We start from the raw sequence: 115,343 nt of genomic DNA on the forward strand, positions 1-115,343 counted from the left end.
AGCCTTTCAAGATCCCGCATATCTGGTAGCTGCCCAAAACAATGCAAACTTTATCAAGAACCAACAATTACAAGCTAATGGCGCCTTATACCACACCTATAAGGATGGTATGAGCAGCATCAACGGATACCTGGAAGACTATGCGGCGGTCATTCAAGGGTATATTGATTTGTACGAAGTGACTTTAGATTCTCAATGGTTAGCGCTTTCAAAACAAATGGCCGAATACACCTTTACTCACTTTCACGACGATGCCTCAGGCATGTTCTATTTTACTTCTGATGAGGACAAAGCACTGGTATCTAGAAGTTTTGAATATCGGGATAATGTAATTCCTGCTTCCAATTCGATTATGGCACATAACCTATTTTTGCTGTCTCACTACTATGACGTTCCGAAATATGCTGAAACCGCTAAACAAATGTTGCACAACGTTCAGCCTGAGTTGGAAAAATACCCTGATAGCTTTTCCAATTGGATCGATCTGTTAGCCAATTATCAATCCAGTTTCTACGAACTGGTAGTGGTTGGACCCGAAGCACCACAAAAAATCAAGGAACTCAGCAAAACCTATTTGCCCAACGTACTTCTTGCGGGTAGTACTAAAAAAGAAGATGACTATTTGTTGGAAGGGCGCTTTGTAGAAGGAGAGACCTATCTCTACGTATGCGTCAATAATACCTGCAAACTTCCCATGAAGGAAGTCTCGCAGGCCTTAACCTCAATTAAAGAATAAGAAGAAAATACCCCTTATGGAAAAGTTTAAAAATATTGAAACCTATATTGAAGAATATGGCGAAAAACTGATCGATTTCCTGCCCAGTTTGGTAGGCGCTATTTTGATGTTGATCGTTGGGTTATGGATCATTCGATTTATTAACCGTGTGATTGCCAAATTCTTCCAAAAGAAAGATTACGATGTCACCCTGGAAAAGTTTTCCGCAAGTCTGATCAATTGGGGGTTAAAAATACTATTGTTTGTTTTGGTGATCAATCAATTGGGCGTCGAATCGGCCTCGCTGGTAGCGGTAATTGGTGCTGCTGGTTTAGCGGTGGGCCTCGCCCTGCAAGGATCACTATCCAACTTTGCTGGTGGCGTGCTCATTTTATTACTGAAACCGTTTCGAGTGGGTGACTTTATTTCTGCTCAGGGCGTAGATGGTACGGTAAAGGAAATCTCCATTTTTCATACGCGTATTCTTACCTTCGGGAATCAAGAAGCCATCGTTCCTAACGGAAAGCTATCTAACGACAACATTGTAAATTATACCTCCCAAAGCATGCGCCGTGAAAATCTCATTTTTGGTATTTCCTATGATGATGATGTGAAAGTGGCCAAGGATATTCTTCTAAATCTAGCGATGGAGCAGGAAGCCATTCTTAAGATTGAAGACAAGATGCCTATGGTGGTATTGGCAGAGTTGGGAGACAGCTCTGTAAACCTATCGCTGCGCTACTGGGCACATATAGACGATTTCTGGGCACTTCGCTGGAATACGCTGGAAGAAGGCAAGAAACGCTTAGAGGCCGACGGAATTACCATCCCATTCCCGCAACGCGATGTGCATTTGTATGCTGAAAATGGGGCTAACCCGCAATAAAGTCTTTTAGATAATAGGGTTCAAAATAGGCCACATCTTCGAATGTTTCCGACTGAAACTTTTGGGTCGCCAAAGCAACCATATCTTTTGCAGAAGGAAGTGCCTCTAGGAAGGTCGCTTTTTTATGCCGACTAAGCTCTTGAAACTTAGCAGCACCCGTACCAATAAACAGTATGTCCTGCTCAACATATTCGGCGTACGAATCTTCGGTAAGCACCTCTGCCTTTGTTTCACGCAATTTCGCGCCGTCTGCACTGAAAATTTCGGCATAGACTTCCATACGTCTTGCATCCAGCATTGGAACGACCACAGCATCACGATGAAGTCCTTGTTGTGCGAGGGATTGAAGAGTAGACACTGAAAGTAACGGAATGGATAGTGAAAAGCACAATCCCTTAGCAGCCGACACCCCAATGCGCAATCCGGTATACGAACCGGGACCTTTGCTAATGGCGATCCCGTCAAGGTCATTCCAGCTAAGTTTTGTGTCCTTCAGAAGTTCCTCCATATAGACATGCAAACGCTCGGCATGAGAAAATTTTTTTCCGTAGTCTTCTTTGCTTGCAAGCAGGTGTCCATCTTTAGCCAACGCAACCGAACAGTTCGTGGTGGCCGTTTCGATACAAAGCAAGATCGCCATGAATTGGATTTTTCCGCAAAGGTACAGCCCCAGAAAACGATTTACAATAAAAAAGCATCGCTTAGAAACGATGCCTTTATGATTGTGTTCTATGGAAGGATCATTGTTCTTCTGTTTCTTTTTCAGCTTTAACCGATACTACATCTCCACTTTCTAGTGTTTTTGTTACCGTATTGTAAGGCCCTGTAATAACCACATCTTCTTCGGAAAGCCCTGAAGTAATTTCAATATTGCTATCGTCCTGAATTCCCGTAGTGACCACACGAAGTTTTGCCTTATCGCCATCTTTTACGAAGACACATTCAAATTTTTCTTCGGAAGCCGTAGTCGTTTCCTGTACTGAAAACCCCTTTTGTTCTGTAGTATCGCTTTTGATCACAATAGCGCTGATAGGAACACCAATAATATTTTGTTTTTTATTCGTGATCACGTCGACAGTCGCAGTCATTCCCGGACGGAATGGTGAGTAACTTTCCGGTTTCCCTTCGGTTAGATCGGCATACGAAGCGGGAACGATACGAACCTTCACTTTAAAATTGGTTACCTGGTCGGCAGAAAGAGCGTCTTCAGCTGAGTTAGCGATTTCGGTAACAATTCCTTTAAATTCGCGCTTTAAATAGGCGTCTACTTCAACAATCGTTGAGTCGCCTATAGCCACCTTAACGATGTCATTTTCGTTCACATCAACCTCTACCTCCATATTGTTTAGGTTCGCCACTCGTACAATTTCGGTACCGGCCATTTGCGCTGTCCCTACCACACGTTCACCCAGTTCTACCGCGAGCTTAGATATGGTGCCACTCATAGGCGCATAGATGGACGTTCTAGAAAGATTGTCCCGCGATTGTTTCACACTGGCTGCGGCACTTTGTACGTTATAGTAAGCCGATTGTTGATTGGCTTTTGCAATTTCATAATCCGATACGCTTTGGTCCCATTCGGCTTTCGAAATAACGCCTTTGTCGAACAAGGTCTTATTTCGGTCGTAGTTCAACTTAGCGTTCTGCAAACTCGCTTCCGCCTGTGCCAACTGGGCCCGTACATTTTGCAAGCCCGCCTGAGATTGGTTGAGTGCTGATTGTATGAGATCTGGATTGATCTTCACGAGCAAGTCGCCTTTTTCCACCTGTTGACCTTCTACAACTGGCAGTTCGATGATTTCTCCGGAAACTTCCGAAGATAATGCAACCTCCACCTCCGGTTGAATCTTTCCGGTGGCCGCTACCATTTCTACAATGTCCATAGGTTCGATTTTAGTAATCTGAACCTCTTTGGTATTTGGATCGGCTCCAAACCATCCGGCCTTCTTTCCAATGATAAAGAAAATGATAAGTCCGATGACTCCAACAACCAACCAGATAAGTACTTTTCTACTCATAGTCTAAAACTTTAATTCCGTAGGATCTACCCCAAAATACAACTCTAAGACCTTTAATTTAAAAATATAATCGTATTTCGTTCGGTTCGCTTCAATTTGTGCATTGTCATATCGCAATTTTGCCTGACTAAAATCGAAGGCATTTGTCAAGCCAACATCATAGCGTTCTTTCGCATATTCGTAAGCAAGCTCTTGCGATTCTAAGGCTGCCTGCGCCGCCTCAAAGGCTTTAAAAGAGCCACGAGCATCTACCATGGCTTGATAGACATTCGATTCCAAATCGAGTTTAGCTTGTTCTAATTGGTATTCCGATCGCTTCAGCTCAACCTTTTGGCGCATGACATTACTTCTTGTGGAAAATCCATTCAGAATAGGAATGTTTAATTGCAGGCCATAGCCAATCCCATCATTTTGATACAACTGATCGAAGAAGGGGTCTGCTCCCACTTCGCGTGTTATTGTATTGGGAAACTGTCCCACAACAGTTTGACCGGTCTCTTCCACAAACCCAATTTCTTGAATGGAAAACGGATTGTCTGGGTCGGCTTGCTGCACGAAGGAAGTTGCATCGGTATAACGAGTGTCGTATCCGAAGAATGCGGTAAGTGTAGGGTAATAAGCACCGCGTGCAATTTGTAAGTTCTTTTTGGCCAGCTCCATATTTTGCATGGCGATTTTCACCTCATTCCGATTCTCTTCCGCGGCGGTAATAACTTCTCCTACGGGCTTCTCCATAATTTCTTCACCGTAGATGGTATATCCTTCATCTGCAATATCAAAGCTTTCGTAATCTTTGATCAATAATAATTGCGCCAAACTAATAAGAGAAACCGTTACGGCATTCTCGGCAACAACGATGCGCTGTTGTTCACTGGCATTGGTGGCTTTAATTTCAAGCAGGTCGCCCCGTGGTAATGTTCCGGCATCGACCAAGTTTTGCGTACGTTCAATTTGTTCTAAGGTAACTGCATTTTGAGCGGTGACGGAAGCCAGGTTCGCTTTATTCAACAACACCTCTAAATACGAATTCGCTACCAATAAAGAAATATCATCCTTCATCTTATCTAACTGGTACTCGCTCGCCAGTTGTTGGATTTTTGCACGCTGTAACTGACGCACATTTCGCAATCCATCAAAAAGTGTGTATCCAACCGTTACTCTCCCGGTCGCCGATAAAAAGGTGGTAGTTTGCGCGTTATTGGTAACAGGGTTGAAACTAAGTCCGGTATTCTCTGAAACACTGGCATTCAGGTTGAGACTCGGAATAAAGTTTCCGACCGCCTGTAATTTATCGGCCTCCACCGATTCGAGATCCAATTCACTTTGCTTTATGGAAATGTTATTCTCTAAGGCATGACGAATACACTCCTGTAACGTCCATTGTTTGTTTTGTGCATACGTGATACTACTCAAAAGAGCAAGTACTAATAAGAGGACAGCTTTCTTCATATTGACAATCATTGTTCAGTTGGTCTTAAGATGGTTGTTAGTGTTACAAATATTCCGTTTAAATTATCGGCCACCAAATTCAGGAGCCGCTTTCAATTGGTTCCACACCTTTATTTTGTCATCTTTAGAAATTCCGTTTTTGATCTCCACCTGAATTCCGTCACTGATTCCTAATTCTACATCGCGACGTTCAAATTCCTGATCTCCTACCGCCACTTCCACGAACGGTTCTTGCGTTTGAGGATCGTACTGCACCAATCCCTCCTTGAGGGTTAACACGCTGTCTGCTCGCGCCAGAATAATAGAGGCGTTCGCACTCAATCCAGCACGAATAAAGGTAGTATCACGGGCACTCAAGGTCCCTTTGATCTCGAATTGAATCGCGCCATTTTCTTCAACTCCTTTCGGTGCAATGTAATCGAGCACAGCGTCAAAACTTTTATCTTCAATAGCCCCTACCGTAATTTCTAATGGAAGGTTTTCTTTGATTTTTCCCACTTCACTCTCGTCTACTTTTCCTTCAAAGATCATTTTATCCACATCGGCCAGCGTAGCAATGGTAGTCCCGTCGTTAAAATTATTTGCTTCAATCACCTGATTCCCCGTCTTGACAGGAACATCTAACACCATTCCTGATACCGTGGCGCGAATCTCGGTGTTGGCAGAAGCTCCCAAACCACTAGTGGTTCCTGTTTTTACAATGTCGTAATTCTGTCGTGCTCCCGTAAGATTCACCTTCTCCTGATTGAAACGTTGTAACGCTTGATTGTATGCTAGCTGTGCGTTGTCGAACTCATTGGCAGAGATCACACCTTTATCAAAAAGTGCTTTTTGGCGATCGTAAATGCTCTTCTGACTTTCATAAGCTAATCTAGCGGTTTCGACTTGTGTTCTCGCGGAATTGATGTTGTTCTTTGCACTTGTGAGGGAGGAAACATTAGGCACCACTTTCACCTTAGCGATCAAATCGCCACTTTTAATAATATCGCCTGCTTCCACGTAGATTTCATCAATAATCCCGGAAATATTGGGTTTGATGAGTACTTCCTCCTTTGGAACAATACTTCCCGTAGCTACCGTTTTCTTAACGATCGTGCCCATCGAGGGTGTTTCGGTGGTATACACAATAGGGTCTTCTGAGTTTTTACTCCAAAGCCAGTACATGGCAATTCCAAAAAATAAAATGATGAGGCCAAGTACAATTATGGTTCCGGTCTTTTTCATGAGTTATAATTATTCGATTTTCAATTGATTGTTAGTTTCTTGTTATTCGGTACGAAGCGCATCCACAGGTTTTACGCGGATGGCGTTTTGTGCCGGAATTAATCCGGCCAAAAGCCCCGATATGATCAAAATAGTTAAGGCTACCATGACAACCCCGATATTCACAGAAGGATTCAGAAACATGGTGTCTGTGGTGTCCATTCCTTCCATGGCATAATTAACGAGCGCCAAAACCGCCGATGCCAAAGCAATTCCCGCCATTCCAGAAATGATTGTAAGGAAGATGGATTCTAATAGAATTTGTGTACGTATACTCCAAGGGGTTGCTCCCAACGCTCTACGAATACCAATCTCTTTGGTGCGTTCCTTTACCACAATAAGCATGATATTACTAATACCAATGATTCCTGAAAGGAGTACCAAGATTCCTACGAAATAGGCCACAAAGTTAAGCGCTGTGAAGAGTCCGTTGATCTTACTAAATTCTTGATATAGGTCGAAGTTCCCAATGGCGCGATCATCTTCGGGATGTATAGTATGCCTCGATTTAATGACATCGAATACCTGCTCTTTCAGATTGGTAATGGAAGAACCATCTTGCGCGGTGATTGCCATCCAGCCTACATTATCGGCGCGATTGAAGGCTTGTGAAAAGGAAGAGAAAGGTACGTAGATTTCCTTTTGCGCTTCTTCAGCGTCGCCACCGCCATTCGATTTTTTCTTGTACATCCCTACCACCATAAAATTAACGCCGTTAATCTTGATATAGGAACCTATGACTTCTTCTTCGCGTTCGTACAGGGTAGTTTTAACCCCTTCCCCGATGATCGCAACTTTACGTTTCTCTTGAATATCGGAGTGATTCAAAAATCTTCCCATGGTGATATCCATAGGTTGTTGCTGAATGATTTCAGGATAATCGCCATATACGTTAAACGCCCCTGTTTTTAAACCGCGCACTACATTATTAGAGCCTCGAAAGCCGCCCAATTGGTTTCTAGGTGACACAAACCGAAGGTTGGGGACGTTTTGTTTGATGGCGTCAACATCTCCAATTTTAAAAGAGTACCGACGCCCTTTAGGCAACCCTTTATAGGGTTTTGAAGCCGTTTGCGACCACATGAACATAGAATTGGTAGCCATGCCGGAAAAGCCTTGCTTCACACCATTTTCGAGTCCGTTTCCTGCAGCCAGTAAGATGACAAGAATAAAAATCCCCCAGAGAACCCCGAAGGCGGTTAATACTGTTCGAAACCAGTTGGAGCTTAGTGCTTCAATGATTTCAGACCAACTATCTCTGCTAAATATTTTACTCATCTCGAAGGGCCACTATAGGTTTAATATTGGAAGCACGTCGTGCGGGGAAAAATCCGGCTAGTGCTCCGGCTGCAATGAGGATAATCACCGTCGTAATGGCAACCCCAAAATCTACCGAAGGATTTCGTATGTAATCGGTTTCAATCAAAGGCCCCACCATTTCCAATAAGAATAGACTAAACACCAACCCAAACATTCCTGCAATGGCAGTGACGAATATCGATTCGTGCAAAATCATCCCGATGATCGACAAGGGTTGTGCACCAATGGCTTTCCGAATACCAATTTCCTTGGTTCGCTCTTTTACAATAATGAGCATAATATTACTAACGCCAACCACTCCGGCAATGATGGTACAAATACCAACGCCCCAGAAGAACCAACGAATCATATTCATTAAGTCATAAAATCGTTTTGCATTTTCCAGAGAGTTATTTATGCGGACTGCGCTTTCATCAATTGGAGAAATGCTATAACGTGTTTTTAAATCATTTTCAAGCTGACTCGTAAAGGCTTCGGAAGCAGCCAGCGCCTTTTCAAAATTTTCTTCGGGCTGTAAGGTGAAGACCAAAGACCTCAGCTTATCCCCTGCATTATAGACGCGTTGCGCTGTTGTAAGTGGAATAAAGATGCGTGTTTCTTCCCGTTCACCTCCGGGATCGGTATATACTCCAATAACTTTAAACTGAATACCAGTGATCTCGATATACTCACCAATGGCATTCTTGCCTTTAAACAAATCCAGATACACGCGATTTCCAATTACGGCTACTTTCTCGTAATTGTCTAAGTCTTGTTGATTGATATACCTTCCTGAAGTAAGCGATTCGTTTTCCAAAAACTGGTAATCACCGCGCACCCCTTCTATACGATAACTACCTGTCTCGTTCTTGTAGGAGGTGAGTCCACCCCAAATGCTGTAAACCCCTGATTTATATTCGAGTTGTTCTCGATTCTTGCCTTCGGCGATTTCATAATCGCGATTGTCCATTTCTATGCGGCGTCCAGGATTAAGCCCTTTGTGTTCAACGGTTGTAACCCCGGTCCACACACTAATTCGGTTCGCAGCATCTTCTTCAAACTCTTTCTGAATTCCGTTTTGCATGCCCTGCCCGATCGCCAGAAGAATCACTAAAATAAATATTCCGGAAGCTACCGACAATCCGGTTAAGAACGTGCGAAGCTTATTCTTACGAATGGTTTCAAAAATTTCTTGCCAGCGTTCTAAGTTAAACATGCACCTCTTGTTTTTTGCGGGCTTCGGAAGCTCGCACCTGAGTTACTACGGAATCATCAATGATCACGCCATCCTTGAGATTGACGATTCGTTTCGTCATGTGGGCAATGTCATCCTCGTGGGTGACAACCAGAATGGTCTTCCCTTCATCATTGATCTCTTGAATCAACTCCATTACTTCATACGAAGTCTTGGTATCTAACGCACCTGTTGGCTCATCGGCTAACAGTACTTTCGGATCACTGGCCAATGCGCGTGCAATGGCTACCCGCTGTTTTTGTCCTCCTGAAAGCTCGTTGGGCAAATGTGTCGCCCAGTTGGCGAGGCCTACTTTTTCAAGATAATGCATCGCTTTGTCGGTTCGAATGTTTCTGTTTACTCCTTGATAATACAACGGCATAGAAACATTATCGAGCGCTGTTTTATAGTTGATAAGGTTAAAGGACTGAAAGATAAATCCTAAGAATTGATTCCGATACTTGGCCGCAATGCGTTCATTGAGGTTTTTGATGACACGCCCGTCGAGCTTGTACTCTCCCTCATCGGCTTCATCGAGCATTCCTAAAATGTTGAGTAATGTCGACTTACCCGAACCGGAGGAGCCCATGATGGACACCATTTCCCCTTCGGAAACAGTAAAATTGATCCCCTTGAGTACGTGTAAGGAATTGGCCCCGGTACGATACGATTTATGTAAGTCGCTGATTTCTATCATTGCACATGGAAATTTACAAAAATAATCCGCTTTGTGAGGGCGGATCTAGTTACAAGATGGAGACTTACAGTGTTGGTTAGTGGAAGCCTTCCACTAGTAGACTCCAAAGGTCGGTTAGTGTTACAGTTTAAATGTGAAGGTTATGTTAATTTTCTTCTGAAGCTGCTCTTTGACGCGACTTATAAATAACATACACAACCCCACCCACGAGCAGGTACGGAAAGATCATTAGATAAATGATACCATTGTTAATTCCCTTGGCGGCCTGATTTCCTTCTTCACTTTCTAATACCGCACGACACATGGCACATTGGGCTTCCGCAGGAAGAAAACAAACCAGCATGAGAAGTATCGAAAAGAAGATTTTTAGTCGCATCTTTTTCTAATAATAAGGAGCGATCATTAGGTACACAATGACCCCGGTAACCGCTACGTACAACCAGATAGGAAAAGTGATTCTTGCGATCTTACGGTGTTTCATAAAATCTCCAGAAATGGCACGAACGTAAGTGATCAAAACAAAGGGAATCACCGTGATAGAAAGTAGTATATGCGAAATCAATATGAAAAAATACACATAACGAATCCAACCTTCACCTCCATAGGGAGTGGAGTCTGACGTCATATGATAGGCTACATACATCACCAAAAATAATACGGATAGCACTATACAGCTTTTCATAAGCAGCTCGTGGGTGTTTCGATTTCCCTTTCTAATTTGAAGCACCGCCACGATCAGAAGCACCGCTGTGATACCATTTATAGTGGCGTAGATGGGAGGCAGAAAATCTAGCCGTTCTACCCCTGGAATGCGGATAGTGAATAACACTGCCACCGCAATTGGGATCGCGATAGACAGTACCCAGATCCAAACGTTGTATTTCTTTGTGCGTATAGATTGATTCATATCACAGCAATTTTTTTATGTCTTCCATCAGCATTTGTATTCCTTCCTCCTCCAATCCGTCATAATAAATAACCGGGTTGTCATTCTCATCGTAGCGAGAGCGAATCATTCCATTTTGATCGATCAAGGCAAAGAAACCGGAATGTTCAAAGCCGCCTTCTACATCAGGGGCTTCCCCAACATAGAGGTTAAAGCCTTTATTGGCCAACTCAAAAATTTCGTCCTTATTTCCGGTCAGTAAATGCCAATTGGGGTTGGTTATTTTATAGGATTCAGCGTACTCCTTTAAAATATCGGGTGTGTCGTAATCAGGGTCTATACTGAAGGAAGCGATCCCCACCTTAGGGTTTCCGTAAAATTCGTTTTGAATTCGAACCATATTACGATTCATAATGGGGCATATCGAGGGACAGGTGGTAAAGAAGAATTCGGCCACATACACTTTATTCTCATACGCTGCATTGGTGATTGTCTTCCCATCCTGATTAACAAATTCGAAATCGGGAACTTTTCCAATGGTTGCCATTTCGGGTGCCGAGAAATGATCTACGATTTTAGGAACAGCCCAGATTCCAAAAATCAAAATAATAAACGTAATCCCTACGTACGAATAGTTTTTCATGCCTAAATCTCTCTGTCCGCTTTATATTTCTTCAAGGCCAACCGATATTCGGCCAAAATCACCTTGATATCGTCACTCATTTTATTGTTCACCTCGGCGTAATCACTGGCATTATATCCATACAGAATACCCACATCCTCATCATCATTTCTTCCACGAAGTCGGCTGTCTTTGTCAATAATGAAAACCCTATCACTGGAGTAATTTTTTGAAAGTACGCCGTCTGTCTCTAAGGAAGTAAATACGCTAGCGATCGCTTCGGGAGAGGCTTCCACAAATTTGTACTTAACCGGGTTTTCAATTTCTGTAAGCCGTTGCTTGAGTGCTGCTACCTCTTTCGCCTGCCCTTTCGTAATGAGAAATACCATTTGGAAGTCGGCGAATTGATAATTCTTTTTATAAATCTTATGCGCCAAATTGAAGGCGTTGGCCTTTTTCTCTGTTACCTCATTTCCGAAGAAGCCTAGCACGGTAATTCGATCCTTCAATTGCACCATCTCACCCGCTACTGTTTTCAAGGTATCGATAGGCGCCACCTGATAGCTAAGTACAGGAAGTTTTGCGAAATTATTGACACCGGAAGCAAAAAAGAGATATACCGTGATTGGCAATAGGAACAAGACCGCAAGGACCGCAAATTTTTTAAACTTCAAGGGTGCAAAATTTTTACAAAAATACAAGCCAAAAAGAGGTCTGCCAACTTTGAAGCCATACTTTAACAAAAAAAAAAGCCCTGATTTTCAGGGCTCTTTTCTATATTCTTACGGTGAAACTCGAAATTAAAAATCGAACTTCACGTAATTGCTTTTATAAACCTCGTAAATATAATCTCCTTCGATTAATAAGATCAGGATCAAATAACAAATTAAGAACACTCCGGTCCACACTACCGCTCGGCGAAGTGACGACGTTTCGTCGCGCATGTGCATGAAATCCCAAGTGATATAATAGGCCTTTACCAAGGTAAGGATAATGAAAATCCAGTTGAGAAGTTTCATCGCTAGGAAGCGATTCGCGGTAAGAACTTCGGGCTTAATAATACCCAGGACCACCTCAATTGCCGTAACGATACAGAGAAATGTAAATACCCCCCAGATCTTACTTACATTGGATTTAAACTTCCAGGCGCCTCTAAATATTTCAAGTTTATGCTCGTGTGCCATGTTTAATTAATTTCGCTTATACCAGATAAAAGAATGTGAATACGAATACCCAAACCAGGTCTACAAAGTGCCAATAGAGTCCTACTTTTTCAACCATTTCGTAACTTCCTCTGCGCTCATACGTTCCAATAATCACGTTGAAGAAGATGATGATATTGATTACCACCCCAGAGAATACGTGAAATCCGTGGAATCCGGTAATGAAGAAAAAGAAATCAGCAAACAATGGATGTCCGTACTCGTTATGTTTCAAGTTGGCTCCTTCCACCACGAGTTTTCCGTCATTTTCGAGTTTCGCAATCGATTCTTGACGGTTCAACACGATATGCTCCCCGTTTTCATCCAGGTATTGCGTTCTAATTAAAAGATTATCGTTCGCTAGGAAGCCTGCTTTAACTTCTTCGTAAGAGTAGTTGGTACGTGTTTCGGGCTCTGCCTCATACCAAATACCATTCTTCTCAAGATGGTTCTCTCGAGCTTGCGGCATAAATTCGGCAAAATCGGCGATCGCAACGCGTTCTCCATTGGTATCTAAGAACTGAAGGATCTTTCCTCCTTTGGTTTCTACAGCACCGTAATCTCCTTTGATAAAAGTGGCCCACTCCCAAGCCTGTGATCCAACGAATATAGCACCTCCAATAATGGTAAAGAACATGTACCAGACCACCTTGTTTTTCTGCATTTTATGTCCGGCGTCTACCGCTAGCACCATAGTTACTGATGAAAAAATCAGCACCAGAGTCATAAAGGCTACGTAGTACATAGGTGCAGGAACACCGTGTAGGAAGGGTACGTGGGTAAAAACCTCGTCAGCAATCGGCCATGCATCGATAAACTTAAATCTCGAAAATCCGTATGAGGCAATAAAGCCAGAGAATGTCAAGGCATCCGAAACAATAAAGAACCACATCATCATCTTGCCATAGCTGGCATTGAGCGGGCGATTTCCGCCGCCCCACGTCTTTCCTTCGGTACCTGTTTTAGCCACAGTAGCTTCCATAGAAACAGTTTGGTGTTAAATAAAGCACAAAAATAGGTATTATTTTTATCTAACGAAATAGAAAAACAAAAAGAGATAAATCCACAAGATATCGACAAAGTGCCAAAATGTGGCAGCGAGTTCTATACCAAGGGTTTTGCCGTTTTTATACTTCTGTTTAAAATGATTATAAATTACTACTAAAAGCGCTATGAGTCCGCTTACCACATGGGCTAGGTGCAAAAGCACTACTAAATAGATAAATGAGGTGGTTATGGTACTTTCGCTTCCCGTAAAGTAATAACCATTAGCAATAATTTCAGAAAAGCCTCGAAATTGCAACATCACGAATGAAACTCCCAGGCCCACCGTGAGCCATAGCAGTATCATGCCAAGTCGATTCGCCTCCTGCTGAATCTTCAGCTTGGCCAGGTGAACCGTAATACTGCTGGCCACAATAGCAACAAGACTTATATAAAAGGCAGGCGGAATTTCAAAGTCGGTTAACCAATCGGGGCGTTCTTTACTTACCACATAGGCGCTGGTAAGGCCGGCAAAGCTCATAGACAAGCTTATAATTCCGAACCAAAGCATCATTTTCTTGGCGCGCTTCAGTTTTTTTTCTTCGGTTCCTTCGGTATAATCGGTCATCGTATAAATTTATCGACTACATAAATAATTTGTAGCAAGGTAATGTAGCTTACGCTTACCAACATTAATTGGCGCGCGGCCTTTTCTGTTTTTCTTCGGAAGAGTCGCAGCGCATAATAAATAAGCCAAACACCCAGTCCGGCTATTAGCACACCGGAAACGGGGGTTAGGTATAATTTTCCGGTGACCCCTAACACGGGTATGAGAGAGGCTAGCACGGTCCAGATGCAGTAAAGTACAATCTGAATGGCGGTACCGCGATCGCGTTTTCCATTTGGAAGCATATAGAAACCACCTCGTTGGTAGTCTTCATAGAGAAACCATCCTATCGCCCAAAAATGTGGGAACTGCCAAAAAAATTGGATCATAAATAGCGTACCGGGTTCTATTCCGAAATCGTTCGTCGCCGCAACCCAGCCTAACATAAACGGAATTGCCCCCGGAAAGGCACCTACAAAGACCGATAAGGGTGTTTTGGTCTTCAATGGAGTGTACAAACTAACGTACATAAAAATAGAGATGGCCCCAAAAAGAGCCGTCTGCGGATTAATCACATAGAGCACTGCGATCCCAACAATGGTTAGCACGGTAGCCAACAAGAAAGCCGGTGTTACGGCCACCCTTCCGGACGGAAGCGGCCTGTTTTTGGTGCGCTCCATCAGGGCGTCTAGATCGCGCTCTATGATCTGGTTGAACACGTTTGAAGCACCCACCATGCAATACCCACCTACACATAAGAGCAACAAAACAGCAAAATCGATGGTGTCTACGCCCAACAAATAGCCGGCGACCGAAGAAAAAACAACGCTTACAGAGAGTCGCATTTTCGTGATTTCGGTAAAGTTCTTAAAGAGGGCTACAGGCATTCTCGCGTTTCGGTTTGCAGACAAGCTCACAGTTTTCAAAATACTCCTTGTATTTTCGGCTGCAAAGATACAGCTACTAATAATTTTTGGCAATAATTCGTCCCTTAAGTTAGGTCAACATTACGGTTTTTATTATTTTGGAATTTCTTATCAATGACAATTTTTATGCGACTAATTACTTTATTCCTCACTGCCTTCTTATGTATTCAAGGTCAGGTATTTTCACAGGATGCCACACTACAACTCACTCAAGTTCAAGACAGCATCTACATGTTACAAGGACGCGGGGGAAATATTGCTTTTCAGGTAGGATCGGAAGGTACGTTGATGGTCGACAGTCAATTTGCCAATGCTACTCCTCAAATTTTAAACAAAATTTTAAGTGTTACTACTCAGCCACTTCGCTATTTGGTGAACACCCATCACCATGGAGATCATACGGGTGGAAATGATAATATCAAGGGACAAGGCGCTATTGTGATCGCCCATGAAAATGTGCGCAAGCTACTCTTTGCTGAAGCCACTAAAAAACTGGATAAAGTTGCCGAGGATACCTATAACAACGCCATGAAGCGTCTTGGGGATGAAACGAATCCTGAGTATCAAAAACTCGCAAAGCAAGAAGCAGAAATTGCTCGCGATAAAGAGGAAGAATCCGTAATGAAAATGGTGCAAAACTTACCTGCTATTACGTTTAGCCGCGATATGACCTTTTATCACAATGGTGATGAAATTTTAGCGTTCCACGTAGACAATGCACACACCCGTGGCGATATCATCCTCTATTTCTCTGAAGCGAATGTGATGCATACCGGTGATGCCTTTATCAATAGTGGATACCCTTTTATAGATACCGATAATGGAGGTTCGCTAGACGGCTATATCAAAGGACTCACACGTATCTCCTTAATCGCCAATAAAGACACTAAGATCATTCCCGGGCATGGTGAACTTGCCGAAAAGGAGGATGTTGAATATCTAAAATCTGCATTGGAGTTCTTACGGGATCGTGTGGCATATCACGTTGTGGCCGGGAAAACCGATGCGGAAATACTTCAGATGAAGGAACTCACGGCCGAATACGATGCGAAAGGATTTGGTGATGGCTTTATTAGTACCGAAAAAATTCTTCAGGTGATCATCGCAGATGCCCGCCGAAAGTATCCTGCGGCTGGAAAGAAATAGGCACTAGAAATCGTAGTACCAATTAAACAAGTCGGTTCTAATTCCGAAGTTCACCCAAGTAGTTTGGTTCTCGAACACACTTTCTGTATTGACTAAAGGCTTAAAATCCCGAAAGATCACGCTTCCGTAGATCTTTAGATTCGAAGACGGATTGATTACATACCCTGCTTGCAACTCAGCATGAAAGAAATCGGTCGTATTCCCTTGCCCCAATTCATTCCCTAGGTCGGAAACGCGATTATCTTCGGTGCCGTAAATACTTCCGCCGTAAAAAAGCATGTCCTCTTCGGAATTGAATTCGAAGCCGCGCTTCGCCACAATTACTTTGGCATCGGCAAAAACACGATTCCATTGATAGCGGGCAATTCCAACGAATTCTGAAAAGTTCGCTCCCAGGGTATGTGCCATCGACTGATTGTTATGGCCGTAGTTAAGCACCACTGTATTGTGCGAATAGGTAAAAGGCCGCACGCGGTTGTATTCTGCCTGAATCATTAAATTAGAAACTCCGAAGGCGTCATAATACTTCGCTCCAAGCTGATATCCTTGTTTGTTTTTGTAGCTTCCTTCGGAACCAAAAAAGTCGCTGGAGGAAAATTCATCGATGATCAACTGCCCATAGGCATTAATTCGGTCGGTAAATTTGTATTTGGCACTAATTCCTATCAAGGCATTTCCACCCCGAGATCCGGTGGAGAATTCAATGGCACGATAAAAGATAACCGGATTGATATAGTTGAAATCGAATCCACGGTCGTTGTCATTTTCCCAAATTACCGATTCAAACAAGCCAATATTAAGTCGTTTGGTCACATTGTAACTCAAATAATGATTCGCCATAAATTTGGTGCGAAACGAGCCGTCTGCTGTCACTTCCGGGCGAACGTCACGAAGCGACATCCACGTATTGGTGTATTTCAACTTCCAAAACGTAGTGTTTAATTTGAAGAAAGGATACGGACTCGCATTATCGCTTAACAACAGTGATCGATACCCGTCTCCTAAGAACAGCTTTCCATGGCCCAATTGTACGTTGAACCATTTGGAAGGCGAATACGAAACATGTCCCGTGGCAATCGGATAATCATACGAATCGTCTCGAAATCGCTTCGCGATACCGCGCCCCGGAATGATGGCAGGATTTCCGCCATCGGGTCTTCTTGCTTCCGCAAAGCGATTGAAGTAATCTGCAAATCGTCCCTGACTTTCATACACTACAGCGAAGAACCCGATGTTTTTTCCAATCCCCCCTTGCACGTATGCCAGTCGGGTGTTATTATAGGTATCAATATCGGCATCTACATCGCGACCTGCTTGCAAATCGACTCCAGGGTCTACCGTTAACCAATAATCTTTACCCTTGATGGTGATAAAATGCTCATCCCACCATTTCCGACCCAACCAAGAGGTTTTGTTCATGCTCCAGGACTGATTTCGCTGTTTGAAATCGTAATATTGATTGACCTCAGAATAGATATAAGGCTTCTGAGCGGTGTGATTATTAGCCCCCACCTGATTGAGAGCCGCATCGAATAAAAAATAATTATGGTGCGATAACGGAATGTTGATATTGCTTGAATACTCCTCACCGTCGTAGGGACGTTTTTCCAGGCTCTCATATTCTGAAGTGCGATCAATAAGAAAAGTGTTCTTCTCGGCATTTGCCTCAGATTCCTCAGCTTCAGTTAATGTTTCAGGCGTCCTTGAAACTACTGCAGGTGCCTGCAACGGAATTGGAATGGGTAGTGTAAACTGTACGTATGCAGGATTGCTGTTGTAAGTGGCCGGCGTAATTTGTGGAAGGGCGGCAAACACCCGTCGTACCTCTTCTTTTAATTCAGGGTACATCGCATCTACGTAGAGTACTTTGAATGAACCCTGCTTGTCCACCTCAAAAAATACGGAAAGCGTGCCCGAGTAGGATTCTTCGGAAACAATATCTGGCACTTCAAACCTATCAAAAACAAATTGTTGCAAGGTTTGGTTAAAACACCCTTCCAACGCCGCGGCCGCTACATTTTCACATTCAGGAAAGACGGGATATTTCTCATATTCTGAACTGATATTTTGTGCAGCGATGGCAGTGGTTAACAGAAGGGCAACGATCGAGGCGAATCTTTTCATGGAAATAACCATTTGCATTTACGGGGCGAAAGATACGGTTTTTTCGATTCTTGCGATGAAAGAGAAAACCCGCTTGCAAGAAGCGGGTTTCTTAGAACTATTGTACCTGAAACAATATGGGTATATGATAGACCACAGGAACCGGTGTGTTACCCTGTTTGCCCGGCTGCATCTTCGGGAGCTTTTGCAATACGCGAATGGCTTCGGCTTCCAATTCGGAATCCAGCGCTCGGGCCTGTATGTCCTGAACACTTCCGTCGGCGCCAATGGTAAAGACACACTGAATCTTTTTAGTGCCACTCGCACGGTCGGAGAATTTACCGGCATTGAACTTCTTACCGATGAACGCTTGAATTTTTTGAGACAAACATTCGGTCTGGGCGGCCTTAGATACCATCCCTTCGCAGCCGGGAAATACCGGAGCGAATTCTACCGCGAGAATGTTGGTCGGTACCGACGGAGTTGCTGTGGGCGGTGTGGTTACCGGGACGTCTGGAACCACAGGTTCTGGATCACTCTCAGACAGCGTGGGTGTCTCCATAAGAACATCTGTATTTGGCGTTGCTGTGAAACTTGTCAATGACCTTACTATCTTTCGCTTCTCAACCTTTTTTGGCTCTTGGGGAACAACTGATTTCGGAAGGATTTTAGGGGCCACTTTGTACCGCATTACCGGAGGCTCAACAATTTCAATTTCGGGTCCGTTGTATCCCACTGAACGCGGAGGTATTCCATATGTGTTTTCAATGACATAGGTAGTGATCGCAAGAGAAACTATGAGTCCGATTTGAAAAAATAGCCTGGAGTTCCATTGGAGATTCACGGCCTTTTTTTGATCTTGTTTACGTGCTTTCTTTGGTGGTTTGGTTTGGAAAAGTGATGAGAAGAAAAGCATAACATGACTGTTTAAAGGTTATGCTTTTTTAAAACACAAGGGTTGTGCCAAAAAAAATGCCCCATTGAATAATGAGGCATTTTGTACTTGTATAGAACCAGCTGTTAGTCTTGTACCTGGAATAAGATGGGAAGGGCGTATAGTACACCAACCGCTTTTCCACGCTGCTTTCCGGGAACCATTTTAGGCAAGGACTTCACAACACTAACCGCTTCTTGCTCTAATCGTGGGTGCGGCGCACGTGCACGCACGTCTACTACGTTTCCATTCTTATCGATTTTGAACTGAACTGCGATACGCTGACGTCCTGATAATCCAAGGTCACCTGCTAATCCGGTATCAAATTTCTTCTGCACATATTTCTGAATTTTCTCAGACATGCATTGTTTTTTCGCATTGTTATTACCCGCGCTCTCGCAACCTGGATAAATAGGTACGTTCTCAATAACCGCGAAAGGTACGTCTGCAATTTCTTCTTCCACTACCTCTTCGATCTCTTCAATCTCAACGATTTCCTCGTTCTGATTGGTTTCCGTAGACTCGATGATCGTTTCTTCTACTTCCTCTTCATCTTCAACCACTTCAATTACTTCGGGAGCCGGTGGTGGCGGTGGCGGTGGCGGTGGTGGAGTAATCTGCTGGGTAATTGGAATTTCTTCTTCCAATTCATCTCCTACATCAACCATACCGGTATCTAGGGCATCATTGTCATAATTCTTCCATTCAATGGCTTGCCATGCTATAAACAACATGAGCACCAACCCAATCTGAAAGAAGATCATACTTCTTTTGGACAAGTCGGCCTTCGGATTTTTCTTAGGTTCCATAATTGCGGGTTTAGATAGTTGCTAAAATATACATTTTCTCTGGCAATCGAAAACGAAACTTTAAAATTACTTGAGAATGCGATTCTGAAGCAAACGAAAGCATAAAAGTCCGATAATCGACCCCGTGACGTTGGCTATTACATCGAGTACGTCGGGTTGACGCCCAACAATGTACAGCCCTTGTAAAGCCTCAATTATTATGCCATATATCAATGCGGCACAAAGGATTAGTATCGTCTTTGTTAGATCAATGGGTTTTTTTGAATCTTGTATGACCATCGCCCAGAGCACAACAAACAGGATGAAAATTAGAATGTGCACGAGCTTATCAGCGTGCGCAAAGGGAGCCTTCGCGCCACTGGGTGGCATTAAGAATATATAGGTAATGGCCACGGTGTAACCCATGGCGATGAGCTTAACTAAGAGTATTCTAGCCGCCAATAATCTCCTGATATGCCGCTGCATCCAAAAGGGCTTCTACCTCATTCGGATCGCTCAACTTGATTTTTATCATCCATCCTTTACCATAAGGATCGGAGTTTACCTGTTCGGGCTCATCTTCGAGCGATTCGTTAAAGGCTATAATTTCGCCACTGAGCGGAAGAAATAGATCAGAAACCGTTTTCACGGCCTCTACGGTTCCAAACACTTCATTTTTATCTAAGGTCTCGTCCAGGGTGTCTACTTCTACATATACGATATCACCGAGCTCTCCCTGAGCAAAATCGGTAATTCCTACGGTAGCCTCATCTCCTTCAATGCGGACCCATTCGTGATCTTCGGTATATTTTAATTCGGATGGAACGCTCATAGTGCTGTATTTTTAGGGTTGTTATTTAGTTTCCAAAATTATATCGCAGGGTGATTCCACTTCGAATGGTAGTTTGCGGGAATGCCGTTGAGATGGCGTATTCTGAGAACGTGTGATCGTAATAGAACAATGCCGTCAAGTTCTTACTCAACGCATAATCTGCCGTAAATTGAATACCATAGATCGTTTGGCCTGCAGTTGTTTGATTGTTATCAATATCAAGATAACGAATAATCGTCTTATTATCCCTACGAGAAAGGTCTAATTTGAAGTTCAAATCACTTTTCAAGATGGTCTTTTTACCGCCAAAATTGGTGCCGATCCGCAGATCCTTGACCCGATATCCAAGCCCGAGAATGATTTCATTCCCTTGTATTTCGGTGAGTAAATTATTGGCAAAGCTCAGGGATAAGGCACGGTCTTTTCGGTATTCCGCCAAGATCTTCACCGAATTCTTCATTTCGAAATCTAACTTGATCAAAGGAGAGAATTGTTCCGTAAGGTTGACATTGGTTAGGAAAATTTCATTCTTAAAGTTACCCGCCTGATCTAGTTCTTCAGGGTTGTCACGATTGAAATCCAAATTGGTTTGGAATTGATTCACGGTATAGTTAGCGCGGTATCCGTGTTGTACCGAAAAACGCTTAAAATTCTTTTTGAACCATTTTAAGTTCATCAAGCCGGTATACTTAATGTCCCAGTTGGGCAAGGGTATATCTCGTAAAATCCCCGTCTTCTCATCTTCAGCGTTGCTTCCTTTATAGGCTGCCAGGAAGGCCGGGAGGAGTACGTTTTGGTTGGTTCTTCCGAAACCAACAGGATATCCGGTTTCCTCATCTACCGGGAAATTAGGCGTTCCGTAGAACTCGGTGGCAAGTCGGTTTGCAATCGCCAATCGGTTGCTTTTAAAGGTTTCAAAAGGTTCCGATCCATTTTCATCACTAGCGCTAAAGGCAGTAGGCAACAGGAAGGTAGTAATATTGAAGTTTCCGAAGACATTCGGCGTTAATGATTGATACTGACCGTCTTCAATAATATAGTTTTCAGCGTAGTTTTCAGCATAAATTCTATTGGCATTGATATCGATCTTCAAATCGTTTAGGGGTTCAAAATTGAGCTGCACATCCAACTGTCTGCTCTCTACTTCTGTATAGCGCTCATTAAATTCGGGGTACAACGTAAGCCATCCCTTTCGAGCGAATTCACGGCGAACTTCTGCCTGACTACCGAAAACGAACGCTCCAGGTTTAAGGGTACCTACAAAGCCGATGGACGGGGTATACCCTGGAATAAAGATACCGTTGTTTTCCTGATAATTAAACTGAATCTTCTTCAGCGAGGTAAAGAGACCGACCACAGAATTTAATGCTTTATCTCCTGCATTTAGCGATTGCTGTGGACGAGAGTTGTTGACAGATCTACCACCTCCTAATAAGCTGCGGCCTTCATTTCTGCCTCCATTGTTCGCACCACTTTCTGCCGTGCGTGTTTCTTTGGTACTCTCACCACCTTTTTCACCTCCGCTCGAGCCTTCGTTTCCACCTTTGGTTCCGCTATTTCGACCACCCGCGCCAGAGTTGTTACGAGCATTATTTCGCGTTCGACTCCGTGTTTTCTTGGTAAACCCAATATACTTGTAGAAGGTCGTCATGTCGAGACTCGAATTGATTCGATGGGTGCTGGCATTCTGAATGGAATTCCCTAGATCGTATACTTGCGAGGTTCCGTCTCTCAATTCAATTTCGATACTATTAAACAAGTCACTTCCGTCCTGCCATTGGAAATCTCCCTGATAGGAATAGGTGGCTCGAATAAACTTCAGGAACGGAAATTTGGCCGTCGGTAAGTCGTAATTGAGCTGTAATGATTGAAAATGCTGATTGGGCTCTCCCACATTGAAGAATCCGTCCCAAACGCCAATTGAGTTATCTACCTGTACCAGTCCTCCATCGGTATCAGACAAGTAATTGGTCACGATGCGGTTATTTGTCGCGTCAAAGTTAAAACGAAGCGAACTCGTAAGGTTATAGTTTATCGTATACTGCCAATCGAATAAGAAGTTACGTTGGTACAAACGAGGCAGTGCGATATTCTGGTCGAGTAAGTTCAATTCTCTAAACTTCTGTTCGTTGTATTGACGGGTGATATTAGAGCTTACCGCAATACTTGTAGGCAAGTAATTGAAGTTCAGATCCTTTAAGAACTGCCAATACTTTCCAGTAAACAACGAATCGTTCTTTTTAAACGGTTCGTAGGTTTTTGGAGCAAAGCTGTAATTATACGTTCCTCCCACTCGCACATTTTGATCTAAGGATTCTTCTATTTCAAAGTCGTTATGGTCTATTTGATTATACGAATACGAGAAAGTAAAGTTCTCCACATCGTAAGGCATTGGTTTTTTCTCGCCGGTACGTTCCTTTCGAACCCCAATGAAATTCACGCTCTGTCGCCGTGTATAATCAATGGATTGTTGCCTGATGGTTTCCTTGTCTTCTTCGCTTTCGGTATTATCCAAACGCGTATCTAGTTCAACATCGTCAAATTGCGGATCGAATTGTGGCGTGATATAAGTTTCGCCTACTCCGTAATTAAACGGAAGCTGAATTCCCCATTTTCTTGGAAGCAACTGTCCGAGATTCATATTAGTGACCACATCGTACTGTACCAGGTCTTCCTGACTACGTTCGGTAGGGCCTTGTTCGATAGATCCAAAACCAACCGTGCTTACATTTCCGGTGGCACTAACGTTCATGAAGTCGGCCATGTTCGCGTCTAGCGCTGCCGTAGCCGCCCATCCGCCCTGGTTTTTCAATTCCGAAAGACGTAATTCGTTATACCATACCTCCCCGCAAATATCACTTCCCGTGGTGTTTCGCATTCCCAGCATAATGACTCGTACGTTACCAAAACTCGGATTTCCTCGAACCCCTATCTGCAATTCGTTTTCGGGTCCGGAGTATCCTCCAAGATCAGACTGAGAGAAGAACACCGTCTCGGTGGGGTCAAAATCAGGAATGATAGGCTGACCCACACCTCCGTACACTCTACTCTTGGCCTCTTGAAGTAATTCTAACGGTAGGTTAATTCGGTTGGCAATTGGCCAAATATCTTCTGGGGAAGAGGTTCCTGCCGGGGTCACGTTCAGTGGAATTCTAATTTCGTAGAAACTTGTATTTAAGTCGTTCCCCAAACGAATAAAAGCTTCCATATCACCATCTGAAATCATGTTTTCATCAACTAAGGATTCGGCATGAATAAACATCTCCAGATTCTTGTATTGGCGCATGTCTACATTGAAGTTCTTGTAGGCCCCTCGTGCATCCTCCGATTCTAATCCGCAGACACGCAATGCCAGCGATTGCTCATTTTGACGGATGACGTTATTGTTATTATTTAATTGCTCTCTAAAGACTCCCGGCGGAAGTACGTAAGGAATCGGCTCGCGTTGTTCATTCTGAAGGATATTGACAGCTTCATTCTCAAACTCGGTGTTGTCATCTGAAGGGTCGTCTCCATCGGCCTCTAACGATTGTTGGTAGCGACGGTAATCCCCGCGCACTAATTCTAAGGTTCCAAAACGCAAGGTCGTATTCTGGTCGAACTCAGATAAGAACATTCGCATGAATCGCACCGAACGCAAATCTGAAATTCCATTCACCGCACGGTCTGCCTCACCAATGGGCACGCGGAATTGCACCCAACGTACCGGAATGACATCGTTGTTTTGAAGGGTGACTTCAATATCTTTTACATCGGTGATAAAATCGTTATTATCGATATTCATGCCCGGGAATAGATCTACTTCGTATTCGTAGTAGCTATTGACGGTGTTCATGGTATTATCGCGGTTAATATCCTCTACATCAGGCTGCGGCGTTCTTCCGCGGTTATCATCGGTTACCTCAACAGGAGAGTTTCCTTGAGATCCATTATAGCGTCGGTACCTTTGTTGAATGCCGCCTTCTCCCTGTAAAAAGTATTCGTAGTTATCTAGGGCCGGATCACCGCCATCATAGGCGCCAAACTGAGCGGTCTCGTCGGCATCATTCAAACCATCATACCCTATATCTTGATTGGTTCGCTGGATTCCTTCGGTATCAAAGGTGTACACCAGCGATTGGTTGGAAGGTACTTTCCCCCATTCCGTAGGAATTGTATTGACAGTTCCGCCATCTTCGGGAAGACCGTTCTCGTATTGCTTTCTTCCGTCTTTCAGTATATCTTCTGAAATATTCCCCAGGTTGAACGTCAGTTTACCGCCATCGTTATCGCCGTCATAGATGAAGGGGTCCATGACCCAAAATTGAATATATTCCACATTCGAGCGCTCAAAATCGGTTGTGGTTAATTGTCTCGTGATGGCACCAAAATTATCTTCCGGGTTTGGAAGATTGTTGGTTCCTGCCGCAGCAGGGTTATAATTGTAGTGTCCGCGATCTCCCGGATAGTACGCGAGGTCCAGAGTAAACAAGGCCTGAGTTTGACCCTGTACAATATCTTGTTGCGGAAAAATTTCATCGATAAACACACGTCTCGTGAACGGAGACGATAGGTCTTCATCAGTAATCCCATCAGGACGTGCGCTACTGTAGAAGATTGGGTCGATCGTATACCAGTTCATAAAAGCGCGACGATAGTTGTACGACAGATCATCATTAGCCGCCTCGCCTCCAAAGCCTAAGGGGGTGCTTCCTAAAAACCAAGTAAGCGGAGAGCTTACGTCAATAGCCGTTTGAGAAGCCTCGAAGTCATCTACATAAGAGGTTGTTTTTCCATCAAAATCAGACACTTTAGGAGCGCCCGGCAAGAGATAGGCAAATTCGCCACGAACGGATACATTCGACTCAACATCAGTGTCAATATTAGGTAATTTATTCACCAGTCGTGTTAAAAACGGAACCTCTGTAGAGTAATTGGCATTGAAACCAAAAATGCTGTTATTGATGGGTTCGTTGCTGAAAGCCGACTTCTGCGTAAGCGGTCGTTCGTTCAAATTCAAATAGGTAGCTCCTATCTGAAAATTATCGCTGAATTTATGCTCTACATTAAATCCTGAAAAACGACGCGTTTGTTGACCAAATAAAGTGTTGTTTTCCGTGGTAATGTTAATAGGTGTATTCGAATTCTGAAGCGCCGGATCTAAGATCTGTACCCGACCAAGTTGATAGTTAACCGTATAGTCAACCCCTTCTACCAGAGTTCTACCCCCGGCGGTTACCGTAACGGAACCTTGCGGAATGTTGAAGGCTCCAATAGGGATTCCATCGCCACCAGAAGATTTATAGCTTCCGCGCAGTTGAAACTTGTTTTTGTCACTATCCTGTTGCTCCGCCTGTATTTTTGTCGTCGTATACAGGGTGCGGTAGACATACTTTTGTTGGTTCGCGTTATAGGTTTCAGGAAGGTTATAGTTTTCAGAATTTTCGTCCTGTAATTTTTCAAATAAATACTCACCAAAGGGTTCTACACTCGTAAAGATGATGCGACCATTTTGGGTATCTACAGTGATTCCTGGCAGGAAATCAAAAAAGCCATCTCCCCCCGGTTGCGGGTCGCCGTTGTAGTTCAAGCGATCTAGGTTAAATAATCGCAACAAGGTAGCATTTTCAATATCCACAGGATTCACATCTCCTGGATCTGGTTCCGGGAAGGTGGTTCCCTCTACCGGAGAAATGTAGTTGAGCGGCGAAGGATCGACATACAGAATGTTCATTCTGAAGTCTTCCTGCTCTAGTTGAAAAGCACCTAGCGGATAGATGTTTTTCATCATCAGGTCCCACACGGGCTCGTCTACATTCGTGATGTTACTTTTTAACATCTTCACCACCAGGTTCTGAGAAATTGGAATTTCCTCTCCCGGGTCTGGGTCTGGATCTCCGCCGGTTCCTCCGGGGCGCGTGGTTCCGGTGGCTTCTACCCCATCGGTTGAAAATTCACCCACCTGATACACTTCTCCATTTACTGTAAACTGAAATGAAACTCCAAGAACCTCATCGTTATTAAGCCGCTGATTGAGTGAGATATATCCCAATTGCGGATTTAACTGGTATTCATTGGGTTGTAATCGACGTGCATTTTCTAAGATCGCATAATCGATTCCTTCACTCACCGGTACCCCTCCAAATCCCTGTGCTACAGTGGCGATATCCCGAATGGATGAATTAAGCAAACTCGGTACGCCTCCATTGATACCAAAGGGGTTAAAGTCGTTATTTACGTTATCGGGAAAAGCGCTTCCGGGGCGATTGATAAAGCCTCCCGGAATTTGCGGCAAGCCAATATTTTCAGATTTTGACTCTCCAATATCCTGAAGCGCTACGATGTTTCGAACGTTTTCGGTGTTGCTGTTCCGGTTGGTAATCCAAACTTCTACTCGGGTAATTTGCACATTACTGTTCACAAAAGGATACTGTCGCAGGACACGATCGTAATTATCGCGGAAGTAATGTGAAAGGAAAAAGTGTCGGTTCTCGTCGTAGTCGAGCGCAAATAATTCAAATGGCGTAACGGTCGCGCCCCCTTCGGCTACTACGGAACGGGTTTCGGAGCGTTGTTCTGAAAATACCCCGGTAATCGTAGTATTTCCAAACTGTAAGATCCCCTTTACCCCAAACAAGCTCTGAGCGCCTTGAATGAGGCTACTGTTAAGCGGCATGCTCACATTACCGATCTCAATCGCCTGAATGATATCGTCTTCGGTAGGAGTGTATTCTAATTTTACCTGATTCTGAAAATCAAAGGTCGATTGCGTATCGTAATTAGCGGTAACCTGAAGCCGTTCTCCCACCTTCCCGAGTAAGCTGAGGCTAATACGTTGATCGAAATCAAAGGAAAAGTTACTTCGGTTCCGCGGTGAAAAAGCCGGGTTATCCTGTTTGGTGTATAAGACCCCTAGGTCTAATTCAACCGTACCCTGCGGAATTACTTCGATGGTATTTCCGCCAAAAATCGTTTCGAAAAAACTGGAGTTCACATAGAAGGTAGGCAGCAAGTTTTTCTGTGCTTCTTCGGAACCTTCTTTTCGTCCGTCTGCCGCATCAATTTTTTCCTTGAAATACTTTCGCATTTCTTCCTTCCGAATCAACTCTTCATACTCTTCTGGAGTGAGAATGATAGGATAGGAAATATTAAAACCGCCCAACACACGCGAATAGATATAACGATCTGTGATGGGATCGTAGGTATATAAATCTTCAATACTTGTTGGCGTGGGCAGATCCATTTGACCCACATCCATACCGGTTGCGGTAGAGTCCTGCGCCAGAAGTGAGGTAAGGCTTCCGAAGAAAAATAGAAAAATAAGTAAAAGCCTGCTACAGCTTGTATTCAAATCGTAATGTTTTGCACCCAAAGTCTACAATTTTTTTAAAGCAAGTTTTATAATGGTCTCGACCGAAGCCTCAGGATGTTCCTTACCTACTGCATCACACACTTTCTCTGCCTGTTTTCTGGCAAATCCTAAGGTCTCCAATGCAGATAACGCTTCATTTTTGTTCGTATTGCTTGACACGGCAGAAAGCTCGTCCAGACCATACACTTTTAAGATTTTGTCTTTCAAATCCAAGACCACGCGTTGCGCGGTTTTAGCCCCAATACCTTTTACCGATTGAATCGTAGTGATATCTTCGTGCGCAATGGCTTGCTGCACTTCTTCTGGAGTGAGGGAGGAAAGCATGGTTCTGGCCGTACTAGCCCCAACTCCCGAAACCGAGATCAATAACTTGAAAAGTTCACGTTCCAAAATATCGCTAAAACCATATAAGGTGTGTGAATCTTCTCGAACCAGTAAATAGGTAAATAACTTTACATTTTCGGATTCGGGGAGTCGCGAAAACGTATGCAACGAAATATGAGCTAAGTAGCCTACACCATGGCAGTCAATCACTACATCGGTCGGGTTTTTTTCAACTAATCTGCCCTCTAGGTGGGTAATCATTCGTTAACAAAAAGTTAATGGCTTCAAATATAGTATAATTATTTGCATCTGCTAGGCTCGAAAAGGCGAAATCTAGGCGTTCTTAGCAGCTTGTTTTTTTCGCGTTTTATACTTGGCCTTTTGCTGTGCATCCACTACCGCAACAGCAGCCATATTCACGATTTCCTCAACGCTGGCGCCTAGTTGAAGAATATGAACCGGCTTTCTCATACCCAGCATGATAGGCCCGATAGATTCGACCCCATTCAACTCTTTAAGAAGCTTGTAATTACTGTTGGCTGAGTCCAAATTAGGAAACACTAAGGCATTTACTTTTTTACCGGCCAATTTGGAGAAGGGGAACTTCTTCCGAAGTAATTCTGAATTTAAGGCGAAGTCGGTTTGTAATTCTCCGTCCACGATCATGTCGGGAACTACTTTGTGTAAATACTGTACCGCTTCTTTCACCTTTGTCGCATGGGGGTCTTTGGAAGATCCAAAGTTTGCGTACGAGATCATGGCAATGACCGGAGTGAGCCCGAACATTTTCATGGTGTAATTAGTCATTTGGGCAATTTTAGCCAGCTCGATTGGAGTTGGATCAATATTGATTGACGTATCGGAGATAAAGAGCGGTCCGCGTTTGGTAAGCATGAGGTTGGTGGTAGCTACCTTCTCCACCCCATCAAATTTTCCGATGGTTTCAAGAATGGGACGAACCACCGAAGGGTAGGCTCGAGCATACCCCGAGATCATCCCGTCGGCATCGCCTTCGTTCACCATCATGGCGGCAAAATAATTTCGCTCCCGCATCATCTTTTGCGCGTCATAGAGCGTAATTCCGCTACGTCTTCGGTTGTGCCAATGCTTTTCCGCATAGCGATTCAAGCGATCCTGTTGCTCGTCGCTTTTTGGGTCGATAATCGCAACATCACCATCAAATTCGATTTGCTCCATGAGTTCTGTGATGATCTCCTTCCGACCTAAAAGAATGGGAATTCCGATGCCCTCATCAAATACGATCTGCGCTGCTTTTAACACATCCAGATGGTCGGCTTCGGCAAATACGATTCGCTTGGGAGCGGTTTTGGCGCGGTTGTACAGCAGACGAATGATCTTATTATCGCTTCCCATCCGTTCCAGCAGCTCTTCTTCATACTTTTCCCAGTCGGGAATTTCGCAGGTGGCGACTCCACTTTCGATCGCGGCCTTGGCAACTGCCGGCGGTACGGCAGCGATTAGTCTGGGATCAAATGGTTTGGGAATGATATACTCCCTTCCGAAGAGCAATTTCGTCTCGCCATACGCAATATTTACCTGTTCCGGAACCGGTTCTTTGGCTAGGTCTGCCAACGCTTTCACAGCTGCCATTTTCATGGCTTCATTAATTTTAGTGGCGCGTACGTCTAAGGCCCCTCTGAAAATAAACGGAAACCCAAGTACATTGTTCACCTGATTGGGATGATCGCTTCGGCCCGTAGCCATAATAATATCTTCTCGTGTTTTTACGGCAAGATCGTAGTCTATTTCGGGATTGGGATTGGCCATGGCGAACACAATTGGGTTCGCATTCATGCTTTGCAGCATTTCGGGCGACACGATATCAGCAATCGACAACCCTACAAAAACATCGGCGTGTTTCATTGCGTCTTCCAGTGTTTCCAAGTCACGAGCGGTGGCAAACTCAGCTTTTTCTGGCGTCAAGTTTTCGCGGTCTGAACGGATCACTCCCTTGCTGTCTAACATTACGATGTTTTCAGCTTGGGCCCCAAAGGCTTTGTAGAGCCGGGTGCAGGATACCGCTGCGGCCCCCGCGCCACTAATAACGATAGTGACCTCTTCAATTTTCTTATCAGCAAGTTCTAAGGCATTCAACAGTGCAGCCGCGGAAATAATGGCGGTTCCATGTTGGTCGTCATGCATTACCGGAATATCTAACTCTTCTTTCAAGCGTCGCTCAATCTCAAAAGCTTCCGGCGCTTTGATATCTTCTAAGTTGATGCCTCCAAAGGTTGGCGCAATGTTCTTAACGGTTTCAATAAAGGCATCGACGTCTTCGGTACCGACTTCAATATCAAATACATCAATGTCGGCAAAAATTTTGAATAACAACCCCTTTCCTTCCATTACGGGTTTAGAGGCTTCAGGACCTATATTTCCAAGCCCTAAAACGGCCGTTCCGTTAGATATCACCGCCACCAGGTTCCCTTTGTTGGTATACTTGTGAACATTGTCGACATCTTTCTCAATTTCTAAACAGGGTTCAGCCACACCGGGAGAATAGGCCAGTGACAGATCGCGTTGCGTCGCGTATTTTTTAGTAGGAACTACCTGAATTTTTCCGGGTCTCGGTTTCGCATGGTAGATAAGGGCCTCACGACGTTTGCTTTGTTTGCTCATGGTTGAAAAATTAGCGAATTACAAAGGTAACAGCTTCCCAGAAATACCGAAATGAAAGGCGTTAATCTTTCAGGAAGTTGATATTCCGTTTGAGTCCGCTGTACTTGGTTCTTTTCACAGCACTTTTTCTGAAAAGTTCCTGAAACACCTCCTCGGTCAATTCCTCCCACTCCTTTTTAGAATACTGAAGTAGCGCTGGCTTCGGTTGAAACAACGGCTCTCGGTGTGCTTTGCTAAATCGGTTCCAGGGACATACATCTTGGCACACATCGCACCCAAACATCCAGTCGTCCATGTGCCCTGAAAAATCACTTGGAATGCTTTCCTTCAGCTCAATGGTGGCATACGAAATACATTTGCTCCCATCTACTACATAGGGTTGTACGATGGCTTGCGTTGGACAAGCATCAATGCACGCGGTACAACTTCCGCAGTGATCGGTAACCGGGGTATCATATTCTAGTTCCAGATCAATGATCAATTCAGCAATAAAATAAAAGGATCCCGTTTGCTTGGTGAGCACATTGCTGTGTTTTCCCATCCAACCCAGGCCGCTACGTACCGCCCAGGCTTTATCGAGTACGGGAGCCGAATCTACAAACACCCTTCCGTGAACCGCTCCAATCGTTTCCTGAATATAGTGCAGCAAGGTTTTCAGTTTGTCCTTGATCACAAAGTGGTAGTCGGTTCCATAAGCATATTTTGAGATCTTGTAACTATCGTCTCGTTGTTGCTCCTTCGGAAAGTAATTAAGTAACAAGGAAACGACGCTTTTAGCACCGGGAACCAACAGGGTAGGGTCTAATCGCTTATCGAAGTGGTTTTCCATATACCCCATTTCTCCATGGTATTGTTTGTTCAACCAGGCTTCCAAGCGAGGGGCTTCTTCTTCAAGAAATTCGGCCTTGCTCACTCCACAGGATAGAAAACCCAGGCGTTTGGCTTCCTTTTTGATGGCGCTTGTATGTGCGGAGCGATTCGTCACAGCTGATCACGAGGTTGAAATACCAAGTTAGCGTTTTTAGGTTTGAGGGTAATCAGGGGTTGGATCTCGATAGGTCTGGAAACGGGTTCAATTTGAAACCGTTTCATCAGTTGGGCTACCGCAAGAATCATTTCGTACATGGCGAAATTGTTTCCAATACACATACGCGGCCCTGCTCCAAAAGGAAAATAATGGCCTGAATGCGTACGAGCGGTTCGATCTTCAAAACGCTCCGGCCGAAACGTTAGCGGGTCTTCCCAATATGCTGGGTGTCTGTGGATTTCATAAACAGAAAACAACAAACTAGTTCCCGCCTCATAGCGCATATCGTTGCAGGCATCGGCCTCAAGGTTAACGCGGTCGATGAAATAGGCCGGAGGATACAGGCGCATGGCTTCTTCGATGACCATGGGAGTCCACTGCAGTTCTTTTAGTAGTTGTGGGATCTTTTCGGACGTAAGTTGATCGGGTAGTTCTGAAGCTATTTTTTCCTGATAGCGAGGATGACGGGCAAGGAGTTCGGCAATGAAGGTAAGCGCATTGCTCGTTGTTTCATGTCCGGCGACAAATAAGATCAGAATTTCATCCATCAATTGCGCATCATCCATTGCGCTACCATCTTCATATCTCGCATCCAGTAACATATCCAGCAAATCGTCCTGGCGTTGACCGCTTTGACGGCGTTCATGAACGATTCTTTTTAATAGATCACGAGCTTCTCGGACTAGATCGATGTGTTTTTCCAAGGTGCCACTCCAGCGAAACCAAGTGCGCAGATACGGTTGCCGTAACTCGCGCACCAACATTCTTTGTGCAGCTTCGGTGATATGCTGTAACCGATTGATTTCATTGGGGTTGACAGCACCGCTGAATAACGATTTCGCCACCACCTGAAAGGCAAGGTCATTGAAAACGGGAAAAACATCTATTGAAGTTCCAGGCTGGATTTTTGAGAGTTCTTCGGAAATGGTTTGGTGCATGGTTTCCAACAGTGTTACTAACTGCTTCTTATGAAATCCGGGCTGAATTAATTTGCGCTGTTGCTTCCAATGCGCTCCTTCGGCCGTTAACAAGCCATGCCCTACATATTTCGAAAGGTCTCTCGTTTGAATTTCAGATTTGGTGTAGTTCCGTTGGTTTTTCTGAAGCACATATTGAAGAAAATTTGCATCTCTAGAAAAAACGACTTTTTTGTTCCATCCTATAGTGAGTTCGAAGGTATCGCCCAATCGCTCAAAATTAGCGTGATGAAACGGCAACGGGTTTTTTAAAATTTGAAAGGAATGTTTCAGAAACCTAAGAAATGAAACCGTCGGAATGTTAGTAGTGGCCATGTTAGAACAACCCTCCTTGTCCGCCTTGTTTTGTTCTGCCTAAATGTTTATACGCCGCTTCCGTGACCTCTCTACCTCGCGGTGTGCGTACGATAAAGCCTTGTTGGATGAGAAAGGGCTCGTAGACCTCTTCAATCGTTTCTCCACTTTCGGAGACTGCGGTAGCCAGGGTGGTGATACCCACCGGCCCTCCTTTGAATTTATCGATAAGGGTCGTTAAGATCTTGTTGTCCATTTCATCGAGCCCGTGCGCATCGACATGCAGCTGTTTCAACGAAAATTTGGCGATCTCGATATCGATCGTTCCGTTTCCTTTGATTTGTGCAAAATCGCGGACACGTCGCAGCAGGGCGTTGGCGATTCGAGGCGTGCCTCGGCTACGACCAGCAATCTCAATGGCGGCTTCCATACTGATGGGAACATTCAAAATACCCGCGCTCCGTTCTACAATTTGTGTGAGCAGTTCGGTGGTATAATAATTTAAGCGAGAAGAAATTCCGAAGCGGGCTCGCATAGGAGCGGTCAATAATCCCGACCGGGTGGTGGCCCCCACCAGCGTAAACGGATTTAAATTTATCTGCACGGTACGCGCATTCGGTCCTGTCTCGATCATGATATCGATCTTAAAATCTTCCATGGCCGAGTAGAGGTATTCTTCGACAATCGGACTCAGTCGATGTATTTCGTCAATAAACAACACATCGCGTTCTTCTAAATTGGTAAGAAGTCCTGCCAAGTCTCCCGGTTTATCTAACACCGGTCCGGAAGTAACCCGAATATTGACATCCAATTCGTTGGCGAGTATGTGCGCTAAGGTAGTTTTTCCGAGGCCTGGAGGACCGTGAAATAAGGTATGATCGAGCGCTTCTTCTCGCAAATTAGCCGCCTCGACAAACACCTGTAGATTCTCTATGGTTTGATCCTGTCCGGTAAAATCTTCGAAGGATAGCGGGCGTAGCTTTTTTTCCAGATCGAAATCTTGACTAGAAAAGTGATCTCCGGAAGGATCGAGATGTTCGTTCATTTCACAAATATACGAAGCCCTAGAGGGAAACGTAACGCCAGTCCGTAAAAAAAAGGTCATACTAAAAACCGTACAACCTTTTCTCGATAGCCTCCCCAGACTATCAACTAGTATTAAGTGATACTAAAGTAGTGTGAATTTTACCAGAAGACAATAAGTGGAAACACGTAAATTTACTCGTATTCAAACATTTACCAGTTTCCATCTACCTCTTCGAAACCATAGAATACCCACCACCGCTATAAGAATTTCAGCAGCGGTAATGGCCCATAGCACTCCTGAGGCACCCCAGCCCCAGGTAATGGCCGCTACATAGGCCACCGGCAACTGGAAAATCCAAAAACAGAAGAAATTGATGATGGTGGGGGTTCGCGTATTTCCGGCACCATTGAATGCCTGAATGATCACCATACCATAAGCATAGGCCACATATCCTGCAGCGATGATACGAAGGCTCATCGTTCCACTTTCTATTACCGACGTCTCATCACTAAATAACCGCAATATTTCTTCAGCAAATACCAGATAAAACACCGATACGGCAGCCATAAACCAGGCATTGTATTTTCCCGTCTTCCAGACCGAACGTTCCGCTCGCTCGGGTTGCTGGGCGCCCAGGTTCTGACCCACCAGCGTAGCCGCGGCATTGCTCATCCCCCAGGAAGGCATCAATGTGAACATCAATACCCGAATAGCGATGGTATATCCGGCAAGAACTTCGCTTCCGAATTCGGCCATGATCCGCATGAGAAAAACCCAGCTGGACGTACCGATAATAAACTGCCCGATGCCCCCTAGAGAGACCTTAATGAGTTTGAGCATAACCACCAACTGTAGCCTTAGCTCTTTGAATGTGATTTTAATGCGGCTCCAACCGTATAATAGGATCAAAAGCTGAAAAATAACCGCACTACCTCTACCAATCGTCGTAGCAATAGCAGCGCCTTTAACACCATATGCGGGCACCGGACCCCAACCAAAAATGAAAAGCGGGTCTAAAAGAATGTTTAGTATGTTGGAAAAAATAAGGACCCTCATCGCCACGGAAGCATCACCGGCACCTCGAAAGATGGCATTAATGATGAACAGCAGCATAATAGTAACATTGCCTCCCAGTAAGATTTGAGTGTATCCATAACCCTCTGCCACCAGATCTGGAGCTCCTCCCATCAAGCTTAGTATTTGTTTGGGAAAAAGCACACCAACCGCGCTCACCAACACCGCAATGAGCACTCCTAAGTAGATCGCTTGAACCGCCGTTTGTGAGGCAGACACCACCTCTTTCTCTCCAATCCTTCGTGCCACGATTGCGGTAACTCCCATGCTCAACCCGATGGCAAGTGCATAGACTAAGGTGAGCACCGATTCTGTGAGTCCTACGGTGGCAATGGCATTGGCTCCCAGGCTAGATACAAAATAGGCATCCACTAAAAAGAACACCGATTCCATCATCATTTCAAGGACCATAGGAACGGAAAGCAGAAATATAGCACGACGGATACTACCCGTGGTAACATCGGTTTCTTTTCCTCCAATGGCTTTGGGAAGGTGGGTAATAATCTTGCGAAGCAGGTGCATGTGAAGCAGTTAGAACGTGAAGATATAAAAAAACCCTTTCCGTTTTGGAAAGGGTTTGTAATTGATAGGATAAGAATCCTTAGTGGTTCATCTCTTCTTCGTTTTCTTGAAGTGGCAGTGTTTGCGGGATAAAGTCTTGCCCCGGAATCACATAATCGCTTTCGTCTTCATTCAGTTTACTGTAATCATACGCCCAACGATACACATGCGGAATAGGACCGTCCCAGTTTCCGTGGATGTGTTTCACTTCGGCTGTCCATTCTAGTGTATTGGATTTCCATGGGTTTTTAGGACCTCTTTTTCCGTAGAAAATAGAGTAGATAAAGTTCCACAAGAACACTAACTGTACCGCTGCTGTGATAATGGCGAAGATCGTAATCACTACGTTTACGTCCGCTAAATCATCAAAATAAGGAAAGTTCGTATTTGTATAATATCGACGAGGCAATCCGGCCATTCCGATAAAGTGCATGGGGAAGAAAACTCCATACGCTCCGATGGCGGTCACCCAGAAATGTACATAACCCAAATTCTTGTTCATCATTCTGCCCTGGAACATTTTAGGGAACCAATGGTATACTCCGGCGAATAGTCCGTACAACGCCGAAATACCCATTACTAAGTGAAAGTGAGCTACCACGAAATAGGTGTCGTGAACGTTAATATCTAAGGCACTGTCTCCTAAAATAATCCCGGTTAATCCCCCTGTGATAAAGGTTGAAACCAGTCCAATAGAGAACAGCATGGCAGGGTTCATTTGTAAATTTCCCTTCCATAAGGTGGTAATGTAGTTAAATGCTTTTACTGCGGAAGGAATCGCGATAAGTAAGGTGGTAAACGTAAATACCGATCCTAAAAACGGATTCATTCCAGAAATAAACATATGGTGCCCCCATACGATGGTCGATAGGAAGGCAATAGCCAAAATCGAAGCAACCATGGCGCGATACCCAAAAATCGGTTTGCGTGAATTGGTGGCGATAATTTCAGAAGTTATCCCCAAGGCGGGTAGTAAAACGATGTATACCTCAGGGTGTCCTAAGAACCAAAATAAATGCTCAAAAAGTACCGGTGACCCTCCTTGATTGTGCAGGACTTCTCCTGCAATATAAATATCTGAAAGGAAGAATGACGTACCAAAGCTTCGGTCCATGATCAACATCAAAGCAGCACTTAACAGCACCGGGAAGGATACCACCCCGATAACGGCTGTAATGAAGAACGCCCAGATAGTAAGTGGAAGGCGCGTCATAGACATACCCTTTGTTCTGAGGTTAAGAACGGTCACAATATAATTCAATGATCCTAAAAGCGAAGAAGCAATGAAGATTGCCATAGATACCAGCCACAGCGTCATACCCGCTCCCGATCCTGGGATGGCTTGCGGAAGCGCACTTAAAGGTGGGTAGATGGTCCATCCTGCAGAGGCAGGTCCTGCTTCCACGAATAAGGACAACACCATAATAACACTCGACAAGAAGAACAACCAATAGGAGACCATGTTCAGGAATCCGGAGGCCATATCTCGCGCTCCAATTTGCAACGGAATTAGCAAGTTACTGAAGGTACCACTAAGCCCGGCAGTTAATACAAAGAATACCATGATGGTTCCGTGAATGGTTACCAACGCGAGGTATACGCTGGGGTCCATAACTCCTCCTTCGGCCCATTTTCCAAGGAAAATCTCGAAAATGGTGAATGGTTCTTCCGGCCATGCCAGTTGCATTCGGAACAGAATAGACATTGCAATACCAATAATTCCCATGAACAATCCTGTAATGAGGTATTGCTTCGAGATCATTTTGTGATCCTGACTAAAGATATATTTGGTAATGAAGGTCTCCTTGTGATGATGTCCGTGATCATCGTGGTGATCTACTGCTGGTGCATGTGCTTGTGCTGACATAATCTCTTTTCGCTAATTTTTTATTATTGTTTCAATGCTTCGGCCAGGGTTGCTTGTTCGGCAATCCACGCGTCGTACTCTTCTTGTGTTTCAACAATGATCTTCATCTGCATATTGTAGTGGTTGTTTCCACAGATCTTGTTACACAATAAAAGATAATCAAATTCATACGGATCTAAGGTCTCTTCTCCTTTTGCCGCAAGCTCTTTACTGTTCTCTCTTCTAATTTCGTTAATTCTTCTCACCTTATCTACTACTTCGTCATTCATACGCATTTCTTCGGTAGTGATCGTTGGGGTGAAGGAAAATTGTGTGATCATTCCAGGGACACAGTTCATTTGCGCACGGAAATGTGGCATGTAAGCCGAGTGTAATACATCTTGAGAGCGCATTTTGAAGAGCACTTTACGTCCTACCGGCAAATGTAGCTCGTTTACCACAACATCATCTTGTGCGTAGGGATCGGAGGCGTCTACACCCAATTGATTCACGCCCTCAATCAAACGTACGTTTGCTTCGCCCAGGGTATTGTCTTCTCCGCCGTAGCGCGCCCGCCAGTCGAATTGATAGGCGTACAATTCAACGATCATGGGGTCATCGTCTGTATTCACGTCCATGATATCAGTCCATGTAAATAATCCGTAGATAATTAAACCCGCTAATACAATTACAGGGATGATAGTCCATATAAACTCTAATCGGTCATTATCGGCATAGAAGGTGGCGCGTTGTGTTTTCTTTCCGCGGTATTTAAAGGCAAAATAGTGCAGCAACCACTGGGTAATGATTCCCACTACGAAAATCAGCACCATCGAAATCAACATCAGCTGATCGGTCTCCACCCCATGCTCTGAAGCGGATTCTGGCAAGAGCACATCTCCCCATTTCCAGAAAGAAATGATCGAAAGCAGGTAGATAAAAAGTACAAAGCCCATCATCAACCAACCATTGATATTGTTGTCTTTATCAGAAGCTACTTCGGAAGCATTGTCTGCCGGCCCGGTCTTCGACATTTCAAATATCTTACTCATTTGCCAGACAGCAACTCCAAAAAGAATGATTACTAATACTACTAAAAATGCGGTCATCTTATTAGACTTCTAAAGTTTTAATTAATAATGAAAATGCTTGCTTTCCTTCACGAACGGATTGTGTTTTGCAAGTAACGGAGCTTTGGTAAGCGCTGTAAACACTACAAGAACAAACAAGCCGAAAAAGAACAGAAGCGATCCAATTTCAGGTATACCGATAAACCATGAGGTTCCAACAGTGGCCGGCATGACCATATTAAATACGTCGATATAGTGTCCTAAAAGGATTACGATACCCGTCATCACAACGAACCAGTTTACCCGTTTGTAATCACTGTTCATAAGTAATAATACTGGGAAGATAAAGTTCATCGCTAACATTCCGAAGAAGGGTAATTTGTAATCTTCGATACGTGTCACGAAGTAGGTTACCTCTTCAGGTATATTAGAGTACCAGATCAACATAAATTGTGAGAACCATAGGTAGGTCCAAAAAATGCTAAATCCAAACATGAATTTGGCTAAATCGTGAATATGACTGTCGTTCACATATTCTAAATACCCTTGTGATTTCAATACAATGGTTACCATGGCAATCACCGTGATGGCACAAACCATCATTCCTGCGAACACATACCATCCGAAGAGTGTCGAGAACCAGTGTGGATCGAAACTCATGATCCAGTCCCAAGACATCATTGATTCGGTAACAATAAAGAACACTAGGAAACCAGCCGACATCTTGAAGTTCTTTTTGAAATAACGACTGTCTTCTGCGGTATCATCGGCGAGCGAATTTCTTCTTGAGAAATAACGATACAAGTTCCATCCAATTAGAAAGATCGCGGCACGGATTAAAAAGAAAGGCCCGTTCAAATAACCACTCTTCCCAGCGATGATACTATCGTATTTCGGACTGTCTGGGTTTACCAGGTCGGTATCCATCCAATGGAAGATATGATTGACGTGAAATACAGATAATAACAATAAGACGAAAATAATGACAGACGCTACCGGTAGATAGGCTGTAATTCCTTCCATGACCCGAAACAATACGGGAGACCAACCTGCCTGTGCGGCATATTGAATGGCGTAGAAGGCAAGCGTTCCTAATGCGATCATGAAGAAAAAGAAAGAGGCGATGTACAACGCAGACCAGGGACGGTTTTGCATTTGATGCAGGGTGTGTTCATAGTGCGCATCTTCATTATCGTGAGCCGTCTCGCCGTGAGTTCCTTCGTGGGCTCCGGCAGCGACATCATGACTCGCGTTTTCTGATTCGTGGGTTGTTTCATGTCCACCCCCATGGCCATCACCATGTGCTGCCATCATTTCTTTAACCTCTTCGGTAGTGGAAGGCGCTGTGATGAAACCAATTCCCATACCAAGGGCCCCGATTACCATAAAAATAATCGCAAATAGTTTCAGTTTACTGGGTAGCGTATACATATCTAAGCTATTCTCTTTATACGTTAATTCGTTTCGTTTAGGGACATGGTGTCCGGCTCGGCATTCGTTTCAGTATTGGCAACTTCTCCCTCCACGGTAGTCTTTACTGTGGCGGTTGAATCGGTGGCAGACTGAGGAGTCAATTCGGGTTCTCCTTTCAGCGCAGCTTTCAAGTTCAATACATGTTGCGTTATTTGCCAACGCTCTAATTCGTTCGTCTGTGAGGCATAGGACCCCATGGTGTTTAACCCGTACATCTGTACGTGGTAGATACTACCTTCTGTAATATTTCTTCCCGGATCGTCGTAGCTCGGAATCCCTAAAAACTTCTCACGCTGTGCTAAAATTCCCTGCCCGTCACCTTTATCTCCATGACAAACAGCACAATAGATAGTATATAATTGGGCCCCGGCTGCCAGGTTTTCTTCGGTTACGGGTAGCGGACTCGTCAGTTCGGCGCGTGCTCGTTCCAATCCTTCCGTAGAATTTTCGTAATCATAAGGACGCCATCCCCGAGGAATTGTGCCTTCTGGTGGCAGCATGGCTTCCTGTTGATCTTCAAAGATCGAATACTCACCATATGTTTCATACCCAACAGGCGCATACATATTAGGCATGTACTGATAGTTTGGGTCTGATTCGTTAAAGCAAGAAACCAATAGTAACGCGACTCCAAAGGCTAGCGATATAGGAATGAGTTTCTTCATATTAATGATCTTCATCGTTTTCAATTAAACTGATTTCTAGCGCACCGGTGTCGTACAAGAACTTCGATAGCTTTTCGACATCTTCATGACCAGCATCGACAGCCATCAAGAAGTGGTCATCAGTGGTTCGTACATCCGGATTTTCTGCTTTTTTAAACGGCCATAGTTTGCTTCGCATATAAAACGTAATCACCATGAGGTGTGCCGCAAAAAATACGGTGAGCTCAAACATAATGGGCACAAAAGCCGGCATATTTTCGATATAACTAAAACTTGGTTTACCACCTATGTCTTGAGGCCAGTCTTTGATCATGATAAAATTCATCATCACGATAGCAACACTTAGTCCCACCAAACCGTACATGAAAGAGGTGATTGCAATGCGTGTTGGCGCTAAGCCCATCACCTTGTCTAGTCCGTGTACCGGAAAAGGCGTATACACTTCTTCAATATGATAACGAGCTTCCCGAGTTTGCTTAACGGCCTGCATTAAGATATCGTCGTCGTTATAGATAGCGTGAATCATTCTTGATGCCATACTATGCGTTATTTTTAAGTTTAGCGGCTTGTCCCGCCCAGTCATCGCGTTTTGCACGACCGGGGAATTCACCGATAATTTCATCTAATAGATCGTAATCTGCTTCGGTCATTTTACTCACCTGATCGAAGGTGTAGATTCCCAACTGATGTAGCTTTTGTTCCATGACAGGACCTACACCACTAATTTTCTTAAGGTCATCAGGCGACTGTGTTGCCGCATCATAATGCCCAATTCGATCTAGCATCAAATCTACTTGCTCCTTCTGATAGTCGTTCGTGATAAGTGCATCGGCATATACTCCGTCTACATCTTCATCGGTATCCACTTCATCCAAATGGGTAGTATTGGAAGCTGGTTCGCGAACGATTGGAGAATAGTGCTTCACATCATCTCCGTGTTCTGCACGTAATTTCTTGTATTTACTTCCGGAAGATTTTAAAATCGACTTCACCTCTGCCTGAGCAATTACCGGGAAGGTACGTGAATACAACAGGAACAGAACAAAGAAGAACCCTATGGTTCCAATAAAAATTCCGATATCCACAAAAGTAGGTGAGAACATCGTCCACGACGACGGCAAGTAGTCACGGTGTAGTGAGGTTACGATAATAACGAAACGCTCGAACCACATTCCAATATTTACGACAATCGAAATAAAGAACGAGAACATAATACTGGTTCGCAATTTCTTAAACCACATGAACTGTGGTGAGAACACGTTACAGGTCATCATCGACCAGTAGGCCCACCAATACGGTCCCGTGGCTCGATTCAAGAAGGCATATTGTTCGTACTCTACTCCCGAATACCAGGCAATGAACAGCTCGGTGATATAGGCTACCCCTACAATAGAACCGGTGATCATGATCACGATGTTCATTAATTCGATATGCTGAATAGTAATATAGTTTTCAAGGTTGGAAACCTTACGCATAATGATCAACAGGGTATTTACCATGGCAAATCCTGAAAAGATCGCTCCCGCAACAAAGTACGGTGGGAAGATGGTGGTATGCCATCCTGGAATTACCGACGTAGCAAAGTCGAAGGATACAATGGTGTGTACCGAAAGTACCAGCGGTGTCGCCAATCCGGCCAACACCAATGAAACTTCTTCAAAACGCTGCCAATCTTTCGCACGCCCACTCCAACCAAAGGAAAGAATACTATACACTCTCTTAGTAAACGGTGTAATCGCCCGGTCCCGAATCATAGCGAAATCAGGTAATAAACCTGTCCACCAGAATACTAAGGAGACAGAAAGATAGGTCGAGATCGCAAATACGTCCCAAAGGAGAGGCGAGTTAAAGTTCACCCACAGCGAACCAAATTGGTTCGGGATGGGAAGTACCCAATAGGCTAACCAAGGACGCCCCATGTGGATAATCGGGAACAATCCTGCCTGAATTACTGAGAAGATGGTCATCGCTTCCGCAGATCGGTTGATCGCCATTCTCCATTTTTGACGGAAGAGTAATAATACCGCCGAGATCAGGGTTCCCGCGTGACCAATACCTACCCACCAAACGAAGTTGGTAATATCCCACGCCCAGTTAACGGTTCGGTTCAGTCCCCAAACCCCAATTCCTGTGGAAATGGTGTAGATGATACATCCCAATCCCCACAAAAATGCAACCAGAGCGATGGTAAAGACGATCCACCATGATTTATTGGCTTTTCCTTCCACAGGTGCCGCCACGTCCACGGTGACATCGTGGTAGGTCTTATCGCCTGTAACTAAGGGTCTTCTAATAGGTGCTTCGTAATGCGACGCCATATCTATATAATCTATTTCTTAGTTAGTTTATGCTTCGTTTGTGTTTCGAACTTTTGCGTGATAGAACACGTTAGGTTCGGTTCCCACCGCCTCTAACAAATGGTACATTCTATCGCTTTGCTTCAATTCGTGAACTTCACTTTCGGTATCATTAATGTCTCCAAAAACGATGGCACCCGTTTCACAGGCCGCCGAACACGCGGTTTGGAATTTCGCGTCCTCTACCGGTTTTCCGGCTCGTTTCGCATCCAAAATTGATTTTTGCGTCATTTGAATACACATCGAACATTTTTCCATCACTCCACGAGAACGTACCACTACGTCTGGATTCAATACCATACGTCCTAAATCGTTGTTCATATGGAAATCGAATTCATCGTTTTCAGCATATAAGAACCAGTTGAAACGACGCACTTTATACGGACAGTTATTTGCGCAATAGCGCGTCCCTACACAGCGGTTGTACGCCATATGGTTTTGTCCTTGTCGTCCGTGACTGGTTGCAGCCACTGGACATACCGTTTCACACGGTGCGTGGTTACAATGCTGACACATGACCGGTTGAAACGCCACCTGTGGATTCGCAGACGGATTTTCCATCTCTCCATATTCCGACAGCGAACTTCCAAGTCCGGAAATATTTTCTTTCTTTTCGTTGTCTCCAGCGAAGGATTCTTCACTAGAGTAATATCTGTCAATACGCAGCCAGTGCATATCACGGCTTCTACGCATCTCTTCTTTTCCTACAACAGGAACGTTATTTTCAGCATGACAAGCAATAACGCAGGCACCACATCCAGTACATGCATTTAAGTCGATGGAAAGATTAAAATGGTGTCCCACCGAACGATCAAACTCATCCCACAAATCGGCATCGGGAGACGTCACAGGAATTTCCTGATGGTCTTTAGATACTTCCGGAACGGGATTCCAGTCGTGCTTGTTCTTGGTGTTAAAAATTTCGAGGGTCGTTTCTTTAATAATGTCACGTCCCATCATCGTATTGTGCAACTGTACGCAGGCAAATTCGTGCACCCCAGAAACTTTCTCAAGGGTCACTCCCCCTTGTACCGCACTAAAATTGTTGTACAAACGGAATCCGTTTACGCCGGTTTGCATTTCTTTTTGCAAGCCTTCTTCACGACCATAACCCAAGGCCAAACCAATGGATCCCTTCGCTTGTCCTGGCTGAATAAGAACAGGTACCTTTTCGATCGTTACTCCATTCATGCTGATATTCACATAGTCTCCGTTCAATCCACCATCCGCTACATTGTAATTTTCAAGCCCCATGGCATCTGCATCCGACTTAGAAATGGTAACGTAATTATCCCAGGAAGTACGAGTAATTGGATCTGGTAATTCTTGTAACCAAGGGTTATTAGCCTGACGCCCGTCACCCAATCCGGTTTTGGTATATAAGGTAAGTTCCATTCCGTTAGACTGACTATTGAAAGCCATAGCCCCGTTGGAAGTGGAAGACTCTAATTCAAATTCGTTTGCGGCAGTCGTTTCAGCATCACCGGTAAGCGTTGCATCACTTTCTACCACCCCATCGTGCACGACTTGGTTCCAGGAAGTTCCGTTTAATACGGTTCCTTCCATATATTCCTTTAAATAATCGTAGTAATTGACGTTATTTCGACCTGTCCAATTAAGAAGGCACTGTTGGAATTGACGGGTATCAAATAATGGCTTAATCGTAGGCTGCATCACACTGAAGGTTCCTTTCTTCAGCTGTACATCACCCCAAGATTCTAAGTAATGCGGTACGGCAGCTACAAGTTTTGCTGCGGAAGCCGTAGCGTCAGGATTCATGGCGAATGCTAACGACATGTTCAGGTTTTTATACGCCTCGGCAAATTCAGCATTCGGGAACGAATATACAGGATCTACACCCACGGTGATCAATCCTTTTACCGCTCCTGAAATTACGCCATCCATCACGCGCTTTACTTCTCTGGTGTTCCCCATTGCCGTCATCCGTGGCTTGGCAGCATCCATCACCGATTTACCGTCGTTGTAATTGAGGGCCATCGTTTGTGCTTCTACGGAAGGAATGCCAGTAATCACGACACCATTACCACCGGCTTTTTGCAGTTGCGCTTTCGCCTTGGTTACGGCAGCGGCTACATTTTCGGGTAAACCGGAAGTGCTTCCGCCCGTTAACGCTTTTAATACTTGTAATTGCTGTGAAGGTGTTACGGGAACACGCACATCAGCATTGGCTCCAGATAAGGTCATGTTCGCCTCGAACTGGAAGTGTTTGCTCATCTTTCCATTCTTCGGAATGCGGCCCTTGGCATATCCGGCTTCATAACCACCCCCTTGCCAGTCTCCGATAAAATCAGCTCCAACAGACACGATAACTTCGGCCTTGCTGAAATCGTAATCAGCTAATCCTCTTGTTCCGTATTTATTCTGAAAGGCATCCAATGCTTCCGAAGAAGAAACCGAATCATAGATAACGTGCCGTACATTTGGATAGCGCGTAGTGAATTCTTGAATTAACTTTGAAGTAGAGGGTGAAGCAAACGTTTGTGTTAACAACACAATATCTTGCCCACTCATTTCATTCATTTTCTGAGCGACCGCGGCATCTAATTCTTCCCAACTGGCATCGGCGCCATCGACCTTCGGGTTTTGGAGTCGGTTTTTGTCGTACATAGACAGTACCGAAGCATGCACTCGTGCATTGACAGCCCCACCGTTCTTCGCAAGATCATTACGCTCGATTTTAATCGGTCGCCCTTCGCGGGTTTTCACCAACACATTGGCAAAATCAAATCCGTCTGCCATGGTGGTGGCATAATAGTTTGCCACACCCGGAACGATCTCATCCGGCGCTACCACGTAGGGTATCGATTTGATCACAGGACCTTCACACGCTGCCAGAGAAGCAGCTGCGGTAGAGAATCCTACATATTTTAAGAAATCACGACGTGTGGTTGAAGAAGCGGATAGATTTTCCTTATTCCCAAGGAAATCATCAGTCGGGATTGGTTGTGCAAATTCATTTTGCTGCAACGTCTCCATGATCGAACTGTTCTCGTTCAGTTCTTCAACACTTTTCCAGTATTTCTTGTTTGAAGCCATATTGCTATCTGAAAATTTATTCATTCAATGTTAGTAGTGACACTTTCCGCATTCCAAACCACCCATCTGCGCGGCTGTCACTTGATCCACTCCATATTTCTTAGCCAATTCGGCGTGGATCTTTTCATAATATTCGTTTCCTGCCATGTTCACGTTGGTCTCGCGGTGACAGTTGATACACCATCCCATGGTAAGTGGTGAATGCTGACGCATAATCTCCATCTCCTCTACCGGACCGTGACATTTCTGACACTCAATTCCGGCAACGGTAACGTGTTGCGAGTGATTGAAATAAGCAAAATCAGGTAAGTTGTGGATACGCACCCACTTCACCGGTTTTTCCTCCCCGGTATAGGATTGTGTTGCTTCATCCCACCCTACAGCAGCGTACAATTTTTGGATTTCTCCGTCGTAGAACTCTTTGGTGTATCCTAATTCCGGATCGAGCTCGCCATTGTATTCGGCGATGTTCTTGTGACAGTTCATACACACGTTCAAGGAAGGAATTCCCGAGTGCTTGCTTTTGCGCGCGGAACTGTGGCAGTAGTTACAATCAATTTGATTGGCACCTGCGTGAATTTTATGTGAATAGTGAATGGGCTGTACCGGCGCGTAGCCTTGATCCACACCCACCTGCATTAAGTAACCGTATCCAAAATAACCCGCAGCAAGCAACAAAAAGATAGACGTTACCAGTACCAAGAATTGGTTTTGAGCGAATGCTTTCCAAAGGGGCGTACGCGCTGGTTTTTCTGGATAGACCACTCCGTTGGATTCTGCGATGCGCTTTAAGGTTTTGGTTACCAAGAAGAGCATCACCACCAACATCACGAATACCAGGGCCAAAACCCCTAGTATTACGTTGTTGGAAACGCCTGAACCACCACCCCCACCTGGGCCGGTAGCAACTTCTACCTGGGTAGGTTCGGGTTTTGGGGTGTAGGTATACGCAATAATATTATCAATATCCTCATTGCTTAATTGAGGAAATGCCGTCATTACCGACTGGTTGTATTCTTCAAAGATCGCCACCGCTTGCGAATCTCCCGATTGAATTAGCTCCTGACTGTTTTTAATCCAGCTATACAACCATTCGCGGTCGTACTTGTCGCCCACTCCAAAAAGAGCGGGTCCGGTAGCGCGCTTGTACAACTTGTGACAGGCAGCACAATTGGCTTTGAACAAGGCCTCTCCTGCGGCAGCATCCCCTACGCCGTCGGCTGCCGGCGTTTCTGTAGCCGTAGTTTCGGCTTCATCGGCAGTATCTTGTGCGATAGCTGGGTTTGAAAAAATTAGCGTGACCGCCAATAAGAGTAACGAGAGTGGAGAAGATAGATTTCTTAAGTTCACCTTTAGCATACTAGATGGTTAATTGTTCTCTATACGTTGGCGTTTAATTTGTTAGTGTATTCGCTTCGGAAATCACCGATTTAAACGCCACAAATAACTGTGCAAAAGTACAGCATAAAGATGATTTTAGAAATCCAAATAAACTGTTAACAACCAATTTATATCAATTCTAAATAATAAAAATCGTCGTTCTCGAGTTAATATGCCATACCTTTGTAAAAAGTAATTCGAACAATGCGATTTCAATATACCTTAAATATTCTGCTTATCAGTATTTTACTGGTCTTTTCTGCGGAAACCGTGCTCGCGCAGCGGGCTACAGTGACGGTGCAACAGGACGAAAAAATTTCGGAACTGCTAACACTGAAAAAGGAATTAGAGAAGGAAAACAAACTTTCCTCCAATTATACTATTCAGTTGTATTATGGAGAATTGGGTCAGGCCAACGCCATCATGCGACGCTATCGTGCTCGCTTTGGAAGCTGGCCTGCGTCTATAGAATACGAAACCCCAAATTACAAAGTATGGGTGGGCAATTTCAGTGAACGTCTAGAGGCCGATCGCGCCTTGATGCAGATCAAGGAACAGTTCTCTTCCGCGTTCATTCTGAAGCCCAATAAGTAATCCGCTAACCCCATAAAAAAAGCCTCTTTTTCAAGAGGCTTTTTTAGTTTCTATAGGCCAGGGTTACAGCTTTTTCTTCACTGCCACTTCCTGAAAGGCTTCGATGATGTCGCCTTCTTTTATATCGTTGTAATTCTTCACCTGCATTCCGCAGTCGTATCCTTTAGACACTTCTTTCACATCGTCTTTAAAACGTTTTAGGGAAGCAAGTTCTCCGGTATACACCACAACCCCTTCACGAATAAGTCGCACCCCACTGCTGCGGTAGATCTTACCGCTGGTGACCATACATCCTGCGATGGTTCCAATCTTCGAAATCTTGAAGGTTTCGCGGATCTCTGCCGTTCCGGTAACTTCTTCTTTCATTTCAGGAGACAACATTCCTTCCATCGCATCTTTCAGATCGTTGATGGCGTCATAGATGATAGAGTAGGTTCGGATATCGATCTCTTCTTTATCAGCGATCTGACGGGCGTTCCCCATGGGTCGCACATTAAATCCGATAATAATCGCGTCGGAAGCCGAAGCCAATAATACATCACTTTCGGTGATCGCACCTACTCCTTTGTGAATGATATTAACCTGAATTTCTTCCGTAGAGAGTTTTAGGAAAGAATCCGTTAACGCTTCTACCGAACCGTCCACATCCCCTTTAAGGATGATATTCAGTTCTTTAAATTCACCAAGGGCGATACGTCTACCAATCTCATCAAGCGTGATATGGCGTTGTGTACGAACCGATTGTTCACGTTGCAATTGGGTACGCTTGTTCGCAATATCTTTCGCTTCTCTTTCGTCTGTAAAGACATTGAACTTATCCCCGGCCTGCGGCGCTCCGTCCAATCCGAGTATACTCACCGGTGTGGAAGGTCCTGCAGCCTTTACGTTTTTACCGCGTTCGTCCTGCATGGCCTTTACCTTTCCGCTATGCTGACCCGCCAAGACGTAATCCCCAATTTTCAAGGTTCCAGACTGCACCAAAATAGTTGATACATATCCACGCCCTTTATCAAGGAAGGCTTCTACAACCGTTCCGTAGGCGTCACGCTTCGGATTTGCTTTCAGCTCTAACAATTCGGCTTCCAGCAATACTTTCTCTAGCAATTCGTTCACACCCTCTCCGGTTTTCGCGGAAATGTCATGCGACTGAATTTTACCGCCCCAATCTTCTACAAGTAAATTCATACCTGCCAATCCTTCTTTGATCTTCTCAGGATTTGCGGTGGGTTTATCAATTTTGTTGATGGCAAATACAATAGGTACACCGGCTGCTTGGGCGTGTGAGATCGCTTCTTTGGTTTGCGGCATGATATCGTCATCCGCAGCCACAACGATAATGGCTAAGTCGGTTACCTGTGCCCCACGAGCACGCATGGCCGTAAAGGCCTCGTGACCCGGGGTATCTAGGAAGGCAATTTTTTGACCATTTTCCAGGGTCACTCCATAGGCACCAATGTGCTGAGTGATCCCTCCAGATTCACCTGCAATTACATTCTCTTCCCGAATGTAATCCAGTAGCGAAGTTTTACCGTGGTCAACGTGTCCCATTACGGTCACGATAGGTGCGCGTGGCGCTAAATCTTCGGGTGCATCTTCCTCATCCTGGATAGCTTCCTCAATATCGGCTGTGACGAATTCGACTTCGTAGCCAAATTCTTCCGCAACGATGGTAAGGGTTTCCGCATCCAAACGCTGGTTCATGGTTACCATCATTCCTAACGACATACAGGCAGAAATAACTTTCGTTACCGGTACGTCCATCATGGTCGCTATTTCACTTACGGTAACAAACTCGGTTACTTTCAGCAATTTGCTGTCCAGCTCTTGTTGTGCCTGTTCTTCCTCCGTCTTTTGTCGGTGAGAATCTCGTTTCTCACGACGGTATTTGGCACCTTTTCCTTTGGAAGATTTCCCTTGAAGTTTCTCGAGGGTCTCCCGTACTTGTCTTTGTACTTCTTCCTCGCTAGGCTCTTCTTTGGGGGTATTTCTTCTTCGGCCTCGGTTGTCTTTGTAATTGCCCTTCGACTTAGAAGGTTCTTTACTGATGCGACGACGACGACCGCGTTTTTCTTTATTGGCGTCCTTTTTGTCCTTTTTCTTCCGTTCCGGTTTTTTGAACTTATCCAGATCAATTTTTTCACCGGTAAAGTTGGGACCGTCTAATTTCTTATAGTTAGTAGTAACCTTGTCGGAAGCATCTTCCTTCTTCTCGGCATCCTTCTCCTTTTTCTCTTCCTTGGCCTCCGCCGGTTTCGAATCGCTTGTTTCTTTTTTCGCAGGCGTTTCTTTTTTCTTTTTGGCTTTCGGTGCCGCTTCTTTTTTCTTCTCGGGCGCTTCTTTCTTCTCGGCTACCTTTTCTTCTTTTTCAGCAGGTTTTTCTTCCGGAGTTTCCGACTTTTCTTGCTTCTTGTCGCCCCCTAAATCGATCTTCCCAACTTGTTTTGGACCATCCAATTTAGCTTCCGCTTTAATTACTTTAGAGGCTTCGGCTTTTTCCTTTTCTTCCTGCTCTTTTTCGCGGGCCAAACGCAATTCTTCTTTCTCTTTGCGCTTTTCCTCACCCACTTCTTTGGAAGCTACCTTTTTGCTCTTATCGGTTTGAAATTCCTCAAACAGCACTTGGTATTCTTCCCCAGAAATTTTAGTGGTAGGGCGCGCATCCACCTCGTATCCTTTAGAACTTAAAAATTCTACGGCACGATCTAGTGAGATATTGAATTCACGCAATACCTTGCTAAGCCTCATTGTTTTTACTTCAGCCATAAATAGGGTCTCTCCTTTTTTCTGCTTATAATCGAGTGTAAAAGTAAGTAAACTTTGTACTACTCTTCAAATTCTTCTTTTAATATACTAATTACTTCCCGAATGGTTTCTTCTTCCAAATCGGTTCTGCTCACCAAATCGGCTACCTCTTGTTCCAACACACTTTTCGCAGTGTCTAGTCCGATTTTATGAAATTCAGCAATAATCCAGTCTTCGATTTCATCTGAGAATTCTTTCAATTCTACATCTTCTTCCGCACCTTCGCGCAATACATCGATTTCATATCCGGTTAACTGTCCGGCCAAACGAATGTTATGTCCGCCACGACCAATCGCTTTCGACACTTCTTCCGGTTTCAAGATCACTTCAGCCCGCTTGGTTTCCTCATTCAATTTGATGGAGGTTACTTTCGCCGGACTCAAGGCGCGGGTAATGAACAAGTTGATGTTATTGGTATAATTGATCACATCGATGTTCTCATTTCCTAATTCGCGGACGATCCCGTGAATTCGGCTTCCTTTCATCCCAACACAAGCGCCAACCGGATCGATACGATCGTCGTAAGAATCGACCGCTACTTTTGCCTTTTCACCTGGAATACGAACTACTTTCTTCACCGTGATCAAGCCATCAAATACTTCTGGAATTTCTTGCTCGAACAATTTCTCCAAGAATAAAGGATGGGCGCGCGACATGAGGATCGCAGGCTTGTTTCCTTTCAGTTCCACGCTTTCGATGATTCCACGAACATTATCTCCTTTTCGGAAAAAGTCGGATGGAATCTGACGGTCTTTAGGCAGGATGATCTCGTTTCCTTCATCATCCAACAAGATCACGGCACGGTGACGGATGTGGTGTACTTCCGCTGTGTAAATTTCTCCTTCGAGCTCTTTAAACTGCTTGTAAATATTTGTGTTATCGTGTTCGTGAATTTTAGAGATCAAATTCTGACGCAACGCCAAAATCGACCGACGACCTAAGTGCGATAATTTTACCTCTTCCGAAACATCTTCTCCTACTTCAAAATCATCTTCAATCTTCCTAGCTTCCGTTAACGAAATTTGTTCGTTAGGATCTTCCACATCACCATCGGCCACAACGATACGGTTTCTCCAAATTTCCAAATCCCCTTTGTCGGGGTTAATGATAATATCGAAGTTATCGTCGCTTCCGTATTTCTTCTTCAGGGCATTTCTGAAAACATCTTCCAAGATTGCCATGAGAGTTACCCGGTCAATGAGCTTATCATCTTTAAATTCCGAAAAGGAATCGATCAGCGCTAAATTTTCCATGTCACGTTTTGCTATTAATTAAATGTTACCATCACTTTGGCTTCCAGTATGTCGGAATAAGAAACAATCGCTTCTTTTTCAACGGTGTGTTTTCCTTTCCCAACGGGCTTCGGTTCGCGTGCTTTCCATTGAAGTGTAATTGTCGCATCATCTGCTTCAACCAACGTACCTTCAATTGTTTCTGCCTCGGTTTTTACTTTCAATTTGCGCCCTACGTTCTTAACGTACTGTCGCATCATCTGCAAAGGCTCTGAAACACCGGCAGATAGTACTTCCAGAGAAAAATCGGTTTCTTCCCGATCGAGCTGATGCTCGATGGCCCGACTAATATCAATACAATCCTGAACGGTTACGCCCTGATCTCCATCAATAATTACTTTGATCTGATGGGCGGGGGAAATGCTCAATTCAATCAAGAATAACCCCTCTTTTTCATCGAGGGCATCCTGTAAGAGTTTTTCCACTTTTTCACGCATAAAAACTAAGCTATAAAAAGAGGGGACTTTTCGTCCCCTCAACTGGTTGCTTCATAAATTCGCTGCAAATATAGCACTTTTTTTGAGATTCTAAAAGCAATCGCCGTGCGAAATAATTTCGTACTTTAAAGGTATTGAAATCGCTAACCTCCCTCTCCATGAAAAAAATACTCGTGCCTACCGACTTTTCTCCACAGGCGGAAAACGCGCTAAAGGTAGCCGTTGACATCGCTATCAAAGGAGACGCCGAACTGTACTTACTACATTCCGTTGAAATGCCACTACATCTCGCCAATAGCGGTGATACCGGTTCGCTGCCGGAAGCGCTGTATTTCATTAAATTGGCGGAAAAGAAATTTGAAACCTTACTCAAAGAACCCTATCTCAGCAAGGTCGTATTACACGAAGCGATTGGGCACGGTGAAATATATAACGATATTAAAGAAACCGTGGCAACCAATGATATCGACCTCATTGTCATGGGCTCTCACGGAGCCAGTGGTTTTAAGGAAATGTTCATTGGTAGCAATACCGAAAAAGTGGTGCGTACCTCCAACATTCCCGTACTGGTCATCAAGAACGAACATGCAGGGTTCGACGTAGCCGATTTTGTGTTTGCAACCGACTTTACCGAGGAATGTCAGGAACCGTTTGAAGCGGCCCGATCATTTGCTCAGTTCGCCGGTGCGAAGATTCATTTGTTGTATGTCAATACGCCTAGCGGCTTTAAAACCACTAGCGAGACCTATTCACTCATGCAAAAATTCGTGTCGCATGTTCCAGAGCAAGAATATACGCTTAACATCTACAACGACTATTCGGTAGAGAAAGGGATTTTAGCCTTCGCTCGTGATCATGAAGCACAACTTATTGGGATTAGCACACACGGAAGAAAAGGCCTGAGCCATTTTTTTAACGGCAGTATTAGTGAAGACATGGTAAACCACGCCAAAATGCCGGTAATTACGTTCAAAATTCCGTGATGCGTAGTTGCTATGTAATCCTTGGATGCCTATTAATCGGCTGTGGTACGCCACAGAAAAACCCATCCACTTCAGAAGCCGAAGATGAAAAGGTCATTATTTCTTCGGAACCTCGTATCGAAATTCCTGAAGAAGAACCTGCTGTACCCAATGGGGCCGTAACTGCCACCTTCAATCCAAACACCGCATCGTATTACGCCTACATTAAAAAAATCGACATGCGCCGAGGTGAAACCACCATCGCCTTCGAGAACAATAATGCGCCTCCCTTGATCATTCCAAAAACATACGGAGCAAGTCTTGAAGTACTTCGCTTTCCGGAATTTGAAAGCGACTTACTTCTTGTAACCGCGCAACTAAAAGACCCTATTTTCAACAAATATTTCTTATACATCTTAAAAGAAGGGAGCTGGCAGCCTGTAGTTAACGGTTTTGCTCTACACAAAAGTCATGTAAGTGATACGTTGGTCCCCATCATGGTAGACCCCGAAAAGCCCGGCTATATGTTTCGGTATTATTCGGTGTTCGATCTGGATGAAGAAAGTGAGTTAGGGTATACATGGCGACTCTTCAACGAAAGTATTCCCATTCAAAATCAATAATCTCAACGACGCTTATCAATAATATTTCGTGGTTTCCGACTTAACTTCGGAAAGCGAATGGCATCAATAACGGCAGCCTCTTCGACCACGATGGTGGGGGTTACTCGAAGCTTCGCCCGAAAGTGATCTTTGATCTCGTTCTGAAAGGCTTCCGAAGGGGTATCACACGCAATCTTTAAAATGATCTCATCGGTCCCGATCTCATTGTGATCGATCTCGATCACAAAGGTTTCTATGCTTTCAAAATGATGCATCACGTTGAACATGGCTGGCGGATAGAGCGTGGTACCCTTGTACTTAATCATTTGCTGTTTCCTTCCCACTACCGGTCCCAGGCGAAGTGTGGTTCTTCCGCAGGAACAGGGCTCGTCATGAGTCTGTACCATATCACCGGTCTTAAAACGCAACAACGGCATGGCGGTAACTCCCAGGGTGGTAATCGTTAATTCTCCCACCTCCCCCATGGGCACCGCCTCATTATTTTCATCGAGCACCTCAACGATGATCAATTCGGGATGGTGATGACCGCCTTGATGCGCTTCACATTCATTAAACGCAGTACTCATTTCGGTAGACGCATAGGTCGAAAACAATTCCAGGTCCCAGGCCGCTGTAATTTTTTTAGCCAAGGTATTGGATTCAAAATTCGCTTCTCGAATGGGTTCTCCTATACAAATGGCGGCTTTAACACCGCTGTCTTCTAGGGAAATATCATGACTGTTCGCATACTCAATTAATTTCAGCAAAAAAGAAGGGACGCAAATCAGGTAGGTAGGCCGAAATTTCTGAATGGTATCCCATTGTAATTCGGGTACGCCCGACCCCACACGGATAATCCCGGCACCCAATTCGCGTGCGCCTAAGTAATAGGCCATTCCCGCCATAAAGCGACGATCTATCGTGGTCATTAACTGAAGTACATCCTCTTTGGTAACACCACTGCAAGCGAAAGAAATCGCCTCGTTATAGGCGAGCCGGTCGAGGTCTGCGTCCGATAAGGCGAACGTCACTGGATCTCCCAAGGTGCCACTGGTGGTTACAAAATCGACTACGGCTTCCTTTGGAATACAGAGAAAGTCCATATTATGACGTTGTAGGTCGTCCTTGGTGGTTACCGGTATCTTGGTCAATTCTTCTAAGGTTGTAATGTCTTCTATCAAAATCCCTTCGCTCTGGAACCTACTACGGTAGTACGGAGAGTTATTTTGCAGGTAGCGCAGCAGCTTCTGAAGTTCCTGTTCCTGAAAGCTTTTGATCTGTGCCTTACTGGCCGTTTCGATAGTAGGAATGCTCATGATTGTTTGCGTTGGGTTTTTCGAAGGTATTTTTCTACCGCTTCTCGTTCGGGAACCGAGGGAATCACCAAGGAAGCGGCCTGTGTAAAGTAGGGTAAGGCGGCCGCGTACATGCGCTGCTCGTAATAGTATTTCCCGGTTAAAAAATGGGCCTTCCAATAGTCGGGGTTCAAAGCGGTAAGTTGCTCAAGAACCGATGCACTTACCAACGCCTTCTCTTCCAGAGCCACTTCCATCTGTCGTTCTATCCGGCGGTATGCTTCGTATTTTTTATAGGCTTCAGATGTCAGGAAAGGATCTGCAGGCACCACGGCTGATGGTATTGAGATACTAGAAATAGCCGGGTTTTGCGCTCTGTTGGCAAACACCTCATCAAGATCATAGGCAACAAATGCCCCCAGTTGATACGGATGGGACGAGACCCAAACCTGTCGTTCTTTCGGTTTAAACACAACGCCATGATGTGCTAGCAACTGATTCAACGCTTTTTCGTTTCCGAAGCCCAAGACGGCATCATCCTTACCGTTTTTATTCCGCAGTATCGCCACCGCTTCCGGTACATTCAGTGTCGCTTCTTCGGCAATCAATTCTTCCATCCGAGCAAAGCGATAGGCGCTGTGGCTCTCTTCAATGGTCTTTTGGTTTCTTTTATCTTCGGAAAAAGCACTGCTTTGAAAATGATTGGAACAAATGAGTTGTGACGTATTACGAACTTCATACACGCCAAAATTATCGGGAGCGACCTCGATAATGGCAGCGCGATTTTCGGAAGCACTTCCCACAAAGATCGCTTCGGAAACAAATACTTCATATTTTCGGGCAATGGTTTCGGCTTCTGCAATCGTTGCGGCATATTGTAAAATGTCTCTAGCCACGATGGATATTGGCGTCTTGGCGGTGAGCGGCACTTTCGACTTCCCCGCATTGATGGTAACGGTAAGCCCTTCCGAATTCATCCCGGAAACCACGCCTATCATTCCGCCCCAACTAACCGACATAAAGCCATAGCCCTGATCGGGTTTCACAAATGCGATGATTTTCTCTTCCGCAAATTCGTCTCCTGCGTAGAAATCAAAGTTTCTTCCAATTAACAACTGGCCATCTTCGGTCTTATCGCCCCAAACTGCAAAGGCACTACAGCCTACCAAGGCAAGGTCTTGCAGCGCGTGCCCTATATCGTGCGCGCCATGCAGGTATAGCGATCGCAAATAGGGCGGTGCAATGTCGTTGTAGGTATCTGAGGCGAATTGCGACACCCCATAGATCTCTGCTTTGTATTCGTTCGGAATGTGTTGGTACATTTTGCGGTTATACCAGGCGAGAAATTTTTTAAGAAACTTCTGCTGCCCTTCTGAAGGCACTAATTCTTGTACTTTCCCAAAAAAGGCTGCTTCCTGCTTCTGTATGAGTGCCTCGGTGAGACTTCCGGTGATCAATCCTCGCTCCAGCGGATCTCCTTCCACATACAATTCCCAAAGTCCGAAGCGATTTTTCGTCAGAAAGTTATTTCCGGCGATCCGGGTCGAATCGTTTATCGCAATCACCTCAGGCACGTTAGAATTGAAGGCAGTGGTAACCGGCCGATCCTCCAAAGAGGGTCGGATGCCACATGACAGCAAGGATATGGAAAACCATGCAGCACAGAGAAACCACAGTAGGGAATTATGCATGCTGCTGCTGTTTTTCAATCCGCTTATTGGTCTTTCGCAGTACTTTCTGCTCTTTATAATTCAACCATTTTTCACCAAGGGTAAGGCGCATGACATTCTCGAACGGGCGCATTACAAAAACATTAGAAAGCAATTTGGCCAGTTTTCGCGTACTACGAGGAAACGCGCGGAGGGTCATAGAAAATCCGCCATCTTGGTAGGTGATATAGTGCCAGTAGCCACTAGGCATGTATAACGCGTCTCCGTGTTTCATCTCGGCTTTTAGACCGTGTAAGTGCTGCAAGGCCGGATATTTCTTGAAGTCGGGCGCATCCATGTCGATTGTTTCCAAATTGTGGACGGTGTAAGGAACCCGGTACATGTTTGGGGTCTGACTTGGAGGAAATAAGGTAACTGTTTTGTGGCCGTGAAAGTGAAAGTGAAGCAGGTCGGCCAGATCCATATCGTAATGTGCCAGGACTTTAGAACCTTTTCCACCAAAGAACATCACCGGTAAGCGCTTAAAGAATTTGAGTCCGAGATCAGGATACTCAAAATCCTCTAAAAGCTGCGGCATTTTGTCTAGAATGTTATAAAAGAACATTCGTAGGTCGGTAGGCTCTGTTTTCAGTAGGGTAATGTAATCGGTTAGTTTCATTTCCCGTGCCGGAACCACCGATTTCTTCTTTCCGCGGGTAGGTTTGTTGTTGTACAAGGGCACCACTTGATCTCCGGCCAGTTCTTGAATGTAATCTAAGTTCCATTTTTCATAGGCGGGCCAGCCTTTTGTTAACCCTTCGATAATAACGGGTTGTTGTGGCTCGTAATATTCCTTGAGAAATTGCTCCTTAGAAACCTTATCAATTCGGGGTATATCGCTTACTCGTATGCTTCCCATAATGTTGAAATTAGCCGATTATTTCTTCTGAAGTCGCTTGTTGTATCTTCCGCAGTAAATACGCACCTCCTAAAATTTCAGAACACGTAATGACCGCGCTAATGGTAACGCCCAGGATCCCGTGCATATTGAGACTCTGCCCGGTAAAAAACAGGTTGTCGATCTTCGTACGCGGAGAAATAAACGATCGCAAGGGGTTTTGAATGTCCTTTTCATAGCCGTACATACAGCCCCTGTCGTTACCAATATAGTCGCGATAGGAAAGCGGAGTGGAGGTGTAGACGGCTTCAATACATTCTCTGATAGTTGGAAATTTTTTCTCTAATTCTGTTATAAAGATCTCCGTCTTTTCGGCCTTAAACGCCTCGTATGTTTGTCCGCGTTCATTTTTCCGAACTACGGTATTAAATGTCTTTTCCCAGGGTTCCACCTCTTCGTACCGCATATAGGTCATGGCCGTGAGGGTGTCGCCATAAACCTTGGTGTTCTTGTTCACGCCCATAGAAACCATATAGCTTTCGGGCCAGCTCTCCTGTGTATATTCCTGAGCCTTCCAAACGCGAGTGGCATCCTTAAAGTGGTAATAATTTTTGTTGAGGTAGGGAAAGCTATCCGGCTTTAACACCACATACAGGCTGAAGGCCGAACACGTATCAGGTATGGAGGAGATACGGTTCACATAGGCTTTTCTAAAATGCTCGGCTCCGGCAATTTCAATGGTACGTTTCGGATCGATATTAGAAATAAAGATGTCTGCTTCAAAGGTATTTCCCTCTATTGTTTTCACTCCGGTAAGTTTTCCGTCGGTATAAATAAAGTCGGTAACTTCACTACGTTTATAAGCGACCGAACCCAATTCGCGGAGTTTTTTGAGTAATATTTTAGAAATCTGACTTCCCCCGTTTACACATCGATAAGCACTTTCGATATAGGAGTTTACGGAAAGCGCATGCACATAAAATGGCGTTCGGGTATCATCCCCTGCGTATAGTAAATTGGTACCTCCTAATACGGCGCGGAGTTTTTCATTAGTGGTGAAAGAGTTGATATGCTCTTTAACTTGCTTTCCGAAGACCTCAGCGTCTTCAAAATACGGTTTCCCCGTTCGCAGATCATACAGCGGAAAGTTGCTGCACATCTCGCGCATCGAATTACAAAATCCTCGAATTCCATCTTCCTCTTCCGGAAATTTTTCAACCAAACTGGTTACAAAGTTTTCATATCCTTGTGCATAGGGATATTCCATAGGGTCGTCGTCAAAGGTCACCACATCAAAACCATCTTTGTTCATCTGCTTAAGGGAAAGTTCGTCCATAATCCCCAAATAGTCAAAATAACGGTAGAGGTTCTGTCCCTGGCTTAGTCCTCCAATGTAATGCACGCCGGTATCGAAAATGGTTTTATTGCGAGAGAAGTTTTGCAAATTTCCGCCAAATTGCTGATTCTTTTCCAACACACATACATGGCGGCCTTCCTTGGCCAGAAGTACTGCTGAAACCAAGCCACCAAGCCCACTCCCCATTACTATAACATCAAATCGTTCGCTCATCGTTTCAAAAGTACCAATTTTTCGCTTTTCTCCTTGACTTCAAAACCAATTTCCTCCCAATACGAACGAGTCTCTTTGGCTAGTGCCGATGGAATTACGCCCCAAGCAACGTCTGCCCACGAAATAGGAAGCGTAGTCTTTTTTGGGAGGACCTCAAGATTCCAAATTACCACATTATAAGCTTCGACCGGGTGAAGCCCAGTTGTATCAATAAATTGCAATTTATAGGACTGGTTCGTTAAAAAACTGTTCTTCAACAAGGTTCGGGTTTCTTCATTCGGCACCACGCTCGTAAGACTTCGTGTTGGCGCATCTACCGCCAGCAAGAAGGAGAGCACTCCCGACGTTTCATGGGCATGAAATATCTTGGCCTTTTTTGGAAGCCACTGTTGCAACGTATGGTAGTCATTTTTGAAAGCGCTAAGCTCTTCTTTCACCTTTCGATACAGTGAGCGTCCTTTAAAGCGATATTCCTCAAGCAGCATTTTATGGTAATACGTTGCTGATTCTTCTTGATGGCGCAATTGGTCAAAAGCCATTCGGAAATTTCGCATGACCTTTTTTGTCATCAACGCGTGTCCTCGTGCGTTTTCTAATGCAGGAGGCGGAATACGTTCGAGTATTTTTAAGGTAATGGATCCGTCCCGAATGACAAAACTCCCTTTTGGGAGCACTTCAGAAGTACCATGAATCAATACGGGCAACACATCAATTTGAAACTGTTGCGCCAAGAAGAAAGATCCTTTATGAAATCTCTTAATCTGATGCGTTTCCGACCGGGTTCCCTCTGGAAATGCCATCAAACTATACCCTTGATCAATCTTGGTTTGCAAATAGGCGACGCCTTCCTCATCCAATCCTTTAGAAACCGGATAGAACCCAGCGCGTTGCACTGCTTTGCCAAAAACGGGAGAACGATACACCCAATCGTTCACTAAGAAAATCATTTTGGGAGTTAACATTCCCATGGCCAGGATGTCTAAAAAAGAAGTGTGGTTTGCGATAATGACCGCAGGCCGATCGAATTTTTCACCCTGTGGATTTACTATCTTCTTCGCCACGAATGGATTCGTATACAACACAGATTTCATGAATTTCGAGATGATCCAATGAAATACCGCCATTTTCTTTTTCTTAGAAACAGGAAGCAGTGGCATGGCCATACTAACCAACGAAAAAAGCATTCCGCCTAGTCCGTAGTATCCAAATGAAACACAAGAATGCAACAAATAACGTAGGTGTATGGGGCGTTTATTGCGACTCCCAATAAACAGTTTAAACAATAAGGGCTGTATGGTATTCACCATGAGAAACGCGGTGGCAATACCCACCACCGAAACACTCGCAATGGAAAATAAAGCGGGATGTTTGGCGAAAATCAACACCCCTACTCCCAACAGCGTGGTTGCTACCGAAAGCCAGATAGAGGTACGGTGGGTAGGAAGTGCCTGTTTCCCTGTTCGGTATTCTATGAGCATGCCATTGGTAATGAAGATGGCGTAATCTACTCCCAATCCGAAGATAAAGGTAGAGATGATAATGTTGAAGATATTGAACTCCAATTGCAGCAACCCCATGAGTCCTAGCGTTACCCACCAGGTTACGAAAATTGGGATGCTGGTAACGAGCGTAAGCGACACACTGCGGTATGACAGCGCCAGAATGAAAATCACCACCAACACCGAATACCCAATTAATCGATTGAAATCTTTCTTCAAGTTTCCTAAAAATTGCTCGTTCAACGCTTGCCGATCGACCACCACCACATTCTCCTCATTCTGAAAGTAATTGATCAATGCTATGGCAGTGGTATCTTCTACTTTTACCAAGGTATTGACCGTGGTAAACTGGGGGCCTTCGTTTATAAAATCAGTGGTTCGAAGTAAGGAGATGGAGGCAAATTCTTGGGGCGATAACGGACTGAATTTGGTTGTTAGTTGCTGAAAAAAAGGTTGAAAAGTTTCCGGTTTAAAACCAAGGGCCCCACCGTTTTTGATAAAAGCCGCTTGCACCGAATCTCGCTTTTCTGAAGTCCAAAAGCGATTCCATCGCGCAATGGATTTCGTTTGAGACTCTTTTGAGGTAAGCCACCCTCCCACCGAACTAATATCGGAAACCACTCCTTGTTGTTCTAGCGCTTGCAACTGCTCAAAAAGAGTGTCGTTTTTTTGAAGGGCTTCTTCGGTAGTTTCGTCATAGGCGATCAGGTATACCGATTTTGTAGCAATACCAGTAACCGCATCTAGATCTTGCTGTACTTTCTTAAGCGCGGGCGGTTCAAAATTTAGCGTGGCTAAGTCCTGATTGAAGGAAACTCTGTGATACGTGAAGAAACTCAGCACCACCATTCCAAATACAATGCCGATAGCCCATTTACTTTTATGAAAATCGAAGGCAGCCAAACGGTCTAGAAATGTTGTCTGACTTGCTGTTGTTGGCGTCCCTTTGTAGAGTAATGGAATGAATACCAGCGCTGCGATGGAAGCAGCGATCACGCTCACTCCGGCAAAAATTCCAAGATCTTGTAGTGCTTGAGAAGAAATGAACAGCAAACAGAAAAAGGCCAAGGCGGTCGTCACGCTGCTCATTAGGATGGGACGAGCCACATCACGATATAGTTGTTGTACTGAATGTTGATTGCGAAGGTGCGTTAGTATGTGCAGCGAATAATCTAGCGTAACTCCAAGCAACACCGAACCGATTCCCAAAGAAATAGCCGAGATACTATCCCTCACTACGAAGAGGAAGGCCACGGCGGTGAGTCCGCCCAAAATCGTTGGAATAAAGAGTACCAGAGGAATCGTAAGCCTTCGATAGAAAAAAATAAAAAATATCATGAGCAGCGAAAGCGCGATGCCTATGGTAAACTGAATGTCTCTTTTAATTTGTCGCGCATTGGCCACCGCGACCAAGGCAGCCCCAAAATACCCTATGGTCACGCCCTCATTTTGGGCGTTCAATTGCTGCTGAATGTCATAAAGTATTTCTGCAAAAGGCGTATTGTTATTGGTGTCATTGGAAGGGAAGGCGGGATCTACAAACAACAGTATTTGTTGACCGTCCTGGGTTGTAATAAATCCATCTTTGATCGTAAATTGATCTCCCATTCCCATATCACGGAGCTGCTCCATTCCTTTCCAACCCAGGCCAAAGGGGTCTCTTAGTAGCGATTTTTTAGCCACAATGCCTGATGGCGATATCAGGGTGCGATAGACCCGTTGGGTTATTTTGGCGATGCTGTCAGCATCTAGCTGCGTATCTAAGTCTTTGTACACTTCCCGGTCAAGAAACAAAGGGAGGTGCTGGTATACAAAATCAAGAGTGGCTTGCGCGTCTCCTTCTGGGACATTACCTTGAATTGCTTCAATGTAAGGCTCCGCCTGAGCAGATACACTATCCATCCATTGGCGAGCCGTTTTTACGAGGGTTTCAGAACTGGTGGTATCGGCTTTCTTGACCTGAACGATGATCTTATCGGCAAATTCGACCTGCTGTAATACTTGCTGCACGGTCTCTGATCGCTCATTATTGGGAATCAATTTCGAGATATCCTCTTCAAACGGAATAAAAAATAAGGTACTCCCCAATCCGGCTACCAATAACAACAAGGAAAGAAATGTTCCCAGGGTATGGCGCGAAAGAAACGAATAGACCCGAAAAAAAACCTTACTCATTAGAAGGCAACATTTTAGTCTTAAAGATAGAGAGAACTACATAGCCTACCAAGCCGGTGGCTATCGCAGCCATCGACGCTAAGATGAAACTGCCGATGAGGTACGATTTTAAATGACGTAATATCTCGAAGTTCTCACTGATTTCGGTTAGGGAATATTCATAGTCCAATCCCAATACAAAATGCCCTACGTTGAGACTGGCGAGCACCACAAATGGAATGAAGGGAGGAATGCTTACGTTCGAAAAAGCAAAAGCAATAATGCGATTTAATTTGAAGGTAACCGCCAAAAAGATGACCAAATAGGTATGAAAACCCCAAAACGGGGAAATCCCAATGAAGACCCCTAATGCCATGGAGAGCGCCTTGATTTTCGGACTATCGTTGCTCTGAAGGAAATCTTCCATGAGAAAGCGTTTCCAACCTTTGCGGCGGTATCTTTTAAAGAGTTGAACGGGCTTTACATAGACAAAGGCCCAAAATACCAACCATGTGTTGAGAATGCTAATACGTGTAAAATCCTTGAACGGGCGGAAGTGAGACACTCGTTCTTCGGCATCGTAGAGCACATTTACCGGAACGTTTTTAACGGTAATGCCCGACCACGCCGACTTCACGATTACCTCGATTTCAAATTCGAATTTTCGGGTGTAGAATTTCTTGTCTTTCAGCGCACCAATAGGGTATAGCCGAAATCCCGACTGAGTATCCTGCAATTGGATCCCGGTTTCTACCCAAAACCAAAAATTAGAGAATTTGTTTCCGAAGCTGCTCTTCCCAGGCACCCCTTCCTGCTTCATGTTTCGGGCACCAATTAGCAAGATGGATTCTTGTGCTTCTCTTTCCGAAAGCGCTTTCAGAAAAATTGGGATATCTTCTGGAAAATGTTGTCCATCACTATCAATGGTGATGGCGTATTCATATCCCATCTCTACCGCCTGCTTGAACCCCTGCCGCAAGGCGAATCCTTTTCCTTGATTACGACCATAGCTCACCACGGTAAGTTGTGGAAATAAGGCGAGGATGGCCTCGGTGCTATCTGTGGCTCCATCGTTCACCACGATAAGGGCTGTAGTATATTCTAGCACGCCCTTGATGACACGTTCTAATGTCTTTTCGTTGTTGTATGTGGGCATCACAACACAACAACGCAAGTCTTTCATTGCTTTATGAATCTGTGTTGTTTCCATACTTGGCTTCAGAAAAGATCTGCAATCGAACTCGTAACGTACCCCATTTTGGGAGGGCAGCAAAAATAGGGATTCCGAAAGGAGTTTCAAAAAATATACCTTTGGAAGCCACAATTTTAACGCTTTGTTACGCCGCTAGTTGAATTGCGATTTTTCAGCTTCTGAAAATTCATCGGATTGCACCACATATTGTTTGACAAAGGCACTGATGCTGCCGGAGGAGGTCTCCGAGAAATGAGTTAACAAAAAAGCTTTATCCTCGGCTTTGGCCTTGTGGTAGCCTAAGAATTTCGGACTGTTTTCTTGTACACTCAAACGCAAACAGCGAAGTTCAATATCATTGGGAGCCATCGCAATAGCTGCTTCCAATTGGGCTACCCCTTGGGTAAAGAATTCTTTTTTCTCTCTCTTATTTCTAAGGTGTTTTGCCATCACCGTCTGTACCGCTCCTTTGTATCCCAACAACTTCGCACCATCATTGGGCTTGACCTCGTCGAGGGATTCCAATATTTTTTCTGTTAAGGAAGCATCGTTGGATAATTGAGGATAGACATCCCGAAGCTGCTGTAAAGAAGGCGCTTGCCAAAAGGATAGAAAAAGTACTAAGGAAAGGAGTGCGATTTTCATGCGGCTTTGGGCGTATAAACAGCACTCATTTTTAAGGCGACGGTTTCATCAAACGCAATGACACATTTGGCTTTAAAGGTATTTTCCTCCTTGGTCCATTGCAACTGCACCCGTAACTTCGGATTTTTCTCGGGATTAATGATGGCCATAAATTTTATATTAGAACAAGAACTAAGCTGCAAAGGTTTCTGTACGGCCTGCTCCAGCAATTCTTTGATCATTTGCATCATACAAACTCCGGGGAAAACCGGATTGTTAGGGAAATGCCCTTGAAACACCTCATGGTTTTTATTGAGTGCCACGGTTGCCTCGAGCGAATTTTCGGTATTTTGAAAGGAGGAAATGCTATATAATCCTTCAATTAACATGCGTTCAGGTTTAGAGAGAATACAAATCTATAGTAAGTTTTAGATTGAAATGCTCAATCTTTATTTTTTTTGCGCGGTCATCCGATATTTCCGTAAAGTTAATCACCACTTTTTTCTTGTACCTTGATGTTTGAATGATGCGCTTGAGTTGGTCTGACGGGTTACTGAACTCGTAGAATCGCCAGCGTTTGTCATCAGGAACTTTATATAATGTTACGTCCTGCTTCGGAAACATTTCCACCGGAAATTGCGTTTGCGATAGCATCATCTTGAAATCATTTTCTAATACCCCAATCAATAGTTTTCGATCTAGCGCTTCAATGATATAGCGAATTTGAAGGGCTTCTTTCTGAAACTCAAAATCAAAGAGGGTCTTCCCCATTTCGGTGGTAAACACTACGCGATGCGTTTCTGAGCCTGTTTTCTTTACAACCATAATACCTCCAAAGGAGTTTCCATATACCTGCAATTGCGCTTTGTACACGTAGTCGAGTGCGGTATTCGCAAAATAAGGGTTTTGAAAAGTTACTTCGGAAGGAGGTTGCGCAACCAATCCACGTGTTAACCCTAACGAGCAAGACTGCAGCACACCCACCAACAGGCAACTAATGATGAAACGCTGAAGCATCCACAGGGCGGTTTAACGTTCGGTCTGAAAAGACAATTCGGGTGTAATCGTTGGTGGGTTCTATTAGTTTCACCTGATGTACCATTCCGGTTTCTTTGTGAAACAGCAACTCGAATGCGGCAATGTATTGTTTCATTTTTTCATCCTTCGGAACAAACACCACCTTATTCCATTGCTCATTAACATAAAAACTGCGGTCAAAGTCTCCCGCCGAGAATAGGTTCCCTTTTACGCTGTTAACGATCAATTCATTCATCTGCTGAAAAAGGGCGCTGCTTCCCATGTCGATAGTACTCTTCTTTCCACCGTCATCGATGTGCAATTGATCTCCTTCAAAGATCACCACGTACGAATAAGGGTTGTTGTATTCCCACCGTACCTTATCGGGCGCTTGAAAGATCATTTTTCCCTTGGTTTCAATGTCATTGGTCAGAAAATCCAGATGTTTCCATTGGGTAAAATTGGTATGGATGGTAGAAGTGGTTTCAGCTACCTCATTCACTTGTACCATAAGCTGTGCGCGCTGTGCTTCTGTCATAGACTTATCTTGCCCCAAAAGCGACTGACTGCATACCCATAGCAACAATAAAAACCCTAGCTTCTTCATACTTGATTCTTTAAAAGGACGTCGATGGAAACAGCTTCCATTCTCTTGTCGTGCAAAAATAACAATAACCGTTCCAATACGGCGACGGTTTTTTCACTGCTATCATGCAACAGGATAATATCACCCCCTCGAATTCGCTTGGTAATGCGCTGCGTCAAGGAGGCTTCAGAAATAGGTAGGGTATCAAACGAGCGTATGCTCCACCCCACCACATGCAACTCGGTTTCGCTCACGGCGCTCTTAATGGCGGGATTTGTTACTCCAAATGCAGGACGGAACCAACGAAGCGTTACTCCCAAAATCTCCTTTGCGATATTGTTGGTTTGTTGTAGTTCAGACAACATGCGCCTTTTTCCGAAGAACCCCATGGCATTGCTGTGGGAAAAGGTGTGATTGCCAATAGTATGTTGCTCGTCGTGCATTCGTTTCAGTAATTGCGGATGCTTCTTCATCTGCTGCCCAACACAAAAAAAGGTAGCGGTAGCGTTGTGTTTTTTGAGAACGTCCAAAATTTTCGGAGTGATCTTGGGATTCGGACCATCATCAAAGGTAACAGCGACCCTCTTGCTGTCTTGCTTAGAGGAACGATGCACCGCCTGTAGGTGATAATTCCATCGAATATCAAAACTGCCGATTGCTGTGAATACCAGCCAAAAGAGCCAAGGTAGCGTCATAATATAAGTAGGGGCATCCACGAAGACTACCAAAACAACAGATAGAAGAAATAAGATGATCGCGGCTCCGGTTATGTGCCGGAAGCTTAGCATTTTCTGAAAAGAATAAAACTGTGGTTCTCTCCACGGTATTGATCGTACAGTAGCACCGTGTTAATTTGAGAAGGAACCGTGTCATTGCACCGCAGCACTTCGGGCAAGATTTGCGATTTGATGGTATGCGCCGCTACCCAAGTTCCAAAGGCCGTAGCCGTATGAAATTCGCCCGATAGATGTTTGTAATAGGCTTGTGAGGTTTCCGCAAAATCACCTTCACATAATTGGTGGTAGTACCCATCATAATCAATATCTCCGTTGGTTCCTAACAGTAAGACATCAACCTCATGTGGGGCTATTCCCTGCTTCTTTAAAAAAGCCTTTGCCGCTACATTTACCTCTTCTGGAGACAGGTGACCGTACAATTCAACATCTACGATCTCTGCGTAGCTCGTCGCCTTTTTTTCAGATTCCAACACAAAAAAGCCAGCTCCTTCCGCGAACACAGTCCCTGAGGTTTTGGATTGACGTAATTGTTGCGTATGAAGATCACCTTCTTTCAGGTGCCCTATTAATTGATGAATCGCAACCGTATGGTCCCATAATTCATCCACGCCGCCCACAAGAAGGGAGGAGAGCTCTCCTGTTTGAAGCTGCATGATACTGTCTAACAAGGCAGATTCAAAGGAGTTTGAATCATGTACATAGGTTAGGTTATAGCCTTTGCAATCAATTCCCAAAGCGATCTGGCCGGCCACCGTATTATGTGTACTTTGGATAAATGCCGTAGGGGTAAGGTATTGCTCTCCGTTTTCGATGATCGCGCTAACAAATTTTTCTGAATCCCGTACCAGGCCTAGTCCGGTCCCGGTAATAATAGCATCCACATTTTCCACACCCGCTTCCTTCATCGCAAAGTGGGAAGCCGTAACCCCCATTTTGATGGCCTTTGCCATCCTCCGCGCCGCTGCAGCCGAAATGTACTGTTTATAATCAGGGGCAACAACGGGCAAGACATTGGTTTCATAAAACAACGGATTTGTCAAGAAGGCCTCTTCGCCCCAACTCTGTTGTGCAGATATGCAACCGGTACTTTGTATGTACACCTTTTTCATGATGGCGTCGCTTTTGAGTAAATGACCGTAGAGCAATTACCCCCAAAACCGAGAGAATTAGATAAAACGTGCGTCAGTTCCCTCTCGGTAGCTTGTGTTTCCGGACGCAGTTTAAATTCTTCCATCGGGGACTCAAAATTGAGATTTGGAAAGATGGTGTTATGTTGTAAGGCCAATACTGAAAATACCGCTTCTACGCCTCCGGCAGCCGCCAAGGTATGTCCGGTAAAGGGTTTGGTTGAGCTGAAAGGCGGTACAGCATCACCAAAGACTCTAATCAAGGCCCGTCCTTCGGAAAGATCATTATTACGGGTAGCGGTTCCGTGTGCATTGATATAATGAATATCACGCGGCGATAATCCCGCTACTTCCAACGCCTTTTGCATCGATAAGGTTGCCCCATCACCATGGTCTGAAGAGGCCGTTTGATGAAAGGCATCATTGGCATTCCCATACCCCGAAACGTACGCGTAAACCTTTTTAGCTTCTTGCTTGACCAAGGTGTCTGATTCTAACACCAAATAGGCTGCAGCTTCGCCTAAATTTAATCCTTTGCGATGTTGATCGAAGGGCGTATTATGCGCATCAGAAAGGATCATCAAGGCATTAAAGCCGTTAATAGTAAATTTTGACAATGGGTCTACTCCGCCCACAATGACGCGATCCAGACGTCCCGTCTTAATAAGTCGGGCGCCTAACATCACCGAATTAGCCGCGGAAGAACACGCGGTACTTATGGTCGTAACCAAGCCATGATTGATGCCCAGGGCTGTCGCGATCTTCTGACTGTGATCGCCGGCATGATGACTTTCTATGTATTTGCGACATGCCTCAGAATGCAAGTACTCGTAAAAATACCGCTCGGTCATGTCCATACCTCCTACGGTGGTAGCAGAAATGATTCCCGTACGGACCATCGCATCCGATGTTATTTTCGCATCAGCCACGGCTTCCTTTGCGGCCCAGAGTCCGAGCATCGCCGTTCGCGTATAATTGTGATCCTTGGGAAGCTTCAGCGCTGCTTCCAATTGGGCATTAGAATGTTCGATTTCTCCTACCCATATCGCATCGCGATGTATGGTATCAATTTTTGAAACACGTTGCACTCCCGTGGTTCCAGACAGCAAGGAACGGTAATTACTTGCCACATCGTTTCCGATGGCAGAAATTATTCCCATACCTGTAATGGCAACCCCTTGATTCATTTAGCGTTCTGTTGTGGTTTATCGTGTGCGGTGTTCCTCAATATAGGTGGCCATCACTTCTACCGACTGAAAGATCTTTTTCCCTTCCTTGGGATCGCTTAGTTTGATGCCGTAGTCTTTATCCAGCATCACGATCAGCTCTAGCGCGTCGATCGAATCGAGCCCCAAACCATCGCCAAAAAGCGGGTCGTTATCTTCGATTTCTTCCATAGAAACATCTTCCAAATTTAATTGTTCTATGATCTTCTCTTTTAATTCCTGTTTAAGTGCTGTCATGATGTTTTTTGTATAGTTGTTGAATCGCTTGCGCGGAAATGGTGTTGTTGGTTATAAGATATAAAAATGCTTCATACTCGGTTTCAGAATCAAAATCGACCCATCCACATAATACGGCCGGCGCTTTTTTTGTAGCAATGAGATGATTACAATAGGGTTGCACCGCTTCGGCCTTAAAGCTGTCAAAGATAAAAAAACTATTTTCTGAAAAAAGCTGATGTCGGATGCTTATTTCACCCAAACAAATATTCGGTAAGGTGTATACAAAAACCGCAGGACTAGGGTAATACGCTTCTTGATGCTGAATACTGTGTTGATGTTTTCTATCGGAATCTAAACTGGAAGCCCGATTGGCAAATACCAGGGCTGTCTCTTCATGAAAGGGAGCTTCTTGTGAGATCACTTCCGAAGCCATAAACGCCAATTTACTGAGGCGATCCATTTTAAAAAATTTGGGATAGTTTACGTCCCCTTGTTTGTACGCGCCCTTCATCAATTGTTTGAATGGTACTGTTTCATCTGCATACCATACTGCTCCATTGCTCCAAATCTTTCCATTGGAAATATAACAAAACTTGGGTATGGAGGTTTCCTTAAGACTCATCTGCTAGCTGTTGAAATACCAATGCTGTGTTGCAGCCCCCAAAACCGGACGCTGTTTTTAAAAACGTCTGCATTTTTTTAGGAGTAGTTTGTTCAATTACCGCGAGCGGTTTTGAAGTTCCCAGCTTTGCGAACCCTAAAGATCGAAACAATGTATTTTTTTTGAGGGAATGCATCCCTGCGATGGTTTCCACCAAACTGGAGGCCCCTAAACTGTGACCAAGATATCCTTTCAAACTGTGTAATGGAATCTCACTGAGTCCTGCCCTGTGAAAGGCAATACTCTCCATCTCATCATTGAAAACGGTGGCAGTTCCATGCGCCGAAATGAAACCCAGATCTTCTGTCCTTATTTCTGCTTGCCGCATCGCTTTGGTGATGCTGCGGAATAAGCCTTCTCCGGTTCGCGACGGACCCGATATATGGTTGGCGTCATTGCACGAGGCTTCGCCGATCAATTCCACCGAGGTGCCGTTGGTTCGCTCCCTATCGGAAGTCACCAACACACAGGCGCCGGCCTCACCCAGAGTAATACCATCCCGATCTTCAGAATAAGGCTTGCAAGGTTGAGCACTCATCGCCTGAAACGAGGTAAATCCACTTACGGTAAAAGGTGTCACCAGATCTCCGGCCACCACGAAGACGTGATCGAATTTTTGTTGTTGAATGTAGCCTTTCGCGATCGCGAGCGCCAGTGCCCCGCTTACACAGGCATTAGAAAGCACTATAGGTTCAGTAGTAAAGGAAAAAAAGTCGGAAACCGCACGCGCCATTTCAGTTAAATAGGCGCGACTCTTCGGAAAGGGATGTTCTGTATCCAGCACATCGATATTGCCTTTGGTCGTAGCAATGATGAGGCCTACCCGATCATTCAATTTCAGTTTTGAAGCCTTGATCACCGTATCTAAGCTGCAAATCAATATTTTTTCTAACCGAGTATATTCTTTGGAAGGATGTAATTCCTGAAAGCTGGCCTCCAACATCGCTCTGTCGATCTGCGAGCTTACAAAAGGCGCAGTATGACGATCAAAATAGTTCGCCTGATGAATACCCGACTGCTCCTGCTGAATGGCTTCCACCGTCTTTTGGCTCCCCATACCGTACGCAGTGATCAACTCGTGATATGAAAGATACACCTTACGCATCCAACAATCCTACTTTTCGTTTCCAGGCTTTAAAAAATGGAGGAATGGTCAATGATAATTCTCCTTCTAAACTTACAAACACCTGTATGGTTTCTCCCGTACACACCAGCGCGCCTTCCGGATTAAATATCTCATATTTAAAGATCATCTTGGCCGCCGGAGAGTCCACATAAATCGTTTTAACGGTAGCAATATCCCCGTACCGCAACGGCAGTTTATGTTCGCTTTGCGACTTTACGATGGGCGTAGTGAACCCCTGATCTTTTTGGTCTAAATAAGAGATCCCGTGATGTCTTCCGAAGGCTTCGCGACCATCTTCAAAATACTGAATATAGTTTCCGTGCCATACAATGCCGAGGGGGTCTGTTTCTACAAATCGTACGCGAATTTCGTTGGTAAACGTTAGTTCCTTCTTCATAATCAGATACGTTGTTGTTTTCGATGATATAGTATCGCAATTCCGGTCGTGAGGAGAAAAAATCCTATTAATAATCCAAGGTCCGGCAGCAATTGTTGCCATTCGGCTTGCCGCAAGAATACTTCGTAAAAAGCATTCAACCCCCAATTCATGGGCGATAGTTTCGAGAGCGCTTGCATAAACGGAGGCATTACGAATACCGGCACCCAAACGCCGCCCAGCGCTGCTAGAATCACCACGAAGGTAGCGCCAAAAGGGGCCGCTTGTTCCTGCGTCTTTGCCAAGGTTCCTAACAAGAGGCCAAGCCCAATAGCCGCCAAGCCCGCACACAAAGCTACAAAGAACAATACGAACCATCGATCTCCTATTTCGAGTTGTGGTAGTCCTATTGAGGGAAACACAAACCGCCCAATTAGCACCATCAATAAAAATTGAATTAAGCAAACCAAAATGTAGACCATTGCTTTCCCTCCCAATAGCGTGGCGTAGGAGACGGGTGCCGCTTGCAACCGATCGAAAGTGCCCTGATTTTTTTCTTTCACCATATTAACTGATAACGGCACAATGATAAAAAAGATGGCAAAAAGCGCCCAGGCCGGAACATTGTGTTGGGCCGAATTAAGGGTATGATCGCCCGCAGCAAAGGTTCCTCCTGCGGTTATTTCACGATAGGTAATAAATGGTGTTTCTGAAAACGATTGCTCTTGAGAAGTCTCTCCTTCATTTAACTCGTTATCGAAGGCTTGATAAATCATCTTGCTTTCTACTTGTGCGATCAACTTATCGATCCCGTTTTTTACGGAGCTTTTGAATGCCTGTTGTGTCACAGGATCAAAGTATAGTTTGATTTCTTTGGAAGCACTGTCTTGAAAGTCGTTAATCGAATCCGTCGGTTCTTCCAGCCCAAAAGAGGCAAGTGTTGTTGCTACTTGTGCAGTTACTTTTTCTTCTAGCTCTTCAGAAAGGGCTTCCGGAATAACCAGCGCCATCTTATAGTCACCTTGACGCACCAGCGTTGCTGCTACTTCTTCACTAGTTTCTTCGGAAATCACAAAAGCTTCCGAAGTGTTTAGTCCGTCCAGCACTTGTTGGGCAATCGGTCCCTTGTCTAAATCTACTATCAGTATCGGGATCTCTAATTGTGAAATGCTTTTGAAAGAACTGTCCTGGATCAGGGTAATGGTAATAACCAATACGAGGGGCATGACAAATAAGATGGCGAGTCCGCCCAAATCACGCCGTAACAACTGTGCTTCCTTTCTTGCTGCTGCCCAAAGTTTATGCATAATCTCTTAGGGCTTTTCCGGTTTTGAGAAGGAATAAGGCCTCCAGGTTTGCTACCTTGGCTTTTTCAATGAGCTGTTTAGGTTTCCCTACGCACACCATTCGCCCCTGGTCCATAATGGCAATAGTAGAACAAAGGTCTTCGGCCTCATTGAGGTGGTGCGAGGTATAAACGAGCGTCGTTCCTGCCGCGTTAAGACTTCTAATTTTTTCGAGAATTACCTGCTTCGATTGCACGTCGACGCCTACGGTAGGTTCATCTAAAAACAATACATTCGGGCGATGAAGAATTCCTGCAATGAGGTTCACACGACGCTTCATTCCGCCAGAAAACGTTTGAATTCGTTTATCTGCAAATGGCGTGAGTCCTAACGACTCTAATTCTGAAGTAATTCTATCTCTTAAAACAGCTCCTGAGACCCCGTTCATACTTCCGAAGAATAGTAAATTCTCTCGTGCGGTGAGCGAAGGATACAGCGAGTATTCTTGCGGTACCATCCCGATGTGTTGCTGCAAATCGCGTAAGGATCGAGAAGGCCGCTCTCCGGCGATTTCAAACCACCCTGATGTAGGTGTTAGTTGCGTACACAACATGGAAATTAAGGTTGTCTTTCCGGCGCCATTGGGTCCTAGCAATCCGAATATTTCCTTCGGCTTTACCGTTATGTCAACCAATTGGACCGAAAATCGATCGGCACCTGCATATCGTTTGCTCAACCCCTCCGCCCGAATCATGGTAACGTTTTTTTCAATTTTTTGAAAAACACTTTCTCCTTTTCTGCGATGGCCTCCAATTGCGTGGCAAGGGTGTCGTAAGCACCCTCGGCCGCCAGGCTGCTTCGATCTTTGTACACGCGGGACGCTTGTAGGGCAAAATCCCGCCATTGGTCGCCAATTTGTGTCATTTCTTGCGACATGTCGCGCCATTCAGGTTTGTTGACCACGTCGGCGGCTTCCTGCAGAAATGCCGCGTAAATATACCGGAAGCCGCCGCCGCCAGTTCCTATTTCTTCTTGCATCCTTACAATTTGCCCCAGATAATGTTTAGCGCGTTTCGGTCCTTTTTTCTCAGGCCATGAACGCACTAGTTTTGCGATCGTTTTAATCCCCTTCACGCCAACATAGGGCACGGGTGCCAGCATATCGCGACAGGTGTGTTTGATTCCCTTTAAGATGGCAGGTTTCAAATCTATTGTTTCAGGCAGTCGGATTGGATAGTACATCTGCCCTTTTGGAGCAAAGGCTCCTTTGGCAAAACGCACCCGCTCGAGCTCTTCAGAAGTAAGCGTGGTTACCTCCTCCATCACCGGGTCGCTGATGAGATAGTGGTCGTTATCCTTTCCGTAGACTACTAGATTATGGGCATTGAAATGAAAGCGATATTCTTCCGGAAAATAGGTAAGATGATACACCCCAACTTGAAGCCCCACCGGATTGCTGTTGGCCAAATTGGCATCCAGTTGGGCTTGCGCTTTTTTTGGATTGCTGAATTTTTCGCGTTTAAAGGTGATTCCCACACGCTTTGCAAAGCGTTTAAAGATCATGCCCGGCATGGCGCGATAGGTGATGGCCGGAGCGTGATTAACTTTTAATAGAGGAATATAGCAAAACAATAGACCCGACCCTATGCCAAAAACCATGGGTTCGCTGAAGGGAATCCCGTGGTGACGCATTAAATTAGAAACGACGCCGTTTTCGCAATGTGCTGACTGTTTATGCGTAAATTCAATTTCCACTATTCGACCTGTTTTAATTCTGACACTGGAATTTGAAAGGCATCGGCATATTTCTGAAGCATCTTTTGGGAGAGCCTGCCAAATACCTTCGGCTTACAATGTCTTTTTACGCGCCATTTCCAGATACCGACATAGCTCGCTAAAATGGAATAGTCCATTTTGTGCTTTTCCATATAGTAATAGATGGGACTACGTTCGCCTGCAATCACGGCCTTCCTGGCGGCAGCAACGCGTTCTTCGATCTCCTCCAAAGCATTATTGAGCGCTATGGTTTTCGGTTCCCAACCAGAGCTTAGTTTGGTAGTATATTCTCCTTCTTCATTGACAGCATACGTCAATTCTTTATAGTTGGATTTCTCCAAACTACCGGGATCCTGTGGCACCTCATCCTTCTTCATGGGGTTACTTCGTGAATGATAAAGTTAAGTGTTCCCTCTAAAAGCAAGGTGTCTTCATGGCTCACCGTACATTGTACCGTACTCACGGCAAAGGCCTCGGTTTGCATCGTATTAACCAGTTGGGCTTGCGTCACTATTTGCTGACCGACTTCGGGTAAGGCATGAATCTGAACCTTTTTTATGGCACTGATATAGCCTATCACCTTAGTTCGCTCTCCTTCGTAATCATCCTCCTCAAAAAATCGCTGCCCGATAATAGCCGAACAGCTTTGGGCTGCGTTTTCAATAAGTCCTGACTCAGCGAAGGTTCCGTTGGTCACAAAAAGCGTGTCTTCTCTAATGGTAAATGTGGTGGTGGCTTCTTCTTCGGAAATGGCGACCAATTGATGCACAAATAACATGGGGTCGCGATGCGGAAGAAAGTTCTTTATGTCAATATGTGGCATGGTAGATTTCAAGAGGAAGCGATCACGGTTTTCATTTCACTAGTGGCAATTAGCGTATCATCACAATACGTTTCAGCCTTTACCAAGGTAACCCCCATGATCTCATGTAGTACTTCAGCCGTCGTTCTCAATTCAGATGTCAGGGTTGGCAATTGGTGAATTTGAATATTCTTAATGGCCCCAATATAGCCCGTGGGAGCCGGTTGCTTTTTGAGATAATATTGATAGCCGGTATAGAGCGCTACGGTTTGAGCCATATGCTCAATGATTCCGGAGGCGTTCAAATAGGAATCTTCCGCAAAGAGGTTTGAAGCTTCAGGCGTGATCCCAGCGATCACCTTCCCTTCGGAAAAATGGTGAAAAGCATCCACCATTACCATCGGTGGGCGTTGTGGAATCAGCTCCGTGATTACATTGGCTTCAGTGATGCTCTGCGATAATTGATTCATCTTAGGCTACGGTTAAATAGGCATAGGCATACGAAAAGCGCGCACTTTCAGGAACAGAAAGTAAAATGCGATCGCCCTTTTTCAAAGACCCGGATCGCATGAGTTCATCCAACATAATAAAGATGGAGGCCGAACCTATGTTTCCCACCTTTTTCAAGTTCATAAACCATTTGTCCCAACCTATTTCGACTCCTTGTTTTTTCATTTCCATATAGAGTCCCTCACGAAAATAATAGGAAGAAATATGCGGTAAATAATAGTCTATGTCATTGGGGGTAATGCCGTGCTTGTCCATGGCTCTCTTGAGGCTGTTTACACCTTTAACCAAGATGTTCTGACCTAGCAAACGGGTATCTTGTTTGATGGCAAAGAGGGACATTTTACTCCACATATCGGCGGGGTATTCGCTCCACGATTTTAAGCTGCCATCTTCTTGTTTTTCACCTCCCGCGTACATACAGGCGTCCAACTCATGAGCGTATGAATACGCTTCCATCCATTCCATGCGCAGCGGAGTCTCCCCCTTAGGTTCGGACTGTAATAGGAATGCGCCGGCCCCGTCTGACAGCATCCAGCGTAAAAACTCTTTATGAAAAGACAGCAAAGGCTGTTCTTCTAATTCTTTGAGATAGTTAATTTCTTCTTCGAACACATCCGATTGCATCCAGGAAGAGATACGTTCGGATCCGGTACAGACGGCGGTGTTTACCTGCCCCGATTTCACAGCCAAATAGCCATACTTTAGAGCATTCATTCCCGAACAGCAGGCTCCGGTGGGCGAGTTTACTTCAAAATCTCCTGCTTTTAATTCGCCGTGCACCATGGCGGCGTGAGACGGTAGAATTTGATCGGGACTTCCAGTTCCGCAGGAAAGGAGTTCAACATCTTCAATGGCGACGTGCTCATCCAAAAGACGGATAATCGCCTCTTTCGCTAACTGCGCGTTATTGTGGGTGCTATTTCCTTCGGAATCAATCGCGTAATAGCGCGTTTCAATTTTATTATTGCGCAATACGATTCGCCGGGCCTTTGAAGTTTGACCATCTATGTAGCCAAGCTTCTCTTCCATCATTTCATTATCTACAGGGGAATTGGGTAAAAAAGATGCTGTTTTATTAATATAAACGTCCTTCATCAAATATGCTTTGTACTCACGGATGCGTAATACCGTTTTTGGTTCTTAATACTACGGTATCTCGGAATATAAGAAATCAAAAATACAATAAAAACCACGGGGGCAATACCCCATATGGCAAATAACAAATAATAATTGAAGAAAACCAACCATTTGTCTCTTTTCGGACTTCCGGGAGGGCCCTTTTTGGCAATGAGATGCGCCCATTTTCCAAAGAGGATGTTTGCTCGCTGATCGGCTAACACTAAAAAAGGTTTCACTTTTACTGCGCCCATTTGCACCAGCTTTGTCTGAAGGTTATCGTAGGAATCCTGCAACAATGCATTTCTGATAACAGGTCCAAATCGGCTGGCGTTTTTAATATCATCTTCCGAAACGCCAGGTTTGGGAAAAATCCCCCATTTCTTGGTTTTCTTACCGCCAAACATCCAATGTACAATGGTAATGACGCTTATGTGATTGATATGACGATCTACCAACACAATATTCCCGACCCATCGGGCTTGCAGATGCGTTAAGGAGGTCTTTAGCTTTTCCTGCGCCTGTGTCCACATGTTTCGAGACCCATTGATTGTAATTACGGGTGTATCTCTAAGCAATCGCGCAGCCGCTTCAGAGGTGAGGAAGGAGGTGATGGGCAAAGAGGGTGTGAGATACCAAACCTGGTATCCCAGGAGCACTAAGTCGTATTCCTTTTCGAATACCGAGGGCGCAATAGGAGCCATCGGAATGGTTTTTTGAAGAAAAGTTTCGGGAAAAACACCAAAAAAACTTTTTTTATCCCAAGGAAACGGAAAGGGTGTTTCCGGACGAATTTCGAGCCAGGTGATTTGAACTGACTCACCTGCCAGCGTTTGCGTAATTTGTTCTAAAATTCGCCTCAGCTGTCCGGTTTGGGAATAATATACAACTAGTACCTCTTTCATTCGGTTTCGTTTGCTTCCCAGAAATCAAAATAGTTAAACCATTGCAGTGGATATTTTTTAAGCATGGTTTCTACACTCGTTACGTACTTTTGAAGGAGTCCCTGTGCGTCTCGGTTTTTGACCGTCGTAGTACGGGCATAGAGGTGGTAATGCTTATTGGTTTCTTTCATTACGTAGACAAAAAGCACCGGACTTTTCAGGCGAGAGGCTAACTTAAAAGGGCCTGCCGGAAAATGTGCCGGTTGTCCCAAAAGGGATGCTGTTAAAAACTTGCTCCCTTGCTGATAACGGTCTCCCGTGAGACAGACGAGTTCGCCTCTAGACAAGGCATTATTAATCTCAAAAATGTGTGACAAATCCTCTTTAATGGTAATAAATTTGTTTTTTGAAACCGAACCCACGCTCTCTAGGTAGGCTTTAATGTCTTCGCGTTCGGCGTCTGTGGCCACTAAATTAATTTGGGACATTGAGTCGATTTCACGGAAGAACACTTCCGCAATTTCAAAATTCCCAACATGGGCACTTAACAAGATACCGCCCTTTTTTTCGTTGAGAAGTTGTTTGATATTCTCTATTCCATCAAATTCGTAGGTAAAGCTATCACGCATCCCGGAAGAAATAGCCACTTTATCAATGATTGTTTTTCCGAAGACCAAATAATTAGCATAGACCGAACGGACACTCTTCCAATAAGAAAATTGCTGTCGATGCCTCAAATAATAAAATATGGCTTTAGTGCTTTGTAGCGAGAAAAAACAGTAGTAAAGGGCCACAAAATAGAGAAGCCCATAGGCCGCACGCACCCCGAAGGTGCGAAGTAACCAAATGAATATTTTATACCCAAGAACGGTGCCCTTGGATTTACCCTCCCAGCGAGTCTCCATTGGCTGCTACGGTAGAAGTATTGCTGGTTCTGTTATAAATAAGATCATAAAAATCTTGAAGGGAATTCACTCCGATAAAGTCCTCTCCAACTAGCTTCACTCCAAAATTTTCTTCAATGGTCACCACCAGATCCACGAAATCCAAGCTATCTAGTTCTAACGTCTCTTTTAGGTTCGCCTCGGGAGCAATATCTCCTTCATCTACCTCAAATTCATCTACTAGAAATTCGTTAATTTTTTCAACGATTGCCTCTTTGTTCATACCTAATCTATCCTTTTTACTATCAGTGCTGAATTCGTTCCTCCAAACCCGAAGGAATTGGACAAAAATACATCAATTTTTTTATTTAACGTTTTTTTAACTAGGTTTAATTCAGCCGCACTTTCATCGGGTTCTTCGATGTTGATGTTAGGCGCCAGAAATTCATTTTGCATCATCAACATAGAGTAAATAACTTCACTGGCACCGGCCATCCAGCATTCATGACCCGTCATTGATTTTGTTGAGCTCACGTAGGGTTTGTGAGATCCAAAAACCGAAGCAATGGCCTTAGCTTCATTGGCATCGCCCACTGGAGTGGAAGTAGCATGCGCATTTACGTAATCCACTTTTTCTGGCGCCAATTGAGCCTGTTCCAGCGCTTTCTTCATGGCAGTGCTAGGTCCGTCTACATTAGGCGTAGAAATATGCTCTCCATTGCTGGAAAAACCGTACCCTATAATCTCTGCCAATATGGGCGCCCCGCGTTTCACGGCCGCTTCATAACTCTCAATGATCAAGGTGGCCGCACCGCCACTAGGCACCAAACCGTCTCGAGCCGCGTCAAAAGGCCGAGAGGCTTTGGTAGGATCCTCTGTATTCATCGAAAACACCCCTAAGCCATCAAAACTTCCCATAGCCAGTTCATTGATCTCCTGGGCTCCTCCGCAAATGACGCAATCCTGCAAACCGGCTTTGATGAGTTGATACCCCATACCTATTGCATGCGACCCACTGGCGCAGGCTGCACTCACCGTAAAATTAATTCCGGTGAGGCGAAAAATGGTCGATAGATTCATAGTCACAGTAGAGTTCATGGCTTTAAAAATGGCGCCAGACCCTACCAAAGTGGTATCCTTCTTTTCTCGAATTTTATCTACCGACTCGATTACCGATTTAGCGGTACTGTCATTTCCGTAGATCACTCCCACCTCATTCGAATCGAGAAAATCTTGATCGATCTTGGCATTTTGAAGCGCTTCTTTAGTTGCCACGTAAGCATACGCCGCTTCCTCCCCTAGGCTTACTCGTTGTCTGCGGGAAAGATCGGCCTTCAGGTTAGGCATTTCCACCATTCCTGTAAGACACGAACGATAGCCAAACGCTTTTCGTTTTTCATCAAATTGAATACCCGAACGCCCTGCAAATAGCGATTCTTTGACTTCTGCCAAATTCAAGCCGATGCAGGAATAAATTCCCATTCCGGTAATGACCACTCGTCGTTCTTTCATGTTCTTACGAATAAATTCCGCCGTTCATATTAATAACTTCTCCTGTAATGTACGAAGCCTTTTCTGAAACCAAAAATGATACCAAATGCGCTACTTCTTCAGCCGTTCCGAAGCGCTGCATAGGGATCATTCGTTTTAATTCTTTCTCATCGAGCTCGTCGGTCATGTCGGTACTAATGAACCCGGGCGCGACGGCATTTACCGTGATATTGCGTTTGGCTACTTCTTGTGCCAAGGCTTTCGTGGCTCCTATAATGCCCGCCTTTGCCGCTGAATAGTTGGTTTGTCCTGGGGTACCCTTGAGTCCGGAAACCGAAACCATATTAACAATTCGACCGTATTTGTTGACCAGCATCTTTTGCATAAGGGTGTGGGTTACATTGAAGAACCCCCCCAGACTGGTATCGAGAACGCTGTGCCAATCTTCCGGTTTCATCCACATAAAGAGCCCGTCCTTGGTAATCCCGGCATTATTGACAATCACCTCGATAACCGCATCAGGATGTGCCTCAAGCCAATTATCAAGGGCTTGCGCAACGTTTTCAGCATCGCTCACATTAAAACCAAGAATTTCTCCCGACCCTCCCTGTTCTTTCACAGCCTCCAACGTTTCGTTCGCGGCGGCTTCATTGCGGTTGTAATTAATGAGGATATGGTAATCGGTATCCTGCGCTAGTTGGATACAGATGGCGCGACCAATGCCTCGAGACCCCCCGGTTACCAACGCGTATTTCACCGTTTTCTTTTGCTTTTTCTCCATACTTTCATTTCGAATTCATGATTTTTCTATTTTCTGAATGTCAACTGCGCCGCTGCGATTACTCTCGCTGCTAAATCACCCTTTTTCCTAAACAAAGGATTTTGAATCCAACACCCTTACAACCCTGGCAATTAGTAGCATGTAAACGCCCAAACTATTCTGAAAACAATTCGGCATTTTGATACCAAACACCTCCTAGTGGGTTTCCATTCTCATCTAAAAACCCCCATTCCTTTTCGTATTTCACCCGTGCAAGACCATCGATAAAGCCTTTTTGATTATCCTTCTGAAACATAGAAAATCCACCGGCCGTAATATCGTATTGCGCCGGAATCACCATCTTTCCTTCCTTATTGATAAAACCCCAACGCTTTTTTTCTTTTACCGGTGCTAAGCCGTTATCTGCAAAAGTTTCGGCGTCTCGGTACACAAAATCGATCACCTGATTTCCTTCAGTGTCAATATACCCCCATTTTTTATCACGATAGACGGGAGCCAGGCCATTATTGAAGGCGCGTACTTTATCGAAAGTCGGCGGAATCACCCAATTTCCTTCCGCATCGATAAAGCCAACCTTCTTATCGCTGCGGGCGTAGGTTAGTTTGGAGCCCTCGTGAAAGTCCCAAATCTTATCGACCCCTGCAATAATGTTAAAATCATTTCCGTTGAGTAACCCAAAGGAATCCCCCTTGCGCGCCCATATAGCCTGATCGCTATAATCTCCTATTTCGTCGTATTCTACGGGAACTATTACTTTTCCTTTCACATCGATCATACCCCATCGATCGTTATTTCGAACACGGGCATGCCCAGAGACGAAAGGTTTAATGACATCGTAAGTGGGTTCAAGCACCACTTCGCCCCTGGTATTTATGAGTCCGATTTTCTTTTCTATTCGGTAGAACGCTACACCATCCTCAAAATCGTAAAATTTCTCTTGAACCGGCGTTTGGAGTATGGTTCCTGAAGGATCAATATAGTTCCATTGATCATCTTTCAGCACGAGTGCGTAGCCCGACTGAAAAGATTTTACGCGATCGTAGGTTGGCTGAATAGCCCATGCTCCTTCTTTATCAATAAACCCCCATTTCTTATCGCTCATAGCAGGAGCGAGGCCTTCCGAAAAACTATCCGCTTTCTCGTATTGGGGAGCGATAACCATGTCCCCTTCGCGATTAATAAAGCCGAAACGATCGTCATGGCGAACCATGGCAAGTTCCTGAGCAAGGCTGCCGAAGATTCCAAATAATAGGGCTGCTCCTAAAAATAGTGTTGTTTTCATAATAGTATTGTATGGTTAGTTAGTTGTTCGCTGAAACGGATAAAATATACTTAAAATTTTGGGGACTTCCTTTTATATTTCAGTGTCTTGAATCAATCGTTTCACTTTTTTCAAATAGGGATACATGACAATATCCTCTGAAAAAACCGGAACGAGCGCTCGAATATCGTCGTATAACGCTTTCGTTTTAGAGGAAACCTTAGATTGTAGCTCTAAACACTCAATGGCCTGAACTACAGTAATAAGCTCAATGGACAGTACTTCAAAAGCATTATCAATCACCTTCTTTGTGGTTAACGCCGCATTGGTTCCCATACTAACAATATCCTGATTGTCATTGTTATTAGGAATACTGTGAATATACATGGGGTTCGACAGCATTTGATTCTCGGCGGTGGTAGACGTGGCCGTAAATTGCACCCCCTGCATTCCGAAGTTCAAGCCCAAGGTTCCTAAATTGACAAAAGGTGGTAAAATGTCATTGAGTTTAGAGTTCAAAAGGTAGTTTAACTGTCGTTCTGAGAGCATACTAAGCTTGGTTACAGCAATTTTAAGCTTGTCCATTTCGATGGAAACATAATCACCGTGGAAGTTTCCGCCGTGATACACCTGCTTTTTGTGCACATCTACAATAGGATTATCGTTGGCCGAATTGACCTCTTCAATTAAAATTCGCTCTACAGTTCGCAGCGTATCCAATACAGGGCCCAGCACTTGAGGGACACATCGAAGGGAATAGTATTCTTGCACTTTCTCTTCGAACACCTCTACCTCTCCTTCGTTCTTGTACAAATGATGTTCGCGTTTTCGTGTCAGCTGACTATCGGTTAAATGGGCGCGCATTCGTTCGGCAATGTCACGCTGACCCATATGTTTTTTAGATTGATTTAGCGGTTCTGACAAGTGATCATCATAGGCCTGCACGATCTCGTTAATTGCAGAGGAAGAGGCTACCATCCAATGCAGCAAACGACGTGTGTACATTGTATTCACAATACCAATGCCCGTCATCACCGAAGTACCATTCATCAAGGCCAATCCTTCACGCAACGCCACCTCAATAGGCGCGATACCCTCCTCTTTAAACACCTCCGCCGTAGGTCTTCGAACGCCTTTGTGAAAAACTTCTCCTTCCCCTATAAGGACCAGGGCCATATGTGCCAATTGCACTAAATCCCCACTGGCACCCACACCACCGTGTTCAAATACCAAAGGGATAATATCTTTATTTAGTAAGGTGGCCATTAGTTCGATGGCTGACGGATGAATTCCCGAATGCCCTAGACTCAACGTATTGAGTCGCGCTAGCATCGCAGCTTTCACATAAGTTATCGGGATAGGGTTTCCACTTCCTGAAGAATGACTGCGGATCAAATTGTATTGTAATTGAATTCTTTCGGCGTGAGGCACCTTGTATTGCGCCATAGGACCAAACCCGGTATTGACACCGTAGATCACTTTATTTTCTGAAAAATCCTTCAAAAAATGAAAGCTTTCTGTCACCTTCTCGATGATCTTCTCATCAATCGAAATGGGCGATTCTTTAATAACAACTTGGTAAAAATCTTTGAGCGTAAGTTCTCCTTCAATATGGTGCATCTTCAAAAAACGGTTTTTGGATGGCGCAAAATAAAAAATAATATAGGTTCTTTGAAGTGCAAATGTAGAATAAATAAAGTATCTATATCTTTGCAGTACTGGCACCATGAAAAAAACAGAAGTAGATGTATTGATTATCGGAGCCGGACCATCCGGTTCTGTAGCAGCGGCTTACCTGCATCAACAAGGATGCAAGGTGAAGGTTGTGGAGAAGAATTCTTTCCCTCGCTTTGTTATTGGGGAGAGCTTACTACCGCGTTGTATGGACCACTTTCAGGAAGTGGGATTGCTCGAACCCCTAAAAGATTTTGGGTTCGAAGAAAAACACGGAGCGCGATTTATGAAGAATGGAAATGTGTGTCATTTTGACTTCAGCAAAAAACACACAGACGGTTGGAATTGGACTTGGCAGGTGCCTCGCGCCGATTTTGATAAAGTGCTCACAGATACACTGCAAGAAAGAGGCGTGGATATTGCGTTTCAGCAAGAAGTAATTGCGGTATCTTTTGATGAAGACGGAGCTTCCCAAACCCAAGTAAAGGATGCTAACGGACAGGTGCAGGAAATTAGCGCACGTCACATCATTGACTCTAGCGGATACGGAAGAGTACTTCCACGTCTTCTCGGCTTGGAAAAACCCTCTTCGCTGTCGGTGCATTCTTCTATGTTTACCCATGTAGTCGATACCAATAGACCTGCGGGAAAAGAAGGAACACTAATCACATTCGACGTGGTACGAGACGATTCGTGGATCTGGGTCATTCCATTTTCCAACGGCATCACCAGTCTTGGCTTTGTAGGCCCTACAGCATATTTAGAGTCATTAGACGGAAGTCCGGAAGAGCGCTGGAAAACACTATTGGAGCACTCAAGCTATTATGCCGATCGCTTTAGAGATACCCCTCCGCTTTTTGGACCCTACGAAATAAAGAATTATTCCAAGGCGGTCACAAAACTCTACGGAAAAGGCTTCGTATTAACCGGCAATAGCGCAGAGTTTTTAGACCCGGTGTTTTCTTCGGGGGTTACCTTCGCTACAGAATCGGCGTTGCGCGCAGCAACACTGGTAGCACACGAATTGAAAGGAGAAAGAGTAGATTGGGAAAATGACTATCGCAAATATATCGAGAAAGGCGTGGGTGTTTTTAGAACCTATGTCAAAGAATGGTATACCGGAAATCTTCAGAAGATCTTCTTCCATGAAAAAGAAAATCCCGTTATCAAGCAACAAATTTGTGCCGTCTTAGCAGGATATGTCTGGGACGATACGAATCCGTTTGTGAAAAACCACCATCGGTTGGTAAAAACTGTGGCACATATCGTGGACCTAGAAACAACGCAAGCCACGTAGCGAAAACCACATTAGCAAAAAACCCCGAAACCAGTAGCGGTTTCGGGGTTTATTATTTGTAAAGCAATTTACTTAGAATCCTTTCTTACGAATTAATTTGCCCACCGATTTACCGGTCTTAGCATATCCTTCTCCAATACGATCTTCGTTACTGAATGTACCTCCGAAGCGGTTTCCGGGCGCATTTTTCGCAGAAATTTCGAGGAGTACATTTGAACGATTCCCACTTTCAACAAACTTCAAATTAGTGCTTAATTTGGCTGGTTGTCGCATTACCGCGGCATTCCATCCCGGGTATACCCAAACGGTTTCCACCAACAATGTGATTTGAGCATCTGCTAGATCTTCTCCAAAATATAGCCCCTCGTCTTCTTCTAAATACCGATTCATAAGCTCTAAAAACTTTGGCTCATAAATAAGATCTCGACTTCCGATCCACTTTTTTTCCCAGGTTTTTCCTGAACCCCTTGTTTTTTCTTCCAGTTCCGCAGAACGTTCTGCCATATACTCTTCATTACTTCGATTGTCTTTGTAGAGGGTCATATTATCGTAGATAAACTCTACATTGATCTGATCTAATCCTTCAAAGAAATCAAAATCGCCTTGTTCTACTTTTAATTTTTGTGAAATTACCATCTGAGATACCATGATGGCTGCAATAAGTAATAGTCCTTTTTTCATCTGAGTTTTGGTTAATACGTGAGCTACAAACATAGCAATTATTCAGAAAAAGAACTTTTCATCACTGGCATCACAACAAATAGGAAGAATAAAAATTGAAGAAACAATGGGATTATTGGTATTCGTTAATACCATATAATAGCTGTTTTAACTTGCTGCCATTGAGCCCCACAGGCTTGTACGCGGTATTAAACTTTTTAATAGCAACATGGATGTTGTCCTTCATTTCATGATATTGAGTAGGTATTCTATCACTACACTGAGACTCATTTTCATAACTATCTAACATGATCCAAAATTTTTCATAGAACTTTTCCCCCTGCGCTATGAACGCATTGTATTGAGCGATGAATTGTACCAGGCGATCAATTGGAAATTGGAGATTGATCTGTTGAATTCGAATAGCGTACTGATTTTCGTTCGCTTCAATGGCAGCCCCCAAAGTATCAAGGTATTTCTGAAGGTTCCGGGTAATGCTATCCCAGTCGTCTTCGTCTCGGCAATTTTTCAAATTGTTCTCATACCCAATAGGCTTGGTATACGCCGAAAAAAGCTCTTCAAGATCTGCAATGATATCCTCGTTCCCATGTTGCAGAAAGGCGGTTTCAAAATAGATGGTATTGAGGTCGTTGTGCATTTGGAGCGTAAAATCTACAATGCATTCGATATCATTCAGGCTATTTTCCTTTTCTTCTTTTGAAGCACTGGGCTGAACAAAAAGCGATACCATCGAATGAATTACCGAAGTGTAAATGTTATTTCCCAATAATGTTGAGAGGTCAAAACCAGTCCGCTTATCTTTCCTATCTGACCATTGCTGAAGTGTTGTGACAAAGGCTGGATACTGATTAGGATTGCTCATAGAGTGGATATCTTTCAGTGTTTGAACAGAAGAAAAATGGTGGTCTAACGATAATGTTTTTTCATACAAATGATTGATGATTTGCAACCCTTTAATGTAGCGCACCTTAGCAATTTCGGTATAGGCCATTTGACGACTTATTTCAAGTAATTCGGAAAGGGAATCCTTCGCAATTAATAGTGACACCTTTTCAGATACAATTTTTGTTTTCCGAAGAGATCCCTTTGTTTTGGAAAGCGCTACGCGTAGCGTATTTTGCTTTTGTTGGTAAGCCAAACGAACCTCATCGATGGAGCGATCTAACTCCTCTAATAGTTGTATGACCACTTCGTCGTAGGTACCGTCATGGCAATACGCAGGCAGGGTAGTGAATAAAATCAATAGGAATGTGAAACAACGGTGTAGCATATTATTCTATGGTTAGTTCGATTTTGTATCGATCGCCCTCTCTACGGGCAATATACCGACCCCTTTTAACGGTAATCGGGTCTACTTTGTCTAAGGCGTTTTGTATCTCTGGAGGCAATTCATACGCGGCTGGAAAAGTAATGTACAGCGGGGATTGTATGGGTAAAGCGCTCTTATCTATGCCAAATAGCTTCACATGATTGGCGTTCGTTAGGGAAGCAAGCGGTAGTTCCCAAACCAACCGATTAGCAGACACCAACTGAATGAATCCGTTGCCAGAAGTGTAGGATTTCTCCATTGCACAAAGACCCTGTTTTCCATCACAATGGAATCCATTGAATGTTGCTTTAATTTGAACTTTTTCTTGCGCGGTTGCTGTTACAATTACGCTGAAGCATACTAAGAGAACAACACAGTAAATGACTCGTTTCATAAGTGTCTTATTCGGGGAGTCATTTGAAGAATTGAAAAGAAAAACGACGCTCGTTTTTTTATTCTTGATGGTATTTCTAGCGCTGGAAACGACTGTTTTTAGACGTGATGTCTTTTTCAGGTTAGAGAGTACGTCTGGTGGAATTATTTCATTGCAATCGTTTCAACAACCTAAATATCAGCTTTTTAAATATATTAATCAAGCGCACACACTCGGTATTCATAAATACCGACCGCTAAAGCGATCTGTTTTCAGCAACGAAAAATCGCTCGTTTTTGAAGGGCTTGAAATTTTAACAATTGCCCTGTCCACAGTCTTAAGAATTGAAAGTGTCCCCTCAAAAGAATTGGTATTCCCTATCACGCCTGTCCTTCCGAAGATTTTTCTTTTTTTCAAAAAAATCCTCGACCCCGACATATTAAGAAGTGTTAATAAAACTGTTAAAAAACATCTGTCCCTTTAAGAGAAATCTTCATTAAAATACGTGAAATTTATCCTCCATTCAGAAGTTTTCTAATTACAATTTTTGGGGTATGAAGTACATAATTAAAAGAGATTTTAGCAAGAAACCTTTTCAGTTAGAGAAGATTACAGAAGCTATTTTAAAGGCGATGACCGCCCAAGGCAAAGGAAGTCGCGATGCGGCACAAGACGTTTCGCTGGCAGTGTATCAAACACTTATGGAGCGACAGGAAGTAGATGAAAATTACATCCCTACGATCGAAGAAGTGCAGGATATCGTAGAGACCAAACTCATGGAAGGAAAATTCCCGGAAGTGGCAAAGGCCTACATCCTGTATCGGAATAAGCGCGCACTGGAACGCAAAAGCGATATTTTCGAAAAACGCATTAATCTCAAACCCTACGAATATCCACAATTGTATGAATATGTTCCGGCCATTCGCCATTCGTATTGGATTCATACCGAATTCAATTTTACAAGCGATATTCAAGATTTTAAATCACGCCTCAATGATGTAGAACGCAGCGCGATCACCAACGCGATGTTGGCCATCTCTCAAATTGAAATCGCTGTAAAAACCTTTTGGGGCGATTTGTATCATCGCATGCCCAAGCCCGAAATAGGCTCGGTGGGTGCTACCTTTGCGGAAAGTGAAGTGCGACATGCCGATGCGTACTCACATTTGCTTGAAGTCTTAGGATTGAACGAAGAATTTAAAGAGCTCAAAAAGAAACCTGTTATCATGAAGCGGGTTCAGTATTTGGAAAGCGCCTTGAAAAATGCGAAGAGTGACGACAATCAGCAGTATGCCGAAAGTATTTTATTGTTTTCGCTATTCATCGAGCACGTTTCCCTATTCTCCCAGTTCTTAATTATCATGGCGTTCAACAAGCATAAAAACATGTTGAAAGGGGTTTCAAATGTGGTGGAAGCAACGTCGAAAGAAGAACAGATTCATGGGGATTTTGGTATTGACCTTATCAAAATTTTGAAAGAAGAGAACGAAGAATGGTTCACACCAGAATACCATAAGATGATTCAAGACATGTGCTATCAAGCCTTCGACGCAGAGCGCGATCTAGTGGATTGGATCTTTGAAGCAGGGGAACTCGACTTTCTTCCAAAAGAAGTAGTCAACGAATTCCTTAAAAATCGATTCAATAATTCTCTTGAGAGCATTGGAATCGAGAAGATCTTCAATGTGGACAACGCTATTTTAGCAAAAACAGAATGGTTTGATGACGAAATCATTGGAACCAAACACGGCGATTTCTTCGTGAAACGCTCCATCAACTACAGCAAAAGAACACAAAGTATAACCAGCGACGACCTTTTTTAATATGCAAGACTCACACCAAAAAACACAACAGGCCCAAACGACCCAGAAACCCAATCAGAACTTGGTAAACGCCCGAAAAGAAACCTTAAAAGAGGTTGAGAATAAAGGGAAAACCGGATCTTTTGAATGGCTCAACAAAAACAGTCGAAAATTTCTTGCGGCCGGGTATCTTTCTCCCGGCGTAAGTGCAGAACAACGCATCCGAGAGATCGCAGATCGCGCCGAGGAAATCCTAAAGATTCCTGGGTATTCTGATAAGTTCTACAATTACATGTCTGAAGGTTACTTTTCGTTAGCCTCTCCCGTGTGGTCTAACTTCGGAAAACAACGCGGACTGCCAATTAGCTGTTTCGGATCGCATATTGACGACGACATCGGAAATATTCTCTACACGCAATCTGAGGTGGGAATGATGTCGAAACTAGGGGGTGGAACCTCTGGGTTTTTTGGAAAGATTCGACACCGGGGCGCTCCTATCAAGAATAATGGGGAAGCTTCCGGAGCAGTCCATATTATGCGCTTGTTCGAATCAATGGTCGATGTGGTAAGTCAGGGATCTGTACGTCGTGGACGATTTTCACCCTACCTTCCCATTGAGCACGCAGACATCATGGAGTTCTTAGAAATCGGAACCGAAGGAAATCCAATTCAGGAGTTGACACACGGTGTTACCGTGAGCAACGAGTGGATGGAAGAAATGATCGCTGGCGATGTGGATAAACGTACCATTTGGGCTAAGGTACTACAGAGTCGTGGTGAAATGGGGTATCCTTATATCTTCTTTAACGACAATGCGAATAAAGCTGCGGCTGATGTTTACAAAGACAAAAACCTACCCATCTACGCGAGTAATTTGTGTACCGAAATCATGCTTCCATCGAATCATGACTGGTCCTTTGTTTGCGTCCTTTCTAGCGTAAACGTGCGATACTACGACAAGTGGAAAGACACCGATGCCGTTGAAACCATGGTGTTCTTTTTGGATGCGGTGATTACCGAGTTTTTAGAAAAATTGGAGGGGTATCGCGACTCATCCGACCGAGAAGACCAACAAACCTTCTTGTTTATGGAGCGGGCGTACAACTTTGCCAAGGAAAACCGTGCTTTAGGATTAGGAGTATTGGGCTGGCATTCTTTACTTCAGTCGAAACGTCTGCCCTTTAACAGTCAAAAAGCCTACGATTTAAACAGCGAGATCTTCAGAGAAATCAAGGAGCGCTCGTACAAAGCTTCCGAAGAGCTTGCTGATCTTTTTGGGGAACCAGAAGTATTGAAAGGGTACGGACGTCGCAACGCAACCTTGAATGCCGTGGCCCCTACAACCTCTTCCGCATTTATTCTCGGACAAGTTTCTCAGGGGATTGAACCCATTTGGTCTAACATTTACGTGAAAGACATCGCAAAAATTAAAACCACAATCAAGAATCCCTTCTTAATAGAATTGCTACAGGAAAAAGGAATGGATACGCCTGAGGTTTGGAAGGATATTCGAAACATGGATGGGTCGGTACAACATCTTGATTTCCTCACGGAAGAAGAAAAAGAAGTGTTCAAGACCTATTCTGAAATCGATCAAATGGATATCATTTATCAGGCCGCTAACCGTCAAAATCACATTGATCAGGGGCAATCGCTAAATATTATCGTGCATCCTGATATGCCAACGAAAGAGATCAATAAAATACACGTAACGGCCTGGAAACTAGGGTTAAAATCCTTGTACTATCAACACAGTATGAACGCTGCACAAAAATTCAAACAAAAGAAAGATTGTGCAAGTTGTGAAGCATAAGGCCTTGCTACAATAATATTCGTCTAAAACACTCGTCTCTGGCGAGTGTTTTTTTATTTCCATCAGTAGACTACTCCACGCTAACGTACGCGAGCGCTTCTTTTTCTTAGGTAGAGGAAGTAATAACAACCCACTGCCCCTATAGCAATCAAGAGTAACCCCATGACGCCATAAAGCGAAAACCCGTGCGTCCCAATATTGGTTTCAAAATAACCATGACTGTAAGTAACTTCGCTAATTTGCTCGGTGTTCATACTGTATGCCAACGCATACCAAAGCACATTGAGTAATAAGAGTCCAATAAGCGCCAATGATAAACAGAGTGCTACGCGTAATGAAAGTTGTACGAGTTTCATAGTAGTTATGTATTATGGCCGGGTCAAATGTGTACCACACTAGACCCGACCGATTATTATTCCATATCGCCCGTGGCACAATTACAATCCCATGAAATGGTGTAATTCCCATCGGTAGAATCGTAATGCACTTCGATGCAACAATAGGCAGCCGCTATACAGATCCAGCCGAAGCATCGTTGCTGTGATACGGCTTGAAGTGAAGTTGTAACGGGTTCATTATCGCCATAGGCGAAATGAATAGGAGTGCCTAAATAGACACCATCTAACTTGTTCTTATCAATCCCAAATTCAATCTTCTTACCATTCTTTTTAAAAACGGAATAAAACACCTTTCCATTTCTATCGGTGCTTCGAACTTTGATATACTTCCCCTGGGAAAGCTTCTCAAAATTAAAGGTTACTTGATCGGTGATCGGCGTTACAACGGTGCCGTGCATGGCATCGGTCACGATAATTTTTCTTCCTTGCTGCGCATGCATTGGTACTATTACCAATAACAGTACGGCCCAAAGTGTTACTACATTTTTCATAATGATGATTTTCGAATTACCTACTCTTTCGCTTTTCGGTTTCCGCGAACGTTTTTAAGGTGGTCAACCCTTTCTACGGAAACCCAATTTGCGAAGCAGACCCACATGAAGAATAGAAAGTGTAAGCACTTTTAAGCATCTCAATGTCTGGCAGAGTTTTCGTAGCGCAAACAGGGGAGCAGCATGTTTCGAAACATTTAACACCCTAAATATCAGTCTTTTCTAACCTTTAAACAATCTAAAGATGTCTTTATTTATGAAATTCGAGTCGGAATTACAATCCGTAACCGCTACCATTACCCTGTTTTTTAGGAGGGTGCTTGAAAGAGAGCCGCAGTACTGTCACCCTGCGATGCAGTCAACAGGAATAAGCCATTGGAGAGAAAGAATGTTGCCTTGATGCATCATTGACCCGTTACTTGCACTGCATTCGTAATGATCGCGCTCTACAGAGTAACCTAAAAATAGGCTTATAAAAAAACCCTGAGCAAATGCTCAGGGTTTCATCCTTTTAGTTGGCCCACTAGGGCTCGAACCTAGACTCTTCTGGACCAAAACCAGACGTGTTGCCAGTTACACCATGGGCCAATACCAGAATGCGGATGCAAATTTAATAGAAACTTTTTCTTGCACAAACAATTTTACTCAAAAAACATCGCATTTCGAGCGATAATTCTGAAAATAAACCTCCAGCCCATACGTTAGTAGTATTTTAGCTATGGGGGAACTTTTTTAATTAGTACATTCGCCCTACCAAAACAATGCATGCCTATGGGGTCTTTTCAGTACAAAAAATGGAATCAAATCTTAGGATGGGGCGTCTTTGCAATCGCCTTACTAACCTACTGGCTTACTGTAGAACCCACAGCCAGTTTTTGGGATGCCGGTGAATATATTGCAACCTCATCAAACTTAGAGGTAGCGCACCCTCCCGGCGCTCCGCTCTATCAATTATTAGGGGCCTTTTTCTCTATCTTTGCTCTAGAACCTACCCAAGTAGCGCTTACCATCAACCTAATGTCGGTGTTCGCCAGTGCCTTTACCATTCTATTTATGTTCTGGTCGATGACCATCCTTCTTACCGAAGTCATTGGTCTTCACAAACCCATTAAACCGAATACGGCAAAGGCAATCTTAGGGAGTGCTGCCGTTGCGGCCCTGGCCTTCACTTTTACCGATAGTTTCTGGTTTAGCGCTGTGGAAGCCGAAGTATACGCATCGGCCGCTTGTGTGCTGTCTATACTATTCTATTGCGGCCTCCGTTGGCAACGGGAAATGAACACCCAACGCGGCAATCGATGGCTCATTCTCATTGCCTTTATTGTAGGACTTTCCTTCGGAATTCACTTTATGGGGCTGCTAACGATTCCGGCTATTGGACTGTTATACTACTTCAAAAATTACAAGACCATTACCCTTAAGAACTTTATTGTCGCCAATGTTGTAAGCGTTGCAGTATTGCTCTTTATTTTCAAGCTTCTGTTACCGATGACCTTAAAGTTTTTTAGTGCTTCGGAATTATTCTTTGTAAACAGTATCGGCTTACCATTTAATTCTGGAACCATCATCGCCGGACTTTTCTTTATTGCCTTGTTTTATTTTGGACTAAACTATACGCGCAAAAAGAACCACGTCCGACTCAACACCGGAATCCTTTGTGTCCTTTTTATTTTTATTGGGTTCTCCAGCTGGATAATGTTGCCGGTTCGAGCGAACGCCGGAGTGGTCATTAATGAGAATAACCCCAACAACGCACGCGAGCTTCTGGCCTATTACAATCGGGAACAATATCCCGAAACCCATTTATTCTACGGGCCACAATTCACGGAAATCTATGCCGGACTCGACCGAGACAATCCGTACACAGACGACGAGCCTAAATACGAAAAAGATGAAGCGCTGGGTAAATACGTGATCGTAAATGACTTTAAAAATTCCGGGCAAAATTTTGACGATGCGCATAAAGTGTTTCTCCCCAGAATGTGGAGCGCCGAACACGTGGAAAACTATTTAGAATACACCGACGGACTCGAATTCACTATCAAACGCGAGTATCGTGGCGAACAGCGTCTCGTTGACGAAGTCACTCAATTTAAACGCGCGTTTCAAGAAGGACTCGTAGATAGTGAAGATTACAATATTTTCTTGCAAAATTTCGGGCAATTTTTAGATGTCGAACCGCCTTCCTTTGGGGATAACATCGCGTTTATGTTCCAACATCAGTTCAGTTATATGTATTGGCGGTATTTCATGTGGAACTTTACTGGCAGACAGAACGATGTACAAGGACGAGGTAGTATTCTCAACGGAAACTGGCTGAGTGGCATCGACTTTATCGACAAATTACGATTGGGCACACAGGAGAATTTACCTTCAGATATTGAAGGCAACAAAGCCCGGAACACCTATTATTTTCTCCCACTAATCCTAGGTATATTAGGACTGGTATTTCATTTCAGAAATGATAAAAAAACCTTCTGGGTGCTGTTCGTTTTCTTCTTGTTTACCGGAATCGCGCTTAAAATATACCTGAATGAACGCCCATTCGAACCCCGGGAACGTGATTATGCGGTAGTAGGATCTTTCTACGTATTTGCCATGTGGATAGGTTTTGGGGTCTATGCGCTCTATGAGCTCGCCAAAGAATATATGAAACCCAAAGTGGCGCTTCCTGTTATTCTCGCTATTACTACCCTGGCGGCACCGGTACTTTTGGCCACACAAAATTGGGACGATCACGATCGATCGAACCGATATACAGCGAATAGCATGGGTAAAATGTATCTTGATTCTTGCGATGAAGACGCCATTCTCTTTACCATTGGAGATAACGACACCTTTGCGCTTTGGTATGCCCAGAATATTGAAGGCTACCGGCAGGATGTGCGTGTCGTAAACACCAGTTTATTCCAAACGGCCTGGTATATTGATGACATGAAGAAAAAGGCGTTTGACAGCGATCCTATTCCTTCACAATTAACCCATGACAAGTATTCCTTCGGAACTCGAGAGTATATTGTGTTTCAACCTACGCAGCAAGATACCATCGATATCAAGACCTGGATGAATTGGGTAGCTAGCGACAATCCGGCCACCAAGGTAGAATTGAACAGTGGTCGATTTGCCAATACCTTTCCATCGAAAACTATTCGTGTTCCCGTTGATAAAGAAGCGGTATTGCGCAACGGTATCGTAGCTCAAAAGGATGCCGATAAAATTGTGCCCTATATTGATATCAAATTGTCAGGGGATGTGCTTTATAAAAGCAGCATGATGATGCTCGACATTATTGCTAACAACAATTGGGAGCGTCCTATTCATTTTAGTGGTGGAAGTTTTGGGGATGATGATTACATCTGGATGAAGGACTACTTACAGCTTCAGGGAACTACCTATAAGCTGGTGCCTATCAAAACTCCGGTGGACCCTAGAAACCCATTTGATATGGGCCGAATTGACAGCGATACGATGTACGACATTGTGATGAATTGGGACTGGGGCAATAGCGGCAGTGATGATATTTATCACGATACCGAAACCCGCCGAAACGGAATTACCTATCGAAGTCACTTGGCTCGATTAGCAGAAACTCTGATGAATGAAGGAAAGAATGAAAAGGCCGAAAAAGTGTTGGATCTCGGTATGGAAAAGATGCCGGTAAAATACTTCGAGTATTATTCGCTTCTAGAGCCTTTTGTTTTGGGCTATTATGAGCTAGGAAAGCCAGAGAAAGCCCGGGCCATTTATGAAGAGGTGACTACGATTTTCCAAGAGCATCTAACCTACTACAGCGGCATGAAAGTAAAACGACAATATCCTATCGCCGAAGAAATCATCAGTGATATGGAACGTTATCGCAGCCTTGTGGACATTGCTATTGTATACGACGAAGAAACCTTCGCACGGGCAGAAGCCGCTGCATTCAATGATTATCTTAAGCTATTCCGTCATTTCTACCAACCTAACGAAACCCTGGATGTAGATTCTCGACTGAATGCTGAAGATTCATTACCGATGCTTCCGGACACCGTTGTAGAAGATGGTACCGACGTTCGAATGGAGTAAGTAAAGACTCATGTGGAAACCTGTTACCGTTCCGAATCTTCTTCAGAAGGCATATCCGAAGCGAAGATGGTCCATTCCGAATGTGTCGAATCACATATTTCTTACGTTCGATGACGGTCCCATTCCAGAGCTTACCCCCTGGGTACTCGAACAATTGCATCGCTTTGAAGCCAAAGCCACCTTTTTTTGCATAGGCGACAATGTAGCAAAACATCCAAAAATCGCGCAACAACTCCTGAAAGAAGGACATGCTATTGGCAATCATACGCAACATCACCTCAACGGTTGGAAAACTTCCCGAACTTCATATCAAAAGGAGGTCACCGATTGTGAACAAACGATGCTGAATGTCCTTCAAGAGAAACCAAAGTACTTTAGACCGCCTTACGGAAAGATGACCTCCTCGCAAGCGCGGGCTGTTTTAGCTAAGGGATATGATATTGTCATGTGGAGTATTCTTAGCTATGATTATGACATGACGGTTTCCGAAGAAGCATGCTTACAAAATGTATTGAACCACATGGTACCGGGAAGCGTTATTGTGTTTCACGACAGCTTAAAGGCAGAAAAGAAGCTCCGGTTTGTGCTTCCTAAGGTGTTGGAACAGATTCGAGAAAAAGGATGGAAAGCCGTTTCGTTATCGAGCGTATGAGCGCCTTAGATATATTCCTGAACCAGACTGATAAGAGTGTTGGCATCCTGCTCTCCACTCTGGCGCCATTTCATTTCGCCATTCTTATAAATCATGAGTGTTGGCAATCCTTTGACACGAAGTGCTTCCGCCAACTCTGAGTTCTTATCGACGTCGATCTTGATCACCCGAGCCTTATCTCCCAGCTCGGCTGCAACATCCCGAAGCACGGCATGCATTTCCTTACACGCGTCATCCATTTCGGTATAAAAATCGAGAAGTACGGGGACGTTGGTTTCAATGAGTTCACCAAATTTTGACATACATTCTTATCTTCAGTTCTACAAATATAACATTTCCGATGAATTAAGCCTTGGCAGCCCGCTTTTTAAGCGTGATGACCGTTACCTCCGGCCAAATTCCCACACGCCCCGGATATCCTAAAAATCCAAAACCTCTATTCACATGAATATACCTGCCCAGATCTTCATACATCCCCGCCCAATTCTCGTAGCGATACTTTACGGGGCTCCACTTTATCAGTCCCGGAATTTCGATACCAAATTGCATTCCATGGGTATGCCCGCTAAGGGTGAGTTGAATATTTTTTTCACTAGACTTTACTTCCTCCTGCCAATGCGATGGGTCGTGACTCATCAAAATTTTAAAGTCGGAGGTCGCTACGCCTTCACAAGCTTTTGACAAATCACCTGCTTTTTTGAACCCTCCGGCGCCCCAATTTTCAACACCAACCAGCGCAATGGATTCATTGTTTCGAGTGATCATTCGATGTTCGTTTAGCAATAAGTCCCACCCCATCTCACCTTGTAGTGCTTTTAAGCGCGCTAAGTTGTTTTCCTTTTCTTCGGAAGAGCTCCAGTCGACATAGTCGCCATAATCATGATTTCCTAAGACAGAAAAAACACCATCTTTCGCTCGCAGGGAACCAAATAATTCTTTCCAGCGATCCATTTCGCTCGCCAAATTATTGACCAAATCTCCGGTGAACAAAATAGCATCGCTTTGTTGTTCATTGATCAAGCTGATACCGTAGCGTACTTTTTCTTCATTGTCGAAACTCCCACTGTGCACATCACTAATCTGAGTGATCGTATAGCCGTCAAAAGCGTCCGGCAGGTCATCAAACACAAGCGTATGTCGCAACACCTGATACTGATATTTTCCGCGCCACATTCCGTAGAGCAACGATAGAAATGGAACGGCAGCCACACCCAGGGCCACGCCACTTAGAAATTTTCTTCGGGAGGGAAGGTGAAACCCTTCGGCATTGCCTCCAATTTTGTTGAAGGCCGCTACAAAGATTCGCACAATGTCTTCGGCAAACATAAATCCTATCAGCAAGAGCTTCGGTACAAAAATGGCCAAAAACACACCAAATGCATACATGCGAAAGGGCGTCATCGTACGAGAAGAACCACCACCGTAACTGAGCTGATAGATAAACATCCCCAGTAAGCCCACAGAAATAGCAATGTACAATACATTCAACCAAGGTTGTCGCACAAATGTCCTAAAGGCTTGAAAAGCATAGATGTCTACAAGGATGTAGATAATAATGAAGATAATCCAGCGCATGGTACCGAAATTGGAGCTTAAAAATACTAGCTTTTAAAAAGTTGCTAGTCTAAAATCCCGTTTTTAACGCTATTTTGTATCTTTTTACCGTCAAACCATTCCATGCAACAACTCCTTGTTTTTCTTTTCGCTGGACTTCTGCTGAGCTGTTCTAATAAGGAAGCAACTATGCCTGCTCAAAAGGATGCGCCGCTTACTTCCTATGTAAATCCCTTTATCGGAACAGGCGGACACGGACATACCTATCCAGGAGCAACGCTCCCCTTTGGAATGATGCAGTTGAGTCCCGATACGCGTTTGGATGGTTGGGACGGGTGCAGCGGCTATCACTATTCTGATGCGTACATTTACGGTTTTTCGCATACCCACCTCAGCGGCACCGGGGTGAGTGATTACGGGGATGTGTTGCTGATGCCTACCGACACCTTGCTTTTTCACAATGGCGCCGATGGTTCTCCGGGCTATCGCGCCCATTTTCAGCACACAAATGAATATGCAAGTCCAGGGTATTACAAGGTGTTGCTCGACAGCACACAAATAGAGGTTGCACTTACGGTAACACGACGAGCCGGAATGCATCATTATCAGTATCCTTCTTCGGAAAACCAGTTTTTGATATTGGATCTGGAGCATCGCGACAAGCTATTGGATTACGACATAACGAAACTCAATGATCGTGAATTTCAAGGCTATCGTCATTCCGAAGCCTGGGCTATCGACCAACGCTTGTATTTCTATATGAAATTTTCGCACCCAACGAAACAACCCACCTATTTTCACCGTGGTACCGATCGACGGAACCGGATGCTTGGCGTTGAATTTGTGAATCCAAAGAACGAACCGGTCTACGTTACTGTGGGAATTTCTGCAGTCGATGAAGCCGGAGCCAGACGCAATGCAGAAACCGAAATTGGTGACACATCGTTTGAAACGATTAGAAAAGCGGCCGAGAGTATCTGGGAGCAACAATTAGCAAAAATTGTTATTGAAAGCCCTTCGGAATCCTACAAAACCAACTTTTATACAGCGCTCTACCATACGATGCTAGCACCCAATGTATATCAGGATGTCGATGGTCGCTATCGCGGTATGGATCTCGAAATTCATAAAGCCACAGATTTTGAATATTATACGGTTTTTTCGCTCTGGGATACCTATCGCGCTACCCACCCTTTATACACCCTCATTGAACAAGAGCGCACCACCGATTTTATCAATACGATGCTGGCAAAATACGACGAAGGTGGAATCTTGCCTATTTGGGATCTCGCCGGAAATTACACAGGCTGCATGATTGGGTATCACGGCGTGTCCGTTATTGCCGATGCGTATCTCAAGGGGATTGACGGATTTAATGCTGAAAAAGCCTTTGCTGCAATGAAGCATAGCGCCATGCAAGCGCATTTAGGCTTGGCATCCTATAAAGAACACGGATATATTCCCATAGAAGAAGAAAGCGAGAGCGTTTCCAAAACATTGGAGTACGCCTACGACGATTGGACTATCGCTCAAATGGCAAAGGTCCTAGGAAAGGAAAAAGAAGCCAAACATTTTTTAGGGCGTGCGCAATCCTACAAAAACGTCTTTAATCCCAAAACCGGTTTTATGCAAGGACGCTTCCGCAATCAATGGTTCGGGCCCTTCGACCCCTACGAGGTAAATTTTAATTATACGGAAGCCAATGCTTGGCAATATAGCCTGTATGTGCCACACGATCTTTCAGGACTTATTTCTTTAATGGGAGGAAAAGAAGCCTTCACATCGCATTTGGATAGGTTATTTAGTGCAAAGAACGAAACTTCGGGCAGAGAGCAGGCCGATATCACCGGACTCATCGGGCAATATGCCCATGGCAATGAGCCCAGTCATCATATGGCCTACTTGTACAACTTTGTAAATGAGCCTGCCGCCACACAACGATTGGTGAGAGAAATCCTTACCACCTTATACCACGACCAACCTGATGGGATTTCCGGGAATGAAGACTGCGGACAAATGAGTGCCTGGTATGTTTTTAGCAGTCTTGGTTTTTACCCGGTAACACCGGGAGCTAACCAGTATATCATTGGGAGTCCGTTGTTCCCCAAAGCAACACTTCAGCTGGAAAATGGAAACACCTTCACGGTTATCGCTGAAAATAATTCTGAAGAGAACCCCTTTATACAATCGGCTACTCTCAATGGTGAACCTTTAGAACGTTCGTATATATATCACAGTGAACTTATGGCAGGAGGCGTGCTTACCTTCCGAATGGGAAACACTCCCAGTTCCTGGGCAAACGATGATGCTGCCCTTCCGAAGACCGAAATTACAGACTCTCAGATGGTACCCGTTCCGTTTATTGCTTCGGGAGAAACCGTGTTTAAGACGCCTACGGAAATAACACTAGGAGTTGTTGACACAGAAACCGATATCTTTTTCCGACTCGATGATGCTCCCTTTCGTCGTTATGAAGGCCCTATTTCGCTTTCGGAAAGCGCTATGCTGCAAACGTATGCTAGCAATACAAGAGGAAACTCCAGTGATACGATTACCACCCAATTTATGAAACTAGACCCCAATCGAAGTATTACGCTGGGAACTCAATACGCCAATCAATACAATGCCGGAGGCAAAGATGCCTTGATCGACGGACACAAAGGGGCACGTGATTTTAGAACCGGGGCGTGGCAGGGGTATCAAGATACCGATGTTGTGGCCGTGGTAGATCTGGGTAGTATTCGTGAGATCGATAGTATCAAAGTAGGTTTTTTACAAGACCAACGCAGTTGGATCTTTCTTCCTACGGAAGTACAATGCTACGTATCCACGCAATCGAACCGATATTACAAGAATCTTCCCACACACTATTTTGAAGCAGCCAAACCTTCCGAAGCCATCAAAATAAACACAGCCGGGTTTAACATGCAAGGGTATAGCGCTCGTTATGTGAAAATAGTCGCTAAAAACCTAGGGGCTGTTCCCGACTGGCATCTGGGTGCTCCATACCAAGGGAAGGCATGGATATTTATAGACGAAATTGAAATTGAAACACCATGAAAAGACGAGATTTCTTACACGCCACTTCACTTACCGGGATAGCGGTAGCTAGTGGAACCGCCCTGTTAAGTTGCGAAAATAGGGAGACCGAAGCAGAAGCTTCGGTAGCAAATGCGGAAGCCTCCTTCAAAATCACCCCCATTGCCATTGCTACCTGGAATGTGCCCGACGCGGTTGGAAAGGCCTGGGAGATTCTTTCCGATGGAGGAAAGGCGCTAGATGCTATCGAGCAAGGTTGCCGGGTCGAAGAGGCCAATGCAGAAGGGCAAAGTGTGGGAATTGGCGGATTGCCTGATCGGGATGGTAATGTAACGCTGGACGCTTGCATAATGAATTCCGAAGGCGATTATGGTGCGGTGGTATATCTTCAAAATATCAAACATCCCATATCCGTAGCGCGCAAAGTGATGGAAGAAACGCCCCATGTGCTAATGGCGGGAAAAGGGGCCGAACAATTTGCTGTATCTCTGGGGTTCGAAAAAGAAAACCTTCTTACCGAAGCGTCGAGAAAAGCTTGGGAAGAATGGAAGGTTACTTCAGAATATAAACCCGTGATTAACATTGAGAATCACGATACCATTGGAATGCTCGCTATGGATGCTGCCGGGAATATTTCAGGGGGCTGTACCACCAGCGGGCTCGCTTATAAGATGGCGGGACGCGTAGGAGACTCTCCAATAATTGGTTCCGGATTATTTATTGATAATGAAGTAGGGGGCGCTACCGCAACCGGTATGGGAGAAGAAGTCCTCAAAACGGTAGGCAGTTTTCTTATTGTGGAATTGATGCGCCAGGGAATGAGCCCTCAAAAAGCCTGTGAAGAAGCAATTGGCAGAATTGTTTCCAAGAATAAAGAACGGTTGGGCGATTTTCAGGTTGCTTATATCGCTATGAACAAGAAGGGTGAAACTGGCTCCTATGCCATCCACCCGGGTTTTTCTGTAACCAGAGCAACGGAAGAAGAAATCACCAACACAAATTCAAAACACTATATTTCAGATAATTAGAACAAATACGTACAAACACGTATTTTTTGCTATTTCCGTCTTTTTTAAAAAGCATACCATAATTTTTATTAGCTTTGTGCTACATAAGTAGGTTGACACGCCTATAGGTGGGTCAATCAAATTTGGGGCGAAAAGTCATCACATCCGTGGTGGCTTTTCTTTTTCTATTACGCTGAAATACCGCTCGCCCGTTTCTCCCATTATAAAATGTATGAAATCATAGAGGTTTGGGAACAGGAAGGGTTCTATTTTTGAAATCCCGAATCTGTTACCTACTACTTGCCTACTTAGCTGTGGTTTTTTTAACAACGCTATTACTTATGAAGGCAATTTACACCCTAGCATTTCTCTTTCTATATTCAACCTCATTCCTCATCGCACAGGTGGGCATCGGAAACACCAATCCAAATGCACAATTGGATATTTCGGCTACCGACGTGTCAAATCCTGCGAATACAGACGGACTCTTAATTCCGCGTATCGATGAATTTCCTGCGACTAACCCCACTGCAGCTCAAGATGGCATGCTGGTATTCATTACCGGAAACGGAGCCCCTTCCGAAGGATTCTACTATTGGGACAACGGTACGAGTAGCTGGATAGTACTTTCTGGTACTACCAGTGATGCAGATTGGTTTGAGGAAGGAACTACTAATCCTGCCACTTCCATTACAGATAACATCGTTACCCAAGGAAATGTGTCTATAGGAACTAACTTAAATGGAGTTTCCAATACGAAACTGAATATCGCGAATGATATTGCCGTAAACACAAACGCCTTACGCATCGCCCCTGAGGGAACCAATACTCCCGGAGGAACAGTGTATGGAATATACAATCAGGATCTTGGAATAACGCCCAGCGGACATTTAAACTATCGGGGAATTTACAATCGAATGTCAACTACACACATTGGTAGCACCTACGGGCTTCACAACGAGTTTTTTAATAATGGAGGAGCCGAGTATGGTGTTCTCAACGAGTTTAACAGTACGCAAGGTGCCGTTGGGTTTCGGAATGAATTTACAGGAACAAATGGCACTTCATCTACTTTTACCGGACTTGAAAATCGATTTCTATCCGCAGATACACATGAAGGGGTAATCTACGGGGTTTTAAACACCCTTTTTTCCGAAGGAAATGGAATTCGATACGGAACGAAAACTAATATTCGCGGAAGCGGAGTGGGAAATAAATACGGTTCACACGTATTGATAGACCCTACGGCAAACGGCACCCATTATGGATACTATGCTGAAGTAGAAAACAGCACGGGTTACGCTGGGTATTTCATTGGACGCGCTTCCTTCGGAACCGATCCCTCCACGGGGCGTTATCTACTTCCTGCCACCGACGGTACCGCCGGACAAGTTATGACCACCGATGGCGCCGGAAATATCACCTTCGCTACTCTAAGTCCATCTGGTGGCACCTTAGATGAAGCCTACGATTTTGGAGGCGCCGGACTGGGCCGAACGATTACCGCAGATAATGGCGCTGTTGCTATTGAAGGCGATGGCGGACTGCGCGTGGAAAGTACTTCTGAAACGAACATGCTCCGCGTGGACGGCACCAGCGATGCCGTGGGTATTGGAGAAGCCAGCCCTGTGAGTCCGTTGCACGTCGGAAAAACCACAAATTTCGATCTTAGCTATGCCAACACAGGACAGGATGGTTTGTATGTGGATGGGGGAAGCGGCGGCGGACTCAATAGTTGGGGCGGATCCATAGGGTTTGGCCCTAATGCTGTAGTACGCAAAGGGCAACGTAAGGCCGCCATCGCAGCCATTCAAACCGCGGGTGATGAAGACTTATTGGGACTTGCTTTTTACGTTCATGGTAACGCTATTAACCAATCGCCCATGGTAGAAGGTATGCGTTTGAATCATGCCCGACAGCTCGGAATTAACAACAACGATCCGGATGCGACCTTAGATGTGGTAGGAACCCTGCAATTTGTAGATGGCAATGAAGCGGCGGGGTATGTATTAGCTTCTGATGCGAATGGAAATGCTAGCTGGACCGATCCAGCAACCATTACGCCGGAAGATGCCGATTGGTACGTGTCCAGCACCACTTCTTCGCCTACAAGTATTGCACAGAATATTTATACGGAGGGGAACGTAGCCATCGACGATGGAACATTGAGCATCGTTACGGATAATACAAACGCAGTGGACGTAGACCTTACAGGAACTGCTACGCGCGTAGGTATGAACATGACCTTAACGGGAAGTACTCCAACAACCGGCATCTCCTCGTTTATCAACAATAGAGATGAAATGAATATTTCCCAAAACTTTACGGGTATTTATCAAAATTTTGCCGGGTCGATGACGTCCGGAAGAACACTTAAAGGCATGCGAAACTGGTTTCAAGCGGGTTCTAATTATCAGGGTACCATCGTGGGAATCGAGAATGATATTGATAGCAATAATAATGGGGTACAATACGCTGTCTTCAATATGCTTTCCGGAACGGGAACAGGCGACAAGTACGGTAGTTATAACACCATTACCAACACGGCGGGAGGCACGCATTATGGAGTATACAGTAACGTTTTGAAAACAGGTAGCTACGCTGGTTATTTTCTTGGAAATGTCGCTATTGGTACCGTAAGCGGAAACACCTACACCTTGCCTTCAACTCGGGGAAGTAATGGGCAAATTATGCAAACGGACGGCAGCGGTAACGTTAGTTGGGTGACATCCCCTACGACGGAAAGCACCACAGCGAGCAACGGGGTAACGGAAACGGGGAATGATATTCAATTAGGAGGAGCCCTTACACAAGATACGACCATTGATCAAGGCAACTTTGATATAGAATACGACCTCACCGGAACAGCTAATTTTGCCATTTACGATAATGGGGCCGATGCCTTCTTCGTACGAAACACAGGCAATGTTGGTATCGGCACAAGTGCTCCCGTCCTTCGATTAGACGTTCGCGAGGACAGAAACACTTCAGCCACCGCATCACAAATCCAAAAAACCGATAACACTTCGGCAATAACTACGGCACTATCTGTTTCGAAGCAAAGCAACGGAACCGGAACTTCCAGAGGTATTGATATGCTCCTTTCGGGTTCTGGAACCGGTACTCGTTATGGCACTAATATTACGTTCTCCAGCACGGGTAATGCTGCCGAATACGCCTTCTATTCGGCCTTTGCCGGAAATACAAATGGTAGTAAACGCGGACTCAACAATTACTTCAACAATGGAGGAACGGGAAGTAATTATGGCGTATTTTCAAGGTTTAGTACTAATGTTTCCGCAGCTCAGTTTGGTGTTTACAACGACTTTACCGGCTCTTCTGGAAGTTACTACGGAGTACAAAATGACATGGGTGGCGCTACCGTAAATCCAGCGACGGGACTCGACAACATTTTGGACGGAACCGGAACCGGAACCAAAACAGGTGTGAGCAACTTCTTTGACGGAAGTAATGGAAATTCGAATGCCTATTTTGGACTCGACAACAATTTTAACGATACTGGTAACGGAATTAGGTATGGGTCTCGAAGTCTAATGAACGGCAATGGAAATGGAAATCACTACGGGATGTATAATGCGCTAACGGGAACAGGCTCAGGAGCCAAATATGGAACCTTCAATATCATTAATGTAGGCGCGGGAGGAACTCATTTTGGAACCTATAATAACGTAAATACCGCAAATGGCTGGGCCGGATATTTTGTGGGTAAAAACTATATTTCAGATCGATTAAGCATAGGAGAAACAGATAATTCAGATGCTGCTATAAGCATCCTTAAAAATAGCGGAGCTAATTATTCTCACTTGGAATTACGACAACTTTCAGCCAATGGTGGATCCCGAATTCGTTTTAAAAACAATGCGGAGACCGATCACGAATGGGTGGTGTTTAGTCGTGCCGATGATACCGATAGTGATAGTAGGTTCAACGTGTTTTATACCACCGTGGGTAATGTCATCGTCGCGACTGGTGATGGAAATGTGGGAATTGGAAGAACCCCAACCACCAACACCTTCGAAGTGGAGGGCACGGCCTCTAAGGCAACTGCAGGAACATGGGCTGGTAATAGTGACCGGCGCTTAAAAAAGAAGATTGAAACCATTGCTTCTTCCGAAGCCTTAGAAAAATTGTTGCAATTGCGAGGGGTTTCCTATGAATGGAACGATCAAAAAACGGGCATTGAACGCCCTGAGGGCATCCAATACGGGTTTATAGCACAGGAATTAATGGAGGTTTTTCCGGAAAAAGTTTCCGAAGACGCTCAAGGGTATTATCAAACAGCCTATGGCGATTACGATCCGCTCTTTGTGCAGGCCATCAAGGAACTAAATCAAAAGATTTCGGACTTGGAAACACAAAATGAAAACCTCAAAAAGCAGCTAAAATCGTATGAAACGCTCGAGGCTCGGTTATCTGCACTGGAAGCGCAAAACAAAGATTCTAAGGAACCGGCACTGCCCACTGCAGAAAAATAGAGAGCAAGAACCCCAGAATATATAACTGATAACGCAGCGGGTAAAGGATGTCCATTTGATGTCCTTTATTTTTTTCTATTTTTAGTGGAAATTCACTGAAGTTGAAACACATATTAGCCCTCCTACTCTGTGCACTCATTTATCCGGTCCAAGCGCAGCATTCCAAAGATGCTGTCGCCCCGCGTCTTCAACAACTCATCGATAGAGCCTGGGAGTATACCTTAGAAAGTAACGACAGCTCGCTTCTGCTTTCACGACAGGCACTAGACATAGCAAAAGAAAATAACGATCCTTTAGGACAAGTGATGGCGATGGAATCCATTGGGTTATATCACGAGATCGTAACGGGTAATATCGAAAAGGCGAGTCAATTTTATTTTGATGCCATTGCGCTATGTGAGGCAGAGGAACTCGCGTATATCGCCTCCGTATTTCATTCGCTCGGAATTATGTTTCATACGACCGACAATTATCAAAATGCGAAAGAATATTACCTAAAATCATTAGAACAAGCAGAAAAGTTTAAGGATTCTGTCTTGATCAAAAAGTGTCTTATCAATTTAGGATCGGTACATTCCTCTTTAGAGGATTTCGCTTCCGCGGAAAATTATATGAAACATAGTCTGACGCTGCCAGTTCAACCTGAAATGGACTATGCCACCTTGGGCAATCTAGGCTATCTCTACGTAAAACAGGAGCGGTTTCCGGAAGCCATTTCGGTGTTACATCGGGCCACTGAAGAAACCCCAGACAATCCCGACCCCGATCTCAACTTATACTTTTTACTACACGCAAAGACACAGGCGAAAGATTCATCGAATATGAATATTCCGTTAGCGCGGGCTAAGGAGGCGGTTCGAAGCGGAAATTATGGATTGCGGGACCAAAGTTTGCTGCTGCGAAATATAGCCGATTACCTTGCCTTCACCGGAAATTATCAGGAGGCCTTGCAGTATCGTGATCAATATATTTCGGTTTTTGAAGAGATCAAAGAAAAACAGCGTGACAATGTGGTGTTGGAATTAGAAACCAAATACGAAACGGAAAAAAAAGATGCGCAACTCAAACTATTAGCACTCGAAAATCAACAAGCAAAGCAGCAACGGCAACGGTATTTATTTCTGGCAATTGCAGGGGTCGTGATCGCCGGACTTATTGGCTTTTTCCTTTTTAAAAATAAGCGAAAAAACAGACAGCTCGCGCGGCAAAAGAAGCTGCTGGAAGCGACCATTGATGAAAAGAATGTATTGCTCAAAGAAACGCATCACCGTGTAAAAAACAGTTTTCAAATGGTGTCTTCCCTCCTTTATCTTCAAGCCGAAAACGTACAGGACCGAGAAGGACAATTGGCATTGCAAGAAGCCCAAAACAGGGTGCGCAGCATGGTGCTTATTCATCAAAAATTGTACAGCAAAGAGCAGTTGGTGGGAATCGATGCTTCAGAATACATCATCGACCTCATTACAGACATACTCGAGAGTCATGAAAATGAACCTGCTTCCATTGAGGTTTCCGCAGAAATAGCTCCCTTGCTCCTGTCTGTTGAAACCATCACCCCATTGGGGCTCATTATTAACGAATTACTCACCAATGTCGTTAAGCATGCCTTTCCGAAGAATCAGTCGGTACGCACCTTAGAAGTGCGCCTGAAAAAAAACAACCAGATACTTTTGTTAACGGTTCGCGACAATGGATTAGGGATGCCGTCTAACATTCAGGAAAGTTCCTTCGGAATCCAACTGATCCGATCGCTGGCAAAAAAATTACACGGATCGCTTCGTTACAAACCAAACGAACCTCAAGGAACGATCGCCCAATTGGAAATTCACCGATTTGAAGAACTTTGAGTTACTAAAAATATGGTAGGCGTCACTAAATATATTGGTGTCTTCTGATGTTCTGAACTACCTTACTCAAGATTCCGTACCTTCGTTACAAATGAAATCCTTACGCCTTGTTATAATAGAAGATGAGCCCTTGATTGTCGCCACTATTGATACCGCACTAAGAAAGCAGGGACATAGGGTACTGGGGGACGCCGACAGCTACGAGGGTGCTTTAATGCTGATTGAACGCACACAACCCGATCTTGTTTTGGTGGATATTCAATTGGAAGGTAGTAAGGACGGAATTGATTTGGCGTGCGCCTTGGATGAACGAAAACAACCGTATTTATTTCTCACCTCTCAAACCGACCCACAGACCATCAATCGGGTGAAAAGCACTCAACCTTTGGGGTTTATCGTCAAGCCTTTCACCGAAAGTGGCTTGCGAAGTAACATTGAACTCGCATGGCACGACTACGCCACTCGCAACGTAGAATTTCTACTGATAAAGAGCGAGGGCGTGCTGCATAAGATAGATCAGGCGAGCATCACCTATTTAAAAGCCTTCGACAACTATTGTTATGTGTATACCCCTATCCAACGCTACCTGGTGCCGCATACGCTTAAAGCCGTTTCTGCCAAGCTCAACCCCCAACACTTTTTAAAATCGCACCGCTCGTATGTGGTCAATCTTCGGAAGGTTTCAGAAGTTCACAACAATACATTGGTCGTCCAGCAAGAATCCCTTCCTATGAGTCGGCGTCACAAAGATGCCATCAAAAAAAAACTCGGATAACCTCCTGCGTAACACCTGTCGTACCATTCCCTAAAAAAATAGGGGGCTTTACTAAATTTAATTTCCGAAGAAACCTACAAAAGGTACTTTTCCGCCACCTTCTTTTTTTGCCTCCCAATCACAGCCAATAACCTACTTACAGGTATTAAAAGTTTGATTTATGAAACATGTTTGGTCTCTACTGCTGTTCATCATTTGCACTTCTCTACAAGCACAAGTAGGTATTAACACTACCGCGCCCGACCCTAGTGCGATGCTGGACATCACAGCTATTGATAAAGGAGTATTGATTCCACGTATGACGGAAGCACAAAAAAATGCCATTGGATCTCCAGCTATCGGCTTGTTGGTGTTTCAAACGGATGGCAGCGATATTGGATTTCATTATTTCAACGGAAGCAGTTGGGATTATCTGGCCGCCAATACGGCGCAAGAAATCGATGATTTGTCGGATGGAATCTATCAAAACTTATCGCTCTATTTGGGGGATACCGCGGCTCCCGCAATCGATGGGTCAGAAGACTCAAACATTGGCGTTGGACCTTTCGTTTTTCGTAGGTTAACGAACGGCAGTAATAACATTTCTATAGGAATCTTAGGCAATGAATTTTTGACCACCGGAGATGATAATATTAATATTGGAAATTACGGTTTGGAAAGAGTTCGTACCGGGAGTAACAATATCGCCATCGGAAATCGTACCGGCATGAATATGGATTTTACCTCCTCAGGAAATATTTTGATCGGTAATGAAGCCGGTAATGGTGACTTCTCGATTCAAAACCGATTGTATATAGAGAATTCGGATGCCGGCCCCAATAGTGCTTTACTATATGGAGAGTTCGACAACGATCTCCTTCGCGTTAACGGAACGCTGGAGGTGAATAATGAACTACAAGTAGGAAGTTATACTTTTCCCACATCAGATGGAGCGACTGGGGAAGTATTAACCACTGACGGTTCGGGTAATGTGTTTTGGAATACGGCTACGAGCACTCCAACTCCTTCGGTAGTGCGAGCTGATATGAGCACGAATCACACCGTAGCGGTATCGACCATAACCAAAATAAATTTTGACACCGACGTTATTGACACCAATAATGATTTCAACACGAGTAGCGAACGATTCATTGCTTCCCAAACGGGATTGTATCAAATCGCTGCCAATATTACCATCTCAGGAACGGGAACATATGTTGTAATTATTGCTAAAAATGGAGCCCCTCCGGGAAACACCCTGGCACAAAAGGCGTGTGAAGTGGTTACCACAGAAACTGTTTCCTTCTCAACAGTGGAATCTTTAAACCCCAATGATTATATAGAACTCTATATTTTTGCAAATGACCCCGCAACAATTTTGGCATTGAGTGTTGCCTCCCAATTTATGGTGTATAAAATCGATTAAAATGCAATGAATGAAATTGAAAATCTATGTTTTCATATAGTTTTATATAGCTCATTTTCAATAAATTGATTTTCAAACTAACCAATGTCAATTATGAAAAATCATCTCAAAGCAATTACGGCTCTTCTCTTCTGTTGCATAGCAATACTCTCCTGCAAGGATGAGACTTCTGGCGATTATGCAAAAGCTGTCTCTACCGCCGACACTTCTCTTTCAAAAGAAAAAAGCATTGAGCGCGGGGAATATTTATCACGTGTTATAGGATGCGACCATTGCCATACCCCTAAAAAAATGACCCCGCAGGGCCCTGTGCCTGATATGGACAAATGGATGATGGGATTTCCGGCAGACGCCACGCTACCTGAAATAGTTCCCGAAGCCGTGGGACCCGGAAAATGGATCTTGATGCACGGTGATCTTACCGCCGCCGTTGGACCGTGGGGCGTGAGTTTTGGCGCAAACCTCACCCCGGCAGATACGGGAATTGGTTCGTGGAGCTTTGAACAGTTCAAAACGGCTATGACCAAAGGGAAGTATAAAGGCATGGAAAATAGCCGACCCCTCATGCCCCCCATGCCATGGCAATCGTATAAGGAAATGCCGGAAGAAGATCTTAAGGCCATATACAACTATTTAATGTCTTTAGAACCCATCGAGAATGTGGTGCCTTCTTACATTCCCCCAGATAGATTAGAGCAATAACGTTTTATTTGTGGTTCGTATCGCTATCTCGTCTCTTTCTTCGGAAAAAGTCGAGATAGTTTTTTTAGGAAAATTCCGTTTTTTCTACCCTTCTTGCTACCTTTGAGGGAACTCATAATTCCTTCCAATGGCCGATCAAAAACGACTTTTTCTTCTCGATGCCTATGCGCTTATTTTCCGTGGGTATTACGCATTGATTAAAAATCCTAGAATAAACTCTAAAGGACAAGATACCTCAGCCATCATGGGGTTTATGAATTCCCTTTTCGATGTCATTCGTCGCGAAAAGCCAGATCATCTGGCCGTGTGTTTTGACAAGGATGGAAGCGCCGTGCGTACGGAACTTTTTGAAGACTATAAAGCCAATCGTGATGAGACTCCGGATGTTATAAGACAATCCATCCCCATCATTCAGGACCTCCTCAAAGCGATGCATATTCCGTGTATTGAAATAAGTGGTATGGAGGCCGACGATATCATAGGAACCTTAGCCAAACAAGCCGAAAAGGAGAATTACCAGGTATTCATGGTGACACCCGATAAAGATTTTGGACAACTGGTTTCAGAAAATATCTTTATGTATCGCCCCGCTCGGATGGGCAATGCCATTGAGATCTGGGGCATTCCGGAAGTACAAAAACGATTTGGGGTAGAGCATCCGGAACAGGTGATCGATTACCTGGGAATGATGGGCGATGCCAGTGATAACATTCCAGGCCTACCGGGCGTTGGCGACAAAACGGCTAAAAAATTCATAGCGCAATTCGGTTCTATGGAGGGGCTGCTCGAGAATACCGACCAGCTCAAAGGAAAAATGAAGGAAAAAGTGATTGAGAATGCGGAGCTAGGCCGACTCTCAAAAAAACTTGCTACCATTTTCACCGATTGTGATGTAACCTTTGATGCCAAAGATTTTGAACTCTCGCAACCCGATGCGCAAAAAGTACAAGAGATCTTCGAAGAATTAGAGTTTAGACGATTGCGCGATCAATTCTTAAAACTGTTTTCGGAAGAGGCTGCTTCGGAAGAAACGACGAAAGTAGGCACAACAGAAACCGCAAAAAAGGTTTCGAAAACCGCCGGTAGCGGTCAGTTTTCTCTTTTTGGGGGAGACGGTGACGCTTCCGAAGACATTCAGAAATACAATTCCCGAAATACTATAAAAGACGTATCACACTTCTATCAAACCATTCAGCCGGGAATGGGACTCAAGTTATTCCTCAAGCAATTACTTCAGCAAAAAAGCGTTTGTTTCGACACCGAAACCACAGGATTGAACCCGCTTACGGCAGAATTGGTAGGAATTGCCTTTTCCTGGGAGGCCGGAAAAGGGTTTTACCTTCCCTTTCCAGAAAACTTTGATGAGGCAAAGGAGCTTATCCAACAATTGATGCCCTTCTTCGAGCATGAGGCTATTGAAAAGATTGGTCAGAATTTAAAATACGACATAAAAGTGTTGCATAAATACGGTGTGACCGTTCGTGGAAAGCTATTTGATACCATGTTGGCGCATTACCTTATCAATCCCGATATGCGACACAACATGGACGTGCTGGCGGAGACCTACCTCAACTACACTCCGGTTTCTATTGAAAGTTTGATCGGAAAAAAAGGTAAGAACCAAAAATCCATGCGCGATGTACCGGTGGAAGAACAAACAGAATATGCCGTAGAAGATGCCGATGTAACGCTTCAGCTAAAAGAACATTTTGAAAAGGAATTGGGCGAAGCGAACACTCAGAAATTATTTGATGACATCGAAGTGCCGCTTTTGAGGGTTCTAGCGGCTATGGAGTTAGAGGGTATTCAACTCGATGAACCTTTTCTGAAGGAACTTTCCGAAGCACTCGATAAAGACATACAACGTCTGGAAAAAGAAGTGTATCAAGAGGCCGGAGAAGAATTTAATATTGGTTCTCCCAAACAATTAGGCGAAATTCTCTTCGGAAAAATGAAGCTGGTTGATAAGCCTAAGAAAACAAAAACAGGACAATATTCTACCGCTGAAGACGTCTTATCCTACCTTGCAAAAGATCATAAGATTATTCGGGATGTTTTAGAGTATCGCGGACTTACAAAATTGAAAAGTACCTATGTGGACGCACTTCCTAGTCAGGTGGAAGAAAAAACCGGACGGGTACATACCGATTATATGCAAACGGTTGCAGCAACAGGACGTCTAAGCAGTAACAACCCAAACTTACAGAACATTCCTATTCGTACCGAACGCGGTCGCGAAGTGCGAAAGGCGTTCGTCCCTAGGAATGATGACTATGTGTTGATGGCCGCCGATTATTCGCAAATCGAATTGCGCATTATCGCTGCTCTGAGCGAAGAGGAAACCATGATCGAAGCCTTTAAGAATGGGGAAGATATCCACGCGTCTACGGCAGCCAAGGTATTTAACGTGCCCATCGACGAAGTAACGCGCGAGCAACGTAGCAATGCGAAAACGGTAAACTTCGGAATTATCTATGGAGTGTCGGCCTTTGGGTTGAGCAATCAAACAGACCTCTCGAGAAGTGAGTCTAAGGAATTGATCGAAACCTATTATAAAACCTACCCGAAATTGCGAAACTACATGAGCGAGCAAGTAGATTACGCGCGTGAGAACGGTTATGTGCAAACAGTATTAGGCAGACGGCGCTACCTAAACGGCATTAACGGCAGTAATGCCGTTGTGCGCGGTGCGGCAGAGCGCAACGCGGTGAATGCGCCCATTCAAGGTAGCGCCGCCGACATCATAAAGATCGCGATGATCAATATCCATAAAAATCTTTCTGAAGGAAATTACCGATCAAAAATGCTATTAC

General features: G+C 44.4%; 95 protein-coding genes and 1 tRNA gene (2 of these 96 running past the window's edge). 19 read left to right on the top strand and 77 right to left on the bottom strand.

Annotated elements, in window-relative coordinates:
* On the top strand, window positions 1–736 hold the 3' end of the coding sequence (locus PO830_RS05875) for a thioredoxin domain-containing protein (RefSeq protein WP_272852608.1). The gene continues 1,376 nt to the left of window position 1, outside the view; the window shows 736 of its 2,112 coding nt (coding positions 1,377–2,112); the start codon falls outside the window, past its left edge; it ends in the stop codon at window positions 734–736.
* Window positions 737–752: 16 nt separating this feature from the next.
* Window positions 753–1,601: a mechanosensitive ion channel family protein gene (locus PO830_RS05880; protein ID WP_272852609.1), complete on the top strand. Its 849-nt coding sequence runs from the start codon at window positions 753–755 to the stop codon at window positions 1,599–1,601.
* Here PO830_RS05880 and tsaB read toward each other — a convergent pair.
* The 15 genes from tsaB to cyoE all read right to left on the bottom strand — a co-directional run bounded on the left by tsaB (window position 1,588) and on the right by cyoE (window position 14,749).
* On the bottom strand, window positions 1,588–2,241 hold the full coding sequence (gene tsaB, locus PO830_RS05885) for a tRNA (adenosine(37)-N6)-threonylcarbamoyltransferase complex dimerization subunit type 1 TsaB (protein WP_272852610.1): 654 nt from the start codon (window positions 2,239–2,241) through the stop codon (window positions 1,588–1,590). The genes PO830_RS05880 and tsaB overlap by 14 nt on opposite strands.
* Before the next feature lie 100 nt (window positions 2,242–2,341).
* A complete protein-coding gene (locus PO830_RS05890; RefSeq protein ID WP_272852611.1) occupies window positions 2,342–3,619 on the bottom strand; it encodes an efflux RND transporter periplasmic adaptor subunit in 1,278 nt (425 codons plus the stop codon).
* 3 nt (window positions 3,620–3,622) lie between these two features.
* Window positions 3,623–5,068: a TolC family protein gene (locus tag PO830_RS05895; RefSeq protein WP_272852612.1), complete on the bottom strand. Its 1,446-nt coding sequence runs from the start codon at window positions 5,066–5,068 to the stop codon at window positions 3,623–3,625.
* Window positions 5,069–5,131: 63 nt separating this feature from the next.
* On the bottom strand, window positions 5,132–6,292 hold the full coding sequence (locus tag PO830_RS05900) for an efflux RND transporter periplasmic adaptor subunit (RefSeq protein ID WP_272852613.1): 1,161 nt from the start codon (window positions 6,290–6,292) through the stop codon (window positions 5,132–5,134).
* Between the two features lie 42 nt (window positions 6,293–6,334).
* Window positions 6,335–7,600: an ABC transporter permease gene (locus PO830_RS05905; RefSeq protein ID WP_272852881.1), complete on the bottom strand. Its 1,266-nt coding sequence runs from the start codon at window positions 7,598–7,600 to the stop codon at window positions 6,335–6,337.
* A 1-nt stretch (window position 7,601) separates the two neighbouring features.
* A complete protein-coding gene (locus PO830_RS05910; RefSeq protein WP_272852614.1) occupies window positions 7,602–8,846 on the bottom strand; it encodes an ABC transporter permease in 1,245 nt (414 codons plus the stop codon).
* Window positions 8,839–9,561 (bottom strand): ABC transporter ATP-binding protein, encoded by a 723-nt coding sequence (locus PO830_RS05915; protein ID WP_272852615.1) that lies wholly within the window; start codon window positions 9,559–9,561, stop codon window positions 8,839–8,841. The genes PO830_RS05910 and PO830_RS05915 overlap by 8 nt, the downstream gene beginning before the upstream one ends.
* Window positions 9,562–9,706: 145 nt before the next feature.
* Entirely contained in the window at window positions 9,707–9,937 is a 231-nt protein-coding gene (locus tag PO830_RS05920) for a hypothetical protein (protein ID WP_272852616.1), read from the bottom strand.
* Between the two features lie 6 nt (window positions 9,938–9,943).
* The gene (locus PO830_RS05925; protein WP_272852617.1) at window positions 9,944–10,468 is read right to left on the bottom strand and encodes a DUF420 domain-containing protein; all 525 of its coding nucleotides are present in this window, start codon (window positions 10,466–10,468) and stop codon (window positions 9,944–9,946) included.
* A gap of 1 nt (window position 10,469) precedes the next feature.
* Window positions 10,470–11,090 (bottom strand): SCO family protein, encoded by a 621-nt coding sequence (locus PO830_RS05930; protein WP_272852618.1) that lies wholly within the window; start codon window positions 11,088–11,090, stop codon window positions 10,470–10,472.
* A gap of 2 nt (window positions 11,091–11,092) precedes the next feature.
* Window positions 11,093–11,743, bottom strand: coding sequence for a hypothetical protein (locus tag PO830_RS05935; protein ID WP_272852619.1), 651 nt, complete (start codon window positions 11,741–11,743; stop codon window positions 11,093–11,095).
* 126 nt (window positions 11,744–11,869) lie between these two features.
* Window positions 11,870–12,253: a cytochrome C oxidase subunit IV family protein gene (locus PO830_RS05940; RefSeq protein WP_272852620.1), complete on the bottom strand. Its 384-nt coding sequence runs from the start codon at window positions 12,251–12,253 to the stop codon at window positions 11,870–11,872.
* Between the two features lie 16 nt (window positions 12,254–12,269).
* Window positions 12,270–13,253, bottom strand: coding sequence for a cytochrome c oxidase subunit 3 (locus PO830_RS05945; RefSeq protein WP_272852621.1), 984 nt, complete (start codon window positions 13,251–13,253; stop codon window positions 12,270–12,272).
* Window positions 13,254–13,298: 45 nt separating this feature from the next.
* The gene (locus PO830_RS05950; RefSeq protein ID WP_272852622.1) at window positions 13,299–13,883 is read right to left on the bottom strand and encodes a cytochrome c oxidase subunit 3; all 585 of its coding nucleotides are present in this window, start codon (window positions 13,881–13,883) and stop codon (window positions 13,299–13,301) included.
* On the bottom strand, window positions 13,880–14,749 hold the full coding sequence (gene cyoE / locus PO830_RS05955; RefSeq protein ID WP_272852623.1) for a heme o synthase: 870 nt from the start codon (window positions 14,747–14,749) through the stop codon (window positions 13,880–13,882). Before cyoE ends, PO830_RS05950 begins: the two co-directional genes overlap by 4 nt.
* 165 nt (window positions 14,750–14,914) lie before the next feature.
* Here cyoE and PO830_RS05960 point away from each other — a divergent pair, with 165 nt between their 5' ends.
* The gene (locus tag PO830_RS05960; RefSeq protein WP_272852624.1) at window positions 14,915–15,934 is read left to right on the top strand and encodes an MBL fold metallo-hydrolase; all 1,020 of its coding nucleotides are present in this window, start codon (window positions 14,915–14,917) and stop codon (window positions 15,932–15,934) included.
* 3 nt (window positions 15,935–15,937) lie between these two features.
* Here the strand turns inward: PO830_RS05960 and PO830_RS05965 are convergent, their stop codons facing one another.
* The 20 genes from PO830_RS05965 to PO830_RS06060 all read right to left on the bottom strand — a co-directional run bounded on the left by PO830_RS05965 (window position 15,938) and on the right by PO830_RS06060 (window position 47,693).
* Complete coding sequence (locus PO830_RS05965; protein WP_272852625.1) at window positions 15,938–18,058, bottom strand: gliding motility protein RemB; 2,121 nt, start codon at window positions 18,056–18,058, stop codon at window positions 15,938–15,940.
* A 97-nt stretch (window positions 18,059–18,155) separates the two neighbouring features.
* Window positions 18,156–18,953, bottom strand: a complete 798-nt coding sequence (locus PO830_RS05970) for an energy transducer TonB (RefSeq protein ID WP_272852626.1) — start codon at window positions 18,951–18,953, stop codon at window positions 18,156–18,158.
* A 104-nt stretch (window positions 18,954–19,057) separates the two neighbouring features.
* Window positions 19,058–19,780 (bottom strand): energy transducer TonB, encoded by a 723-nt coding sequence (locus tag PO830_RS05975; protein ID WP_272852627.1) that lies wholly within the window; start codon window positions 19,778–19,780, stop codon window positions 19,058–19,060.
* 66 nt (window positions 19,781–19,846) lie between these two features.
* Window positions 19,847–20,245 carry a VanZ family protein gene (locus PO830_RS05980; RefSeq protein WP_272852628.1) on the bottom strand — a complete coding sequence of 133 codons (399 nt, stop codon included), beginning with the start codon at window positions 20,243–20,245 and terminating at the stop codon, window positions 19,847–19,849.
* A complete protein-coding gene (gcvH, locus tag PO830_RS05985; RefSeq protein WP_272852629.1) occupies window positions 20,211–20,591 on the bottom strand; it encodes a glycine cleavage system protein GcvH in 381 nt (126 codons plus the stop codon). Before gcvH ends, PO830_RS05980 begins: the two co-directional genes overlap by 35 nt.
* A 25-nt stretch (window positions 20,592–20,616) precedes the next feature.
* Window positions 20,617–27,921 (bottom strand): T9SS outer membrane translocon Sov/SprA, encoded by a 7,305-nt coding sequence (gene sov / locus PO830_RS05990; protein ID WP_442870052.1) that lies wholly within the window; start codon window positions 27,919–27,921, stop codon window positions 20,617–20,619.
* Window positions 27,922–27,945: 24 nt separating this feature from the next.
* Window positions 27,946–28,527 (bottom strand): Holliday junction branch migration protein RuvA, encoded by a 582-nt coding sequence (ruvA, locus tag PO830_RS05995; RefSeq protein WP_272852630.1) that lies wholly within the window; start codon window positions 28,525–28,527, stop codon window positions 27,946–27,948.
* Window positions 28,528–28,599: 72 nt separating this feature from the next.
* Window positions 28,600–30,906 carry an NADP-dependent malic enzyme gene (locus tag PO830_RS06000; RefSeq protein ID WP_272852631.1) on the bottom strand — a complete coding sequence of 769 codons (2,307 nt, stop codon included), beginning with the start codon at window positions 30,904–30,906 and terminating at the stop codon, window positions 28,600–28,602.
* 61 nt (window positions 30,907–30,967) lie between these two features.
* Window positions 30,968–31,891 carry a tRNA epoxyqueuosine(34) reductase QueG gene (gene queG, locus PO830_RS06005; protein ID WP_272852632.1) on the bottom strand — a complete coding sequence of 308 codons (924 nt, stop codon included), beginning with the start codon at window positions 31,889–31,891 and terminating at the stop codon, window positions 30,968–30,970.
* Window positions 31,888–33,225, bottom strand: coding sequence for a cytochrome P450 (locus PO830_RS06010; protein WP_272852633.1), 1,338 nt, complete (start codon window positions 33,223–33,225; stop codon window positions 31,888–31,890). Before PO830_RS06010 ends, queG begins: the two co-directional genes overlap by 4 nt.
* Window position 33,226: 1 nt before the next feature.
* Window positions 33,227–34,249, bottom strand: a complete 1,023-nt coding sequence (ruvB, locus tag PO830_RS06015; RefSeq protein WP_272852634.1) for a Holliday junction branch migration DNA helicase RuvB — start codon at window positions 34,247–34,249, stop codon at window positions 33,227–33,229.
* Between the two features lie 183 nt (window positions 34,250–34,432).
* Window positions 34,433–35,827 carry an MATE family efflux transporter gene (locus PO830_RS06020; protein ID WP_272852635.1) on the bottom strand — a complete coding sequence of 465 codons (1,395 nt, stop codon included), beginning with the start codon at window positions 35,825–35,827 and terminating at the stop codon, window positions 34,433–34,435.
* A 79-nt stretch (window positions 35,828–35,906) separates the two neighbouring features.
* On the bottom strand, window positions 35,907–37,733 hold the full coding sequence (locus tag PO830_RS06025) for a cytochrome c oxidase subunit I (RefSeq protein ID WP_272852636.1): 1,827 nt from the start codon (window positions 37,731–37,733) through the stop codon (window positions 35,907–35,909).
* A 23-nt stretch (window positions 37,734–37,756) separates the two neighbouring features.
* Entirely contained in the window at window positions 37,757–38,821 is a 1,065-nt protein-coding gene (locus tag PO830_RS06030) for a cytochrome c oxidase subunit II (RefSeq protein WP_272852637.1), read from the bottom strand.
* A gap of 24 nt (window positions 38,822–38,845) precedes the next feature.
* Window positions 38,846–40,213: a quinol:cytochrome C oxidoreductase gene (locus PO830_RS06035; RefSeq protein ID WP_272852638.1), complete on the bottom strand. Its 1,368-nt coding sequence runs from the start codon at window positions 40,211–40,213 to the stop codon at window positions 38,846–38,848.
* Window positions 40,214–40,236: 23 nt separating this feature from the next.
* On the bottom strand, window positions 40,237–40,920 hold the full coding sequence (locus PO830_RS06040; protein ID WP_272852639.1) for a c-type cytochrome: 684 nt from the start codon (window positions 40,918–40,920) through the stop codon (window positions 40,237–40,239).
* 1 nt (window position 40,921) lies between these two features.
* Window positions 40,922–41,458 (bottom strand): DUF3341 domain-containing protein, encoded by a 537-nt coding sequence (locus PO830_RS06045; RefSeq protein ID WP_272852640.1) that lies wholly within the window; start codon window positions 41,456–41,458, stop codon window positions 40,922–40,924.
* Between the two features lies 1 nt (window position 41,459).
* Window positions 41,460–43,238, bottom strand: coding sequence for an NrfD/PsrC family molybdoenzyme membrane anchor subunit (gene nrfD, locus PO830_RS06050; protein WP_272852641.1), 1,779 nt, complete (start codon window positions 43,236–43,238; stop codon window positions 41,460–41,462).
* 27 nt (window positions 43,239–43,265) lie between these two features.
* The gene (locus PO830_RS06055) at window positions 43,266–46,334 is read right to left on the bottom strand and encodes a TAT-variant-translocated molybdopterin oxidoreductase (RefSeq protein ID WP_272852883.1); all 3,069 of its coding nucleotides are present in this window, start codon (window positions 46,332–46,334) and stop codon (window positions 43,266–43,268) included.
* 30 nt (window positions 46,335–46,364) lie between these two features.
* Complete coding sequence (locus tag PO830_RS06060) at window positions 46,365–47,693, bottom strand: c-type cytochrome (protein WP_272852642.1); 1,329 nt, start codon at window positions 47,691–47,693, stop codon at window positions 46,365–46,367.
* Between the two features lie 225 nt (window positions 47,694–47,918).
* Between PO830_RS06060 and PO830_RS06065 the strand changes: the two genes are divergently transcribed.
* Window positions 47,919–48,308, top strand: a complete 390-nt coding sequence (locus tag PO830_RS06065) for an SPOR domain-containing protein (protein WP_272852643.1) — start codon at window positions 47,919–47,921, stop codon at window positions 48,306–48,308.
* 63 nt (window positions 48,309–48,371) lie between these two features.
* Here the strand turns inward: PO830_RS06065 and infB are convergent, their stop codons facing one another.
* Genes infB through rimP form a run of 3 tightly spaced genes read right to left on the bottom strand, consistent with a single transcriptional unit; the run spans window position 48,372 to window position 52,839 of the window.
* Window positions 48,372–51,071 (bottom strand): translation initiation factor IF-2, encoded by a 2,700-nt coding sequence (gene infB, locus PO830_RS06070; RefSeq protein ID WP_272852644.1) that lies wholly within the window; start codon window positions 51,069–51,071, stop codon window positions 48,372–48,374.
* A gap of 59 nt (window positions 51,072–51,130) precedes the next feature.
* Window positions 51,131–52,363, bottom strand: a complete 1,233-nt coding sequence (nusA, locus tag PO830_RS06075; RefSeq protein ID WP_272852645.1) for a transcription termination factor NusA — start codon at window positions 52,361–52,363, stop codon at window positions 51,131–51,133.
* 14 nt (window positions 52,364–52,377) lie between these two features.
* Window positions 52,378–52,839, bottom strand: coding sequence for a ribosome assembly cofactor RimP (rimP, locus tag PO830_RS06080; protein ID WP_272852646.1), 462 nt, complete (start codon window positions 52,837–52,839; stop codon window positions 52,378–52,380).
* 158 nt (window positions 52,840–52,997) lie between these two features.
* Between rimP and PO830_RS06085 the strand changes: the two genes are divergently transcribed.
* Both PO830_RS06085 and PO830_RS06090 read left to right on the top strand, forming a co-directional pair.
* On the top strand, window positions 52,998–53,822 hold the full coding sequence (locus PO830_RS06085; protein WP_272852647.1) for a universal stress protein: 825 nt from the start codon (window positions 52,998–53,000) through the stop codon (window positions 53,820–53,822).
* Entirely contained in the window at window positions 53,822–54,424 is a 603-nt protein-coding gene (locus tag PO830_RS06090; RefSeq protein WP_272852648.1) for a hypothetical protein, read from the top strand. The genes PO830_RS06085 and PO830_RS06090 overlap by 1 nt, the downstream gene beginning before the upstream one ends.
* A gap of 2 nt (window positions 54,425–54,426) precedes the next feature.
* On the opposite strand, the gene PO830_RS06095 is transcribed toward PO830_RS06090, so the two are convergent.
* The 31 genes from PO830_RS06095 to PO830_RS06245 form a co-directional block, all read right to left on the bottom strand.
* Window positions 54,427–55,719, bottom strand: a complete 1,293-nt coding sequence (locus PO830_RS06095; protein WP_272852649.1) for a phenylacetate--CoA ligase family protein — start codon at window positions 55,717–55,719, stop codon at window positions 54,427–54,429.
* Window positions 55,716–57,389, bottom strand: a complete 1,674-nt coding sequence (locus tag PO830_RS06100; RefSeq protein ID WP_272852650.1) for a C45 family peptidase — start codon at window positions 57,387–57,389, stop codon at window positions 55,716–55,718. The genes PO830_RS06095 and PO830_RS06100 overlap by 4 nt, the downstream gene beginning before the upstream one ends.
* Window positions 57,382–58,266, bottom strand: coding sequence for a cupin-like domain-containing protein (locus PO830_RS06105; protein ID WP_272852651.1), 885 nt, complete (start codon window positions 58,264–58,266; stop codon window positions 57,382–57,384). Before PO830_RS06105 ends, PO830_RS06100 begins: the two co-directional genes overlap by 8 nt.
* 10 nt (window positions 58,267–58,276) lie before the next feature.
* On the bottom strand, window positions 58,277–59,815 hold the full coding sequence (locus tag PO830_RS06110) for a phytoene desaturase family protein (protein ID WP_272852652.1): 1,539 nt from the start codon (window positions 59,813–59,815) through the stop codon (window positions 58,277–58,279).
* Window positions 59,812–63,489 carry a 1-acyl-sn-glycerol-3-phosphate acyltransferase gene (locus PO830_RS06115; RefSeq protein ID WP_272852653.1) on the bottom strand — a complete coding sequence of 1,226 codons (3,678 nt, stop codon included), beginning with the start codon at window positions 63,487–63,489 and terminating at the stop codon, window positions 59,812–59,814. Before PO830_RS06115 ends, PO830_RS06110 begins: the two co-directional genes overlap by 4 nt.
* Window positions 63,482–64,678 (bottom strand): DUF2062 domain-containing protein, encoded by a 1,197-nt coding sequence (locus PO830_RS06120; RefSeq protein ID WP_272852654.1) that lies wholly within the window; start codon window positions 64,676–64,678, stop codon window positions 63,482–63,484. Before PO830_RS06120 ends, PO830_RS06115 begins: the two co-directional genes overlap by 8 nt.
* A 135-nt stretch (window positions 64,679–64,813) precedes the next feature.
* A complete protein-coding gene (locus tag PO830_RS06125) occupies window positions 64,814–65,305 on the bottom strand; it encodes a hypothetical protein (protein ID WP_272852655.1) in 492 nt (163 codons plus the stop codon).
* Entirely contained in the window at window positions 65,302–65,673 is a 372-nt protein-coding gene (locus tag PO830_RS06130; RefSeq protein ID WP_272852656.1) for a 3-hydroxyacyl-ACP dehydratase, read from the bottom strand. Before PO830_RS06130 ends, PO830_RS06125 begins: the two co-directional genes overlap by 4 nt.
* Before the next feature lie 10 nt (window positions 65,674–65,683).
* Window positions 65,684–66,301 (bottom strand): hypothetical protein, encoded by a 618-nt coding sequence (locus PO830_RS06135; RefSeq protein ID WP_272852657.1) that lies wholly within the window; start codon window positions 66,299–66,301, stop codon window positions 65,684–65,686.
* A complete protein-coding gene (locus PO830_RS06140) occupies window positions 66,279–66,908 on the bottom strand; it encodes an outer membrane lipoprotein carrier protein LolA (RefSeq protein WP_272852658.1) in 630 nt (209 codons plus the stop codon). The genes PO830_RS06135 and PO830_RS06140 overlap by 23 nt, the downstream gene beginning before the upstream one ends.
* Window positions 66,905–67,675, bottom strand: coding sequence for a polysaccharide deacetylase family protein (locus PO830_RS06145; RefSeq protein WP_272852659.1), 771 nt, complete (start codon window positions 67,673–67,675; stop codon window positions 66,905–66,907). The genes PO830_RS06140 and PO830_RS06145 overlap by 4 nt, the downstream gene beginning before the upstream one ends.
* A complete protein-coding gene (locus PO830_RS06150) occupies window positions 67,669–68,733 on the bottom strand; it encodes a beta-ketoacyl synthase N-terminal-like domain-containing protein (protein ID WP_272852660.1) in 1,065 nt (354 codons plus the stop codon). Before PO830_RS06150 ends, PO830_RS06145 begins: the two co-directional genes overlap by 7 nt.
* Complete coding sequence (locus tag PO830_RS06155; protein ID WP_272852661.1) at window positions 68,730–69,938, bottom strand: beta-ketoacyl-[acyl-carrier-protein] synthase family protein; 1,209 nt, start codon at window positions 69,936–69,938, stop codon at window positions 68,730–68,732. Before PO830_RS06155 ends, PO830_RS06150 begins: the two co-directional genes overlap by 4 nt.
* 18 nt (window positions 69,939–69,956) lie before the next feature.
* Window positions 69,957–70,214, bottom strand: a complete 258-nt coding sequence (locus PO830_RS06160) for a phosphopantetheine-binding protein (protein WP_272852662.1) — start codon at window positions 70,212–70,214, stop codon at window positions 69,957–69,959.
* Complete coding sequence (locus PO830_RS06165) at window positions 70,201–70,818, bottom strand: 3-oxoacyl-ACP synthase (RefSeq protein ID WP_272852663.1); 618 nt, start codon at window positions 70,816–70,818, stop codon at window positions 70,201–70,203. Before PO830_RS06165 ends, PO830_RS06160 begins: the two co-directional genes overlap by 14 nt.
* Window positions 70,808–71,962 (bottom strand): beta-ketoacyl-[acyl-carrier-protein] synthase family protein, encoded by a 1,155-nt coding sequence (locus tag PO830_RS06170; protein WP_272852664.1) that lies wholly within the window; start codon window positions 71,960–71,962, stop codon window positions 70,808–70,810. Before PO830_RS06170 ends, PO830_RS06165 begins: the two co-directional genes overlap by 11 nt.
* A complete protein-coding gene (locus tag PO830_RS06175) occupies window positions 71,955–72,380 on the bottom strand; it encodes an acyl-CoA thioesterase (RefSeq protein ID WP_272852665.1) in 426 nt (141 codons plus the stop codon). Before PO830_RS06175 ends, PO830_RS06170 begins: the two co-directional genes overlap by 8 nt.
* A gap of 2 nt (window positions 72,381–72,382) precedes the next feature.
* Window positions 72,383–73,666 (bottom strand): ABC transporter permease, encoded by a 1,284-nt coding sequence (locus PO830_RS06180; protein WP_272852666.1) that lies wholly within the window; start codon window positions 73,664–73,666, stop codon window positions 72,383–72,385.
* The gene (locus tag PO830_RS06185; protein ID WP_272852667.1) at window positions 73,659–74,399 is read right to left on the bottom strand and encodes an ABC transporter ATP-binding protein; all 741 of its coding nucleotides are present in this window, start codon (window positions 74,397–74,399) and stop codon (window positions 73,659–73,661) included. Before PO830_RS06185 ends, PO830_RS06180 begins: the two co-directional genes overlap by 8 nt.
* The gene (locus tag PO830_RS06190; protein ID WP_272852668.1) at window positions 74,396–75,400 is read right to left on the bottom strand and encodes a BtrH N-terminal domain-containing protein; all 1,005 of its coding nucleotides are present in this window, start codon (window positions 75,398–75,400) and stop codon (window positions 74,396–74,398) included. The genes PO830_RS06185 and PO830_RS06190 overlap by 4 nt, the downstream gene beginning before the upstream one ends.
* The gene (locus tag PO830_RS06195; RefSeq protein ID WP_272852669.1) at window positions 75,400–75,798 is read right to left on the bottom strand and encodes a hypothetical protein; all 399 of its coding nucleotides are present in this window, start codon (window positions 75,796–75,798) and stop codon (window positions 75,400–75,402) included. The genes PO830_RS06190 and PO830_RS06195 overlap by 1 nt, the downstream gene beginning before the upstream one ends.
* Window positions 75,795–76,256, bottom strand: coding sequence for an ABC transporter permease (locus PO830_RS06200; RefSeq protein WP_272852670.1), 462 nt, complete (start codon window positions 76,254–76,256; stop codon window positions 75,795–75,797). Before PO830_RS06200 ends, PO830_RS06195 begins: the two co-directional genes overlap by 4 nt.
* Complete coding sequence (locus PO830_RS06205) at window positions 76,253–76,693, bottom strand: hypothetical protein (protein ID WP_272852671.1); 441 nt, start codon at window positions 76,691–76,693, stop codon at window positions 76,253–76,255. Before PO830_RS06205 ends, PO830_RS06200 begins: the two co-directional genes overlap by 4 nt.
* Before the next feature lies 1 nt (window position 76,694).
* Window positions 76,695–77,828, bottom strand: a complete 1,134-nt coding sequence (locus PO830_RS06210; protein ID WP_272852672.1) for a beta-ketoacyl-ACP synthase III — start codon at window positions 77,826–77,828, stop codon at window positions 76,695–76,697.
* Window positions 77,828–78,754, bottom strand: coding sequence for a dialkylrecorsinol condensing enzyme DarA (locus tag PO830_RS06215; protein ID WP_272852673.1), 927 nt, complete (start codon window positions 78,752–78,754; stop codon window positions 77,828–77,830). Before PO830_RS06215 ends, PO830_RS06210 begins: the two co-directional genes overlap by 1 nt.
* Entirely contained in the window at window positions 78,751–79,638 is an 888-nt protein-coding gene (locus PO830_RS06220) for an LpxL/LpxP family acyltransferase (protein WP_272852674.1), read from the bottom strand. The genes PO830_RS06215 and PO830_RS06220 overlap by 4 nt, the downstream gene beginning before the upstream one ends.
* Entirely contained in the window at window positions 79,616–79,900 is a 285-nt protein-coding gene (locus tag PO830_RS06225) for an acyl carrier protein (RefSeq protein WP_272852675.1), read from the bottom strand. Before PO830_RS06225 ends, PO830_RS06220 begins: the two co-directional genes overlap by 23 nt.
* 2 nt (window positions 79,901–79,902) lie before the next feature.
* Window positions 79,903–81,129, bottom strand: coding sequence for a beta-ketoacyl-[acyl-carrier-protein] synthase family protein (locus tag PO830_RS06230; RefSeq protein WP_272852676.1), 1,227 nt, complete (start codon window positions 81,127–81,129; stop codon window positions 79,903–79,905).
* A 4-nt stretch (window positions 81,130–81,133) separates the two neighbouring features.
* On the bottom strand, window positions 81,134–81,865 hold the full coding sequence (gene fabG, locus PO830_RS06235; protein ID WP_272852884.1) for a 3-oxoacyl-ACP reductase FabG: 732 nt from the start codon (window positions 81,863–81,865) through the stop codon (window positions 81,134–81,136).
* 178 nt (window positions 81,866–82,043) lie between these two features.
* Window positions 82,044–83,171, bottom strand: coding sequence for a WG repeat-containing protein (locus PO830_RS06240; protein ID WP_272852677.1), 1,128 nt, complete (start codon window positions 83,169–83,171; stop codon window positions 82,044–82,046).
* Window positions 83,172–83,243: 72 nt separating this feature from the next.
* On the bottom strand, window positions 83,244–84,770 hold the full coding sequence (locus PO830_RS06245) for an HAL/PAL/TAL family ammonia-lyase (RefSeq protein ID WP_272852678.1): 1,527 nt from the start codon (window positions 84,768–84,770) through the stop codon (window positions 83,244–83,246).
* A 106-nt stretch (window positions 84,771–84,876) separates the two neighbouring features.
* Here PO830_RS06245 and PO830_RS06250 point away from each other — a divergent pair, with 106 nt between their 5' ends.
* Window positions 84,877–86,121: an NAD(P)/FAD-dependent oxidoreductase gene (locus tag PO830_RS06250; RefSeq protein ID WP_272852679.1), complete on the top strand. Its 1,245-nt coding sequence runs from the start codon at window positions 84,877–84,879 to the stop codon at window positions 86,119–86,121.
* Between the two features lie 72 nt (window positions 86,122–86,193).
* On the opposite strand, the gene PO830_RS06255 is transcribed toward PO830_RS06250, so the two are convergent.
* From PO830_RS06255 to PO830_RS06265, 3 genes are all read right to left on the bottom strand, one after another.
* The gene (locus PO830_RS06255) at window positions 86,194–86,802 is read right to left on the bottom strand and encodes a hypothetical protein (RefSeq protein WP_272852680.1); all 609 of its coding nucleotides are present in this window, start codon (window positions 86,800–86,802) and stop codon (window positions 86,194–86,196) included.
* A gap of 112 nt (window positions 86,803–86,914) precedes the next feature.
* Complete coding sequence (locus tag PO830_RS06260; RefSeq protein WP_272852681.1) at window positions 86,915–88,072, bottom strand: hypothetical protein; 1,158 nt, start codon at window positions 88,070–88,072, stop codon at window positions 86,915–86,917.
* A gap of 1 nt (window position 88,073) precedes the next feature.
* Window positions 88,074–88,505: a hypothetical protein gene (locus PO830_RS06265; protein WP_272852682.1), complete on the bottom strand. Its 432-nt coding sequence runs from the start codon at window positions 88,503–88,505 to the stop codon at window positions 88,074–88,076.
* Window positions 88,506–89,038: 533 nt separating this feature from the next.
* Here PO830_RS06265 and PO830_RS06270 point away from each other — a divergent pair.
* Both PO830_RS06270 and PO830_RS06275 read left to right on the top strand, forming a co-directional pair.
* On the top strand, window positions 89,039–90,307 hold the full coding sequence (locus PO830_RS06270; protein ID WP_272852683.1) for a ribonucleotide-diphosphate reductase subunit beta: 1,269 nt from the start codon (window positions 89,039–89,041) through the stop codon (window positions 90,305–90,307).
* A gap of 1 nt (window position 90,308) precedes the next feature.
* Complete coding sequence (locus PO830_RS06275) at window positions 90,309–92,099, top strand: ribonucleoside-diphosphate reductase subunit alpha (protein WP_272852684.1); 1,791 nt, start codon at window positions 90,309–90,311, stop codon at window positions 92,097–92,099.
* An 80-nt stretch (window positions 92,100–92,179) separates the two neighbouring features.
* Here the strand turns inward: PO830_RS06275 and PO830_RS06280 are convergent, their stop codons facing one another.
* From PO830_RS06280 to PO830_RS06290, 3 genes are all read right to left on the bottom strand, one after another.
* Window positions 92,180–92,455, bottom strand: a complete 276-nt coding sequence (locus tag PO830_RS06280; protein WP_272852685.1) for a hypothetical protein — start codon at window positions 92,453–92,455, stop codon at window positions 92,180–92,182.
* A 56-nt stretch (window positions 92,456–92,511) separates the two neighbouring features.
* Window positions 92,512–92,988: a hypothetical protein gene (locus PO830_RS06285; protein ID WP_272852686.1), complete on the bottom strand. Its 477-nt coding sequence runs from the start codon at window positions 92,986–92,988 to the stop codon at window positions 92,512–92,514.
* A 515-nt stretch (window positions 92,989–93,503) separates the two neighbouring features.
* A tRNA-Gln gene (locus PO830_RS06290) sits at window positions 93,504–93,576 on the bottom strand.
* Window positions 93,577–93,759: 183 nt separating this feature from the next.
* On the opposite strand from PO830_RS06290, the gene PO830_RS06295 reads away from it, so the two are divergent.
* Together PO830_RS06295 and PO830_RS06300 are read left to right on the top strand one after the other, a co-directional pair.
* A complete protein-coding gene (locus PO830_RS06295; RefSeq protein ID WP_272852687.1) occupies window positions 93,760–97,053 on the top strand; it encodes a glycosyltransferase family 117 protein in 3,294 nt (1,097 codons plus the stop codon).
* Between the two features lie 10 nt (window positions 97,054–97,063).
* Window positions 97,064–97,705 carry a polysaccharide deacetylase family protein gene (locus PO830_RS06300; protein WP_272852688.1) on the top strand — a complete coding sequence of 214 codons (642 nt, stop codon included), beginning with the start codon at window positions 97,064–97,066 and terminating at the stop codon, window positions 97,703–97,705.
* 5 nt (window positions 97,706–97,710) lie between these two features.
* Here the strand turns inward: PO830_RS06300 and PO830_RS06305 are convergent, their stop codons facing one another.
* The gene (locus PO830_RS06305; protein WP_272852689.1) at window positions 97,711–98,007 is read right to left on the bottom strand and encodes a thioredoxin family protein; all 297 of its coding nucleotides are present in this window, start codon (window positions 98,005–98,007) and stop codon (window positions 97,711–97,713) included.
* A gap of 43 nt (window positions 98,008–98,050) precedes the next feature.
* Window positions 98,051–99,280: a metallophosphoesterase gene (locus tag PO830_RS06310; protein WP_272852690.1), complete on the bottom strand. Its 1,230-nt coding sequence runs from the start codon at window positions 99,278–99,280 to the stop codon at window positions 98,051–98,053.
* Between the two features lie 102 nt (window positions 99,281–99,382).
* Between PO830_RS06310 and PO830_RS06315 the strand changes: the two genes are divergently transcribed.
* From PO830_RS06315 to polA, 8 genes are all read left to right on the top strand, one after another.
* Window positions 99,383–102,319, top strand: a complete 2,937-nt coding sequence (locus PO830_RS06315; RefSeq protein ID WP_272852691.1) for a GH92 family glycosyl hydrolase — start codon at window positions 99,383–99,385, stop codon at window positions 102,317–102,319.
* Window positions 102,316–103,326, top strand: coding sequence for a N(4)-(beta-N-acetylglucosaminyl)-L-asparaginase (locus PO830_RS06320; protein WP_272852692.1), 1,011 nt, complete (start codon window positions 102,316–102,318; stop codon window positions 103,324–103,326). Before PO830_RS06315 ends, PO830_RS06320 begins: the two co-directional genes overlap by 4 nt.
* 320 nt (window positions 103,327–103,646) lie before the next feature.
* Window positions 103,647–107,801 (top strand): tail fiber domain-containing protein, encoded by a 4,155-nt coding sequence (locus PO830_RS06325; protein WP_272852693.1) that lies wholly within the window; start codon window positions 103,647–103,649, stop codon window positions 107,799–107,801.
* Window positions 107,802–107,902: 101 nt separating this feature from the next.
* Window positions 107,903–109,648 (top strand): histidine kinase dimerization/phosphoacceptor domain -containing protein, encoded by a 1,746-nt coding sequence (locus tag PO830_RS06330; RefSeq protein WP_272852694.1) that lies wholly within the window; start codon window positions 107,903–107,905, stop codon window positions 109,646–109,648.
* A 91-nt stretch (window positions 109,649–109,739) separates the two neighbouring features.
* Window positions 109,740–110,423: a LytR/AlgR family response regulator transcription factor gene (locus PO830_RS06335; protein ID WP_272852695.1), complete on the top strand. Its 684-nt coding sequence runs from the start codon at window positions 109,740–109,742 to the stop codon at window positions 110,421–110,423.
* A 160-nt stretch (window positions 110,424–110,583) separates the two neighbouring features.
* Window positions 110,584–111,828, top strand: coding sequence for a hypothetical protein (locus PO830_RS06340; protein ID WP_272852696.1), 1,245 nt, complete (start codon window positions 110,584–110,586; stop codon window positions 111,826–111,828).
* Between the two features lie 93 nt (window positions 111,829–111,921).
* Window positions 111,922–112,530 carry a c-type cytochrome gene (locus tag PO830_RS06345; protein ID WP_272852697.1) on the top strand — a complete coding sequence of 203 codons (609 nt, stop codon included), beginning with the start codon at window positions 111,922–111,924 and terminating at the stop codon, window positions 112,528–112,530.
* A 127-nt stretch (window positions 112,531–112,657) separates the two neighbouring features.
* Window positions 112,658–115,343 carry the 5' portion of a DNA polymerase I gene (gene polA / locus PO830_RS06350; protein ID WP_272852698.1) on the top strand. 152 nt of this gene lie beyond the right edge of the window, so 2,686 of the gene's 2,838 nt are visible here — the first part of the coding sequence; its start codon is at window positions 112,658–112,660; its stop codon lies off the right edge, out of view.

It is taken from the genome of Altibacter sp. HG106 (assembly GCF_028561755.1).
Classification (GTDB): domain Bacteria; phylum Bacteroidota; class Bacteroidia; order Flavobacteriales; family Flavobacteriaceae; genus DFVG01.

Bases quoted from the DNA above. Each gene is read 5' to 3' on its own strand.
- PO830_RS05880 (WP_272852609.1), top strand. From the start codon at position 753: ATGGAAAAGTTTAAAAATATTGAAACCTATATTGAAGAATATGGCGAA.
- tsaB (WP_272852610.1), bottom strand. From the start codon at position 2,241: ATGGCGATCTTGCTTTGTATCGAAACGGCCACCACGAACTGTTCGGTT.
- PO830_RS05890 (WP_272852611.1), bottom strand. From the start codon at position 3,619: ATGAGTAGAAAAGTACTTATCTGGTTGGTTGTTGGAGTCATCGGACTT.
- PO830_RS05895 (WP_272852612.1), bottom strand. From the start codon at position 5,068: ATGAAGAAAGCTGTCCTCTTATTAGTACTTGCTCTTTTGAGTAGTATC.
- PO830_RS05900 (WP_272852613.1), bottom strand. From the start codon at position 6,292: ATGAAAAAGACCGGAACCATAATTGTACTTGGCCTCATCATTTTATTT.
- PO830_RS05910 (WP_272852614.1), bottom strand. From the start codon at position 8,846: ATGTTTAACTTAGAACGCTGGCAAGAAATTTTTGAAACCATTCGTAAG.
- PO830_RS05915 (WP_272852615.1), bottom strand. From the start codon at position 9,561: ATGATAGAAATCAGCGACTTACATAAATCGTATCGTACCGGGGCCAAT.
- PO830_RS05920 (WP_272852616.1), bottom strand. From the start codon at position 9,937: ATGCGACTAAAAATCTTCTTTTCGATACTTCTCATGCTGGTTTGTTTT.
- PO830_RS05925 (WP_272852617.1), bottom strand. From the start codon at position 10,468: ATGAATCAATCTATACGCACAAAGAAATACAACGTTTGGATCTGGGTA.
- PO830_RS05930 (WP_272852618.1), bottom strand. From the start codon at position 11,090: ATGAAAAACTATTCGTACGTAGGGATTACGTTTATTATTTTGATTTTT.
- PO830_RS05940 (WP_272852620.1), bottom strand. From the start codon at position 12,253: ATGGCACACGAGCATAAACTTGAAATATTTAGAGGCGCCTGGAAGTTT.
- PO830_RS05945 (WP_272852621.1), bottom strand. From the start codon at position 13,253: ATGGAAGCTACTGTGGCTAAAACAGGTACCGAAGGAAAGACGTGGGGC.
- PO830_RS05950 (WP_272852622.1), bottom strand. From the start codon at position 13,883: ATGACCGATTATACCGAAGGAACCGAAGAAAAAAAACTGAAGCGCGCC.
- cyoE (WP_272852623.1), bottom strand. From the start codon at position 14,749: ATGCCTGTAGCCCTCTTTAAGAACTTTACCGAAATCACGAAAATGCGA.
- PO830_RS05960 (WP_272852624.1), top strand. From the start codon at position 14,915: ATGCGACTAATTACTTTATTCCTCACTGCCTTCTTATGTATTCAAGGT.
- PO830_RS05965 (WP_272852625.1), bottom strand. From the start codon at position 18,058: ATGAAAAGATTCGCCTCGATCGTTGCCCTTCTGTTAACCACTGCCATC.
- PO830_RS05970 (WP_272852626.1), bottom strand. From the start codon at position 18,953: ATGCTTTTCTTCTCATCACTTTTCCAAACCAAACCACCAAAGAAAGCA.
- PO830_RS05975 (WP_272852627.1), bottom strand. From the start codon at position 19,780: ATGGAACCTAAGAAAAATCCGAAGGCCGACTTGTCCAAAAGAAGTATG.
- PO830_RS05980 (WP_272852628.1), bottom strand. From the start codon at position 20,245: ATGCAGCGGCATATCAGGAGATTATTGGCGGCTAGAATACTCTTAGTT.
- gcvH (WP_272852629.1), bottom strand. From the start codon at position 20,591: ATGAGCGTTCCATCCGAATTAAAATATACCGAAGATCACGAATGGGTC.
- ruvA (WP_272852630.1), bottom strand. From the start codon at position 28,527: ATGATTACCCACCTAGAGGGCAGATTAGTTGAAAAAAACCCGACCGAT.
- PO830_RS06000 (WP_272852631.1), bottom strand. From the start codon at position 30,906: ATGAGCAAACAAAGCAAACGTCGTGAGGCCCTTATCTACCATGCGAAA.
- PO830_RS06010 (WP_272852633.1), bottom strand. From the start codon at position 33,225: ATGGCCACTACTAACATTCCGACGGTTTCATTTCTTAGGTTTCTGAAA.
- ruvB (WP_272852634.1), bottom strand. From the start codon at position 34,249: ATGAACGAACATCTCGATCCTTCCGGAGATCACTTTTCTAGTCAAGAT.
- PO830_RS06020 (WP_272852635.1), bottom strand. From the start codon at position 35,827: ATGCACCTGCTTCGCAAGATTATTACCCACCTTCCCAAAGCCATTGGA.
- PO830_RS06025 (WP_272852636.1), bottom strand. From the start codon at position 37,733: ATGTCAGCACAAGCACATGCACCAGCAGTAGATCACCACGATGATCAC.
- PO830_RS06030 (WP_272852637.1), bottom strand. From the start codon at position 38,821: ATGACCGCATTTTTAGTAGTATTAGTAATCATTCTTTTTGGAGTTGCT.
- PO830_RS06035 (WP_272852638.1), bottom strand. From the start codon at position 40,213: ATGTATACGCTACCCAGTAAACTGAAACTATTTGCGATTATTTTTATG.
- PO830_RS06040 (WP_272852639.1), bottom strand. From the start codon at position 40,920: ATGAAGAAACTCATTCCTATATCGCTAGCCTTTGGAGTCGCGTTACTA.
- PO830_RS06045 (WP_272852640.1), bottom strand. From the start codon at position 41,458: ATGGCATCAAGAATGATTCACGCTATCTATAACGACGACGATATCTTA.
- nrfD (WP_272852641.1), bottom strand. From the start codon at position 43,238: ATGGCGTCGCATTACGAAGCACCTATTAGAAGACCCTTAGTTACAGGC.
- PO830_RS06055 (WP_272852883.1), bottom strand. From the start codon at position 46,334: ATGGCTTCAAACAAGAAATACTGGAAAAGTGTTGAAGAACTGAACGAG.
- PO830_RS06060 (WP_272852642.1), bottom strand. From the start codon at position 47,693: ATGCTAAAGGTGAACTTAAGAAATCTATCTTCTCCACTCTCGTTACTC.
- PO830_RS06065 (WP_272852643.1), top strand. From the start codon at position 47,919: ATGCGATTTCAATATACCTTAAATATTCTGCTTATCAGTATTTTACTG.
- infB (WP_272852644.1), bottom strand. From the start codon at position 51,071: ATGGCTGAAGTAAAAACAATGAGGCTTAGCAAGGTATTGCGTGAATTC.
- nusA (WP_272852645.1), bottom strand. From the start codon at position 52,363: ATGGAAAATTTAGCGCTGATCGATTCCTTTTCGGAATTTAAAGATGAT.
- rimP (WP_272852646.1), bottom strand. From the start codon at position 52,839: ATGCGTGAAAAAGTGGAAAAACTCTTACAGGATGCCCTCGATGAAAAA.
- PO830_RS06085 (WP_272852647.1), top strand. From the start codon at position 52,998: ATGAAAAAAATACTCGTGCCTACCGACTTTTCTCCACAGGCGGAAAAC.
- PO830_RS06090 (WP_272852648.1), top strand. From the start codon at position 53,822: ATGCGTAGTTGCTATGTAATCCTTGGATGCCTATTAATCGGCTGTGGT.
- PO830_RS06095 (WP_272852649.1), bottom strand. From the start codon at position 55,719: ATGAGCATTCCTACTATCGAAACGGCCAGTAAGGCACAGATCAAAAGC.
- PO830_RS06100 (WP_272852650.1), bottom strand. From the start codon at position 57,389: ATGCATAATTCCCTACTGTGGTTTCTCTGTGCTGCATGGTTTTCCATA.
- PO830_RS06105 (WP_272852651.1), bottom strand. From the start codon at position 58,266: ATGGGAAGCATACGAGTAAGCGATATACCCCGAATTGATAAGGTTTCT.
- PO830_RS06110 (WP_272852652.1), bottom strand. From the start codon at position 59,815: ATGAGCGAACGATTTGATGTTATAGTAATGGGGAGTGGGCTTGGTGGC.
- PO830_RS06115 (WP_272852653.1), bottom strand. From the start codon at position 63,489: ATGAGTAAGGTTTTTTTTCGGGTCTATTCGTTTCTTTCGCGCCATACC.
- PO830_RS06120 (WP_272852654.1), bottom strand. From the start codon at position 64,678: ATGGAAACAACACAGATTCATAAAGCAATGAAAGACTTGCGTTGTTGT.
- PO830_RS06125 (WP_272852655.1), bottom strand. From the start codon at position 65,305: ATGAAAATCGCACTCCTTTCCTTAGTACTTTTTCTATCCTTTTGGCAA.
- PO830_RS06130 (WP_272852656.1), bottom strand. From the start codon at position 65,673: ATGTTAATTGAAGGATTATATAGCATTTCCTCCTTTCAAAATACCGAA.
- PO830_RS06135 (WP_272852657.1), bottom strand. From the start codon at position 66,301: ATGCTTCAGCGTTTCATCATTAGTTGCCTGTTGGTGGGTGTGCTGCAG.
- PO830_RS06140 (WP_272852658.1), bottom strand. From the start codon at position 66,908: ATGAAGAAGCTAGGGTTTTTATTGTTGCTATGGGTATGCAGTCAGTCG.
- PO830_RS06145 (WP_272852659.1), bottom strand. From the start codon at position 67,675: ATGCTAAGCTTCCGGCACATAACCGGAGCCGCGATCATCTTATTTCTT.
- PO830_RS06150 (WP_272852660.1), bottom strand. From the start codon at position 68,733: ATGAAAAAGGTGTACATACAAAGTACCGGTTGCATATCTGCACAACAG.
- PO830_RS06155 (WP_272852661.1), bottom strand. From the start codon at position 69,938: ATGAATCAAGGGGTTGCCATTACAGGTATGGGAATAATTTCTGCCATC.
- PO830_RS06160 (WP_272852662.1), bottom strand. From the start codon at position 70,214: ATGACAGCACTTAAACAGGAATTAAAAGAGAAGATCATAGAACAATTA.
- PO830_RS06165 (WP_272852663.1), bottom strand. From the start codon at position 70,818: ATGAGTCTTAAGGAAACCTCCATACCCAAGTTTTGTTATATTTCCAAT.
- PO830_RS06170 (WP_272852664.1), bottom strand. From the start codon at position 71,962: ATGCGTAAGGTGTATCTTTCATATCACGAGTTGATCACTGCGTACGGT.
- PO830_RS06175 (WP_272852665.1), bottom strand. From the start codon at position 72,380: ATGAAGAAGGAACTAACGTTTACCAACGAAATTCGCGTACGATTTGTA.
- PO830_RS06180 (WP_272852666.1), bottom strand. From the start codon at position 73,666: ATGCATAAACTTTGGGCAGCAGCAAGAAAGGAAGCACAGTTGTTACGG.
- PO830_RS06185 (WP_272852667.1), bottom strand. From the start codon at position 74,399: ATGATTCGGGCGGAGGGGTTGAGCAAACGATATGCAGGTGCCGATCGA.
- PO830_RS06195 (WP_272852669.1), bottom strand. From the start codon at position 75,798: ATGAAGAAGGATGAGGTGCCACAGGATCCCGGTAGTTTGGAGAAATCC.
- PO830_RS06205 (WP_272852671.1), bottom strand. From the start codon at position 76,693: ATGAATCAATTATCGCAGAGCATCACTGAAGCCAATGTAATCACGGAG.
- PO830_RS06210 (WP_272852672.1), bottom strand. From the start codon at position 77,828: ATGAAGGACGTTTATATTAATAAAACAGCATCTTTTTTACCCAATTCC.
- PO830_RS06215 (WP_272852673.1), bottom strand. From the start codon at position 78,754: ATGAAAGAGGTACTAGTTGTATATTATTCCCAAACCGGACAGCTGAGG.
- PO830_RS06220 (WP_272852674.1), bottom strand. From the start codon at position 79,638: ATGGAGACTCGCTGGGAGGGTAAATCCAAGGGCACCGTTCTTGGGTAT.
- PO830_RS06225 (WP_272852675.1), bottom strand. From the start codon at position 79,900: ATGAACAAAGAGGCAATCGTTGAAAAAATTAACGAATTTCTAGTAGAT.
- PO830_RS06230 (WP_272852676.1), bottom strand. From the start codon at position 81,129: ATGAAAGAACGACGAGTGGTCATTACCGGAATGGGAATTTATTCCTGC.
- PO830_RS06240 (WP_272852677.1), bottom strand. From the start codon at position 83,171: ATGAAAACAACACTATTTTTAGGAGCAGCCCTATTATTTGGAATCTTC.
- PO830_RS06245 (WP_272852678.1), bottom strand. From the start codon at position 84,770: ATGCACCATATTGAAGGAGAACTTACGCTCAAAGATTTTTACCAAGTT.
- PO830_RS06250 (WP_272852679.1), top strand. From the start codon at position 84,877: ATGAAAAAAACAGAAGTAGATGTATTGATTATCGGAGCCGGACCATCC.
- PO830_RS06255 (WP_272852680.1), bottom strand. From the start codon at position 86,802: ATGAAAAAAGGACTATTACTTATTGCAGCCATCATGGTATCTCAGATG.
- PO830_RS06260 (WP_272852681.1), bottom strand. From the start codon at position 88,072: ATGCTACACCGTTGTTTCACATTCCTATTGATTTTATTCACTACCCTG.
- PO830_RS06265 (WP_272852682.1), bottom strand. From the start codon at position 88,505: ATGAAACGAGTCATTTACTGTGTTGTTCTCTTAGTATGCTTCAGCGTA.
- PO830_RS06270 (WP_272852683.1), top strand. From the start codon at position 89,039: ATGAAGTACATAATTAAAAGAGATTTTAGCAAGAAACCTTTTCAGTTA.
- PO830_RS06275 (WP_272852684.1), top strand. From the start codon at position 90,309: ATGCAAGACTCACACCAAAAAACACAACAGGCCCAAACGACCCAGAAA.
- PO830_RS06280 (WP_272852685.1), bottom strand. From the start codon at position 92,455: ATGAAACTCGTACAACTTTCATTACGCGTAGCACTCTGTTTATCATTG.
- PO830_RS06285 (WP_272852686.1), bottom strand. From the start codon at position 92,988: ATGAAAAATGTAGTAACACTTTGGGCCGTACTGTTATTGGTAATAGTA.
- PO830_RS06295 (WP_272852687.1), top strand. From the start codon at position 93,760: ATGGGGTCTTTTCAGTACAAAAAATGGAATCAAATCTTAGGATGGGGC.
- PO830_RS06300 (WP_272852688.1), top strand. From the start codon at position 97,064: ATGTGGAAACCTGTTACCGTTCCGAATCTTCTTCAGAAGGCATATCCG.
- PO830_RS06305 (WP_272852689.1), bottom strand. From the start codon at position 98,007: ATGTCAAAATTTGGTGAACTCATTGAAACCAACGTCCCCGTACTTCTC.
- PO830_RS06310 (WP_272852690.1), bottom strand. From the start codon at position 99,280: ATGCGCTGGATTATCTTCATTATTATCTACATCCTTGTAGACATCTAT.
- PO830_RS06315 (WP_272852691.1), top strand. From the start codon at position 99,383: ATGCAACAACTCCTTGTTTTTCTTTTCGCTGGACTTCTGCTGAGCTGT.
- PO830_RS06320 (WP_272852692.1), top strand. From the start codon at position 102,316: ATGAAAAGACGAGATTTCTTACACGCCACTTCACTTACCGGGATAGCG.
- PO830_RS06325 (WP_272852693.1), top strand. From the start codon at position 103,647: ATGAAGGCAATTTACACCCTAGCATTTCTCTTTCTATATTCAACCTCA.
- PO830_RS06335 (WP_272852695.1), top strand. From the start codon at position 109,740: ATGAAATCCTTACGCCTTGTTATAATAGAAGATGAGCCCTTGATTGTC.
- PO830_RS06340 (WP_272852696.1), top strand. From the start codon at position 110,584: ATGAAACATGTTTGGTCTCTACTGCTGTTCATCATTTGCACTTCTCTA.
- PO830_RS06345 (WP_272852697.1), top strand. From the start codon at position 111,922: ATGAAAAATCATCTCAAAGCAATTACGGCTCTTCTCTTCTGTTGCATA.